General features: G+C 65.0%; 107 protein-coding genes, 1 tRNA gene, 1 pseudogene and 1 riboswitch (1 of these 110 only partly in view). Of the genes and pseudogenes, 62 read left to right on the top strand and 47 right to left on the bottom strand.

Translation table 11 applies throughout. The annotated features are described in order from the left end of the window. Window positions 1-28: 28 nt before the first annotated feature. The 4 genes from C1H84_RS12130 to C1H84_RS12115 form a co-directional block, all read right to left on the bottom strand. Window positions 29-835, bottom strand: coding sequence for an amino acid ABC transporter substrate-binding protein (locus C1H84_RS12130; protein WP_047119894.1), 807 nt, complete (start codon window positions 833-835; stop codon window positions 29-31). 130 nt (window positions 836-965) lie between these two features. Further along, window positions 966-1,895 (bottom strand): AEC family transporter, encoded by a 930-nt coding sequence (locus C1H84_RS12125; protein ID WP_047119893.1) that lies wholly within the window; start codon window positions 1,893-1,895, stop codon window positions 966-968. 64 nt (window positions 1,896-1,959) lie between these two features. After that, window positions 1,960-2,030: transfer RNA gene (locus C1H84_RS12120), tRNA-Gly, on the bottom strand. Between the two features lie 92 nt (window positions 2,031-2,122). Further along, window positions 2,123-2,608, bottom strand: a complete 486-nt coding sequence (locus C1H84_RS12115; protein ID WP_047119892.1) for an SseB family protein — start codon at window positions 2,606-2,608, stop codon at window positions 2,123-2,125. 110 nt (window positions 2,609-2,718) lie between these two features. Between C1H84_RS12115 and C1H84_RS12110 the strand changes: the two genes are divergently transcribed. Both C1H84_RS12110 and C1H84_RS12105 read left to right on the top strand, forming a co-directional pair. Beyond that, window positions 2,719-4,425, top strand: a complete 1,707-nt coding sequence (locus C1H84_RS12110; protein WP_113607518.1) for a fumarate hydratase — start codon at window positions 2,719-2,721, stop codon at window positions 4,423-4,425. A 238-nt stretch (window positions 4,426-4,663) separates the two neighbouring features. Then, a complete protein-coding gene (locus tag C1H84_RS12105) occupies window positions 4,664-5,002 on the top strand; it encodes a hypothetical protein (RefSeq protein WP_113607517.1) in 339 nt (112 codons plus the stop codon). A 3-nt stretch (window positions 5,003-5,005) separates the two neighbouring features. On the opposite strand, the gene C1H84_RS12100 is transcribed toward C1H84_RS12105, so the two are convergent. Continuing rightward, window positions 5,006-5,875, bottom strand: coding sequence for a M15 family metallopeptidase (locus C1H84_RS12100; protein ID WP_181728121.1), 870 nt, complete (start codon window positions 5,873-5,875; stop codon window positions 5,006-5,008). A 177-nt stretch (window positions 5,876-6,052) separates the two neighbouring features. Here C1H84_RS12100 and dcd point away from each other — a divergent pair, with 177 nt between their 5' ends. Further along, entirely contained in the window at window positions 6,053-6,634 is a 582-nt protein-coding gene (gene dcd, locus C1H84_RS12095) for a dCTP deaminase (protein WP_047119889.1), read from the top strand. 60 nt (window positions 6,635-6,694) lie between these two features. On the opposite strand, the gene C1H84_RS12090 is transcribed toward dcd, so the two are convergent. Further along, on the bottom strand, window positions 6,695-8,032 hold the full coding sequence (locus C1H84_RS12090) for an MFS transporter (protein WP_113607515.1): 1,338 nt from the start codon (window positions 8,030-8,032) through the stop codon (window positions 6,695-6,697). A 224-nt stretch (window positions 8,033-8,256) separates the two neighbouring features. On the opposite strand from C1H84_RS12090, the gene C1H84_RS12085 reads away from it, so the two are divergent. From C1H84_RS12085 to mnhG, 6 genes are read left to right on the top strand one after another with little or no spacing between them, the layout of a single operon-like run. Next, window positions 8,257-11,232 (top strand): Na+/H+ antiporter subunit A, encoded by a 2,976-nt coding sequence (locus tag C1H84_RS12085; protein ID WP_113607514.1) that lies wholly within the window; start codon window positions 8,257-8,259, stop codon window positions 11,230-11,232. Beyond that, on the top strand, window positions 11,229-11,678 hold the full coding sequence (locus tag C1H84_RS12080; protein WP_047119886.1) for a Na(+)/H(+) antiporter subunit C: 450 nt from the start codon (window positions 11,229-11,231) through the stop codon (window positions 11,676-11,678). Before C1H84_RS12085 ends, C1H84_RS12080 begins: the two co-directional genes overlap by 4 nt. Beyond that, window positions 11,675-13,276 (top strand): Na+/H+ antiporter subunit D, encoded by a 1,602-nt coding sequence (locus C1H84_RS12075; protein ID WP_047119885.1) that lies wholly within the window; start codon window positions 11,675-11,677, stop codon window positions 13,274-13,276. Before C1H84_RS12080 ends, C1H84_RS12075 begins: the two co-directional genes overlap by 4 nt. A gap of 13 nt (window positions 13,277-13,289) precedes the next feature. Continuing rightward, entirely contained in the window at window positions 13,290-13,922 is a 633-nt protein-coding gene (locus C1H84_RS12070) for a Na+/H+ antiporter subunit E (protein WP_113607513.1), read from the top strand. Then, window positions 13,919-14,185, top strand: a complete 267-nt coding sequence (locus tag C1H84_RS12065; RefSeq protein WP_047119884.1) for an MrpF/PhaF family protein — start codon at window positions 13,919-13,921, stop codon at window positions 14,183-14,185. The genes C1H84_RS12070 and C1H84_RS12065 overlap by 4 nt, the downstream gene beginning before the upstream one ends. Beyond that, window positions 14,185-14,592, top strand: coding sequence for a monovalent cation/H(+) antiporter subunit G (mnhG, locus tag C1H84_RS12060; RefSeq protein WP_113607512.1), 408 nt, complete (start codon window positions 14,185-14,187; stop codon window positions 14,590-14,592). Before C1H84_RS12065 ends, mnhG begins: the two co-directional genes overlap by 1 nt. Before the next feature lie 65 nt (window positions 14,593-14,657). Here mnhG and C1H84_RS12055 read toward each other — a convergent pair whose 3' ends face one another. After that, entirely contained in the window at window positions 14,658-14,909 is a 252-nt protein-coding gene (locus tag C1H84_RS12055; RefSeq protein WP_113607511.1) for a DUF4235 domain-containing protein, read from the bottom strand. A gap of 74 nt (window positions 14,910-14,983) precedes the next feature. Beyond that, window positions 14,984-15,102, top strand: a riboswitch (TPP riboswitch). Window positions 15,103-15,166: 64 nt separating this feature from the next. On the opposite strand from C1H84_RS12055, the gene C1H84_RS12050 reads away from it, so the two are divergent. Both C1H84_RS12050 and C1H84_RS12045 read left to right on the top strand, forming a co-directional pair. Beyond that, window positions 15,167-15,787 (top strand): ECF transporter S component, encoded by a 621-nt coding sequence (locus C1H84_RS12050; RefSeq protein WP_053798630.1) that lies wholly within the window; start codon window positions 15,167-15,169, stop codon window positions 15,785-15,787. Continuing rightward, on the top strand, window positions 15,784-18,108 hold the full coding sequence (locus C1H84_RS12045) for an ATP-binding cassette domain-containing protein (protein ID WP_113607510.1): 2,325 nt from the start codon (window positions 15,784-15,786) through the stop codon (window positions 18,106-18,108). Before C1H84_RS12050 ends, C1H84_RS12045 begins: the two co-directional genes overlap by 4 nt. 6 nt (window positions 18,109-18,114) lie before the next feature. Here the strand turns inward: C1H84_RS12045 and C1H84_RS12040 are convergent, their stop codons facing one another. Next, window positions 18,115-18,990: an aminodeoxychorismate lyase gene (locus tag C1H84_RS12040; RefSeq protein ID WP_113607509.1), complete on the bottom strand. Its 876-nt coding sequence runs from the start codon at window positions 18,988-18,990 to the stop codon at window positions 18,115-18,117. Window positions 18,991-19,181: 191 nt separating this feature from the next. On the opposite strand from C1H84_RS12040, the gene cls reads away from it, so the two are divergent. Then, on the top strand, window positions 19,182-20,678 hold the full coding sequence (gene cls, locus C1H84_RS12035) for a cardiolipin synthase (protein ID WP_047119878.1): 1,497 nt from the start codon (window positions 19,182-19,184) through the stop codon (window positions 20,676-20,678). 447 nt (window positions 20,679-21,125) lie between these two features. Here the strand turns inward: cls and C1H84_RS12030 are convergent, their stop codons facing one another. From C1H84_RS12030 to C1H84_RS12005, 5 genes are all read right to left on the bottom strand, one after another. After that, on the bottom strand, window positions 21,126-22,889 hold the full coding sequence (locus tag C1H84_RS12030; protein ID WP_231735909.1) for an alpha/beta hydrolase: 1,764 nt from the start codon (window positions 22,887-22,889) through the stop codon (window positions 21,126-21,128). A 792-nt stretch (window positions 22,890-23,681) separates the two neighbouring features. Continuing rightward, complete coding sequence (locus C1H84_RS12020) at window positions 23,682-25,709, bottom strand: chorismate-binding protein (protein WP_146956049.1); 2,028 nt, start codon at window positions 25,707-25,709, stop codon at window positions 23,682-23,684. Beyond that, entirely contained in the window at window positions 25,696-26,193 is a 498-nt protein-coding gene (locus tag C1H84_RS12015) for a low molecular weight protein-tyrosine-phosphatase (RefSeq protein ID WP_424678611.1), read from the bottom strand. The genes C1H84_RS12020 and C1H84_RS12015 overlap by 14 nt, the downstream gene beginning before the upstream one ends. 115 nt (window positions 26,194-26,308) lie before the next feature. After that, window positions 26,309-26,932: a LysE family transporter gene (locus C1H84_RS12010; RefSeq protein ID WP_113607503.1), complete on the bottom strand. Its 624-nt coding sequence runs from the start codon at window positions 26,930-26,932 to the stop codon at window positions 26,309-26,311. A gap of 74 nt (window positions 26,933-27,006) precedes the next feature. Beyond that, entirely contained in the window at window positions 27,007-27,477 is a 471-nt protein-coding gene (locus C1H84_RS12005) for a MarR family winged helix-turn-helix transcriptional regulator (protein WP_047119873.1), read from the bottom strand. 110 nt (window positions 27,478-27,587) lie between these two features. Here C1H84_RS12005 and C1H84_RS12000 point away from each other — a divergent pair, with 110 nt between their 5' ends. The 3 genes from C1H84_RS12000 (at window position 27,588) to C1H84_RS11990 (ending at window position 32,301) form a co-directional block, all read left to right on the top strand. Further along, window positions 27,588-29,747 carry an MMPL family transporter gene (locus C1H84_RS12000; RefSeq protein ID WP_113607502.1) on the top strand — a complete coding sequence of 720 codons (2,160 nt, stop codon included), beginning with the start codon at window positions 27,588-27,590 and terminating at the stop codon, window positions 29,745-29,747. A 340-nt stretch (window positions 29,748-30,087) separates the two neighbouring features. Further along, window positions 30,088-31,614 (top strand): DEAD/DEAH box helicase, encoded by a 1,527-nt coding sequence (locus tag C1H84_RS11995; RefSeq protein WP_244910890.1) that lies wholly within the window; start codon window positions 30,088-30,090, stop codon window positions 31,612-31,614. Window positions 31,615-31,830: 216 nt separating this feature from the next. Then, complete coding sequence (locus tag C1H84_RS11990) at window positions 31,831-32,301, top strand: small multi-drug export protein (RefSeq protein WP_113607500.1); 471 nt, start codon at window positions 31,831-31,833, stop codon at window positions 32,299-32,301. Between the two features lie 98 nt (window positions 32,302-32,399). On the opposite strand, the gene C1H84_RS11985 is transcribed toward C1H84_RS11990, so the two are convergent. Beyond that, complete coding sequence (locus C1H84_RS11985; protein WP_047119869.1) at window positions 32,400-32,630, bottom strand: PLDc N-terminal domain-containing protein; 231 nt, start codon at window positions 32,628-32,630, stop codon at window positions 32,400-32,402. Between the two features lie 251 nt (window positions 32,631-32,881). Here C1H84_RS11985 and dnaK point away from each other — a divergent pair, with 251 nt between their 5' ends. From dnaK to C1H84_RS11965, 4 genes are all read left to right on the top strand, one after another. Beyond that, entirely contained in the window at window positions 32,882-34,732 is a 1,851-nt protein-coding gene (gene dnaK, locus C1H84_RS11980; RefSeq protein ID WP_113607499.1) for a molecular chaperone DnaK, read from the top strand. A gap of 13 nt (window positions 34,733-34,745) precedes the next feature. Further along, window positions 34,746-35,318 carry a nucleotide exchange factor GrpE gene (locus tag C1H84_RS11975; RefSeq protein ID WP_047119867.1) on the top strand — a complete coding sequence of 191 codons (573 nt, stop codon included), beginning with the start codon at window positions 34,746-34,748 and terminating at the stop codon, window positions 35,316-35,318. An 86-nt stretch (window positions 35,319-35,404) separates the two neighbouring features. Next, window positions 35,405-36,373 (top strand): DnaJ C-terminal domain-containing protein, encoded by a 969-nt coding sequence (locus tag C1H84_RS11970; RefSeq protein ID WP_047119866.1) that lies wholly within the window; start codon window positions 35,405-35,407, stop codon window positions 36,371-36,373. Window positions 36,374-36,480: 107 nt separating this feature from the next. Next, the gene (locus C1H84_RS11965; protein ID WP_047119865.1) at window positions 36,481-36,909 is read left to right on the top strand and encodes a heat shock protein transcriptional repressor HspR; all 429 of its coding nucleotides are present in this window, start codon (window positions 36,481-36,483) and stop codon (window positions 36,907-36,909) included. A 66-nt stretch (window positions 36,910-36,975) separates the two neighbouring features. Here the strand turns inward: C1H84_RS11965 and C1H84_RS11960 are convergent, their stop codons facing one another. Further along, window positions 36,976-37,608 carry a GNAT family N-acetyltransferase gene (locus C1H84_RS11960; RefSeq protein WP_342352854.1) on the bottom strand — a complete coding sequence of 211 codons (633 nt, stop codon included), beginning with the start codon at window positions 37,606-37,608 and terminating at the stop codon, window positions 36,976-36,978. Window positions 37,609-37,664: 56 nt separating this feature from the next. Then, window positions 37,665-38,522 (bottom strand): tRNA (guanosine(46)-N7)-methyltransferase TrmB, encoded by an 858-nt coding sequence (gene trmB / locus C1H84_RS11955; protein WP_047120874.1) that lies wholly within the window; start codon window positions 38,520-38,522, stop codon window positions 37,665-37,667. Between the two features lie 130 nt (window positions 38,523-38,652). On the opposite strand from trmB, the gene C1H84_RS11950 reads away from it, so the two are divergent. Further along, window positions 38,653-39,063: a YccF domain-containing protein gene (locus tag C1H84_RS11950; protein WP_047119864.1), complete on the top strand. Its 411-nt coding sequence runs from the start codon at window positions 38,653-38,655 to the stop codon at window positions 39,061-39,063. 94 nt (window positions 39,064-39,157) lie between these two features. Here C1H84_RS11950 and C1H84_RS11945 read toward each other — a convergent pair whose 3' ends face one another. Continuing rightward, on the bottom strand, window positions 39,158-40,342 hold the full coding sequence (locus tag C1H84_RS11945; protein ID WP_047119863.1) for a TerC family protein: 1,185 nt from the start codon (window positions 40,340-40,342) through the stop codon (window positions 39,158-39,160). 246 nt (window positions 40,343-40,588) lie between these two features. Continuing rightward, window positions 40,589-41,092: a DinB family protein gene (locus tag C1H84_RS11940; RefSeq protein ID WP_047119862.1), complete on the bottom strand. Its 504-nt coding sequence runs from the start codon at window positions 41,090-41,092 to the stop codon at window positions 40,589-40,591. A 146-nt stretch (window positions 41,093-41,238) separates the two neighbouring features. Here C1H84_RS11940 and clpB point away from each other — a divergent pair, with 146 nt between their 5' ends. Then, window positions 41,239-43,830, top strand: a complete 2,592-nt coding sequence (clpB, locus tag C1H84_RS11935) for an ATP-dependent chaperone ClpB (protein WP_113607497.1) — start codon at window positions 41,239-41,241, stop codon at window positions 43,828-43,830. 104 nt (window positions 43,831-43,934) lie between these two features. On the opposite strand, the gene C1H84_RS11930 is transcribed toward clpB, so the two are convergent. Next, window positions 43,935-44,585 (bottom strand): septum formation family protein, encoded by a 651-nt coding sequence (locus tag C1H84_RS11930; RefSeq protein ID WP_146956047.1) that lies wholly within the window; start codon window positions 44,583-44,585, stop codon window positions 43,935-43,937. Window positions 44,586-44,809: 224 nt separating this feature from the next. Here C1H84_RS11930 and C1H84_RS11925 point away from each other — a divergent pair, with 224 nt between their 5' ends. Further along, the gene (locus tag C1H84_RS11925) at window positions 44,810-45,028 is read left to right on the top strand and encodes a DUF3073 domain-containing protein (RefSeq protein ID WP_082123962.1); all 219 of its coding nucleotides are present in this window, start codon (window positions 44,810-44,812) and stop codon (window positions 45,026-45,028) included. Window positions 45,029-45,192: 164 nt separating this feature from the next. Beyond that, complete coding sequence (locus tag C1H84_RS11920; RefSeq protein ID WP_053798619.1) at window positions 45,193-46,113, top strand: Sir2 family NAD-dependent protein deacetylase; 921 nt, start codon at window positions 45,193-45,195, stop codon at window positions 46,111-46,113. 5 nt (window positions 46,114-46,118) lie between these two features. Here C1H84_RS11920 and C1H84_RS18645 read toward each other — a convergent pair whose 3' ends face one another. The 3 genes and pseudogenes from C1H84_RS18645 to C1H84_RS11910 form a co-directional block, all read right to left on the bottom strand. Then, window positions 46,119-46,892: a helix-turn-helix transcriptional regulator gene (locus C1H84_RS18645; protein ID WP_113607495.1), complete on the bottom strand. Its 774-nt coding sequence runs from the start codon at window positions 46,890-46,892 to the stop codon at window positions 46,119-46,121. A 36-nt stretch (window positions 46,893-46,928) separates the two neighbouring features. Further along, window positions 46,929-47,057 carry a hypothetical protein gene (locus tag C1H84_RS18640; RefSeq protein ID WP_272926295.1) on the bottom strand — a complete coding sequence of 43 codons (129 nt, stop codon included), beginning with the start codon at window positions 47,055-47,057 and terminating at the stop codon, window positions 46,929-46,931. A 623-nt stretch (window positions 47,058-47,680) separates the two neighbouring features. After that, window positions 47,681-48,319, bottom strand: a pseudogene (locus C1H84_RS11910) (transposase); the annotation flags it as partial. 236 nt (window positions 48,320-48,555) lie between these two features. Between C1H84_RS11910 and C1H84_RS11905 the strand changes: the two are divergent. Beyond that, window positions 48,556-48,981, top strand: a complete 426-nt coding sequence (locus C1H84_RS11905) for a hypothetical protein (RefSeq protein ID WP_113607494.1) — start codon at window positions 48,556-48,558, stop codon at window positions 48,979-48,981. 118 nt (window positions 48,982-49,099) lie between these two features. Here C1H84_RS11905 and purM read toward each other — a convergent pair whose 3' ends face one another. The 5 genes from purM to C1H84_RS11880 form a co-directional block, all read right to left on the bottom strand. Then, window positions 49,100-50,242 (bottom strand): phosphoribosylformylglycinamidine cyclo-ligase, encoded by a 1,143-nt coding sequence (purM, locus tag C1H84_RS11900; protein WP_113607493.1) that lies wholly within the window; start codon window positions 50,240-50,242, stop codon window positions 49,100-49,102. An 84-nt stretch (window positions 50,243-50,326) separates the two neighbouring features. Continuing rightward, window positions 50,327-51,850, bottom strand: a complete 1,524-nt coding sequence (purF, locus tag C1H84_RS11895; RefSeq protein WP_047119857.1) for an amidophosphoribosyltransferase — start codon at window positions 51,848-51,850, stop codon at window positions 50,327-50,329. Window positions 51,851-51,954: 104 nt separating this feature from the next. Further along, on the bottom strand, window positions 51,955-52,281 hold the full coding sequence (locus C1H84_RS11890; protein ID WP_047119856.1) for a hypothetical protein: 327 nt from the start codon (window positions 52,279-52,281) through the stop codon (window positions 51,955-51,957). 4 nt (window positions 52,282-52,285) lie between these two features. Further along, the gene (locus tag C1H84_RS11885) at window positions 52,286-52,666 is read right to left on the bottom strand and encodes a sterol carrier family protein (protein WP_047119855.1); all 381 of its coding nucleotides are present in this window, start codon (window positions 52,664-52,666) and stop codon (window positions 52,286-52,288) included. A gap of 41 nt (window positions 52,667-52,707) precedes the next feature. Further along, window positions 52,708-53,691, bottom strand: coding sequence for an asparaginase (locus C1H84_RS11880; RefSeq protein ID WP_113607492.1), 984 nt, complete (start codon window positions 53,689-53,691; stop codon window positions 52,708-52,710). Window positions 53,692-53,789: 98 nt separating this feature from the next. On the opposite strand from C1H84_RS11880, the gene purD reads away from it, so the two are divergent. Both purD and C1H84_RS11870 read left to right on the top strand, forming a co-directional pair. Next, on the top strand, window positions 53,790-55,076 hold the full coding sequence (gene purD, locus C1H84_RS11875; RefSeq protein WP_047119854.1) for a phosphoribosylamine--glycine ligase: 1,287 nt from the start codon (window positions 53,790-53,792) through the stop codon (window positions 55,074-55,076). A gap of 14 nt (window positions 55,077-55,090) precedes the next feature. Continuing rightward, on the top strand, window positions 55,091-55,996 hold the full coding sequence (locus C1H84_RS11870; protein ID WP_047119853.1) for a phosphoribosylaminoimidazolesuccinocarboxamide synthase: 906 nt from the start codon (window positions 55,091-55,093) through the stop codon (window positions 55,994-55,996). Window positions 55,997-56,079: 83 nt separating this feature from the next. Here C1H84_RS11870 and C1H84_RS11865 read toward each other — a convergent pair whose 3' ends face one another. The 4 genes from C1H84_RS11865 to C1H84_RS11850 all read right to left on the bottom strand — a co-directional run bounded on the left by C1H84_RS11865 (window position 56,080) and on the right by C1H84_RS11850 (window position 63,153). Next, complete coding sequence (locus tag C1H84_RS11865; RefSeq protein WP_113607491.1) at window positions 56,080-57,888, bottom strand: ABC transporter ATP-binding protein; 1,809 nt, start codon at window positions 57,886-57,888, stop codon at window positions 56,080-56,082. Beyond that, window positions 57,885-59,720, bottom strand: a complete 1,836-nt coding sequence (locus C1H84_RS11860) for an ABC transporter ATP-binding protein (protein WP_113607490.1) — start codon at window positions 59,718-59,720, stop codon at window positions 57,885-57,887. Before C1H84_RS11860 ends, C1H84_RS11865 begins: the two co-directional genes overlap by 4 nt. 161 nt (window positions 59,721-59,881) lie before the next feature. Next, window positions 59,882-60,835: a metallophosphoesterase gene (locus C1H84_RS11855; RefSeq protein ID WP_113607489.1), complete on the bottom strand. Its 954-nt coding sequence runs from the start codon at window positions 60,833-60,835 to the stop codon at window positions 59,882-59,884. Between the two features lie 113 nt (window positions 60,836-60,948). After that, window positions 60,949-63,153 (bottom strand): transglycosylase domain-containing protein, encoded by a 2,205-nt coding sequence (locus tag C1H84_RS11850; protein WP_231735913.1) that lies wholly within the window; start codon window positions 63,151-63,153, stop codon window positions 60,949-60,951. A gap of 151 nt (window positions 63,154-63,304) precedes the next feature. Here C1H84_RS11850 and sp36 point away from each other — a divergent pair, with 151 nt between their 5' ends. From sp36 to C1H84_RS11835, 3 genes are all read left to right on the top strand, one after another. Then, window positions 63,305-63,460, top strand: a complete 156-nt coding sequence (gene sp36 / locus C1H84_RS18750; protein WP_113607488.1) for a Sp36 family protein — start codon at window positions 63,305-63,307, stop codon at window positions 63,458-63,460. Between the two features lie 32 nt (window positions 63,461-63,492). Beyond that, window positions 63,493-63,969 carry a RidA family protein gene (locus C1H84_RS11840; protein WP_053798610.1) on the top strand — a complete coding sequence of 159 codons (477 nt, stop codon included), beginning with the start codon at window positions 63,493-63,495 and terminating at the stop codon, window positions 63,967-63,969. Window positions 63,970-64,051: 82 nt separating this feature from the next. After that, a complete protein-coding gene (locus C1H84_RS11835) occupies window positions 64,052-64,945 on the top strand; it encodes an NUDIX hydrolase (RefSeq protein ID WP_244910888.1) in 894 nt (297 codons plus the stop codon). An 86-nt stretch (window positions 64,946-65,031) separates the two neighbouring features. On the opposite strand, the gene C1H84_RS11830 is transcribed toward C1H84_RS11835, so the two are convergent. Further along, a complete protein-coding gene (locus tag C1H84_RS11830; RefSeq protein WP_047119846.1) occupies window positions 65,032-65,709 on the bottom strand; it encodes a Crp/Fnr family transcriptional regulator in 678 nt (225 codons plus the stop codon). A gap of 204 nt (window positions 65,710-65,913) precedes the next feature. Between C1H84_RS11830 and C1H84_RS11825 the strand changes: the two genes are divergently transcribed. After that, window positions 65,914-67,104: a MarP family serine protease gene (locus C1H84_RS11825; protein ID WP_113607486.1), complete on the top strand. Its 1,191-nt coding sequence runs from the start codon at window positions 65,914-65,916 to the stop codon at window positions 67,102-67,104. 36 nt (window positions 67,105-67,140) lie between these two features. Here C1H84_RS11825 and aroQ read toward each other — a convergent pair whose 3' ends face one another. Continuing rightward, window positions 67,141-67,593 carry a type II 3-dehydroquinate dehydratase gene (gene aroQ, locus C1H84_RS11820; protein ID WP_047119844.1) on the bottom strand — a complete coding sequence of 151 codons (453 nt, stop codon included), beginning with the start codon at window positions 67,591-67,593 and terminating at the stop codon, window positions 67,141-67,143. Window positions 67,594-67,761: 168 nt separating this feature from the next. Between aroQ and C1H84_RS11815 the strand changes: the two genes are divergently transcribed. Next, window positions 67,762-68,400 carry a hypothetical protein gene (locus C1H84_RS11815; protein WP_113607485.1) on the top strand — a complete coding sequence of 213 codons (639 nt, stop codon included), beginning with the start codon at window positions 67,762-67,764 and terminating at the stop codon, window positions 68,398-68,400. A 97-nt stretch (window positions 68,401-68,497) separates the two neighbouring features. Here C1H84_RS11815 and acs read toward each other — a convergent pair whose 3' ends face one another. Then, window positions 68,498-70,474, bottom strand: coding sequence for an acetate--CoA ligase (acs, locus tag C1H84_RS11810; protein WP_113607484.1), 1,977 nt, complete (start codon window positions 70,472-70,474; stop codon window positions 68,498-68,500). 236 nt (window positions 70,475-70,710) lie between these two features. Between acs and nth the strand changes: the two genes are divergently transcribed. Both nth and C1H84_RS11800 read left to right on the top strand, forming a co-directional pair. After that, complete coding sequence (gene nth / locus C1H84_RS11805) at window positions 70,711-71,493, top strand: endonuclease III (RefSeq protein ID WP_286163394.1); 783 nt, start codon at window positions 70,711-70,713, stop codon at window positions 71,491-71,493. Next, window positions 71,490-72,167 (top strand): NUDIX hydrolase, encoded by a 678-nt coding sequence (locus C1H84_RS11800; protein WP_047119840.1) that lies wholly within the window; start codon window positions 71,490-71,492, stop codon window positions 72,165-72,167. Before nth ends, C1H84_RS11800 begins: the two co-directional genes overlap by 4 nt. A 25-nt stretch (window positions 72,168-72,192) precedes the next feature. Here C1H84_RS11800 and C1H84_RS11795 read toward each other — a convergent pair whose 3' ends face one another. Next, on the bottom strand, window positions 72,193-73,857 hold the full coding sequence (locus C1H84_RS11795; protein WP_113607483.1) for a bifunctional 3'-5' exonuclease/DNA polymerase: 1,665 nt from the start codon (window positions 73,855-73,857) through the stop codon (window positions 72,193-72,195). Between the two features lie 87 nt (window positions 73,858-73,944). On the opposite strand from C1H84_RS11795, the gene C1H84_RS11790 reads away from it, so the two are divergent. The 7 genes from C1H84_RS11790 (at window position 73,945) to C1H84_RS11760 (ending at window position 78,589) form a co-directional block, all read left to right on the top strand. Continuing rightward, complete coding sequence (locus C1H84_RS11790; protein ID WP_113607482.1) at window positions 73,945-75,084, top strand: CpaE-like family protein; 1,140 nt, start codon at window positions 73,945-73,947, stop codon at window positions 75,082-75,084. Next, the gene (locus C1H84_RS11785; protein ID WP_113607481.1) at window positions 75,081-76,322 is read left to right on the top strand and encodes a TadA family conjugal transfer-associated ATPase; all 1,242 of its coding nucleotides are present in this window, start codon (window positions 75,081-75,083) and stop codon (window positions 76,320-76,322) included. The genes C1H84_RS11790 and C1H84_RS11785 overlap by 4 nt, the downstream gene beginning before the upstream one ends. Then, on the top strand, window positions 76,322-77,011 hold the full coding sequence (locus C1H84_RS11780) for a type II secretion system F family protein (RefSeq protein ID WP_113607480.1): 690 nt from the start codon (window positions 76,322-76,324) through the stop codon (window positions 77,009-77,011). The genes C1H84_RS11785 and C1H84_RS11780 overlap by 1 nt, the downstream gene beginning before the upstream one ends. Further along, window positions 76,945-77,556: a type II secretion system F family protein gene (locus tag C1H84_RS18025; RefSeq protein ID WP_146956042.1), complete on the top strand. Its 612-nt coding sequence runs from the start codon at window positions 76,945-76,947 to the stop codon at window positions 77,554-77,556. The genes C1H84_RS11780 and C1H84_RS18025 overlap by 67 nt, the downstream gene beginning before the upstream one ends. Before the next feature lie 126 nt (window positions 77,557-77,682). Then, window positions 77,683-77,865 carry a DUF4244 domain-containing protein gene (locus C1H84_RS11770; RefSeq protein ID WP_047119835.1) on the top strand — a complete coding sequence of 61 codons (183 nt, stop codon included), beginning with the start codon at window positions 77,683-77,685 and terminating at the stop codon, window positions 77,863-77,865. Window positions 77,866-77,867: 2 nt separating this feature from the next. Further along, window positions 77,868-78,206 (top strand): TadE family type IV pilus minor pilin, encoded by a 339-nt coding sequence (locus C1H84_RS11765; RefSeq protein WP_047119834.1) that lies wholly within the window; start codon window positions 77,868-77,870, stop codon window positions 78,204-78,206. Then, the gene (locus C1H84_RS11760) at window positions 78,203-78,589 is read left to right on the top strand and encodes an Rv3654c family TadE-like protein (protein WP_047119833.1); all 387 of its coding nucleotides are present in this window, start codon (window positions 78,203-78,205) and stop codon (window positions 78,587-78,589) included. Before C1H84_RS11765 ends, C1H84_RS11760 begins: the two co-directional genes overlap by 4 nt. 9 nt (window positions 78,590-78,598) lie before the next feature. Here the strand turns inward: C1H84_RS11760 and C1H84_RS11755 are convergent, their stop codons facing one another. Together C1H84_RS11755 and C1H84_RS11750 are read right to left on the bottom strand one after the other, a co-directional pair. Next, window positions 78,599-80,929, bottom strand: a complete 2,331-nt coding sequence (locus tag C1H84_RS11755; RefSeq protein WP_425323566.1) for a DEAD/DEAH box helicase — start codon at window positions 80,927-80,929, stop codon at window positions 78,599-78,601. Window positions 80,930-81,048: 119 nt separating this feature from the next. Further along, window positions 81,049-81,705 carry a GNAT family N-acetyltransferase gene (locus C1H84_RS11750; protein WP_047119831.1) on the bottom strand — a complete coding sequence of 219 codons (657 nt, stop codon included), beginning with the start codon at window positions 81,703-81,705 and terminating at the stop codon, window positions 81,049-81,051. Between the two features lie 163 nt (window positions 81,706-81,868). Here C1H84_RS11750 and trhO point away from each other — a divergent pair, with 163 nt between their 5' ends. Next, on the top strand, window positions 81,869-82,768 hold the full coding sequence (gene trhO, locus C1H84_RS11745) for an oxygen-dependent tRNA uridine(34) hydroxylase TrhO (RefSeq protein ID WP_047119830.1): 900 nt from the start codon (window positions 81,869-81,871) through the stop codon (window positions 82,766-82,768). Window positions 82,769-82,859: 91 nt separating this feature from the next. Here the strand turns inward: trhO and C1H84_RS11740 are convergent, their stop codons facing one another. After that, window positions 82,860-83,447, bottom strand: a complete 588-nt coding sequence (locus C1H84_RS11740; RefSeq protein WP_113607478.1) for a GNAT family N-acetyltransferase — start codon at window positions 83,445-83,447, stop codon at window positions 82,860-82,862. A gap of 74 nt (window positions 83,448-83,521) precedes the next feature. On the opposite strand from C1H84_RS11740, the gene C1H84_RS11735 reads away from it, so the two are divergent. From C1H84_RS11735 to C1H84_RS11705, 7 genes are all read left to right on the top strand, one after another. Further along, a complete protein-coding gene (locus C1H84_RS11735) occupies window positions 83,522-85,111 on the top strand; it encodes a DUF7059 domain-containing protein (protein ID WP_053798596.1) in 1,590 nt (529 codons plus the stop codon). Window positions 85,112-85,134: 23 nt separating this feature from the next. Next, window positions 85,135-85,785 (top strand): ArsR/SmtB family transcription factor, encoded by a 651-nt coding sequence (locus C1H84_RS11730; protein WP_052772456.1) that lies wholly within the window; start codon window positions 85,135-85,137, stop codon window positions 85,783-85,785. 152 nt (window positions 85,786-85,937) lie between these two features. Further along, window positions 85,938-88,727: a type I DNA topoisomerase gene (gene topA / locus C1H84_RS11725; protein ID WP_113607477.1), complete on the top strand. Its 2,790-nt coding sequence runs from the start codon at window positions 85,938-85,940 to the stop codon at window positions 88,725-88,727. Window positions 88,728-88,757: 30 nt separating this feature from the next. After that, window positions 88,758-89,774 carry a Ppx/GppA family phosphatase gene (locus C1H84_RS11720; protein WP_047119825.1) on the top strand — a complete coding sequence of 339 codons (1,017 nt, stop codon included), beginning with the start codon at window positions 88,758-88,760 and terminating at the stop codon, window positions 89,772-89,774. A gap of 55 nt (window positions 89,775-89,829) precedes the next feature. Then, window positions 89,830-90,651: a sugar phosphate isomerase/epimerase family protein gene (locus C1H84_RS11715; protein ID WP_181728120.1), complete on the top strand. Its 822-nt coding sequence runs from the start codon at window positions 89,830-89,832 to the stop codon at window positions 90,649-90,651. Window positions 90,652-90,655: 4 nt separating this feature from the next. Beyond that, a complete protein-coding gene (gene proC / locus C1H84_RS11710) occupies window positions 90,656-91,498 on the top strand; it encodes a pyrroline-5-carboxylate reductase (RefSeq protein ID WP_047119823.1) in 843 nt (280 codons plus the stop codon). A 120-nt stretch (window positions 91,499-91,618) separates the two neighbouring features. Beyond that, window positions 91,619-92,794, top strand: a complete 1,176-nt coding sequence (locus tag C1H84_RS11705; RefSeq protein ID WP_047119822.1) for an FAD-dependent oxidoreductase — start codon at window positions 91,619-91,621, stop codon at window positions 92,792-92,794. A 12-nt stretch (window positions 92,795-92,806) separates the two neighbouring features. Here C1H84_RS11705 and C1H84_RS11700 read toward each other — a convergent pair whose 3' ends face one another. Both C1H84_RS11700 and C1H84_RS11695 read right to left on the bottom strand, forming a co-directional pair. Beyond that, window positions 92,807-93,478 carry a potassium channel family protein gene (locus C1H84_RS11700; RefSeq protein WP_047119821.1) on the bottom strand — a complete coding sequence of 224 codons (672 nt, stop codon included), beginning with the start codon at window positions 93,476-93,478 and terminating at the stop codon, window positions 92,807-92,809. Continuing rightward, a complete protein-coding gene (locus tag C1H84_RS11695; protein WP_047119820.1) occupies window positions 93,471-94,904 on the bottom strand; it encodes a TrkH family potassium uptake protein in 1,434 nt (477 codons plus the stop codon). Before C1H84_RS11695 ends, C1H84_RS11700 begins: the two co-directional genes overlap by 8 nt. A gap of 202 nt (window positions 94,905-95,106) precedes the next feature. Here C1H84_RS11695 and C1H84_RS11690 point away from each other — a divergent pair, with 202 nt between their 5' ends. From C1H84_RS11690 to C1H84_RS11670, 5 genes are all read left to right on the top strand, one after another. Continuing rightward, window positions 95,107-96,276, top strand: coding sequence for an acetoin utilization protein AcuC (locus C1H84_RS11690; protein ID WP_113607476.1), 1,170 nt, complete (start codon window positions 95,107-95,109; stop codon window positions 96,274-96,276). A 180-nt stretch (window positions 96,277-96,456) separates the two neighbouring features. Next, window positions 96,457-96,831 (top strand): ArsR/SmtB family transcription factor, encoded by a 375-nt coding sequence (locus C1H84_RS11685; protein ID WP_231735915.1) that lies wholly within the window; start codon window positions 96,457-96,459, stop codon window positions 96,829-96,831. A gap of 194 nt (window positions 96,832-97,025) precedes the next feature. Continuing rightward, on the top strand, window positions 97,026-98,369 hold the full coding sequence (gdhA, locus tag C1H84_RS11680) for an NADP-specific glutamate dehydrogenase (RefSeq protein ID WP_047119817.1): 1,344 nt from the start codon (window positions 97,026-97,028) through the stop codon (window positions 98,367-98,369). A gap of 265 nt (window positions 98,370-98,634) precedes the next feature. Further along, window positions 98,635-98,859 carry a helix-turn-helix domain-containing protein gene (locus tag C1H84_RS11675; protein ID WP_047119816.1) on the top strand — a complete coding sequence of 75 codons (225 nt, stop codon included), beginning with the start codon at window positions 98,635-98,637 and terminating at the stop codon, window positions 98,857-98,859. 139 nt (window positions 98,860-98,998) lie between these two features. Beyond that, complete coding sequence (locus tag C1H84_RS11670) at window positions 98,999-99,097, top strand: 30S ribosomal protein bS22 (RefSeq protein WP_005504750.1); 99 nt, start codon at window positions 98,999-99,001, stop codon at window positions 99,095-99,097. A gap of 104 nt (window positions 99,098-99,201) precedes the next feature. Here the strand turns inward: C1H84_RS11670 and C1H84_RS11665 are convergent, their stop codons facing one another. Then, window positions 99,202-100,008, bottom strand: coding sequence for an HAD family hydrolase (locus tag C1H84_RS11665; RefSeq protein ID WP_113607475.1), 807 nt, complete (start codon window positions 100,006-100,008; stop codon window positions 99,202-99,204). A 71-nt stretch (window positions 100,009-100,079) separates the two neighbouring features. On the opposite strand from C1H84_RS11665, the gene C1H84_RS11660 reads away from it, so the two are divergent. Together C1H84_RS11660 and C1H84_RS11655 are read left to right on the top strand one after the other, a co-directional pair. Then, complete coding sequence (locus C1H84_RS11660; protein WP_113607474.1) at window positions 100,080-100,316, top strand: glutaredoxin family protein; 237 nt, start codon at window positions 100,080-100,082, stop codon at window positions 100,314-100,316. Between the two features lie 60 nt (window positions 100,317-100,376). Continuing rightward, the gene (locus C1H84_RS11655) at window positions 100,377-101,012 is read left to right on the top strand and encodes a redox-sensing transcriptional repressor Rex (protein ID WP_113607473.1); all 636 of its coding nucleotides are present in this window, start codon (window positions 100,377-100,379) and stop codon (window positions 101,010-101,012) included. Window positions 101,013-101,090: 78 nt separating this feature from the next. On the opposite strand, the gene C1H84_RS11650 is transcribed toward C1H84_RS11655, so the two are convergent. After that, window positions 101,091-101,864: a proline-rich domain-containing protein gene (locus C1H84_RS11650; protein ID WP_113607472.1), complete on the bottom strand. Its 774-nt coding sequence runs from the start codon at window positions 101,862-101,864 to the stop codon at window positions 101,091-101,093. 217 nt (window positions 101,865-102,081) lie between these two features. Here C1H84_RS11650 and C1H84_RS11645 point away from each other — a divergent pair, with 217 nt between their 5' ends. Genes C1H84_RS11645 through ccsB form a run of 5 tightly spaced genes read left to right on the top strand, consistent with a single transcriptional unit; the run spans window position 102,082 to window position 106,820 of the window. After that, on the top strand, window positions 102,082-102,744 hold the full coding sequence (locus tag C1H84_RS11645) for a histidine phosphatase family protein (protein WP_113607471.1): 663 nt from the start codon (window positions 102,082-102,084) through the stop codon (window positions 102,742-102,744). Between the two features lie 6 nt (window positions 102,745-102,750). Next, complete coding sequence (locus tag C1H84_RS11640) at window positions 102,751-103,374, top strand: TlpA family protein disulfide reductase (protein ID WP_181728119.1); 624 nt, start codon at window positions 102,751-102,753, stop codon at window positions 103,372-103,374. Between the two features lie 8 nt (window positions 103,375-103,382). Continuing rightward, complete coding sequence (locus C1H84_RS11635) at window positions 103,383-104,138, top strand: cytochrome c biogenesis CcdA family protein (RefSeq protein ID WP_047119810.1); 756 nt, start codon at window positions 103,383-103,385, stop codon at window positions 104,136-104,138. Then, window positions 104,138-105,766 carry a cytochrome c biogenesis protein ResB gene (gene resB, locus C1H84_RS11630; protein ID WP_047119809.1) on the top strand — a complete coding sequence of 543 codons (1,629 nt, stop codon included), beginning with the start codon at window positions 104,138-104,140 and terminating at the stop codon, window positions 105,764-105,766. The genes C1H84_RS11635 and resB overlap by 1 nt, the downstream gene beginning before the upstream one ends. Continuing rightward, window positions 105,759-106,820, top strand: coding sequence for a c-type cytochrome biogenesis protein CcsB (ccsB, locus tag C1H84_RS11625; RefSeq protein WP_047119808.1), 1,062 nt, complete (start codon window positions 105,759-105,761; stop codon window positions 106,818-106,820). The genes resB and ccsB overlap by 8 nt, the downstream gene beginning before the upstream one ends. A 362-nt stretch (window positions 106,821-107,182) precedes the next feature. Here ccsB and C1H84_RS11620 read toward each other — a convergent pair whose 3' ends face one another. After that, window positions 107,183-107,608, bottom strand: a complete 426-nt coding sequence (locus tag C1H84_RS11620; RefSeq protein ID WP_052772455.1) for a PLD nuclease N-terminal domain-containing protein — start codon at window positions 107,606-107,608, stop codon at window positions 107,183-107,185. A 78-nt stretch (window positions 107,609-107,686) separates the two neighbouring features. Here C1H84_RS11620 and C1H84_RS11615 point away from each other — a divergent pair, with 78 nt between their 5' ends. Continuing rightward, on the top strand, window positions 107,687-107,977 hold the full coding sequence (locus C1H84_RS11615; RefSeq protein WP_047119807.1) for a DUF4229 domain-containing protein: 291 nt from the start codon (window positions 107,687-107,689) through the stop codon (window positions 107,975-107,977). An 89-nt stretch (window positions 107,978-108,066) separates the two neighbouring features. Here C1H84_RS11615 and C1H84_RS11610 read toward each other — a convergent pair whose 3' ends face one another. From C1H84_RS11610 to C1H84_RS11595, 4 genes are all read right to left on the bottom strand, one after another. Beyond that, the gene (locus tag C1H84_RS11610) at window positions 108,067-108,954 is read right to left on the bottom strand and encodes a 1,4-dihydroxy-2-naphthoate polyprenyltransferase (RefSeq protein ID WP_053798585.1); all 888 of its coding nucleotides are present in this window, start codon (window positions 108,952-108,954) and stop codon (window positions 108,067-108,069) included. Between the two features lie 78 nt (window positions 108,955-109,032). Continuing rightward, entirely contained in the window at window positions 109,033-110,160 is a 1,128-nt protein-coding gene (locus tag C1H84_RS11605) for an AMP-binding protein (protein WP_053798584.1), read from the bottom strand. 53 nt (window positions 110,161-110,213) lie between these two features. Continuing rightward, complete coding sequence (locus C1H84_RS11600) at window positions 110,214-111,176, bottom strand: 1,4-dihydroxy-2-naphthoyl-CoA synthase (protein WP_047120868.1); 963 nt, start codon at window positions 111,174-111,176, stop codon at window positions 110,214-110,216. Window positions 111,177-111,319: 143 nt separating this feature from the next. Continuing rightward, window positions 111,320-112,750 (bottom strand): MFS transporter, encoded by a 1,431-nt coding sequence (locus tag C1H84_RS11595; protein ID WP_053798583.1) that lies wholly within the window; start codon window positions 112,748-112,750, stop codon window positions 111,320-111,322. A gap of 337 nt (window positions 112,751-113,087) precedes the next feature. Between C1H84_RS11595 and C1H84_RS11590 the strand changes: the two genes are divergently transcribed. Beyond that, on the top strand, window positions 113,088-113,363 hold the 5' end (the start) of the coding sequence (locus C1H84_RS11590; protein ID WP_113607470.1) for a thiolase family protein. Its footprint extends 948 nt past the window's final position; the window shows 276 of its 1,224 coding nt (coding positions 1-276); its start codon is at window positions 113,088-113,090; its stop codon lies off the right edge, out of view.

The following is a 113,363-nucleotide window of genomic DNA, read 5'->3' as shown; positions in this document are numbered from 1 at the left end:
TGGAGCCAGTCTACTGGGAAGCCGGTCGCTACTTGCTGACGTCCTCGCCAAAGTATTTCTCGGAGATCTTCGCCAGTTCGCCGTCGGCGCGCAGGGAGTCCAGAGCCGTGTTGATGGCCTCCTGCAGGTCGGTGGCGTCCTTGCGCAGCGCGACGGCCGAATCGGTCTTGTCCTCGGCCTCGGCGGCGATCTTGATGCTGTCATCCGGGTGCGTCTTCTGCGCGTCCAGGAAGGTCAGCTTGTCGTTGACGGTGGCATCCACGCGGCCCTGCTTGAGCAGGGTGACCGCCTGGGCCCAGCCCTCCACCGGTTCCACGGTGGCGCCGGCGGCCTTCGCGGTCTCGTAGTAGTTGCTGGTCAGCGACTGCGCGGTCTTCTTGCCCTTGAGCGACTCGAAGGAGGTGATGTCCGTGTTGTCGCTCTTGGTGACGATCACGCCGGTGGAGACCGTGTAGGGCTCGGAGAACAGGTACTTGGCTTCGCGTTCGGGATTGATGGCGACCTGGTTGGCGATCACGTCGAAGCGCCCGGCGTCCAGCCCGGCGAAGATCGCATCCCACTGGGTCTGCTGGAACTTGACCTCGACACCCATCTTCTCGCCGACCGCCTTGATGACCTCCACGTCGTAGCCGGTCAGCTCGGAGCCCTCATTGTAGGAGAAGGGGCGATAGGTGCCTTCGGTGCCCACGGTCAGCACGCCGGCGTCCTTGACCTTCTGCAGCGCGGAGGCGCCCGCTTCATCGGGGGTGCCGCCGCTGTCCGGGGATCCGCCGCAGGCGCTCAGCGTCAGGGCAAGGGCGGCGGCGGTGGCCAGCAGGGGAGCGATGCGTTTCACGATGACCTCACAAGGATGCTAGGGAACGGATAACCGTACACAACGGCCGGCGGCCGCGGGCTATTCCCCGATCATAGACCCGGGTGCCGGGTCTTTTCCGTACCCAAGTCATGTAAAGAAATACGACGGTTCAGATGCCCAGCAGCAGCGCCAGCGCCATCATCAGCGGGATGGCGCAGATGGTGGTCATCAGCACGGTGTCCTTGGCGATCACGACCCCGTGCTCGTAGCGCGAGGCGGTGACGAAGATGTTCTGCGCGGTGGGAAGCCCGGCCATGATGACCGAGGCGACCAGCAGCTCGCCGCGCAGGTCGAACAGGTAGTAGGCCAGCACCCAGGCCAGCAGCGGATGGACCACCAGCTTGGCGACCGAGCCGATGAGCACGTCGGCCCGGCGGCCGGAAGCTTTCTCCAGCGGCTTGGAGCCAACCAGCGAGATGCCGAAGGCCAGCAGCATGGCGGGGATCGAGGCGCCGGCGATCAGGTTGACCGGTTCGAGCACGATCTGCGGGACCTGGACACCGGTCAGCGCGACGACCAGGCCCAGCAGCGAGCCGATGATCATCGGGTTCTTCGCGGTGGCCAGGACCATGGCCATGGGGGTCGTGCGGTGCTTGGAGGTGGTGGCGTCGAGCATCGCCAGGTTCACCGGCTGGTACAGGGCCAGCTGGAACAGGATGATCGGCGCCGCGTAGGACATGTCGCCGAGCACGTACAGCGCGATGGGAAGCCCCAGATTGGCGGAGTTCACCGTGGAGGCGGCCATGGCCGCGACGATCCGTTCCGAGGCAGGGCGCTTGAGCCAGCGGGCGGTGGCCAGATGGTAGACGACGGCGGTGAGCACCGCGGACAGGCCTGCCACCCAGAGCAGCGGGCCGAGCACGGCGACGGGGTCGGAATCGGCCAGGGTGGTGAACAGCAGCGCCGGGCTGGCGACGAAAAACGTGACGCGGTTGAGCACGTAGCGGGCCTGCTCCCCGAGCACCCCGGTGCGCCCCACCAGGTAGCCCACTGCGATGACCACCCAGATGATCGAGAAGCCTTCAAGAACTCCGGTCATGAAACTCCTCGCGGTGGAACAGAAAATTGCCGGGGCACCCATGGGTGTCCCGGCAATCTGTGCGAGCGGGCGACGGGAATCGAACCCGCGTATCGAGCTTGGGAAGCTAGCGCTCTACCATTGAGCTACGCCCGCATGCTCCGAGCGGCCTAATGACGGCCCGGGCGAAAAACAGCATATCGCACGATCAGGCTCCGGAAAAATCCGGGTCCCGCTGCGGTGGATTGCTAGGCTTCGGGATCCTGCTTGAGCATCTGCTCCTTGAGGATGTCCACGCCCTCGGCGGGAATCTCGAAGCTCAGCTCGTCGCCGGGGTTCACTACGAAACCGGTGCCCTGCAGCGCGCGCACGATCGTCGCGCCCTGCACCTTCACGCCGTAGCCTGCCTGGTCGATGTAGCTGGAGGGGATGCGCTCGACGGAGGTGAACACGGCGACCATCGGAGCGCCGGCCGGGTTGGTCAGCAGCAGCGGCTGGGCGTTCTTGTTCTCGCCGGTGACCTCCTCGCGGGAGAGGAAGAAGACCTCCGCGCTCATGAACGCGCTGAGCACCGAACCGGAAAGCTCCGGTTTGTTAAGCCCTGCCTGCAGCATCATTTCGAAGTGGGTTTTCGGCCGGGCCCGCTCCTTGTCCATCGGGGTTTCGATGATCATATCCGGGCGCTCGTTAGGATCTTGTCCGTCCAGCGGGGCGGAGGTGTTCTCGGTGCTCATACCCCAAGCATGTCGCGATCACCGCCCGGGCGCAAACGCCGAATAAGCCAAATCCGGTTACAAGGCCTAAACTGGATAGCGAGCACCCACCATAGATTCAAGGAACGAGCATGCCTGAATTTCGTTATGAGGATCTTCTGCCCATCGGCGAAGACACCACCGAATATCGCAAGATTTCCACCGAGGGCGTCGAGGTTGTCGCCGGTCCCGATGGCAAGAACTTCCTGAAGGTCGCCCCCGAAGCACTGGAGCTTCTGGCAGAGACCGCCCTGCACGACATCTCGCACTACCTGCGCCCGGCACACCTGCAGCAGCTGCGCAACATCCTCGACGACGAGGACGCCAGCCCGAACGACAAGTTCGTGGCGCTGGACCTGCTGAAGAACGCGAACATCGCCGCCGGCGGCATCCTGCCGATGTGCCAGGACACCGGCACCGCGATCGTGATGGGCAAGCGCGGCCAGCGTGTGCTCACCGAGGAGCAGGACGAGATCTCGCTCTCCCGCGGCATCTATGACGCCTACACCCGCCTGAACCTGCGCTACTCGCAGCTGGCCCCGATCACCACCTGGGAAGAGAAGGCCACTGGAAACAACCTCCCGGCCCAGATCGACCTGTACGCCAACACCAAGCCGGGCGCGGACACCAGCTACAAGTTCCTGTTCATGGCCAAGGGCGGCGGATCGGCCAACAAGTCCTTCCTGTACCAGGAGACCAAGGCGATCCTGAACGAGAACGCCATGCTGACCTTCCTTGATGAGAAGCTGCGCTCGCTGGGCACCGCCGCGTGCCCTCCGTACCACCTGTCCATCGTCATCGGCGGCACCAGCGCCGAAATGGCGCTGAAGACCGCCAAGTACGGTTCCGCCAAGTACCTGGACTCGCTGCCGACCGAGGGTGCCATGACCGGCCGCGGCTTCCGCGACACCGATCTGGAAGAGAAGGTCCTCGAGCTGACCCGCCACTTCGGCATCGGCGCGCAGTTCGGCGGCAAGTACTTCTGCCACGACGTGCGCGTGGTGCGCCTGCCGCGCCACGGCGCCTCGCTGCCGGTGGCCATCGCCGTGTCCTGCTCGGCCGACCGCCAGATGCTGGCGAAGATTACCGAAGAAGGCCTGTTCGTCGAGCAGCTGGAAACCGATCCGGCGCGCTTCATGCCGGACGAGTCCCACCCGGCCATCGCCGCCCACGACGACGAGACCTCGGGCGTCTCCGGCACCGGCGGCTCCTCGGTGGTCAAGATCGACCTGAACAAGCCGATGGACGAGATCCTGGCCGAGCTGACCAAGTTCCCGGTCAAGACCCGCCTGTCGCTGACCGGCCCGCTGGTCGTGGCCCGCGATATCGCGCACGCCAAGATCAAGGAACGCCTGGACGCCGGCGAAGAGATGCCGCAGTACCTGAAGGACCACCCGGTCTACTACGCAGGTCCTGCCAAGACCCCTGAGGGCATGGCTTCAGGCTCCTTCGGCCCGACCACCGCAGGCCGCATGGACTCCTACGTGGACCAGTTCCAGGCAGCCGGCGGCTCCATGGTGATGCTGGCCAAGGGCAACCGCTCGCAGCAGGTCACCGATGCGTGCGACACCCACGGCGGCTTCTATCTGGGCTCCATCGGCGGCCCTGCCGCCCGCCTGGCGCTTGACTGCATCAAGAAGGTCGACGTCATCGAGTACGAAGAACTCGGCATGGAAGCCATCTGGAAGATCGAGGTTGAGGACTTCCCGGCATTCATCGTCGTGGATGACAAGGGCAACGACTTTTTCGCCTCCACCATGAAGCCGACCTTCACCGGCATCCCGGTACGCTCCAAGTAGTCCCGGATAGCGCCGCTGACCGGCGCAAACACCTGCGCTCCGTCGCCGTTCCCCGCAGGGGAGCGGCGGCGGACAGTTTGTTTAACCGCGGATTTTCACAGCTGATGCACACCGGCCGGGTGTGCGAAAAGCCCCGGAATGCCCAGGAAGCGGGGGTAGACTCGGAGGAACCGATACGCAGGCATCGCCTGTCGCCTGCGGTGCACAGCGCATCCGGGCACCGCTTGGAGGCAACCGCATGAGTCGGCTTTTTGTCGTCAATGTCCTGCTTGGAATCCCCGGCATCATCTATTTCTGGATGCTGTACATGTACGTCAGCCAAGGGCCGATGATCTCCCTGGGCGCAGAGTCCCTCGCCTACAACGTGGAGGGCTACTTCTCGTCCAACCTCGTGCTCGGGCCGCCGCTGGCCATCGGAGCGATCGTCTGGATCCTGGTAAACGTGTATCTGGTGAGCCGCCGCAAGCGCAGCGGAGCCTGCCAGAACGCCACCGGCAAGACCGCGCACTGGCTCACAGCCTTGGGTTCGACCCTGGTGCCGCCGATGGTGCTGCTTTCGGTGGCGGCGATCTTCTAGCCGCTACTTGGTGAAGCCGAAGCTCCAGTCGCGGTAGGGCGGCAGGAAACGCAGCACCATGAGGTCGTCCTCGCGCAGCACGCCGGAGCCTTCGACCTTCTGGTTCTCCTTCTCGGAGGTTGGCTCGATGGGCGTGGACGGCACGGAGCCCGGTTCATCACTCGGCTTCGCCGCCGGGGTGGCTTGAGCCTGCATGGACGCGTCCTGCAGCATGCCGAAGTATTCCTCGAAGGTCTCGGCGCCGGATTCCTGCATGGCCTTGGCCTGCTCCTTGCCGATATAGCGCACATGCCACGGCTCGTACTTGTAGCCGGTGATCTCTTCCTTGCCCACCGGATAGCGCACGATCAGCCCGTAGTCGACCGCGTGCTCGGCGATCCACTGGCCTGCCGGGGTCTGCCCGAAGGCTTCCTTCAACTCGGCGCGGCTGTTGGTATAGCCGAGATCGGCGGCCAAGCCCAGCTGGTGCTCGCTGGTTCCCGGACGGGCAGAGATGCGCTCAGCGTACTCGGTGCCGTACTGCGCCTGGTACTTGTTGAACAGGGAGGCTTGGCGCTGGTAGGAGCGGAAGGCACTGAGTACCTTGATGCTGTGGCCCGCGGCGCGGGCGTCTGCGACCAATTCCTCCACCGCGTCGGCGGCCGGCTTGCGCAGCTGGAAGGAGGTCCCGGATAGGGTGACCAGGTCCTTCGGGGTGTAGTCCTCGGGGGAGAGCTTGGTGCTCGGGTTGATCAGCGCCAGCAGGCTCGACGCAGAAGTCAGCTCCGAGGCCTCGACGGCCGGAATCTCCTCGGGCGCGGCAACGGCGGCCGTGCCGGAGAACACGAGCGTTCCGACGAGTACGGAGCTGGTCAGGGCGGAAGCCAAGCGCATGAATGGAAATCCCTCGGTGGTGCGGTGGGGACACTGCGTCCCGCTCCCAGAATATCCGGATTTTCTGGACAGCACATGAGAATCCGCCCACTTCGAAACCTCCGGAAGCGCGAATCGCGCGTACATATAGGGGTGCGGTATTCACCGTTGCGCCGCAGACACGATAAATTTAAAGGCGTGTTGTATTCAGATGGTGATATTCGCAGAGAAATTGAGTCCGGAGAGATCGGCCTGGAGCCGTTTAATGCCGAGATGATCCAGCCCGCATCGGTGGACGTTCGAATCGACCGGTTCTTCCGGCTGTTCGACAACCACAAGTACGCGCACATCGACCCGGCCCAGGACCAGAGCGAATTGACCCGTCTGGTCGAGGTCGATCCCGAGGAACCGTTCATCCTGCATCCGGGAGAGTTCGTGCTCGGCTCCACCTATGAAGTGGTCACCCTGGGCAACTCCATCGCCGCGCGCCTGGAGGGCAAGAGCTCCCTGGGGCGCCTGGGCCTGCTGACCCACTCGACCGCCGGCTTCATCGACCCTGGCTTCTCCGGCCACGTAACCCTGGAGCTGTCGAACATGGCCACCTTGCCGATCAAGCTGTGGCCCGGCTCCAAGATCGGCCAGCTGTGCTTCTTCAAGCTGACCTCGGAAACCGAGAACCCCTACGGTTCGGGCCGCTACGGCAACCGCTACCAGGGCCAGCGCGGCCCGACGGCCTCACGCAGCCACCTGAACTTCCACCGCACCATCATCGAGAACTAGCACCCTCGCGAATCGCTTCGCCTCGTCCCGGCAGCCCGAACGGCTGCCGGGACGAGGCGCTTAAGCAGAGGCTTCGTTGGAGGACTTCTTCGGCGCGCGGATCGGAAGCAGCAGGGCCAAGCCGACCGCCAAGACCATCAGGATGCCCAGAATGCCGTAGCGCTGGGCCTCGCCGGCTGCCACCAACGGGGTGGCAATCGCAATCGCGGCGCCGAACAATGCCGGAGCCAGGAAGGACACCGCGCGGCCGGTGGTCGCGTACAGCCCGAACATCTCGCCCTCGCGGCCGGCGGGAATGAGCCGGGCCAAGTAGGAGCGGGCGGCGGCCTGGGCCGGGCCGACGAATAGGCACAGCAGCAGGCCGAAGATCCAGAATCCGGTGGCGGCGGGGGAGAAAAACACCCCGGCCCCGGCCAGCAGCAGGCCGACCAGGGAGCCGGTGATCACGGCTTTGGGGCCGAGTACGTCGTCAAGCCGTCCGCCGATGATCGCGCCGACCGCAGCCACCACGTTGCCCACGATGGCGAAGATGATGACCTCGCTCAATGCGAACCCGAAGGTGCCGGCGGCGATGACGCCGCCGAAGGTGAAGATCGCCGCCAGGCCGTCGCGGAACACCGCGGAGGAGAGCAGGAAGAAGATCAGGTTCTTGTCCTCGCGCCACAGGCTTGCGATGCGCCGGAACAGCACCGCGTAGGAGCTACGCAGCGGGATCTTCTCGCTCATCGCGGCGGGGGATTCGGGGATGATGAAGAACAGCGGCAGCGCGAACACCAGGCACCACAGCGCGGAGAACACCGCGACCAGCCGCAGGTTCAGCGAGTTCTCCGTGGAGGCTCCGGGCCATTGGAAGATCGGATCCACGAAGCCGAAGAGCACCAGGGCCAGCGCCAGGATGCCGCCCACGTAGCCCATGCCCCAGCCGAAGCCCGAGACCTTGCCGACCGTGGCGGGGGTGGAGATCTGGTTGAGCACCGCGTTGTAGTTCACCCCGGCGAACTCGCTGGCCACCGACATCGCCGCGATCAGCAGCGCGCCGAACCACAGGAAACCGGGATCGGGGTAGACGAAGAAGCCGGCGGCGCAGATGAGCACCAGCGCGATGGTGTTGACCATGATCCACAGCTTGCGGCGCCCGGCGGCGTCGGCGCGCATGCCGGTGACCGGTACCAGCAGGGCGATGAGTACCCCGCCGATGGCCAGCGCCTGCGAGAGCACGAGCGAAGCATGGTCCTTGTCGCCGAAAAGTTCGCTGGTCAGGTACACAGTGAACACGAAGGTGATCATCACCGCGTTGATCGCGGCCTGGCCCCAGTCCCAGCTGGCCCACGCCCAGGTGTACTTGGTCAGCCATTTCTCTGCTGGAGGAACCGGCTGCGTTCGCTGATTGAAACTCATGCTCGCATAGTACCCGTTTGCGGTAATCAGCAGATGAATTTGAGAGAAGCGGCGGAGGGCTGGCGTAGGGCCGGGCGCGATAGATGTGCCGTCCGAACCGCCGAGATGACGGCATGGAAACGCTCTGACATGAAGGAAGTCTGAGCCCAGACTGATAAAATTACAAGTGCCGGCTATTTTTGGTCGTCGAACTCTGCCCCATTTCCAGTCGACAGAGGAGACGCGTGCTCATCATTCTCAGTGCACTGTTTGCCACAGCACTGCTGTGCCCACTGCTTTTCCGGGTGCTGAAGCGCAACGCGTTCTACGTCGTCGCGACGGTTCCTGCCGCGGGATTCATCTGGCTGCTCACCAAGCTGCCCGCCGTGCTGGCCTCCGACCAGTCGCTGGCCTCCGGGGCCCCGAACGCCCCGCCCTCGATCCGCATCGACTGGATCCCCGGGCTGAACATCGGGCTGAACTTCCGCATGGACACCCTGTCCGCCACGATCCTGCTGCTGATCCTGGGCGTCGGCGCGCTGGTGCTGTTCTACTGCGCGCGCTACTTCAAGAACGACGACCCGCAGATCGGCGGCTTCGCAGCCAAGATGGTCGCGTTCGCCGGCGCCATGACCGGTTTGGTGACCGCAGATGACGTGATCATCATGTTCATCTTCTGGGAAATCACCAGCGTGCTGTCCTACCTGCTGATCGGCTTCAGCCAGGCCCTGATCACCGCGCGCCGCTCGGCCATGAACGCGCTGATCATTACGACCTTCGGCGGCCTGGTGATGCTCGCCGGCATCCTGATGCTGGGCACCAAGGCCGGCAGCTACCAGCTGTCCGAGATCATCGCAGCCTCCGGCGAACTGGTCGCGCTGGGAACCTACACCGACGTGGCAGTGGCGCTGATCATCGTCGGCGCGCTGTCCAAGTCCGCACTGGTGCCCTTCCACTTCTGGCTTCCCGGGGCGATGGCGGCGCCCACCCCGGTCTCCGCCTACCTGCACGCCGCCGCGATGGTCAAGGCAGGCGTCTACCTGATCGCCCGACTGGCTCCCGGATTCGCCGAGACCGGCCTGTGGGTGCCGATGACCGTCGGCATCGGCCTGCTCACCATGCTCATCGGCGGGTTCCGCGCGCTGAAGCAGTACGACCTGAAGCTGATCCTGGCTTTCGGCACCGTCTCCCAGCTGGGTTTCATCATCGCCGTCTTCGGCCTGGGCACCCCGGACGCCGCCTTCGCGGCGCTGGCGCTGACCCTGGCCCACGGCCTGTTCAAGGCCACCTTGTTCCTGTCGGTGGGCATCATCGACCACAACACCGGTACCCGCGACATCCGCAAGCTCACCGGGCTGCGCCATGCGATGCCGATCCTGACCACCGCGGCCGGCATCGCCGCGGCCTCCATGGCGGGGCTGCCGCTGCTGCTCGGCTTCGTGGCCAAGGAAGCTGTCTACGAATCGGCGCTGCACCTGGACACCGGGTGGGGCCCGTACGCGCTGATCGGCATGGTGCTGGGCGCCGCGCTGACCATGGCCTACTCCTTGCGTTTCTTCTTCGGCGCGTTCGGCGTGAAGAAGTACAAGGTCGACCCGCTGGTCTGTAAGCCGCCGACGCTGATCTTCCTGACCCCGCTGCTGGTGCTGAGCACCCTGACCCTGGTGTTCGGGCTGTTCCCGTACCCGGTGGAGCTGCTCTCCAAGCACTGGTCCGCGCTGCAGGGCGGGGCCCCGGACATGCACCTGGCGGCCTTCGCCGGGTTCAACGCGGCCCTGGGCCTGAGCGCGATCTCGGTGGGGCTTGGCCTTTTCTTCTACTGGATCCGCCGGCGCACCGATACCGGCGCGCCGTTGCGCCGCATGGTCACCTCCGCCGAGGAGCTGTACCGCATGTCGGTGAACGTGCTGGACATGGCGGCCATCTGGATCACCGGCCGTACCCAGCGCGGTTCGCTGTCCTTCTACCTGGGCGTGATCCTGTCAGTGGTGCTGGTCCTGCCGCTGGGCATCGCGCTGGCGGTGGAAACCCCGTGGCCGACCAACTGGGTCATTGCCGACCACCCGGCGCAGCTGATCATCGGGGCGATCATCATCGCCGGCTGCGTGATCGCGATCGCCGCGCCCAAGCGCTTCATGGCGGTGCTGATGGTCTCCGTGACCGGCTACGGCATGGTCGCGATCTTCGCCCTGCAGGGCGCCCCGGACCTGGCGCTGACCCAGCTGCTGGTGGAAACCATCGTGCTGGTCTCCTTCGTGCTGGCGCTGCGCGCGCTGCCCAAGCGCCTGTGGGTCGGGCTGACCCGCATCAAGTGGGGCCGCGCGATCCTGGCGATCGCGCTGTCGATCATGGTCGTGTACATCGCGATCGCGATGATGGCAGCCCGCGGGCAGGCGCCGATCTCCCTGGAATGGCCGGAACTTGCCTATTACGAGGGCTTCGGCAAGAACGTCGTGAACGTGGCGCTGGTGGACATGCGCGTGTGGGACACCTTTGGGGAAATCACCGTGCTGGCCGCCGCGGCCACCGGCGTGGCCTCGCTGATCTTCGCCGGCCGCGGCTTCGGCCGAAGGGTGCGCGCCCACCAGGTGGCCCCGGGCAGCATCGACTCCGGCTCCGAGGCCATGGGCTCCCAGGCGGAGAAGGAGGTCGAGCTGCGCATCGCCCGGCGCTTCGCCGCCAGTTCCAACCAGGACTGGCTGATGGCCGGCAACACCCTGGTGGCCGAACGCCGCTCGATCATCTTCGAAGTGGTCACCCGCCTGATGTTCCACTCGGTGCTGATCATGTCCGTTTACACGCTGCTGGCCGGGCACAACACCCCCGGCGGCGGGTTCGCCGGCGGCCTGATCGCCGGCCTGGCGCTGACCATCCGCTACCTGGCCGGCGGGCGCATCGAGCTGTCCGAGTCAATGCGCATCGCCCCGGGCATGCTGATCGGCGGCGGCATCGCGCTGGCCGGGCTGTCCGGGATTATGCCGCTGTTCGCGGGGGACGAGATCTTCACGACCTACGCGTGGGAGTTCTGGCTTCCGGTCTTCGGCGAGCACAAGTTCGTGACCTCCACGATCTTCGACATCGGCGTGTACCTGGTGGTGCTCGGCCTGGTGCAGGACGTGCTGCGCTCGCTGGGCAGCGAGATCGACCTGCTCTCCGAGGGCCGCAGCCCCATCGAACAGCATGACCCAATCCAAGCGTCGCAGACGGGAGTCGGCCGATGAGCGTGAACATCACTTTCCTGGTCATCACCGGGGTGCTGCTGGCCACCGGGTTCTACCTGGTGCTCGAACGCACCCTGACCCGCGTGCTGCTGGGCATCATGCTGCTGGGCAACGGGGTGAACCTGCTGATCCTGACGGCCGGCGGGCGCAAGGGCGCGGCGCCGCTGTTCAAGCCCGACCTGCCCGCGGACCAGTACTCCGACCCGCTGCCGCAGGCGCTGATCCTGACCGCGATCGTGATCACCTTCGCGGTGACCGCGTTCCTGCTCGCGATGATCTACCGCTCCTGGACGCTGACCAGCGCCGACGTGCTGGCCGACGACACCGAAGACATCAAGGTGTCGCAGTCCACCGCCTATGACGAAGAGGAAGATTCGCCGGTGGCCGAGGACACGACCGAGTTCGTTGACGAAGAAGGCCGACCGATTCGCGAGGGGGAAGAGTGAATTTCCTGGATCTTGCTCCGCTGGCGGTGGTGCTGCCGATCTTCGGCGCCGGCGCCGCCTTCCTGGTCCGCCGCCGCATCAAGCTGCAGCGCCTGATCACCATCGGCATCCTGTGCGTGACCCTGCTCCTGGAAGCCGGCATGCTGGCCGCCGTGTGGGGCGGGGAGAGCTACGCGGTGCATATCGGCGGCTGGCAGTCGCCGTGGGGCATCTCGCTGATGGTCGACGGCTTCAGCGCCTTCATGCTGCTGATCTCCACCCTGGTGTCGCTGGCGGTGCTGTTCTACGCGACCAGCCAGGGCCTGGCCGACGGGGACGAACCCGGGCCGGTGTCGGTGTTCCACCCGGCCTACCTGATCCTGCTGGCCGGCGTGTCCAACGCGTTCCTGGCAGCTGACCTGTTCAACCTGTATGTCGGCTTCGAGATCCTGCTGACCGCCAGCTACGTGCTGCTGACCCTGGGCGCCACTGCCGAGCGCATCCGCGCGGGCACCACCTATGTGGTGGTCTCCGTGGTCTCCTCGGTGATCTTCCTGATGGGCATCGCGATGACCTACGCGGCGACCGGCACCGTGAACATGGCGGACCTGGCAGTGAAGCTGCCGCAGCTTGACCAGGGACCGCAGCTGATCCTGCATGTGCTGCTGCTGATCGCCTTCGGCATCAAGGCGGCGGTCTTCCCGCTGTCGCTGTGGCTTCCGGACTCCTATCCGACGGCCCCGGCCCCGGTGACCGCGGTGTTCGCCGGCCTGCTGACCAAGGTGGGGGTGTACGCGATCGTGCGCACCGAGACGCTGCTGTTCCCGGGAGGCGCGGTGAACGCCGGACTGCTAGTGGTCGCGGCGCTGACCATGGTCATCGGTATCCTCGGCGCGATCGCGCAGACCGACTTCAAGCGTATGCTGTCCTTCACGCTGACCAGCCACATCGGCTACCTGATCTTCGGCGTGGCCGTGGGCGGCGAGCTGGCCATCGCGGCGACCATCTACTACGTCGGCCACCACATCATCGTGCAGACCTCGCTGTTCATGGTGGCGGGGCTGATCGAGCGCCGCGCCGGCAGCGCGAACGTGACCCGGCTGGGATCGCTGGCCAAGCTGTCCCCGGCGCTGTCGCTGCTGTTCTTCATCCCGGCCATCAACTTGGGCGGCATCCCGCCGTTCTCCGGCTTCCTGGGAAAGTTCGGACTGCTGCATGCGGCCGCGCAGGATGCAGACGCGTTGACCTGGGTGGTCATCGCCGCCGGCCTGCTGACCAGCCTGCTGACCCTGCTGGCGATCATCCGCGTGTGGGCCCGCATGTTCTGGCGCCGCGCGGCGGACGCCGAGATCCCCAACCCGGACCTGGTGGACGAGGCGGCGAAGGTCGCGGACCAGACCGCCGCCGGCGGCGCCCAGGCGCCGCACCTGGGCCTGAAGCTGGCCCGCGAACTCGAATCCGAGGCGCTGCCCTGGGGCATGCGCTACGCCACCGGCTCGCTGGTGGTGGCGGGCATCGCGCTGACGGTGTTCGCCGGGCCGATCTTCGAGTTCTGCCAGCGAGTGGCGGCGCAGCTGATCGCCCACGAACCGTACATCAACGCCATCCTGAGTTACTGAGCGGAGGGACAACATGCCGAACAAGAACCTGGCCCCGCGCGACCAGCGCATCGACGACGCGCTGGACACCGCCGGCGTCCGCCACCGCGCCACGCTCAAGCAGGAGTGGCCGCTGCTGCTCCTGCTGGTTTTCGTCTGGGGAGCGCTCTGGCAGGACTTCTCCCCGGGCAACCTGATCTTTGGCGCCGTCATCGCGCTGGTCATCGTGAACCTGTTCCCGCTGCCGCCGGTGGTGCTCTCCGGGCGGCTGAACCTCTGGTACTGCGTCAAGCTGTTCGGATGGTTCCTGGGCCAGGTCGTCGCCGCCAGCGTGCACGTCGCCTGGCTGGCGGTGGTGCGCGGGAAGAAGACGCGCAGCTCGGTGATCGCGGTGCCGCTGCGCACCGACTCGGACCTGATCGTGATGACCGTGGGCCATGTGCTGACGCTGATTCCCGGGTCCTTCGTGCTCGACGTGGACCGCAGCTCCTCGACCCTGTACCTGCACTACATCGACGTCGACTCCGCACGGGAGGTCGAGAAGGCGCGGGAGAACATCCGCGACATCGAACGCCGCCTGATCATGGCGATCGGCAGCCAGGACGAGTACGAAGCCATCAAGAACGAATGCAGCCCCCGCGTGAGAAGGACAAAGGAGAAGCCATGATCGAAGTTGTCGTCTGGATCTGCGGCAGCCTGCTCGGGCTGGGCGCCATCGCCTGCCTGGTCCGTGTGGCGAAAGGCCCCTCGATCCTCGACCGGGTGCTGGCCCTGGATGTCATGCTGCTGATCATCTCCGCGGCCCTGTGCCTGGAGATGGCGTTGAACAGGCACACCGACTACGTTCTGTTCGTGGTCGCCGCCTGCACCATCGGGTTCATCGGCTCGGTGACCGTCTCGCGCTATGTCTCGGATCAGAGGAACGCGTAATGGACCTTTTCCTCGACGTCCTCGTCGCCGTGCTGCTGATTCTGGGCTGCCTGATGTCCCTGATTGCCGGCATCGGCCTGCTGACCTTCCCCGACATGCTCACCCGCATGCATGCGGCCACCAAACCCCAGGTGCTGGGCTTCCTGCTGATCTTCGCCGGACTGGCCATCCACCTGCGCAGCTGGACCGTCATCCCGGTCCTCGTCCTTGCCTGGGCGATGCAGCTGCTGACCGCCCCGGTGTCCGCGCACATGATCGGCCGCGCCGGCTACCGCACCAAGCACGCGGCCAAGGAGACCCTGTACTCCGACGAGCTGCGCCAGGTCGTGGAGAAGGTGTCCTCCGCCCCGCACACCGGGACCGTGCCGGAAATTGATCCGCAGGAGACCGGGCCGGACGCGAAATAACTACAACCAACAGCAGCGGGCCATTCCCTGAGCAGGCAATGCCCCGCTGCTGTTGCGCTGGAGTGCTACTTGGTGAACTTGGCGATGGCCTTGGTGGTGCCGCGATCAGCCAGCACCTGGATGACCGCTGCGACCACGGCGGAGAACACGGCGAAGCCCAGCGCCTGGCGCATGGAAGCCTCGGCGGCTTCCTCGCTGCCCTTGCGCGGGGCGGTGTTGCCGGTGAAACCCTTCCAGACCTGATCGACCAGCTTGCTGCCGAGGAAGCCTGCGCCCAGGGAAATGCCGGTTACGATGAGCTTTTGTACTGCGTTCATGTGGACCTCACGTTCAACGTTGTGACTTATCGTTCCGTTGCCAGCTTACCTGCGGTATGGTGGGTGGGCAGTAATTATTCCGACAGGGGAGCGTCAAGCCGTTCGCGGCAAAAGGCGCTGAGAGTGCGATAGATCGCAGACCCTCGAACCTGCTCCGGTTAGTACCGGCGAAGGAAGTCGAGCATCTCGGATGCGGACCGGCGCTGGACAGCGCCCCGATTCCGTTCATCTCCCCTCCTGATCAAGGAGGACACCTCATGAGCACAACCCGCACGACGCAGCGCAGCACCTGGCGCGTAGTCGACATCGTCATCGCCTCGGTCATCGCCGTCGCTTCCGGCGTGGTCTTCTGGGCCTGGTCCGCGAGCTACGGCCTGTTCTCGCTGGCTTTCACCGCCTTCCCACCCGGCACTGCCCTGCTTACCGGCCTGTGGCTGTTCCCGGCGGTGCTCGGCGCGCTGATCATCCGCAAGCCCGGCGCCGCACTGTTCTGCGAGGTGCTGGCCGCCGTGGTCGAGGCGCTGCTGGGCACGCACTGGGGCATGCCGGTGCTGATTTCCGGCCTGGTTCAGGGCCTGGGCGCCGAGCTGGTGTTCGCGCTGTTCCGCTACCGCCGCTGGAACCTGCCGGTGGCGTTGCTTGCAGGCCTGGGCTCGGGCCTGTTTGCCGGCCTCAGCGAAGCCTACGTCGTGGGCAGCGTGGCCGAATACACCGAGTCCATGAAGCTGTTCCACGTGGGAGCCACCGCCGTGTCTGGCCTGGTCGTCGCCGGCCTGCTGTCCTGGTGGATTACCCGGGCGCTGGCCCGCACCGGCGCGCTGAGCAACCTCGCCAGCCGCCGCGCGCACCTGGAACCGGCGCTTGCGGTGCGCAAATGAGCGCCGCCGCCAACGGGCGTACGGCCCCGCTGACCCGGCAGGGTGTGGAGATCAGCGCGCGCGGCTTCACCTGGCAGCATGCCGAGCGCGACCGCCCGGCCATCGCCGGACTTGACGTGCAGATCCCTGCAGGTCAGAAGGTGCTCCTGCTGGGCCCGTCGGGGGCCGGCAAATCCACCTTCCTGCATGCGCTGGCCGGCGTGCTCGAAGTCGACCAGGACGCCGGTCCCACCGGCGAGCTGCTGGTCGGCGGGCAGGATGCGTTCGCGTGCAGCTTCCCGGTGGGCCTGATGCAGCAGGATCCGGAAACCCAGGTGGTGCAGAGCCGGGTGGGTGACGACGTCGCCTTCGGCGCCGAGAACCTGGGCGTCGACCCGCAGGAGATCCGCGAGCGGATCCCGCAGGCGCTTGACGCCGTGGGGCTCGGCGCACTGGGCTACGAACATCGCACGCAGGAACTGTCCGGCGGGCAGAAGCAGCGCCTGGCCCTGGCCGGGATCCTGGCCATGCGCCCCGGGCTGATGCTGCTTGACGAGCCGACCGCGAATATCGACCCGGGCAGCATCCCGCCGCTGCGCGATGCGGTGATCGGCGCCGTGGAGTCCACCGGGGCGACGCTGATCGTGGTGGAGCACCGGCTGGAGGCGTGGGCCCGGCAGGTGGATCGGGTGCTGGTGCTGGCCCCCGGCGGGGGGATCGCCCACGACCTGCAGCCCGAGGCGCTGGCCGGGGACGCGGCGGTGCGCGCCGAATTGGCGCAGGCAGGGGTCTGGATTCCGGGCTATGTTCCGCAGACCTCGCCGGCGCCGAGGGCCGGCGGCGCCCCGATGCTGCACGCCGAGGAGCTGGTTTGCGCGCGGGGCGAGCATGCTGTGCGCACCGCCCCGGCCAGCTTCGAGGTCACCGGCGGCAGGGCCCTGGTGATCCGCGGGGAGAACGGGGCAGGGAAGTCCACGCTGGCACTGACCCTGGGCGGGCTGCTGGAACCTGTGTCAGGCCAGTTCGCCGCCAGCCCCCAGCTGGCCGACGGGTTGCCGCCCTCGCCGTTCAGCTGGAAGGCCGGAGCGCTGGTCGCCCGCATCGGCTCGGTGTTCCAGGAACCCGAGCACCAGTTCGTCACCCAGTCCGTGCGCGAGGAGCTGGCGTTCGCGCCGCTGCGCGCCAGACACGGCGCGGCCGAGGAGCAGAAGTACGATCCGCGGCAGGTCGAGGTCCGGGTGCAGGAGTTGCTGGAGCGGCTTGGCCTGCAGGACTTGGCCGAAGCCAACCCGTTCACGCTTTCCGGAGGGGAGAAGCGCCGGTTGTCGGTGGCCACAGTGCTGGCCGCCTCGCCCGACGTGGTGATCCTTGACGAGCCGACCTTCGGGCAGGACGCGAACACTTGGCGCGAGCTGGCGCAACTGCTCATCGAGGAGCTTGCCGAATCCACCGCGATCATCGCGGTGACCCATGACGAGCATTTCGCCGCGGCGCTGGGGGCCGACGAGCTGGTGCTGGCGCCGGCCGAGGTGGCCGCCACGAGGACCTCGTCGGGGCCGATGCTGGACGCCCCGGTGGGGGACAGCTGGCTGGCGAAGATCAATCCGCTGGCCAAGTTCGGCGCGATCGCCGGGGCCACCATGCCGCTGATCAGCACGGTGGACTGGGTTTCGGCGGCGGTGGTCATCGCGGCCACGCTGCTGATGCTGCCGCTGGCGGGGCTGGGCATCGGCGGGTTCTTCCGCCGCGGCTGGCCGCTGCTGGCGGCCGGCGTCCTGGCGGCCTGGGGCATCGCCCTGGTGGGCCAGGATTCGGGACGGGTGCTGCTGGATCTGGGGATCTTCGACATCACCGAGGGCTCGGTGGCCGGAGGCGTCGCCACGGGGCTGCGCGCATTGGCCATGGCGGTGCCGATGGTGCTGCTGCTGTCCACCACGAACCCCAGCGACCTGGGCGGCGCGCTGTCCCAGCAGCTGAAGGTGCCGCACCGTTTTGTGCTCGGTGCCTTGGCGGGCATGCGCCTGCTGGGCTTGATGGTGGAGGAATTCACCACGCTGACCCTGGCGCGGCGGGCCCGCGGCATCGGCAACCTGGGCACCGTGCGCCAGCGCGTGGGTGCGAAGCTCGGCCAGCTACTGGCGCTGCTGGTGCAGGCGATCCGCCGGGCCGGGCGCCTGGCCACGACCATGGAGGCCAAGGGCTTCGGCACCGGGCAGCGCACCTGGATCCGCACCGCCACCTTCACCCGGCGCGACGGTGCGGTGCTGGCCGCCGGCGTCCTGCTGGGCGCCGCGGCCATCGCGGCCGCCATCTGGGCCGGGACCTACAACCTGATCTGGTAGCCGGGGCTAGCGGATCGAATCGGCCAGGGCGGACAGCTGTTCGTGCAGCTCGGCGTCCATCCGGATCGGCTTGGCATCCAGGGTGCGCACCGGGGTGAGCAGGCGGACCGAGGACACCAGCCACACGCCGTCGGCCTGGTACAGGTCCTCCGGGCGCAGCGGGCCGTAGCCCAGCTCCCAGCCGTCCTGCTGCGCGGCGTCGAAGATGGCGCTCTGGGTGGTGCCGGGCAGGATACCGGTTTCCAGCATCGGGGTCAGCAGGCGGCGGGTTTCTCCGTCGCGTTGGGCCAGCAGCACGGTGGCGGTGGGTGCTTCGAGCACCACGCCGTCGGCGGAGGTGAAGATGACCTCGTGGGCGCCGTGCTTGCGGGCGTAGCGCAGCGCCGCCATGTTCACCGCGTAGGACAGGGTCTTGGCGCCCATCAGCAGCCACGGTGCGCGTTCGGCGAGCTTCGAATCGTAGCCGCGGTCCAGGAAGAGCACATCCACGCCGGTTTCCCGCTGCTCCATGCCCACGCGCGGGGCGGGGGTGACGGTCACCCAGCACACGGCCGGGTCCTGGTCCAGTTCGCCGCGCATGGCCACCAGCTTGACTACTGCTTCCTCGGCGCCGCCGGTGGCGTCGAAGTCGGCGACAGCGGTGTCGACCGCTGCACGCCAGCTGCGCTCGTCCGGGATCGGCAGGTCGGAGGCCTCGGCGGAGACCGCCAGGCGAGCCAGGTGTGCCTCGATCTTGCGGACTGCCTGCTGGGTGTACAGCATCGACTCGAAGACCCCGTCGCCGCGGTTCACGCCCTGCAAGGTGACCGGGAGCTGGGGCGCGTTGATGTCGGCAAGGCGTCCGGCGGGATAGGCCGGATCGAGGAATACAAGAGAACTCATTCTCCAAGGTTATCGAATTTCCCGCCAAGTCCGCGCGCGAAGCCCCTGCGGAGGCTCTTCTTGGACTGCATTCCGAGAAGAGGCAGGGGATTCGATAGGCTAGGCAAAGATGTTTTTCCCGCTTCTCTAACTGCGGGATGCGGCGCACACGCCGCAGACGCCCACGGGCGCTGACGTGAGGGGGTGCCGCGATGTGGCCGAGTAACGAAGTGATGCTGCAGATCGGCGGCGTCGTGTGGAGCATCCTTGTCGCGGCCGAACTGGTGGTGCGCTACTTCATGATCGGCATCGTCCCCGGAAACCGGCGCCCCACCACGGCCATGGCCTGGCTGCTGGCCATCTTCTTCCTCCCGGTGGTCGGCCTGGTCGCCTACTGGCTGTTCGCCAACCCGAGGCTCTCGCGCCGCCGGCTGGAGAAGCAGAAGCGGGCGCACGACGAAATCATGCGCGGCACGGCCCACATGCAGCTGCCCGAGGAATTCCACTCCACGGAGGAATGGGTCGAATCGGCGGTCATCCTCAACCGCAACCTCGGCGCCATGCCGCTGGAAGGCGGGAACACCGTGCAGGTGCTCTCCGACTACCGCGGCTCGCTGGAAGCCATGCGCGAGGAGATCGACAAGGCCAAGCGCTACGTGCACATCCAGTTCTACATCATGGGCGACGACCCGGACTACGTGGATCCGGTGCTGGATTCCCTGGAAGCGGCCGTGCAGCGCGGGGTCAATGTGCGCCTGCTCTTCGACCATCTGGGCACGCTGCGCGTGAAAGGCTACCGCAACTTCAAGAAGCGCCTGAAAAGCTCCGGCATCATCTGGCGCCCGATGCTGCCCATCGACCTGATCGGCCGCCGCTGGCGCCGCCCGGACCTGCGCAACCACCGCAAGATCCTGGTGGTCGACGGCGAAGTCGCGTTCACCGGAAGCCAGAACCTCATCGAGCCCGGCTACAAGCGCGAATCCGCGCACAAGGTGGGGCGCGAATGGGTGGAGATGATGCTCCGCGTGGAAGGCCCGCTGGTGCGCAGCCTGGATGTCACCTTCGCCACCGACTGGTGGCAGGAGGATGACGGCCAAGAGGTGCTGATGGACATCACCGAGGCCAGGCACCCGCTGCCCTACGACGACCGGCCCGGCAGCACGCTGGCCCAGCTGCTGCCCAGCGGCCCCGGTTTCGGCGGGGAGAACAACCTGCGCCTGTTCAACACCCTAATCTATTCCGCCTCCGAACGGCTGATGATCACCAGCCCCTACTTCGTGCCGGACGACTCGTTGCTCTACGCCATCACCACCGCCGCCCAACGCGGGGTGGAAGTGCACCTGTTCGTCTGCGAGGAGGGGGACCAGTTCCTGGTGCACCACGCGCAGCAGTCCTACTACCAGCAGCTGCTGGAAGCCGGGGTGCGGATCCACCGCTACCCGGCGCCGATGGTGCTGCACACCAAGTGCTTCACCGTGGACAACGAGGTCGCGGTGGTCGGATCCTCCAACATGGACATGCGCTCGTTCAGCCTGAACATGGAAATCTCGGTCATGCTGCTTGGGCAAGAAATGGTCGATGCAGTGAACAAGGTGCAGAACGACTACCTGGAGATCTCCTCGGAGATCACTCTGGCCCAGTGGCGACGCCGTCCGCGCATGCAGCGCTGGATCGACAACGTGGCACGTCTGACCGCCACGCTGCAATAGCAATGGCTCCGGCGCACCATGCCTGGGCGCTCTGGATGCTGGATGTCTTTTCCTTGATTCCCTCGCCCGCCTTTCGTGCACCCATTGGCCGGGCTCACCATAGGAGCCTCCCGCGATGACCGCGGGAGGCTCCAGCGCGATTGGTGATGAGCTGCAAACACGCTTGATCGGCTCTGGGATGGGATTGGCCATCGCATGGGTTTCGAGATGGCCCGATGCGCGCCGGCCCTCAAGCAGGCTGCCAGAAATTACCGCTGGCCATATCCATGCAGCAAGCCAGATGTGACTGTCATGGACGGCATCGCGGACGCCAAAGCATTGGCGAGCCACCTTGGCTTACTGCGTCGGTGCTCTGTGCGCGAAGCAGGATTTCGGGGTTGACAACCGTATGGGCGGTAGCACCGGAAGCCCGGTTCCACCGCCCATACTCTTCGGCCTATTTGCTACTCAACTTCGTGGAAGTGCGCCTGGAAGCGGTGGCACCACCGGAGGCAGCTGGCGTTCCGGAGCGGCCTTGCGGCGTTGGCTGTTCAGGTCCTCCAGTTTTTCGGTGAACGGTTGCGCGTCTCCGGTGCAGAGCGTTCCGGTGGCAGGCAACTGCACGGTGAGCAGGTAGCGGTCCATGGCATTGGTGACACACTTCGAGGTGCCGTACGCAGTGTGGCCCCAACTGTTGCTGCTCAGAAGCCGGGCCTTGGGCATCAACTTCGAGACTTTTTGGGCCCCGGCGTAGTTCGTGGCCGGGTCATAGAAGTTTCCAACCACCAGCATCGGGTTCACGGTTCGTTTGGTGAACGGTCCCCTATAGGTGTCCTCGTCCTTGGCCTTCCAAGTGGTGCTGGCGCACGGAGCTGAGCTCCAGGTCCACAGCTGACCGAATCCCGGAGCGCTCCTGCCTGCGTTCTCCGCGTAGCGGGCCCAGTTTTCGGCCTTGGCCGGGTTGCGCGAGTCGGTGCACAGCACGGTCTGGAAAGCCTCGAAGGAATTTTCATACGGGAAGGCGAAACCGGTGGCTGCGGCCTTGCCGGCGATGTCCTTCGCTGCGGCATTTTGCTCGGCCTCGATCGCACGTAGGCTTTGGGCCAGCGCCTTATGGGCCACCTTCATCTTGGCCTTGGTCGGAGCCTTGTCCTTGCCAGCCGACGTCGGGAACGTGGTTCCGTTCGACGCGGCACGGTCCTGAAGCGCCAGCAAGGTATAGGTCAGCTCGGAGTCCACCATGGAGGAGCCCTGCGGGTCATACAGGTAGTCAAGCAGGATCGACCACATCATCGCCGCGGTGACGGAATAGTCGAAGTCAGGGTACTCGGGATCTGAGAACACCAAGGGGGAGCGCTTCAACTCGGCCATGATCTCGCGATAGAGCTTCTGCGGATCCCCTTGTTCAGCCAGCATGCAGTACTCCGGACCGGCGGTCTTACAGCGGCTCAGAATGCCGCGCATGGCCTTTTCGGCGCCTTCGCCTGATTTGATGCGTTGGGTCTGCGGCATCCACATGTTGGCTAAGGTTCCGGCCCAGGCCACCGGATCGAGTACTCCGTCGATGGCCACCGCGCGGACCCGGTCGGGGAACATGTTTGCATAGACAGTGCCAAGGTAGCTGCCATAAGAGAAACCCAGGTAGCTCAGCTGCTTGTCGCCTACCATGCGACGCAAGACATCCATGTCACGTGCGACCTCCGCGGTGGACATCGACGTGGAGAGGGGTTTGCCGGTCGTGGAGCAAGCCTTGCCGAAGGCCTTGGAGGAATTCACATAGGCACGTATTTCCTTGGATGTGACCGGATAGGGGACGTACATTGCTTCCAAGGCTTCGCTCTGGGCGCCGAAATTCTTCCAGCAACGCACGTTGTCGCTGAAGTTCGTGCCGCGTGGATCAAACCCGACGATGTCGAAACGCTCAAGGACACTTGGAGAAAGGAACTCAGGGGCCGCTGCGGCAATCTGAATCCCTGAACCACCCGGTCCGCCGGGATTCACAAACAGGGTTCCAATGCGCTTCGACTGGTTTGTCGCCTTGATACGCAGCAACGCGACCTCGGTGGTGGCCCCGCGCGGCTTGTCATAATCCAAGGGCAAGTTCACCGTCGTGCATTGGGCGCCAAAAGCCAGCTCCTTGCAGTTGAACCATTTCGGTCGCGGTGTCTTGATCCCGTCGACACGTTTGCGTTCGGCCTTGCTCGTTTGGTCGTAGGTGTTCTTCGCAGCCATTTGCATCGTAGATGCGCCTAATGTGGCATTTTCCCTGGTTTGCGGAGGTGCTGAATTGGCAGGAGAGGCTAAGCCCAGTCCTGCCGAGAGTCCCACCGCCATCGCCATGCCCAGGGCACGACCCCATCGTTTGTTTGTCATGTCAGTTCCTTCCCAAGTAGGTACTCTGCATGGCGTCTTGGACGGTCGGTCACCTGGCCATTATTGAATTATCTTGGCCCGGATGGATAAATCAAGCGTTTGAATTCTAACGATTTGGAGAAGACTGTTCCAAACACTGGAAAAAAGGGAGCAACTTCGGGGGTCCTTCGGCTGATGCTTCAAGTTCCCGTGCACTGCTTCCACGCTCCGGCTAGGTGAATTCACGTTGTGGCGCAGGCTTCCCCGCACGATGCCGCATCCCGCGTGAGCAGAGTTGCACCGACAGTCCCTGAATGCAGGTACGGTGCTTGTGTTACGTCGTTTCCACCGCACGTTGCGGATCGGGAAGTGTCGTCTGCCCCATGAGGGCCTCGCTGGGCGACAGCGAAGCCGCACTTACCGCGGTCGACCTTTTCATGCCAGCATGCCCACGACGAATTCCCCACCTGTGGTTTTCGATATTTCGGGTCATTACGAGGCCGGCGTCCGGGCTATGCTGCTCGTCATGGACCAGAGATGTGCGCCGAACCGGGAAACATGCTCAGACGCGGGCAGCGCCGTCATGGTCTTTCAGAGCAGCCACGCGCGCATTGCACGCTCGGAGGATGGCCGCCGTCGAGCCGTGGCGAACGACTGGGGCACTGAGTGCTTCTAGCGCCGCTGTTTGCCGGCGGTGACGGCAGGGTGCGGGAACTTCGAGCCCAACGCGGAGAGCACGCCCACGGACTTGGTAATGACCTCGTCCCATTCATCCTGCGCCACCGAATCGGCGGTGATCGCACCGCCCAGACCCAGGCACAGCTTCCATCCGCCGTCCGGGGTGCGGTCGCAGACCAAAGTGCGGATGACCACCGAAAAATCGGCGGACCCGTCTGCGCCCAGATAGCCCACGGCTCCGGAATACAGTCCGCGCTCACGCCGGTCTTCCAGCTCGTCCAGGATCTGCATGGTCGACAGCTTGGGCGCGCCGGTCATGGAGCCCGGAGGGAATGCCTCGCGCAGCGCCTGCGCCGACAATGCCGGATCGCGAAGCTGCGCGTCGATGGTGGAGACCATCTGATGCACGGTGGCGTAGCTTTCCACCGCGCACAGTCGGGCCACGCGCACCGAGCCGGGGACCGCATGGTGCGAGAGGTCGTTGCGCAGCAGGTCGACGATCATGATGTTTTCCGCGCGGTCCTTGGGGCTGGTGGCCAAATCCTGCTTCAGCGCCTGGTCCTCCTGCACGCTGGTCCCGCGCGGGCGAGTGCCCTTGATCGGTTCGGCGCGCAGCACCCCGGTGGCCCCGAGGCTCAGGAAGCGTTCGGGGGAAATGCTGGCGACTTCGGTGCCGCCCATACGCAGGTAGTGGGCGAACGGTGCCGGGCTGGAGGTGCGCATTCGGCAGTAGGCCTCGAAGGGGCTGTACTGCGCGGCGGTTGCGGTCAGCTCGGTGGTCAGGCAGACCTCGTAGGTGTTGCCTTCGTAAATCTGGCGCTGGGCGCGGGTGATCTTGTCCTTGTAGCCCTGCTCGGTGTCGGCGCAAACGAATTCCACCGGCGGCAGGTCCAGCGCGGTGCGGTGCTGAACGCCGGCTTCGGCCAGATGCTCGGTGATCCATTGGCGCAGGCGCGCGGGCGCGTGGATTGCCATCTGACCGGTGCGGTGGTTGATGACCAGCACGATATTAGGGGAGAAGAACCCCGCATCGGGGCGCGCTGCCTCGGCTCCGGATGCGGTTCCGGCTGAGACCTCCCGCTTGAGCTCGTAGCCCAGGTAGCCGACCCAGGCAGGCAGCGGGTAGTTGTCCGGCTCGGTCCCGGCCGCGGGCCACAAGCCCTGCAAGGATTCGAAGAATCCTGGCTGCAGGCGCAGGCTGGCCCCGCCGCGCTGCACGGTGGCGCCGGAAGCGCTTGCCTGCAACAGGGGATAGGCATCGCCGACGGCCAGGGCGATCAGCGAGTACTTGTTCCGATCCAGCGGGTCGGTGAGGTGGTGGCTGGTGGACTCCAGCAGGGCTGCATGCTCCAGGCCTTCGGCCAGCGCTTCGAACAAGGTGGCGGCATCCGCGGGGGCTGCATGGTGTCCGGCCAGCGGCGGCGCGGCAGAGGCAGGCGTGGTCGCTGGCAGCAGGTCGCGCAGGCCGGCTGGCAGGAAAGCGCTGAGCCCCAGCAGCTGCTCGAACGGCGAGCGCTGGCTGTCGGCGTCGAGGACCACGTCCGCGGCGCGGGGCACGTCGTCTCTGGACAGGTACGCGTCTTCCTGGGCGGCCCAGCGCTCCCAGTGCGGGGCGTAGGTCTGGCCGTCGCGCTGCAGGGCGCGCTGCTTGCGGACCCCGGCTGGAGCTTGGAGCCAGATGCTCAGATCGAGCAGGCCGCGGACCTGGCGGTGCGCGGCGCCCACGCCCTCCACGATGACGACCTGCGCCGGGTCGAGGCTGGCAGTGTCGCCTGGCGCATCGGCGTCCCAGTCCCACAGCGGCCAGCTGGCGGTGCGGCCGTGGGCGAGCTGTTCGAGCAGGCCGGAATAGAGGTCCTGGGCGGCCTGCAGCCCGTCCCAGCCGTGGTAGAGATCTTCCAGACGCAGGACAGCCACCGAGGCGGTTTTCGACATCTGGTTCGCTAGCAACGCTGCGAGGCTGCTCTTTCCCGAGCCGGAGCGTCCGTCGAGAGCAATGAGGTAGGGTCTAGCGGTTTCCACGAGAGGCTATATTACTCCGGACGTAGTCAACGAGCGCAGGCAGGGCTGAGGAGACGAGCTTCCAGGTTTCGCGGAAATCTCCTGCGTCACCGTACCAGGGATCGTAGACACCCTGGCGGTCGTGCGGCTCGCTGGCGGCGACGGGGTCGAAGGACCTGAACATGCGCAGCATGGGGCGCTCGCTGGGATCGATCTCCGTGAGTGCAGGAACGAGGTCTTCGAAATGATCGGTGTCCATGGCCAGCACCAGGTCCATGGAACCCAGTTCGTCGGCCTTAACCTGCGTTGCGACGTGGTTCGAGGCGTCCAGTCCGTGGGCGCGCAGGGCACTTGCGGCGCGCGGGTCGATCCCGTTGCCGACTTCGCCGTAGCTGATGGCCCGGGAGCAGACCTCGACCTCGGTGACGTCTGCCTCACGCAAGGCGTTTTTCAGCATGTACTCGGCCATAGGTGAGCGGCATATATTTCCCGTGCACACGATCATTATCCGGAACATGGCATCAGTCTATGGCCACATCACATTTCGATCGAGAGCTACGCGCAAGATAATCAGCAACAATACGGCAACGATTTAGAGCAACCCCAAAATCACGGGGTGATTAGTGGATTAGGAGCATCATCGCGGCGACGAGAATGAACAGGACGCCGAAGACGATATTGAGCAGCTTGGCCCCGCGCACGGTGGTGGTGAAGCGCTGGAAGCTGCGCGCGGTGCCTGCGAAGAAGAAGAACATCACCAGCACGTCGACTGCGACGATGGTGCCGATATAGATCAGGTATTGCGGCAACAGCGGCTGGTCGGTGCGGATGAACTGCGGGGTGAATGCCAGGAAGAAGACAATCGCCTTCGGGTTCAGCAGATTGACCAGGATGCCGCGGCGCAGCATGGCGCCACGGGTGAGCGTGCCGCCGGTGCTGGTTCCGTCCGAGGCGACATCCGGTTTGGACAGCATCATCCGGATGCCCAGGTAGACCAGATAGGCGGCGCCGGCATAGCGGATGCCCGCGAAGAGCAGCGGGGAGCTGGAGACCAGCAGGCCCACTCCGGCGGCGACGATGACCACGTGGATCAGCAGGGCGATCTGCTGGCCGATCACTCCCCAGATGGAAGCGCGCCAGCCTTGGCGCATCGAGTTGTTCATCGTGTTGATGGCCCCGGCGCCCGGGGTGAAGCTGATGACGATGGTTGCGCCGAGAAGTGAAAGCCAGAGAGAAAGTGCCACCTGTCTAGGGTAGTGGCACTGCAGGAGTTCTCTTGACTCGAAGACTGGTCATGACGGGGCGTTCGGCAGGAGGCTTAGTTCGGCGGCGCGAGGACTTCCAGCCGGGCTTCATCCACGCCGGCGACGGCCCGGGCCATGAAGTCGCTGAGCAGTGCGACCTGCTGCTCGTCGTAGGAGGAGATCAGCTCCATCATTTTCGCTCCGAGCGGTCGGAACATCTCCCGCGCCTCGGCCATGGCCTTCTCGGTCAGGGCGATGTGCACGCTGCGGCGGTCCTGCTCGCTTCGCTGGCGGATGATGTAGCCCAGCCGGTCCAGCCGGTCGAGCATGGCCGTGGTGGCGGGGGAGCTGAGCTGCAGTTCCCTGCTCAAGTCCCGGGGCGAGGGCGAGGTTCCGGCGCGCTGGTATTTCATGATCACTGTCAGGCCGTTCATGTCGGTCCGGTGCGTGCCGTAGTGCCCGCCGGTGGATTCCACGTAGCGGTCCGAGGCCTGCCCGAAATCCTGCAGCAGCTGCAACAGCCGGTGGTGTGTGCTCGCGTCCATAACACAATTATAAACTAAGTAAACATTTCCATCATCAAACTAAATGTTGGTACGCTGTAGCGGTAGGCCACAGCGGTCGCAACTATTCGAATCAACGTGAGGACAGCCCCATGTCGCACATAGCGAAAGTCGATGAGCCCGCCGACCCCGCCGCGCGCTCAGTCAGCGGAAAGGGCATCGCCATCCGGGCGGTGGTGTATTCCCTGCTGATCGTGCTCTGGATCGGCATCGCGGGGGTCGGCGGACCAACCTTCGGCAAACTCTCGGACGTGCAGACCAACGACCAGACAGCTTTCCTCCCGGCCAGCGCGGAAGCGACGCAGGCCCTTGAATGGCAGAACAAGTTCCGCACGAGCGACGCAATTCCCGCGGTGGTGCTGGTGACCTCCGAAAGCGGCGTCGACCAGAAGCAGGCCGCCGCGCTCGCCGAGAAGCTTTCCGATTTCGAGTTCCTCGACGGGCAGGTGACGGGGCCGTTTTTGGCCGAGGATGGCAAGGCTGCCGAATTCATCATGCCGATCTCCTCGACCGTCAAGGCCGATGAGGGCGTAACCGCGCTGCGCGCCCTGCTGGCAGACATCCAGCCGGAGGGCATGAGCAGCTATGTCACCGGTCCCGCCGGGTTCTCCGCGGACCTGATCGAGGCATTCGGCGGCATCGACGGGGTGCTGCTAGGTGTCGCGCTGGTCGCGGTGCTGGTGATCCTGCTGCTGGTCTACCGTTCGCTGCTGCTTCCGCTGACCGTGCTGATGACCTCCATGGTGGCGCTGTGCGCCGCCATCCTGGTGGTCTACTTCATGGCCAAGGAGGGGATCATCCGGCTGGACGGCCAGGCCCAGGGCATTCTCTCGATCCTGGTGATCGGTGCGGCCACCGACTACTCGCTGCTGTTCGTTGCCCGCCACAAGGAAGCCCTGTCCACGGGGCTGAACCGCTGGCAGGCAGTGGCCAAGGCCTGGAAGCGCTCGCTGGAGCCGATCATCGCCTCCGGCGGCACCGTGACCGTGGGCCTGCTGTGCCTGCTCTTCTCCGACCTGAACTCCAACAAGGCGCTGGGCCCGATCGGCGCGGCGGGCATCGTCTTCTCGATCATTGCCGCCCTCTCCTTCCTGCCGGCCGTGCTCGGACTGCTGGGCCGGGCCGCCTACTGGCCGTTCATGCCCAAAACGCAGGACGCGGAAACGCAGGCGGCGGCCAAGCCTGGACTGTGGGCCCGCATCGCCGCCTTCGTCGCTTCCCATCCCCGCCCGATCTGGATGGTGACGGCACTGGTGCTGGCCGTCGGCGCGGCGTTCTCGCTGCAGCTCAAGGCCAGCGGCGTGCCGCAAAGCGAACTGGTGATCGGCGGCTCCGAGGCCCGCGACGGGCAGGTGGCGCTCGGCGAGCACTTCCCGGGCGGCAGCGGCTCGCCGGCCACCGTGATCGTCAACGAGGCCGAGGCGAACACCACCCTGGACGCGGTCCTTGACGTGCCCGGTGTCGACTCCGCCTACCTGCAGGCCGAAGACGGCGGTCCGGCCATGGCCCAGCGCGGCGCCCCGGCGTACACCGTCGAAGGACGGAACCTGATTTCCGTCACCCTGAGCGATGCGGCGGACTCGGATGCGGCCGCGAACACTGTCACGCAGCTGCGCGAGACGGTGCACGAGATCGATGCGACGACCCTGGTCGGCGGAACAACCGCGACCCAGATGGACAAGAACTCCACCGCCGAGGCCGACCTGTTCAAGATCATTCCGATCACCCTGGTCGCGATCCTGGTCATCCTGATGCTTCTGCTGCGCTCGATCCTGGCTCCGGTCCTGCTGATTCTGACCACGGTGCTCTCCTACGGCACGGCGATGGGCGTCAGCGCGCTGGTGTTCAACCACGTCCTGGACTACGTGGGCGCCGACCCCTCGGTGCCGCTGTTCGGATTCGTGTTCCTGGTGGCCCTTGGCGTGGACTACAACATCTTCCTGATGACCCGGGTGCGCGAGGAGACGCTGCTGCACGGCACGCGGGACGGGATGCGCCGCGGCCTGACCGTCACCGGCGGCGTGATCACCTCTGCCGGCATCGTGCTGGCGGCGACCTTCGCCGCGCTGGGGGTCGTGCCGATCATGTTCCTGGGGCAGCTGGGCTTCATCGTGGCCTTCGGCGTGCTGCTCGATACCTTTATCGTGCGAAGCCTGCTGGTGCCGGCGCTGGTCGAGGACATCGGCCCTGCGGTGTGGTGGCCCTCGAAATTGGCGCAGGAAAAGACGTCGGCGGGTGTGCACCGGGCCTGAGCGCCAGGCTTCAGACGTGGCGGAAATCTCCTGTGATTCGCCCCGTTGGCAGGCTCCGGGACTGCTAAGTCCCGGAGCCTGCCTGTAGAATTGAAATCTGTACGCATCGATGGTTCAACGCCTGAAACACCCGGCCCGCCTCGGTGCGTAGTCGTCGACAGACTTGATTTCCTTCGAGCGGAAACTCCCGGATTCCCGGTGTTTTCGCGCGGGCGTCGGGCACTTTTCTTGCCGCCCCGCATCGGACTTCCTCCTGGATCGGCGAACCCGAGCGTCGAAAACGACGCGCGAATTCAGAGAGAAAGTTTGAGCATTGACTTCTACTTTTAGCGCCCTTGGCGTGCCCGCAAACCTGGTTGACGTGCTGACCGAGCGCGGCATCGACACCCCGTTCCCGATCCAGGAAGCAACCCTTCCCTCCACCCTTGCCGGCGGAGACGTGCTGGGGCGCGGCCAGACCGGCTCGGGCAAGACCCTGGCCTTCTCGCTGCCGCTGGTGGCCCGCCTGAGCGAGCGCCCGCAGCGCCGCAAGGCCCGTTTCCCGCGCGCACTGATCATGGCGCCGACCCGCGAACTGGCGACCCAGATCGCCAAGACCGTTGATCCGCTGGCCGCCGCCTCCGGCCTGCGCACCACCGTGATCTACGGCGGCGTCGCGCAGAGTCGACAGGAAAAGGCCATGAACGAGGGCGTCGACATCGTCATCGCCTGCCCCGGCCGCCTCGACGACCTGATCAAGCAGAAGATCGTTGACCTGTCGCAGCTTGAGATCTCGGTGCTGGATGAAGCCGACCACATGGCAGACATGGGTTTCCTCCCGGTCGTGCGCCGCATCATGGACCGCATGCCGACCGGCATCCAGCACATGCTGTTCTCCGCCACCCTGGACAACGGCGTGGACAAGGTCGTCAAGCGCTACCTGAGCAGCCCGACCATCCATTCGGTGGATGCGCCCGAGGCCGCAGTGAACACCATGGAGCACCACGTCTTCGTGGTCAGCAACGACGACAAGAAGGACCTGGTCCGTGTGCTGGCGCAGGGCACCTCGCGCCGCATCATGTTCATGCGCACCAAGCACCACGCCAAGAAGATGGCTGTAGTGCTGTCCAAGGCCGGCGTGCCAACCGTTGACCTGCACGGCAACCTGTCGCAGAACGCCCGCGACCGCAACCTGGCCGCCTTCGCCTCGGGCGAGGCAAAGGTCCTGGTCGCCACCGACGTAGCAGCCCGCGGCGTGCACGTCGACGGCGTGGAACTGGTGGTCCACATCGATCCGCCGGCAGAGCACAAGGCCTACACCCACCGGTCAGGCCGCACGGCCCGCGCCGGCTCCAGCGGAACCGTGGTGACCATCTGCACCCCGGACCAGCAGGGCGACGTCGCGACCCTGATGAAGCAGGCAGGCCTGAAGAAGGTCCCATTCGAAAAGGTCTCCCTGGACTCGCAGGTCGTCAAGGACGTCGTGGGCGAAGTGGCCGAACTGGTGCCGTACACCGCCCCGGTGAAGCAGCAGAGCAACCCTGCCAAGCGCAAGCCTGCCGGCGAATCCGGCGGTTCGCGCGGCGGGCGCGGCGGGCGCGGTTCACGCGGCGGCCGTTCGGCCGGCGAGGGCCAGAACCAGCAGCGCAGCGAGTCGGGCCGCCGCAATGAACGCAGTCCGAAGGCCTCGGGCGAGCGTCCAGCACGCGCTGGCCGCGGCGCAGGATCCGAGCGTCCGGCCGGTGCAGGCCGTGGTGCGAACTCGGAACGCCCATCGGGTGCAGGCCGCGGCTCGCGCCAGGGTGGCCGCGCCGCCCAAGGCGCCTCGACCGGGGGCCGCTCGCGTGGTCCGCGCCGCGCCACCAGCCCTGCCACCCGCAGCCGCTAGGCATTTCGGGCCAGCCGGAACAACGGCTGCCAACCTAGGAATCCTCCGCTCGTACGCCGAGCGGAGGATTTCTTTTGCCACCCTGCGCCCGGTGAGCGTCGAGCGCACTGACTAGACCGAAAGTTTAGCCCCGGCGGATGACCGGTCGGTGAAGTCCTCCAACCTAGTCTTGAAGTAGAGGAAATATCTATTTCGCCTAGCCAGGAGCACCTGACCATGATTGAATCACTGCAGAATTTTGTCGCTGCTTGCCCCGAGCCGCTGCAGTGGCTGGCGGTCGCGCTGGTTTCGGCTATTCCCTTCGTCGAGTCCTACTTCGGGTCCGTCATCGGAGTGCTGATGGGCCTGCCGCCGGCGGTCGGGATTCTTGTTGCGGTGCTCGGCAACGGCATTTCCATGCTCTTGTTCGTCAACAGCGCCCATGCCGTACGCTCCAAGGTGCGCCAAGGCAAGGAGGGCAAGAAGCCGAAATACGAAAAGATCCGCAGGGCTTTCGACAAGTTCGGCATTGCAGGGGTCAGCCTGGTTGGCCAGACCATGCTTCCCTCGCAGATCACCTCGGCGGCGCTGGTGTCCTTCGGCGCATCGAAGCAGAAAGTGATTTTCTGGCAGGTCATTTCCATCATCTTGTGGGGAGTGATCTTCGGAGTCCTGGCAGGGCTCGGCATGCCGCTGCTGACCAAATAATTCGTTCCCCTCGGCACGCTGCAAAGCAAAGCCGGAAGGAGCCCGCGCACCAGTAGTGCGTGGGCTCCTTCCGGCTTGTGCCATCTTGGAGGCGGAGATTAGTCCTGCGGCTTCTTGCGGCCGAACCTGAAATAGCTCAGCGGACCGAGAATGTTGATGAAGCACAACCCCACCCACAATCCCTTGCTTCCGTGAATCTGCTCGGGCCTGCGTCGGTAGATGTCGATCTGCGCGGCGGCGAATAAGGCAACCTCGATCACGCCCGCAACGATGGCAGCTGCCCGTGCAATGGGGGACAGCTCGGAGAATTTCTTTTTGGTTCGTGCCATTCTTCCGCCTTTGATCTGTAGTTTTCGCTTCGTGACCGGACTGTCAGGAGTGGTCTGAAAAAGTTTTCGGTTGATGGGAATTATTCTGCCACCCCGCCCGTTGAATAAGACAGAGCGCAAAGTTGAGTCGAGTTCACTCAAGTTAATTTGACAGTCGAAACCGGCTGAGTAAACTTGAGTCCGAAGCGCTCAATGGGGGCCCAAGCCCCCAGCGTTGGGATTTTTTTCAGACAAGGCAAAGGAGAGCCATTATGTCGCGTGCCGTAGGTATTGACCTTGGAACCACCAACTCTGTCGTATCCGTGCTCGAAGGTGGTGAGCCAACCGTCATCGCTAACGCGGAAGGCAACCGCACTACCCCGTCCATCGTTGCTTTCTCGAAGGGCGGCGAAGTCCTGGTCGGCGATATCGCCAAGCGTCAGGCAGTCAACAACATCGATCGCACCATCGCATCGGTCAAGCGCCACATGGGCACCGACTGGTCCGTTGCCATCGATGACAAGAAGTACACCGCCCAGGAAATCTCGGCGCGTACCCTGATGAAGCTGAAGAACGACGCTGAGTCGTACCTGGGCGAGAAGGTCACCGACGCGGTGATCACCGTTCCTGCATACTTCAACGACGCCGAGCGCCAGGCCACCAAGGAGGCCGGCGAGATCGCGGGCCTGAACGTGCTGCGCATCGTCAACGAGCCAACTGCTGCTGCTCTGGCCTACGGCCTGGAGAAGGGCAACGAGGACGAGCTCATCCTGGTCTTCGACCTCGGTGGCGGTACCTTCGACGTCTCCCTGCTGGAAGTTGGCAAGGATGACGACGGCTTCTCGACCATCCAGGTCCGCGCGACCGCCGGTGACAACCGTCTGGGCGGCGACGACTGGGATCAGCGTGTTGTCGACTGGCTGCTGGCCCAGGCCAAGGCCAAGGGCGCAGACCTGTCCAAGGACAAGATCGCACTGCAGCGCCTGAAGGAAGCCGCAGAGCAGGCCAAGAAGGAACTGTCCTCGGCTACCAGCACCAACATCTCGCTGCAGTACCTGTCGGTCACCCCTGAGGGCCCGGTACACCTGGACGAGCACCTCTCGCGTGCGAAGTTCCAGGAACTGACCGCAGATCTGCTGGAGCGCACCAAGAAGCCATTCAAGGACGTCATCGCCGAAGCCGGCGTGAAGATCTCCGACATCGCCCACGTGATCCTCGTTGGCGGTTCGACCCGTATGCCAGCCGTTGCCGAACTGGTCAAGGACCTGGCCGGCAAGGAAGCCAACAAGGGCGTGAACCCGGATGAGGTTGTCGCCGTAGGCGCAGCCCTGCAGGCCGGCGTGCTGAAGGGCGAGCGCAAGGACGTGCTGCTGATCGACGTCACCCCACTGTCCCTGGGCATTGAGACCAAGGGCGGCGTGATGACCAAGCTGATCGAGCGCAACACCGCGATCCCGACCAAGCGTTCGGAGACCTTCACCACCGCCGAGGACAACCAGCCTTCGGTATCGATCCAGGTCTTCCAGGGCGAGCGCGAGTTCACCCGCGACAATAAGGCACTGGGCACCTTCGAGCTGACCGGCATCGCTCCGGCTCCTCGCGGCATCCCGCAGGTCGAGGTCACCTTCGACATCGATGCCAACGGCATCGTGCACGTGTCCGCCAAGGACAAGGGCACCGGCACCGAGCAGTCGATGACCATCACCGGCGGCTCCTCGCTGTCGAAGGAAGACATCGAGCGCATGGTGCAGGAAGCCGAAGCGCATGCGGAAGAGGACAAGGCACGCCGCGAGGCAGCCGAGACCCGCAACGCTGCCGAGCAGGCCGCCTACTCGGTGGACAAGCTGATCAAGGACAACGAGGACAAGCTGCCTGAAGAGGTCAAGTCCGAGGTCCAGGCCGACGTCGACGCCTTGAAGGCCGCCTTGGAGAAGCAGGACAACGACGACGAGGTCAAGGCCGCGTTCGAGAAGCTGCAGGCTTCGCAGTCCAAGCTGGGCGAGGCAATCTACGCCAACACCCAGGCCGAAGGCGCGGCTGCCGGCGAGCAGGATGCGCCGAACGCTGATGAAGACATCGTCGACGCCGAGGTCATCGACGAAGACGAAGCCGACAAGAAGTAGGGAGTTTAGGAATATGTCCGAGGCAAACAACCAGAACGAAAACTCCGGCCAGGAGCCGGAGAACCAGCCAGAGGCCGCTGACCAGCAGCCAACTGCTGACGCTTTGGGCCAGGCCGAGGCGATCCTGAACGAGGCCGGCGACTCCGTGGACGCGGAGCAGGACGAGGTCAGCGAGGTCGTCACCGAGCTGCGCAACGACCTGCTGCGCCTCCAGGCCGAGTACGTCAACTACCGCAAGCGCGTGGAGCGCGACCGTGCAGTGGCGCGTGAAAACGCCGTGCAGGGCATGCTTTCCACCTTGTTGCCCGTGCTTGACGACATCGACGCGGCACGCGCCCACGGCGACTTGGCCGATGGCCCCTTCGCATCGATCGCCAACAAGCTGGACTCGATCCTGGCCCAGCATGGCTTGGAGCGCATCAACGAGGCGGGGGTCGAATTCGACCCGAACGTCCACGAAGCGCTGCTGCGCCAGGCGGTGCCGGAGGTCCCGGCCGATCATGTGGGACAGGTGCTGCGTACCGGCTACCGCAAGGGAAGCAACATCCTGCGCGCTGCCCAGGTACTGGTCGCCACCGGCGAATAGCAACTAGCTAGCACAACTGAAACTGCCCACTGTCGAGTATTCGCCAGTGGGCAGTTTCGAATTGTCATAGAAAGGATGAGGCCCTGATGGCAAGTCAGGACTGGATAGACAAAGATTTTTACGCGATCCTCGGCGTCTCCAAGGACGCCTCGGACGCGGATATCAAGAAGGCGTACCGCAAGCTTGCGCGCAAGTACCACCCTGACACCAACGCCGGTGATGCAACCGCCGAACAGAAGTTCAAGGACATTACCGAAGCCAACTCGGTCCTCTCCGACAAGGAAGAGCGCGAGCAGTACGACGCCATCCGTGCCATGGGCTCGGGAGCACGTTTCTCAGCAGGAGGTCCGGGCGGAGCTCCGGGCGGCGGCGCAGGGTTCGAGGACATCTTCTCCAACCTGTTCGGCGGGGGAGGCGGGGCACGCCAGCGTGGCGGGCAGCCGGACTTCTCCGACCTGTTCGGGGGAGCGGGCGGCTTCGGCGGTTTCGGCGGCCAGGCCGCTCCGCCGCGCAAGGGCGCGGACCGCACCGCGAACACCTCGATCTCCTTCGCCGGCTCGATCAACGGCACGAAGATCGGGCTGCGCGAGCCGAGCGGCGAGGTCATCGACGTGCGCATCCCGGCCGGCATCAAGGACGGCCAGTCGGTGCGCGTGCGCGGACGCGGCCAAGCCGGCGCCGCCGGCAACGGAGACCTGATCGTCAAGGTCAAGGTCGCTGAGCACCCATTCTTCAAGCGCGAGGACAACAACATCCGCGTGCACGTCCCGGTGACCTTCGACGAGGCCGCACTGGGCGCGAAGATCCACGTCCCGACCCTCGACGGGGAACAGGTCGCGGTGAAGGTTCCGGCAGGTTCCAACTCGGGCCGCACGCTGCGCCTGAAGGGCCGCGGCGTGAAGACTTCCAAGGCCACCGGCGACCTGCTGATCGTGCTCGACGTGGTCATTCCGCAGAACCTCTCGGATGCCGCGAAGAAGGCGGTTGAGGACTTCGCCGCAGCCACCGAGGGCGAGGACCCGCGGGCGGACCTGGCCTCGAAGGCCAAGCTCTAGGATCGGCACCCGCCGATCACCCGTCGCCGGCGCCGGAGGAGCCAACATCCTCCGGCCCCGTCGATAGACTCAAGATACAACCAAGGCAGAAAGGTGGTTGAAGTACCGTGAACGGGGAGTACCTGCGACCTGTCTTCGTCATTTCCGTCGCCGCACAGCTTGCCGACATGCACCCCCAGACGCTGCGCCAGTACGACCGCATCGGCCTGGTTTCGCCCAGCCGGCAGTCGGGCAAGCAGCGCCGCTATTCCCAGCACGACGTGTCCCTGCTGCGCCAGGTTCAGGCGCTGAGCAAGGATGGCGTGTCGCTGGAAGGCATCAAGCGGATCCTTGAGTTGGAAAACCAAGTGGCTAGCCTTAAGGGCCAAGTGAACCAGTTGCGCGCGGAACTGGACTACGTGCGCCAAGGCCAATCGCGCATCTTCGCCGCCGGCACCGTCGCAGGCGACGTGGTGTCGCTGGCCCGCGGCATGCGCCCCTCGCGGCCCGAACCGACGGTATCGCTGTTCCCGGTGCGCCGCGCTATCGGCAGGTAGGCCTGCCGCCTGAAAGACATTAGAAATCCAGCCCGCCAGATCCCGGCGCGGCTGGATTTTCTGTCTCTATCCGAGCCGGCCGTGGCGGCGCAGCCGGGCTTCCAGCTGGGTGCGCACCGCCGGCCATTCGTGGGGCAGGATCGAGAAGACGACGGTGTCTCGCAGGGTTCCGGTCGCCGGATCGTACTTGTGGTTGCGCAGCACGCCGTCTTGCTTGGCGCCCAGCCGCGCAATGGCGGCGCGGGAAGCCTCATTGTGCCAATGCGTGCAAAACGCGACCGAGTAGCATCCGAGCACTTCGAATGCCCTGCGCAGCAGCAGGTATTTCGCTGCCGGATTGATGCCGGTGCCCTGCGCCGCAACGGCCAGGAAGGTCGATCCGATCTCCACCCGGCGGTTTGCGGCATCGATGTTCAGGTAGGCGGTGGCGCCGACGGCTTTGCCGGCGGAGGTGTCGATGATGGCGAAGGGGGCCATGGTTCCGGCTGCCTGGGAGTCCAGCCGCTGGGCGATATTGGCTTCCACCTGCTGTGCCGGGGGAGTTGTCGCGAACCAGTCCTCGTCGAGGCGTCCGGCGGCCACTACCTCGGCCAAGTCCGGCGCGTGCGAGGCGGCGAGCTGTTCCAGCCTCACCCCGGCGAATTCCATGGCGGGCGCGGTGGAGAACTCGGAGGCCGGGATTAATGACGAATGGCTCATGGCCACCAGTTTAGGGTGGACATGAGCCATTGCCGGACTTTATGTCAGGTCGTGCACTAGCCGACGCGAGTGTACGCCAAGTCGAAGACCAATCGGCCTGCCTTCAGCGCCTTGCCCTCGAAGCTGGTCAGGATGCGGCGTTCGAAGCGCGGGGCCCAGCCGCCGAGCTCGTCGGTGAACTCTGGTTCCTTCTCGAAGCCTTCCATGCCCTCGCGGCGGACCTTGGTCAGGTTGCTTTCCTCGCCGGCAAGGTTGCCCGGGAACTGGTTCTCGAAATCCGGGTGGGCGGTGAGCGCGTCACGCATCTGCTCGGCGTAGTTGGACCAGTCGGTGGCCAGGCGCAGGGTTCCGCCGGGCTTGAGCACCCGGGAAACCTTGTCCAGGAACGATGCCTTGATCAGGCGGCGCTTGTGGTGGCGCGGTTTGTGCCAGGGGTCGGAGAAGAAGATCCAGATTTCGTCGGCGCTGTTCTCTTCGAGCATCACGTCCAGCACCTCGGGGGCATTGGCCTGGACGGCGCGGACATTCTCGATACCGAAGGACTCGACCTTGAGCATCAGCTGGGCCAGCCCGGGGCGGTAGACCTCCACGGCGAGGTAGTTGCGCTCGGGGTCGTCCTTGGCGGCGTTGGCGATGCATTCGCCCAATCCGGTGCCGATCTCCACGATCAGCGGCGCCACGCGGCCGAATGCCTGATCCGGGTCGAGGGTGAAATCATCGGCTACCGAGGTGTCGGCGATCTTGCGGGGAGGCTCGATGACGTACTGCTCGGCATTGCGCTCCCAGGCGCTGGCTCGGCGGCCCTGCAGGCGGTTGCCGCGGCGGACAAAAGAGACCGGTTCGGCCCGGAAAAGTGCTGGGTCTTTGGGGGTCGGGGCCGCGGCCTGACGCTGTTCTTCGCTCGAATCGCTCATGATCATTAATCCTAGCCGAGCGCACCGCATCGATTCTTCCCGGGAGAGTAGGGGATTGGCCACGGTTTCAGGGGAAAATCCGGGCTGTCACCCATGGCGCCCGGGGGAGTCGATGGGGAAGACTGGATCCATGACTGATCTATTGCGGGGAATCCTGAATATCATCTGGCTGCTCTTCGGCGGCCTGTGGCTGGCACTGGGGTATGTCCTGGCTGGCATCATCTGCTGCCTGCTGATCGTGACCATTCCGTTCGGCATCGCTTCATTCCGCATCGCGGGTTACGCGCTGTGGCCCTTCGGCCGCACCGTCGTGGATCGCGGCGCTGTGGGAGCCTTCTCCACGCTGGGTAACGTGATCTGGCTGGTTTTTGCCGGCATCTGGATCGCCATCGGCCACGTGCTTACCGCCATCCCGATGTTCGTGTCGATCATCGGCATCCCGCTGGGCATCGCGAACCTGAAGATGATCCCGGTGTCCCTGATGCCGCTGGGCAAGGTGGTGGTCGCTTCGGACTACTACATCGGGACCATGCGCCGCTAGCGCCTGCCGTTCGGCTCGCACGGATTAAACGGACCGGGGCTGCCCTTCCACGTGGAAGGGCAGCCCCGGTCCGTATTGGCGGTAGATGCCGTTGCTAGCTCTTGAGGTACTCGTCGTGCTGGCGGTGCGCCTCGGTGATTTCGTCGCGGATCTTGTCGATGTCCTTGACCTTGTCGCGGTACTTCTTGTCCATGGACTTCACGTAGGCTTCCTCTTCCAGCAGCTCGGTGTAGATCCGCTCGCGCTCGGCCTGGTCCGCGGTGTAGGAGAGGTCGGTGTAGTTGTTCGCATGGCGGCGTACGTTGTTCACGGCGGTCTGCGCCTTGCCGGCCTTGCTGAACAGGGAGGCGAGGACCGTGACTACCAGGACGCCGATGATCACGCTCAGCGACAGGCCGGTGGTGATCTCGATGACCGATACGTGCTCGCCGCCGTTGATGAACGGCAGGTTGTTCTCATGCAGCGCGTGCAGGATCAGCTTGACGCCGATGAACGCCAGGATCGCAGCCAGGCCGTAGGACAGGTAGATCAGTCGATCCAGCAGGCCGTCAAGCAGGAAGTACAGCTGGCGCAGACCCATCAGGGAGAATGCGGTCGCGGTGAAGACGATGAAGACGTTCTGGGTCAGGCCGAAGATTGCCGGGATCGAGTCCAGGGCGAAGAGGATGTCGGTACCGCCGATGGCCACCATGACCAGCAGCATCGGGGTCAAGACCTTCTTGCCGTCGATCTTGGTGAACAGCTTATCGCCGTCGTACTCGTCGGTGGTGTGGAACAGCTTCTTGGCCAGACGGATGATGAAGTTGTTCGCCTCGTCGGACTCGTCGTCCTTCTTGAGCAGGTTGCCTGCGGTCAGCAGCAGGATCAGGCCGAAGATGTAGAAGACCCAGGCGAACTGGTTGATCAGCGCCGCACCGACGAAGATGAATGCGGTACGGGCAATCAGCGAGAACACGATGCCGAACAGCAGCACCTTCTGCTGGTCCTCGCGTGGCACCTTGAAGCTGGCCATGATGATCAGGAAGACAAACAGGTTGTCGACCGAGAGGGCCTTTTCGGTGATGTAGCCGGCGAAGTATTCGGCGCCCATGTCCACGCCGCCGAAAATGAATACGACGATGCCGAAGATTAAAGCGAGGCCGACGTAGATGCTCGACCAGATGGCCGCTTCACGCAACGACGGAACGTGCGCCTTGCGGATGTGGAAGAAGTAGTCGAATGCCAAAAGTGCGAGGATCACGACAATCGTGATGCCCCAGATCAAAGGAGAAACTCCCATGGGGATTCCTGCTTTCGTAAGTTGGGTACAAGCCATCCAAGTAAGTCTCTTCGCCAACGGAAAATGGTTGGCCGCAGAACCCGGCAAGACTCCTGTGTCTTACGTACTGACGGATCAAACGCTTGTGAATACTCCCTTACGTGGGATCAACTCTATCTTGAGTTTTGCCCTCAGGGAAAGTCCAGGCATGTGCGGTGCGTTGACCGGCGGTGGTTGTTCGACCGGTGGAGCCGCCCATCGCCGGGCCTAGGGAGAGGCATTTCGCGCGGCTAGGACTTGTTCGCGCAGGATGTCCGCGTGTCCGCAGTGCTGCGCCAGTTCACGCAGCATGTGAAGCTGGATCCAGCGCAGGGGCAGCGGCCCCCGCTTGTTCCCGGGGAAGACCGTTTCGCCGGTCGTCCCCTCCAGGACCTGGTGGGTGTGCGCTATTTCTTCGCGATACTCGGCGATGACGCTGGCAATGTTGTCGCCCTCTTCGAGCTTGAACGACTCATCGGGATTCGGGGCGATACCCAAGATGGAGCGGGAACTGCTGGTGGGAGCCTCCCGGAACCAGACCTTCTCGACGAATGTTCCGTGCTTGACCAGCCCGAGCAGCGTGGTGCGCGACGGCACGAGCTGCACTCTGGCCTCCTCTTCGGTGAGGCCGTCGAGGCAATCGAGCAGCATCGCCCGATGCTGGTCGATGAAGGCCTTGACCTGCTCATCGTGTTCGGCGAAGAAAAGCTCTGGTGAGTTCGGGTTAGCCATAGCTCCATTGTTCGCAGGTCGGCTCGGTGAATACAAGGAAAAACTTTTTTGAAATTGTTCGGCGAAAACGGAATAACCCCTGTCAAACAAGAGTTGAGTTAAGTACACTCAAGTTTAAAGGTTCACCCACAAACGAAAGGAAGCGCGTGGACACCAAACTCACTACCAAGAGCCAAGAGGCTCTCTCGGCCTCCGGGATGAACGCATCGACCGCAGGCAATCCCCAGATTGAACCTGCGCACCTGCTCAAGGCGCTGCTGGACCAGCGTGACTCGGTTGCGGTGGCACTGCTGAAGACTGCAGGGTTGGATGTCGACGCGCTTTCGGTGAAGGCGAGCTCGCTGATCAAGGCGCTGCCTTCCAGCTCCGGTTCCTCGGTGGCCCAGGCCCAGTTCTCCCGCCAGCTGTTGCAGGTGGTGAACAACGCTCAGGAGACTGCGACGGAAATGGGTGACACCTACGTCTCCACCGAGCACCTGCTGATCGCACTGGCCAGCGACCAGACCAAGACCGGCGAGGCGCTGCGCGAGATGGGAGTTACCCGCGACCTGCTGGTGGGAACCCTGCCCACCATCCGCGGCGACCGCAAGGTCGACAACCCGAACCCTGAGGCGACCTTCCAGTCCCTGGAGAAGTTCGGCACCGACATGACGGCGCTGGCCCGTGCGGGCAAGCTGGACCCCGTCATCGGACGCGACCGTGAAATCCGTCGTGTGGTGCAGGTGCTTTCGCGCCGCACCAAGAACAACCCGGTGCTGATCGGCGAGCCCGGTGTCGGCAAGACCGCCGTGGTCGAGGGCCTGGCCCAGCGCATGATTGCCGGGGACGTCCCGGAATCGCTGCGCGGCAAGACCCTGATCTCCCTTGACCTGGGTGCCATGGTTGCCGGTGCCAAGTATCGCGGCGAATTCGAGGAGCGCCTGAAGGCGGTTCTGGAAGAGATCAAGTCCTCTGACGGGCAGATCGTCACGTTCATCGACGAGATCCACACCGTGGTCGGTGCTGGCGCCTCCGAAGGCGCCATGGATGCCGGCAACATGCTCAAGCCGATGCTTGCCCGCGGCGAGTTGCGCCTGATCGGTGCTACCACCCTGGACGAGTACCGCGAGAACATCGAGAAAGACCCGGCGCTGGAGCGCCGCTTCGCCCAGGTGTACGTGGGGGAGCCGAGCGTGGATGACACCATTGCCATCCTGCGCGGCCTGAAGGAACGCTATGAAGCGCACCACAAGGTGTCCATCGCGGACTCCGCGCTGGTTGCCGCCGCCGCGCTGTCCAATCGGTACATCTCCGGGCGCCAGCTGCCGGACAAGGCCATCGACCTGGTCGACGAGGCAGCCAGCCGCCTGCGCATGGAGATCGACTCCGCCCCGGAGGAGATCGACGAGCTGCGCCGCGAAGTCGACCGGCTCACCATGGAGGAGCTGGCGCTGAGCGATGAAACCGATCCCGCATCAGTGGAACGCTTGGAGGCCCTGCGCAAGGACATGGCCGACAAGAAGGAGCAGCTCGACGCCCTGAACTCGCAGTGGGAAGCCGAAAAGGCAGGCCTGAACCGGGTCGGCGACCTGAAGGTCAAGCTGGATGAGCTGCGCTCCGAGGCAGAGAAGTACCAGCGCGAAGGCGACCTGGAGAAGGCCTCGCGCCTGCTCTACGGCGAGATCCCGACGCTCCAGCAGGAACTGGACGCCGCCGCGGCCGCCGAAGCGCATGGCGCCAAGGAGCACACCATGGTGGCCGACGAGGTCACCGCGGATGACATTGCCGAGGTGATCTCCGCCTGGACCGGCATCCCTGCCGGGCGCATGCTGCAGGGCGAAAGCCAGAAGCTGCTGGACATGGAGGAGATCATCGGGCAGCGCCTGATGGGCCAGAAGCAGGCAGTGGCCGCGGTCTCGGATGCGGTGCGCCGCACCCGTGCAGGCATCGCCGACCCGAACCGTCCGACCGGCTCCTTCCTGTTCCTCGGCCCCACCGGCGTGGGCAAGACGGAGTTGGCCAAGTCCCTAGCCGACTTCCTCTTCGACGACCCGCGCGCCATGGTGCGCATCGACATGTCCGAGTACTCGGAGAAGCACGCGGTCTCGCGACTGGTCGGTGCCCCTCCGGGCTACGTGGGCTACGAAGAGGGCGGCCAGCTGACCGAAGCGGTGCGCCGCCGGCCGTACTCGGTGATCCTGCTCGACGAAGTCGAGAAGGCCCACCCCGAGGTCTTCGACATCCTGCTGCAGGTGCTCGACGACGGACGGCTGACCGATGGGCAGGGACGTACGGTGGACTTCAGGAACACCATCCTGATCCTGACCTCCAACCTGGGCTCCCAGTTCCTGGTGGACCAGACCCTGGATGCCGAGACCAAGAAGGCGGCGGTGATGAACGTGGTCAACGCTTCGTTCAAGCCGGAGTTCCTGAACCGCCTGGACGAGGTCATCATGTTCGACCCGCTGAGCATCGACGAGCTGGGCAACATCGTCAAGCTGCAGATCGACCAGCTCTCCGAGCGCCTGTCCGAACGGCGACTGACCCTTGACGTGGATCCGGCCGCCAGCGAATGGCTCGCCTTGACCGGGTACGACCCGGCCTTCGGTGCCCGCCCGCTGCGCCGTCTGGTGCAGCGTGAGATTGGCGACCGGCTGGCCAAGGAAATCCTTGCCGGCGAGGTCCAGGACGGGGACACCGTTTCGGTCACGCTGGACGAGGGCAAGGACCGGCTGACCGTAGGACGCGCCGACAGCTAGCCTTCACGGGCCGTGAACAAAAGGGATGCGGTGTGAAGACCTCGTGGTCTTCACACCGCATTCCGGTATCCTGCGGCATCGGCCCAGCAGCGCCGAGAGCCGACTTAGGCGTTGGCGTTTTCCGTTTCCCTGGTCTTGTCCTCGGACGGGTTCGAAGCGGAGCTTCCCGGCTCATCCGAGGCAGGCAGCAGCGAACTGCGCACGTTGCTGTCGGTCAGGCTCAGGAAGCAGGAGACCAACCGGTCACCCTTTTCCCACGTGGCCTTCGACGGCCGCGAGAAGTGGTAAGTCCAGGTGGAGTCGATTCCCGCGCTTGGGTCCAAGGAGACCGACTTGCACAGGTCCTCGGACTGGGTCAGCAGTTCGTCCGCGCCGGGGTAGGGTGCCTCGGGGGCGCCCTCAAGCTCGAAGGTGCCGATCAGCTGCGCGTTATGGGAGGAATCGCAGGTTACTACGGTCTGCGGATCCAGCGGCGTGGTGAAACCCCGCAAGCAGTCGCCGAGCACCAGCTGCTCCGGCGGCATGCCCTCGGCGATGACGCCGTCCAGGCCGGGTGCCTCATTGCGCTGCACGTTGTTCGCCTCTGGCGAAGGCGGCGGATCAATGATTCTGAGCACTACGAAAACCACGGCAGCTGCTAAGGCGATGACGGCTGCGGCCAGCAGGAACCACTGCCCGATCTGACGCTTGGGTTTCTCCGGTTCCGGGCGCAACGGCGGCAGTGCGGCCTGCGGCTCCGGGAGATTCTTATCCACCACCTGATGAGCTCCTTTGTCAGCGGATCGGGCGAGAACTGCGACTAGTCATAAAATAGTCGTTGGACTAATCGCCAGTCTAGCGGTTCTGACCGGTGTTGCGTTCAGCGCTCGCCGTGGAATCGTGTTAACCTTTAATTACGAAAGAACTGATCACATATTCGGGGGCCTCCATCTATTAGGTGGACCACCTCCCGACTCTACTGAAAAGAGGGGGTCACGCCATGGGGCGCGGCCGTCAAAAGGCTAAAGCACAGCGTCAAGCGCGAGATATCAAGTACTACTCGCCCTCGACGGACCTTTCGGCACTCCAACGCGAGTTGGGTGTGCCCTCCGATCGTCATGCTCAGGATACTGGGCGTAATGATTCATCGTATGACGACGATTATTCGGATTACGACGAGTTGACTAAGAAGTATTCGGGAGAAGGCGAAGACGACTAAGGTCGTCGACGTTTACCGGGATACTTTTAGCTCGGGGTGCCACACCTGTGCAGTAAGTGGTACAGCTCTTCAATACATTTTTACGATAAGCCGCAGCGAATAAGCTAAATTAGCTTTGAGGTCGCTGCGGCCTTTGTCGTACCCGGAACGGTGAAAGGTCGAACATGAGCACGCCCGAGGAACTCTCGATCCAGATGGCGCACCACTCGGCGATCCGCTCCATGCAGCGCATCGTGGAACAGCAGGCCGAGGCATCACCCGAGGCCGAAGCCCGCGACGGGGTGCAATCCATGCTGGACGAGGGCAAGGTCCTGGTGGTTACCGGGGCCGGCGTCTCCACCGATTCGGGCATCCCGGACTACCGCGGTCCCAACGGCTCGCTGCAACGGCACCGGCCGATGACCTTCCAGGAGTTCCGCTACCGCCCCGAGGCCCGCCAGCGCTACTGGGCGCGCGGCTACGTGGGCTGGCGGCACATGGGCAATGCCGAACCAAACGACATCCATCGGCGTCTGGTCCAGTGGGAGCGCGAGGGTCGGATCAACGGGATCATCACCCAGAACGTCGACGGGCTGCACCAGCAGGCCGGATCCCGGCGCGTGATCCCGGTGCACGGCGACCTGTCGATCGTGCGCTGCCTGGACTGCGGCCACACCGAGGATCGGCTGCACTTCGACGCGCGCCTGCAGGCGGCCAACGCAGGATACCTGGAAGCGGTGGAAATCGACCCCGAAGCGGTCAATCCGGACGGGGACGTGGAACTGCCGCAGTACCTGGTGGACCAGTTCGCCATGGTCGCCTGCGAGAACTGCGGTTCGCTGGTTCTCAAGCCTGACGTGGTCTACTTCGGCGAAAGCGTGCCGCCGGCCCGCAAGGAAGCCATGGCGCAGCTGCAGGCGGAATCCACCTCGCTGCTGGTGCTCGGTTCCTCGCTGGCCGTGATGAGCGGCTACCGCATCCTGCTGGACTTCGTGAAGCTGGGGCTTCCGGTCGCGCTGATTACCAACGGGCACGTGCGCGGCGAACAGAAGGCGACCTGGCGTTGGCGGGTTCCGTTGGGGCAGGCGCTGGACCAGCTCTCCTAGCCTCGCTAGGCAAGGTGGTGGGCGAAGGTCCAGGCGGCCGCCGCGGTGCGCGACCCCACATCGAGCTTGGCGAAGATGTTGCTCAGGTGCCGGGCCACGGTCTTTTCGCTGAGATACAGCTGCGCGGCGATGTCCCGGTTGCTGCGCCCGGCGGCCACCAGCTGCAGTACCTGCACCTCCCGCTCGGTGAGCCCGACGGGATACCGGCCCGGTAGGGGAACCGGCAGCTGGTTTTGGGCCTCCCTCGCCTCGGGCAGTGCGCCCAAGCGCCGGAACGTGTCTGCGGCGGCCTGTAATTCAGCGTGGGCTGACCCCTGGTCGCCCAGCTGGCGCAGTGCACACCCCAGCACGAGCCTCGACCGGGCGGCCCGGTAGGGGCAACCGACCCGGTCCCAGCCCTGGATCGCCTTGCGTGCGTAGAGCAGTACCGCCGGCGCATCGCCGCGGGCCAGCTCCAGGCAGGCATAAGCATGGGCGGCCGCGGCCAGCGCACTCTCGCACCCCGGCTGCTGGGCCAGCGGCTCCAGCTCGGCAGCCAGCGCGCCCGCGCGTTCGGTGTCGCCCGCCATCAGGAACACGTCGTTTGCCTGGGGCAGCAGCCGGTTCCGTTGCGCGGGAACGGTGCGCACGCGCAGGCAGCGTTCGACCGCGGCCACCGCGGCCTGGGTGTCGCCCCTCCCGGCCCACAACCGCGCCAGCCCCGGCTGCGGGTCGCCTCCGTGCTCGGCCGAGACCTGGTAGGCCTGCTCCGCGGCGGCCAGTTCGCCGCAGATGAGCATCAAGTCCCCGCGTTCGCGTTCGGCCGCCCCCGCCGCCTAGATTTGGGAGTTGCTCTCGAAGCGCCGGCCGGCAGCGGAGAATTCCTCCATGGCTTCGTCCCACGCACCGCGCAGCGCCAGGAGCTGCCCGGTGTACAGCGCGCATTCACCTCCGAACGCGGTCATTCCCGGGTTGCTGCGTCGCCACTGGTCCAGGGTGTGTTTCGGCTTTTTGGAACTAGGCCATTAAGGCGGCGAGGCCAGGCCATTTCAGTGGCCTAAGGTAGACCATTTCGGCGCATGGGTTACCACCATGGTCATGCTCAACTACCTGACTGCTTTCAGCGGGGGTCAACCTTGCTTCGGGGATTGCTACTTCTGGGAGGGCTGCTTTACTGTCTCTTGCGGCTCGATGACTATGATCATGCGTTGCCCCTTTATGTGACTAGGGCGTTCTTCACATGATGTTCCAACGGCCTCGGGGCACCATGGATTTCTACAGGTGCTGTCACTCTGCTCCGGAGTGCTGTTGATGAGTTGAGAGCTACTGGAAATGAGGATCCTGAGCCGGTGACTTAGCATTTATGAATCTCCTAGTCAGGAGGATTTGTTGGGGTGGGATGAAATGGCCTAAGTTCGCGCTGAATTGGCCCACTGTCTTAGCGCTTTAATGGCCTAGTTCTAGAAGCCGAAACACATCCAGGGCCGCGGTCCATTCGCCGACCCGTTCGAAAGCCCCGATCTCTTGGCAAGCCTCGATGGCGGCGCACCAGATCAGCCCGTTGGGGATGGGGGCCCTATGTATTTTGTCAAGCAACTTCCGGCACCGGGGCATCGTAAAGCGACCCGTCGCGGATCATTGCGAACATGACCGTTAGCCTCCGGTGGGCCAGCGCGAGGAGCGCCTGGTTGTGGCGTTTGCCCTGAGCCCGTTTCCGGTCATAGTAGGCGTGGCTGGCCGGGTCGAAACGGATGGACGCGAACGCCGAGAGGAACAACGCTCGTTTCAGGCGTCTGTTGCCTGAATGGCTGACCCGTCCGGACTTATTCGAGGTGCCCGACTGACGGGAGGTTGGCGCCAGCCCGGCATAGGAGGCCAGTGCTGCGGCACTGTCGAAGGTCTTGCCGGAGGTCTAGGCGATGAAGATCGCAGTGGCCCTGACGGCGACCCCTGGCATGGAAGTCAGGACCGGGTAAAGAGGGTGCGCCCGACCCATGGCTTCAAGATGCGTGGCCACGTCGGTCCGCTGGGCATGCAAGGCGATCAGCTGCCGGGCCAGGTGAGGAATGACCAAACCGGCGGCCTCGGTGCCAACCACGACTGCTGTCTGCTCATCCACGGCGTCCAAGATGGTGTTGGCCCACGCGGTGTGCCGGCGGGCTCCGTGCTTTGTGAGCTTCGCGTCGATCCTGGCCTGGCCGGCATGCTTTAGCTGGGCCGGGGCGGGCTGGCGGTCGGCGGGAAGTCCCCGGACCGTTCACGCAGTCCACGCTACGGGCGGCGCAGGATCCGCGCGTTGGGCGGATCACCCATCATGCGGAGGAGGCCATGGGTCAACTTACCCAGACGCTGGCAAGGCCCGAGGCGAGGGCATTTCGCGTCGCGGCCAGCCTTGCCGCACCGGCCCGGGCAGAAGCTCATCGGGCACCGGCTGCCGACGTCAGTCACCTGCATAATTGATGCATGTGCCAAACCGTGCTCTGGGCGATCAACGCCCACTCGTTTACTGAGCGATTCGTCGCAGAAACCGCATCGCGGCTGGGCGTTGCCCCGCAGGACACCGAGCTGCGGATCAAGTCTTCACGCGTCCGCAGCAGCTCCAGGCACTTTGAACTGGTGCCGAACATGTGCAACTGCGGGAGCCTGGTGGGGCTCGGCCCCGGGAAAAAGCCCAGCGACGGACTCGACCCACAGACCCTGATCGCCTGGCTGCACGTACTGCCAAGCATCGCCGAGCACGTGTCGCGAATCGCCATCCTCAGTTGCTGGAGCCCGGCGGAAGCGGAGATTGTTCCGCGCCGTGCCTCGGGGATCCAAGTCTCGCAGCTTGCGGAGCAGTCGTTGCGATCGCTGCCGGGGGACTCGCTGCTGACCATCGACTACCGCTGAATCGATTCCTGTACGCCGGCCACGCGGAACCCATCCGGTTAATCATGCGTGTCGGGAAACGCAAAACCCCCTGCATGCCGGCCTTCCGGCCGGTATGCAGGGGGTTGAAGCGTTAGCCCTACTTGGCGTAGCTGCCGGTCAGCAGCACTGCGCCGCCGTCCACGCCCTTGGCGCCCTGGACGAAGTCCAGGCCTGCGGCGGAAGCCGACGGATCCAGGTTCTCGACCTCGCCCATGACCCAGGCGCCCATGCCCGCGGCGTTGAGCAGTTCGACGGCGCGGTCGGCCACGGCAGGATCCACGACGGCGACCATGCCCACACCCAGGTTCAGGGTGCGTTCAAGGTCGGCCTGCGGCACGTTGCCCAGCTGCGCGATGGTGGAGAAGACCGCAGGCAGCGACCAGGTCGAGCGGTCCACGCGGGCCATCAGGCCCTGCGGGAGCACGCGGGCCAGGTTGGCGGCCAGGCCGCCGCCAGTGACGTGGCTGAAGCCGTGCACGCCGAAGTTCTCTCCGTCGTTCAGGGCGCCGACCAGATCCAGGCAGGCGCTGGTATAGATGCGGGTCGGAACCAGCAGTTCCTCGCCCAGGGTGCGGCCGAACTCGGCGACGTCCCGGTCGAGCTCCCACTTGGCGTGGGCGATGACGCGGCGCACCAGCGAGTAGCCGTTGGAGTGGATGCCGGAGGAGGCCATGCCGATGACCACGTCGCCGGCCTTCACGCGTTCCGGGCCCAGCAGCTGGTCTGCCTCGATGACGCCGGTGGCGGCGCCTGCCACGTCGTACTCGTCCTCGGCCAGCAGCCCCGGGTGCTCGGCGGTTTCGCCGCCGACCAGCGCGGTGCCTGCCAGCTTGCAGCCCTCGGCGATGCCGCGCACGATGTCGGCGATGCGCTCCGGAACGACCTTGCCGGTGGCGATGTAGTCGGTCATGAACAGCGGCTTGGCGCCGACCACAACGATGTCGTCCACGACCATGCCGACCAGGTCCTGGCCGATGGTGTCGTGGATGTCCAGCTTCTGGGCGATGGCGACCTTGGTGCCCACGCCGTCGGTGGAGGTGGCCAGGTACGGCTTCTTGTAGCCGGTCAGGAAGGAGACGTCGAAGAGTCCTGCGAAGCCGCCGACCCCGCCGACAACGCCGGAGGTGTGGGTCGCCTTGATCGCGCCCTTCATCAGCTCGACCGCGCGGTCGCCGGCTTCGACGTCTACACCTGCGCCGGCGTACGTGATGGACGTGGGCTGATCTTGCGTGCCGCTCATGGCAGGGGGTTCCTATCTGTCGTGGACACCGCAGCTGTGCTGAGGTGCGCTTGCAACGAGGTGGGTTACGTGGGTGGGCGTGGGCTAGAGGGTGACTTCGAGCTCGGAGTCCGGGCCCGGCTCGCAGCCGGCCTGGTTGGCGGCTTCCAGCAGGTTCTTGCCGCGGCGGGTGGCATCCGGCAGGGCGATCGGGTAGTCGCCGGTGAAGCAGGCGGTGCACAGGCGCTCGCGCGGCTGGCGGGTGGCCTCGATCATGCCGTCCTCGGAGATGTAGGCCAGCGAGTCCGCGCCAATCGACTTGCCGATTTCCTCCACGGCGGCGCCGTTGGCGATCAGCTCCGCGCGGGTGGCGAAGTCGATGCCGTAGAAGCAGGGCCACTTCACCGGAGGGGAGGAGATCTTCACATGAACCTCGGCCGCGCCGGCCTCGCGCAGCATGCGCACCACGGCGCGCTGGGTGTTGCCGCGCACGATCGAGTCGTCCACCACTACCACGCGCTTGCCGCGCAGCACGGTCTCCAGGGCGTTGAGCTTGAGCTTGATGCCCAGCTGGCGCAGGGTCTGCGACGGCTGGATGAAGGTGCGGCCCACGTAGGCGTTCTTCACGAAGCCGTGGGTGAACGGGATGCCGGATTCCTCGGCGTAGCCGATGGCCGCCGGGGTGCCGGATTCCGGAACCGGGATCACGATGTCAGCCTCGGCGGAGTTCTCGCGGGCCAGCTGGCGGCCCATCTCCACCCGCGATTCGTAGACCGAACGGCCGGCGATGGTGGCATCCGGGCGGGCCAGGTACACGTACTCGAAGACGCAGCCCTTGGGGGTGGCTTCGGCGAAGCGGGTGGAGCGCACGCCGTTCTCGTCGATGGCGATCATTTCGCCCGGCTCGATCTCGCGGATGAACGAGGCGCCCACGGTGGCCAGGGCGGGCTGCTCGGAGGCGACAACCCAGCCGCGGTCCAGACGGCCGAGCACCAGCGGGCGGATGCCGTGCGGGTCGCGGGCTGCGTAGAGGGTGTCCTCGTCCATGAAGACGAAGCAGAAGGCGCCTTCGATCTTCGGCAGCAGCTCCAGGGCGGTGTCTTCCAGGCTCTGGCCTTCGGAACCGGCCAGCAGCGCGGTGACCAGCGCGGTGTCGGTGGTGTTGCCCTGGGCGAGCTCGCCGCGGACCTTGCCGCCTTCGGCGAGCTGCTTGGCGCGGACCATGTCCGCCAGATCTGCCGAGTTGGTGAGGTTGCCGTTGTGGGCCAGGGCCACGGTGCCAGTGGTGGTCGGGCCCAGGGTCGGCTGCGCGTTGGCCCAGTGGCTGGAGCCGGTGGTGGAGTAGCGGCAGTGGCCGATGGCCAGCTGGCCGGTCATGGAGTTCAGGGTGTTCTCGTCGAAGACCTGGGAGACGAGGCCCATGTCCTTGTAGACGTTGATGCGTGCACCATCAGAGGTTGCGATGCCAGCGGATTCCTGGCCTCGGTGCTGCAGTGCATAAAGACCGTAATAGGTCAGCTTCGCGACTTCTTCACCCGGAGCCCAGACGCCGAAGACGCCGCATTCATCCTGCGGCCCCTTCTCGCCCGGAAGGAGGTCGTGATTTAGAAATCCATCGCCACGCGCCATGTAATTATTCTCTCATGTTTCTCAGAGGTCGACACCGACCAAATATGTGGTGGGTGGCGGCCAGGTGCGCGGCCGCCTGCCTTCCTGGGAAGGGGAAGGGCGCCCTAGCCTTGTGGTCCGCTGGAGTCGGTGTCCTCGGCCAGGGGAACCGCCAGATGATTGCTGGATTTGCGCATGGTCACGCGATCAACGATCACGTAGACCACGGCGCCGATACCGACGCCCAAGCCGCCGCAGAACATGGCAAAGAACCCGGAGGCCGATGCACGTGAATATTCCTCGGACGGCTCCCCAACCAGGCCGACAATCAGTCCAACCAACGCGCCTATGACGAGGAACGTCAAGACGAAAGGCCAGAACTTCGGTGATGCGTGAACCTGGACTTCGATGGGCTGATCGGCAGACGACGGGGTGGCGGGGTGTTGCTCCATACCTTTAAGGGTACTCAATCAGGGGAAGATGTGCCGACAAGTCTGCCCTAAGTCCAGAGGCGTGCAATTGCCCACTTTGCAGGGCCTGCGCCCAGACGAGCTTCCCTGTTGCCAGGCGAAGCCATAGATCGGCTGGCATTTCGACCACATTCGGAGGGGTCCCGCGGGTGTGCCGGGGCCCGGGTATGCACTGAGTCACACCGAAGGGCGGCACCCTGACTTCCACCGAGTTGCCCTCGGCCCGCGAGGCGAGCTCCTCTAGGGTGAAACGCACCGCGGTGGCCAGCACCGGGCGGGGCAAGGAAGCTTCGGCTTGCAACGAATTAACCCATTCCCTGAGCGCGGAGCGCCCGTCGGTGTCGTTGATGCGCCGTTTGATGGCCATGTGCCAGGCCCCTTCGCTTGATGACGGTGAGGCGTCATGATTCAGTTTCCGGAGAAATCCCTACCTGCCAACTCTAGTCCAGCCGCGCGCGCCCCGGGTGTCGAGGCGGCCGGCGCCAGCGCTGCGCGAAGCTGCCGGTGCTCCTCCTTGCCCAGTGCTCCGGCGGAGGCCAGCAGGTCCAGTGCCAGCAGGTCGGTGCCGCGCGAGGAACCGTCGAGCATTTTCAGCGCCACGCTGTATCCGCCCGGGGTTCCCATGGCCAGCACGCCCTCGGCGCCGAGCTTGGCGATGATGCCGGTGCGCTCGATCACCAGGGTGTTGGCCGACCCTTCGCCGCGGATGGCCCACGGATTCTCGCGGATTGACTGCACCACCTGCTCGGCCTGGGGGTCCGTGGAAGAAACGAGCCGGCCGAATCCCCGGGCCAGGGACAACAGCGACATTTGCGGGGCCGGAGCGCCGCAGCCGTCGATCCCGACGAAGCTGATCGGTCCGCAGAATTCCTCCATGGCATCCAGCGCCGCGCGCTGCACCGGGTGGCCGGGGGAGAGATATGAGCCGGTTGGTTCGCCGGCGTGAACCGCGGCATTCAGGAAGGCAGCATGCTTGCCCGAGCAGTTGAATGCCAGCCTGCCAGGCCCCAGGCCTTGGCGATTCATTGCATCCCGGGTCGCGGAGTCGCCCGGCCAGGAACTGGGGCACTGCAGGTCGGTTGTGCCCAGCCCCGCGGCTTCCAGCGTCTGCTCGGCGATGCGCTGGTGCCGGAAGGTGCCCAGGTGGCTGGCGCAGGCTAAAGCGGTACCCTGGGATGAGAGTTGCGCGCCGGCGCGCAGCGAGCCGATGGTCTGGAAGGGCTTGAGCGCGGAGCGCGGGAAGATCCGTGCCTGCGGCTTGCCCAGCACGGCCGCCACCTGCCCGGAGGGGTCCAGCACCACGGCTACCCCGAGATGGCGGGATTCAACCACTTTATTGCGGGTGATGCGCACCAGTTCGGCGCAGTCGGACAACTCAAGGCCAAGTTCCATGCCTGCCAGTCTAGGCCCTGGACCCGCCACTGGGGATGTGTGGCATCGCGCGGTCACACACGCCTGGGGGAGCGGGGATCTCCGGTAAACTTTGGCATGTGAAGGTACTGGTTATTGGCCCAGGCGGCCGCGAACATGCAATTGTCCGAGCACTGAGTGCAGACCCCTACGTCAACGAGGTCCATTGCGCGCCCGGCAACGCCGGCATGGCGCAGGACGTCACCACCCACGCGATCGACGCCCAGGATCCGGCAGCAGTGCTCGCCCTGGCCCGCGAACTGGCCAGCGACCTGGTGGTAGTCGGCCCGGAAGCCCCGCTGGCAGCCGGTGTGGCCGACGCGCTGATCGCCGCGGGCATCCCGGTCTTCGGTCCGACCAAGGCCGCGGCGCAGCTGGAAGCTTCCAAGGCCTTCGCCAAGGACGTCATGGCCGCCGCCCAGGTGCCGACCGCCATGGCGCACGTCGCCACGAACACCGATGAAGCCGCCCGCGCGCTGGACGAGTTCGGCGCGCCCTACGTCGTCAAGGACGACGGGCTGGCGGCCGGCAAGGGCGTGGTAGTCACCTCCGACCGCGCCGAAGCGCTGGCCCACGCCGAGGCCTGCTTCGCGGCCGGAGGCACCGTGGTCATCGAGGAATTCCTGGACGGCCCGGAAGTGTCCCTGTTCGTCATCTGCGACGGGCTGCACGCGGTGCCGCTGTCTCCGGCCCAGGACTTCAAGCGCATCTTCGACAATGACGAAGGTCCGAACACCGGTGGCATGGGCGCGTACTCGCCGCTCGAATGGCTGCCGGAAGGCTTCGTGGACGAGGTCATGGAACGCGTGGCCTACCCGACCCTGCGCGAGATGGAAAAGCGCGGCACCCCGTTCACCGGCGTGCTCTACTGCGGCCTGGCCATCACCAAGCGCGGCATCCGCGTCATCGAGTTCAACGCCCGCTTCGGCGACCCGGAGACCCAGGCAGTGCTGGCCCGCCTGAAGACCCCGCTGGGCGGCGTACTGCTGGCCGCGGCCCGAGGCAAGCTGGATGACACCGAGCAGCTGGTGTGGTCCAAGCAGACCGCGGTGGACGTGGTCATCGCCGCGGAGAACTACCCGGACACCCCGGTCAAGGGTGCGGTAATCGCCGGCCTGGACGCGGCCAACGCCATCGACAACGTGCATGTCATGCACGCAGGCACCGCCAGCGACGAGCAGGGCAACATCACCGTGGCCGGCGGCCGCGTGCTGGCGGTGGTCGGCCTGGGCGAAGACCTGTCGGCGGCCCGTGCTGCGGCGTATGCCGGCGTGGCGGAAATCAGCTGGCCCGGTGCCCAGTCGCGCAGCGACATCGCACTGAAGGCAGAACGCGGCGAGATCGTCGTGGCAAACGAAAGCAAGTAGAGGACTACAGATTCATGGCAGGATTCCAGACCGACGTGCTCGCCCTTGAGGGTTGGGACCACTTCTACTCGGGCAAGGTGCGCGACCTCTACGTTCCGGCGGGCGTCAGCTTCCAGGACACCGACCGCGTGCTGGTGGTGGCCTCCGACCGCATCAGCGCCTACGATTTCGTGCTGACCAGCGAAATCCCGGACAAGGGCAAGGTGCTCACGCAGCTGAGCCTGTGGTGGTTCGAGCAGCTGGGCGACTTCGCCAACCACGTGATCTCCACCGAGGTCCCGGCCGAGGTGGCGGGGCGCGCAATGGTCTGCAAGAAGCTGGAGATGTACCCGATCGAGTGCATCGCCCGCGGCTACCTGACCGGTTCCGGCCTGGCCGAGTACAAGGTGTCCTCGACCGTCTGCGAGCTGCCGCTACCGGCAGGCCTGGTGGATGGCTCGCGCCTTGAGCCGGCGCTGTTCACCCCCTCGGCCAAGGCCGAAGTGGGCGAGCATGACGAGAACATCTCGTTCGAGCAGACCGTGGACCGCGTAGGCACCCAGGTGGCCGAGGCGCTGCGCGAGAAGACCGTGGCGCTCTACGAGCAGGCCGAGAAGATCGCGCGCGAGCGCGGCATCATCCTGGCCGACACCAAGGTAGAGTTCGGCGCGGATCCGGCCACCGGCCAGATCACCTTGGGCGACGAGGTGCTGACCCCGGATTCCTCGCGCTTCTGGGACGCGCAGTCCTACGCGCCGGGCCAGGCCCAGGCAAGCTTCGACAAGCAGTTCGTCCGCGACTGGCTGACCTCGCAGGCTTCGGGCTGGGACAAGACCTCGGGCCAGCAGCCTCCGGCGCTTCCCGCTGAAATCATCGAGAAGACCCGCGCGCGCTACATCGAGGCGTACGAGCGGCTGACCGGGCGCACCTTCACCGCCTAGTTTGCCCAGACGCCTACCAAGAGAACCCCGCACACTTCGGTGTGCGGGGTTCTCCCATTCCAGCGGGCCTTCGTTGCGTCTTGCTATACCAGCGAGTCCAGCCAGGCCTTGTGCAGGACCGCGAAGCGGCCCTCGGCGGCGATCAGTTCCTCCGGGCTGCCGTCCTCCACGATCTTTCCGTCGTGCACCACCAGCACCCGGTCGGCGATCTGCACGGTGGACAGCCGGTGGGCGATGATCAGCGCCGTGCGGTTGCCCAGCAGGGTCTGCAGACCATGCTGCACCGCGCGTTCGGAGGGGATGTCCAGCGAGCTGGTGGCCTCGTCGAGGATCAGCACCGCCGGGTCGGCCAGGAACGCCCGGGCGAAGGAGAGCAGCTGCCGCTGTCCGGCCGAGACGCGGCCGCCGCGCTTGTTCACGTCGGTGTCGTAGCCGTCGGGCAGGTCCAGGATGAACTCGTGCGCTCCCACGGCCCGCGCCGCGTCGTGGATTTCCTCCAGCGAAGCGCCCGGACGCCCCAGCGCGATGTTCTCAGCCACGGTGCCGGAGAACAAGAACGCCTCCTGGGTCACCATCACCACATGCCGGCGCAGCTCCTCGTTGGACAGCTCGCTGATCGGCACCGAATCCAGCTCCAGGCTACCGGAGCGTAAGTCGTAGAAGCGGGCGATCAGCTTGGCCAGCGTCGACTTGCCGGCACCGGTCTGGCCGACCACTGCCACGGTCTGCCCGGCTTCGATCGCCAGGTCGAAGCGGTCCATGACCACCGGCCCGTCGCCGTAGCCGAACACCGCGTCCCGGAAGACCAGTTCGCCGCGGACGCGTTCGATGCTGCGAGGGGAGCGCGGCTCGCGGACCGTGGGCTCCTCTTCGAGCAGGCCGGAGACCTTCTCCAGAGCCGCGGTGGCGGACTGCAGCGAGGAGTAGAACATGGCGATCTCGTCCATGGGCTGGAAGACGCGCTTGGCGGCCAACAGGATCGCGACCAAGACGCCCACGGCCAAGGTTCCGTCGATGATGCGGAATCCTCCATAGGCAAGCAGCGCGGCAACCGTCAGGTTGCCGATCAGCACCAGCCCCGGCTGCAGCACGCCGAAGAGGTTGAAGGAACGCACGTTGTTGTCCCGGTACGCCCCGGCGATATCCGCGTAGTTCGCGTCGTTGGCGCGTTCGCGGCGGAAGGCCTTGACCGCGCGGATGCCGGTCATGGTTTCCACGAAGGTGGAGATCACCTTGGCGGAGACCACGCGGGATTCGCGGTAGAGCACCTCGGAGCGGCTCTGGTACCAGTGGAACAGGACGGCCACCGGCACCGCCGCGATGCAGACCACCACGCCCGAGCGCCAGTCCAGCGCGAAGATGGAGATCAGCGTGAAGATGATGAACACGCAGGAGGAGGCCAGCTCGGAGACACCCTGGTCCAGCAGCTCGCGCAGGGTCTCCAGGTCGGAGGTCTGGCGGGAGATGATGCGCCCGGAGGTGTAGCTCTCGTGGAATTCCAGGCTCAGGCGCTGGGTGTGGCGGAAGACCTTCTGGCGCAGGTCCAGCAGCATGGCCTGGGAGATCCTCGCGGCGCACTTGATGTACCAGGACAGCAGCACGCCGGCTAGGATGGCGCAGAGGATATAGGCCCCGCCGGTGACCCCCAGCGAGGCCCAGTTGCCCTGGCGCACCTGCGGCAGCGTCCAGTCGATGGTCAGCGCGATGAGCACCGGCAGCAGCACGCGGGCCGCATTGGTGAACAGCACCAGCACGATGGTCAGGATGAATAGCTTCTTCTGCGGCAGCGCCAGCGTGGCGAGCAGGCGGAAGGAACGCCGGCGCACGTCCTTGCGCTCGGCGCCGGTGAGCTTGACGGTGTCTTCGTTGGCGACGCCCAGGGGCCTGCTCATCGGACGACCTCCGATCGGATCTCGGGCTCGTTCTCGTCCAGGCTGGCGATGACATAGCGGTAGTGTTCGTTGGTGCTCAGCAGGTTCGCGTGGCTTCCCACCGCGTCGATGCGCCCGTCGCGCAGCAGCGCCACGCGGTCGGCCAGCATCACGGTGGAGGGACGGTGCGCCACCACCAGCGTGGTGGTTCCGGACAGGACGCTGCGCAGCCGTGCGGTGACAGCTTCCTCGGTGCGCACATCCAGCGCCGAGAGCGGGTCGTCGAGCACCAGCACCCGCGGGCGGGCCGCGATGGCGCGGGCCAGGGCGATGCGCTGGCGCTGCCCGCCGGAAAGGGACAGGCCCTCCTCGCCGATCAGCGTGTCCACCCCGTCGGCCAGCTGGTAGGCGAACTGCGCCTGCGCGACATCCAGCGCTTCGGCCAGCAGCGCTTCGCGCTGTTCGGCCGTCAGGTCGCCGGGCGCGCCCATGAGCACGTTGTCCCGGATGGTGGTGGAGAACAGCGTGGTGTCCTCGAAGGCCACCGCGACCTCGGTACGCAGCTCGTCAAGGTCCCAGTCGCGCACGTCGACCCCGTGCACTTTCACCGTGCCGGCGGTCGTGTCGTGCAGCCGGGGGACAAGGTTCAGCAGCGTGGACTTGCCCGAGCCGGTGATGCCCACCAGCGCCATGGTTTCCCCGGGGCGGATCTCGAGGTTGATCTCCGCCAGAATCGGACGGGCGCGGCCCGCGTCGTCCGGGTAGGCGAAGCGGACGTGCTCCAGCTGCACCGCACCGGTGTATTGCGCCGGCCGCACCGGCGCTTCAGGGGAAGTGATGTCGTTGACCGAATCCATGACCTCGAAATGACGTTCCAGCGCCGTTTTGGTGCTCAGCGTCATGCCCAGCAGCATGCCCATGGCTTCCACCGGAATGGCGATGACCGCGGCGATGGCAAAGAAGGCGACCAGCGAGCCCACGCTCAGCGTGCCGGCGGCCACTTGGGCGATGCCGATGATCAGCCCGATGCCGAGGATGGTTTCCGGGATGGCGACCACGGTGAGCAGGAAGCTGGCCAGCGTCCTGGCTTTGGACAGCTCGGTTTCCTGCAGCGACTTGGCCTGCTCGTTGAATCCCTCGTAGATGTCGCGCCCGCGGCCGAAGGCCTTGATCACGCGGATGCCGTGCACGGATTCCTCCACGGCGGTGGCCAGGTCGCCGGCCTGGTCCTGGCTGAGCCTGCTGGCGGCGCGGAAGTCGTTGCGGAAGCGGTAGGCCTTGATGGCGATCGGGATGGAACCGAGCAGGAACAGCAGGCCAAGGGTCCAGGAGTGGGTGAACATCAGCACCAGGCCGGTGATCACGGTGACGGTGTCCACGATCAGCATCATGGCGCCGAAGGCGATCCAGCGGCGCAGCAGCGACAGGTCCGACATGCTGCGCGAGAGCAGCTGCCCGGAGCCCCAGCGTTCATGGAAGGCGACCGGCAGGCGCTGCAGGTGCTGGAAGAACCCCACACGCATGTTCATTTCAACGCCTGCGGCGGGGTTGAGCACGAACTGGCGGCGCAGGAAGATCAGCAGCGCTTCGACGAAGCCGAGCAGGGTGATGATGCCGACGGCAAACCAGACCTGCCCGGAGGCGCCGTCGACCGCGAGGACGTCGTTGACCAGCTTGGCCAGGACCTGCGGAATGGCCAGCGCCACGATACCCGCGCCCAGCGCGCAGAAGAATCCGCCGATGAGCCGGGGCAGTACCGGTTTGACGAAGGGTGCGAGTCTTTTCAATGTTTTTGACAGCGGAACGACCTCGGCGGTTCCACCGTTCTTGCCCTGCGCCACGATTCCCCGCATTCACCCAGATTTTCGACAGAGCTACAGACTACAGTCACTAGTTGGGAGAATTCAATCATTCACGGGATTGAGAAGTGAATGTTTCACATAGGACGAAAAAATGGCTTCGCGCCTGTCGCGCAACAATGCGGCAGGCACGAAGCCATCAGGATTCGAGGAGGTTAGTCTCGGGCGGTCAGCGTTACCAGCACGGCTTCCGGCGGGCAGGCGATGCGGATCGGGGCGAAGCGGGAATGCCCCAGGCCGGCCGAGACATTCAATGGCACGCTATTGCCTGCGTGCTCCCAGTAGGTCAGGCCGCGGGCGCGCCAGGTCGGCAGGTCGCAGTTGGACACCAGAGCCCCATAGCCCGGGATGCAGACCTGGCCGCCATGGGTGTGGCCGGCAAAGATGACGTCGGCGTTTGCCGCGGTGAACTGGTCCAGGACCCGCTGGTACGGGGCGTGGGTCAGGGCGATGCGAACATGCGGCGCCTCGTTGCTGGTGGAGGAGCCGCGGGTCCAGCCGGCGAAATGGTCGCGCGCGATGTGCGGGTCGTCCACGCCGGTCAGGTCCAGACGGATGCCCTTCAGCACGGTCGAGTAGGCCTGGTTGGACATGTTGATCCATCCGGCCGCTCCGAAAGCCCGGTGCATCTTCTCGAAGGGCAACGCGTCGCGTTCCGAAGGGTTCGGGGTGCCGGTGTGCCGGATCAGGTAGCGCAGCGGGTTCTTCGGCCGGGGAGCGAAATAGCAGTTGGAGCCTGGAACGAAGGCGCCGGGCACATGCATCAGCGGCTCCAGCGCGTGCAGCAGGTCGGGCACGCCGTCCAGGTGACTGAGGTTGTCGCCGGTGTTGATGATGTAATCGGGGTTCAGCCTGGCAAGGTTCCGGATCCATCCGGTCTTCAGGTGCTGTCCAGGAATCATGTGGATGTCGGACAGATGCAGGATGCGGATGTCGGCGGAGCCTCGGGGGAGCACCTTCAAGGTCTCGCGGCGGACCCCGAACTTCTGGGTCTCGTACATGCCGTAACCGATGAGGGCTCCGCCTGCAGCCAGCGCTCCGGCGGCCAGCAGGGCCGCGGTGCCGGCAGCATGGCCCAATGCCGATGCAAAGTTTTTCTGTTCCGCCATGACCTGTCCGTCATCGTCCTTTCAATACGGCTTTCCACAAAGCCTTCAATAAGCCAATCTAAACCGAAGGGCCGCGTTCAACCAAAGTTGAACGCGGCCTTCTCAGCTACAAGCTAGTCATCAGATTTTGATTCTTTCTCGGAATCGGACTTGGATTCCTTGGACTCCGACTTGGACTCCTTCTTGGATTCCTTTTCATCCGACTTCGACTCCGAGCTCGATTCCTTCTTGGAATCGGACTTCGAGTCTTCCTTCGAATCAGACTTCGAGTCTTCCGTGGAATCCTCGGCAGGCTCCTTCTTCTTCACAACCGGGGCCTTGCGTGCCGAGCCGAGGGATTCGTGCGGGTAGTCGTAAACGGCTTCCTGCATGAAGTCCAGCCACAGCGGTGCGGCATAGGTCGAGGAGTCAACCATGGATGGTGCACGCTGGTCGTTGATCATGGCGCCGTGCATCAAGTTTTCCTCGCGGTCCTCGCCCTGGCCCTTCAGTCGGCCGACCCACGAAGCGGTGGAAATGCCGCTGGTGTAGCCGACGAACCAGGTGGAGGTCGCGCCGTTGTTCGTACCGGTCTTGCCGGCGATCGGGACGTCGATGCTTCCCTTGGCCACACGGGTCTTGGCGATCCGCGAAAGGGTGCCGTTCAGGTCGCTGACGTGCTGCTCCTCAACGGCTTGGCTGCAGGTGGTCTTCTTGACCTTGTACGAGTTGCCGTCGCGGTCGGTGACCGAGGTCAGTGCACGCGGTTCGCAGAACTCGCCCTTGTTGGCGAATGCCGCGAAGGCTGCGGCCTGGCTCAGCGGGGTGATCTTCTCGGAACCGATGATGAACGACGGGTTGGACGGGGTGAAGTCGGCCGGGGTGCCGTTCTCGCCCGCGTCCTGGGCTTTCACACCCAGCGCGTTGATGTAGTCGGTGATGTTGCACAGGTCGAGCTTGGCAGCTTCCTGCACGGTCGCGGAGTTGATCGACCAGTACAGGCCGTAGTCGACCTTCATCGAGCGGTAGAAGCCACGCGAAGCGTTCTTAGGTTCCCACGGGGCGCCGACGGTGGTGGTTCCTCCGGGAAGGCAGGATGCCTTGAACTTGTAACCAACAGGGAAAGTCTGCTTGCGGGCATTGATCGTGTCCCACATGTTGTGGCCTTCCTTGAGCCACGCGAGCGTGGTGTAAGGCTTCATGGTGGAACCGCCCTGGAAGCCGCCGGCGCCGCCGAGCGAACGTTCCACGGCGAAGTTGATCACGGTGTTTCCCAAGCCGCCGGATGGGTCGTACGTGGTGTTCTGCGCCATGGTCAGGATGTTGCCGGTTCCCGGCTCAACCGAAACGATCGAGGAGAAAACGTCCTTGTTCGACTTGGCCTTCGGATCGATGGCCTTGCGTGCGTCCTTGGCAGCCTTCTTGTTCAGCTTGCTGTTCAGCGTGGTCTTGATGGTCAAACCGCCGCGGTACAGCAGGTTTTCGCGGTCCTGCTTGGTCTCGCCGTAGGCGTCGTCGGTGAGGATCAAGTTGGTGACGTAGTCGCAGAAGTAGGCGTTGTCAGCCGCGGCGATGCAGCCCGAAGGGGAGCGGCTCGGATCCAGCTCCAGATCGCTCTTGACGGCCTTGTCGTATTCGGCCTTGGTGATCGCGCCGGCGCGCAGCATATTGCCCAGCACCTTGTTGCGGCGATCCAGCGAACGCTCCGGATTGTTGATCGGGTTGTAGACGTTGGGCAGCTGCACCATGCCGGCGAGCATTGCCGACTGCTGGAGGTTCAGGTCCTTGGCGTCAACGGAGTAGAAGTACTGTGCGGCAGCCTGCACCCCATACTCGCGGCCCGAGAACAGCACCAGATTCAGGTAGCCCTCGAGGATCTCGTCCTTGGACATTTCCTTCTCGATGGACACGGCGTACTTCAGCTCGCGGATCTTGTCCGCGTAGTCCTTCTGGCCGCTGATGGTGCTTTCCTCGGAACCTGTCAGTTCCTGGTTGTTCACCAGCAGGTTGTTCACGTACTGCTGGGTCAGGGTCGAAGCACCCGAGCGCGAGGAACCCGTGAGGTTGCCGACCACTGCACGGGCGATGCCCTGCGGGTCGATGCCCTTGTGCTCGTAGAAACGTTCGTCCTCCACCGAGACGATTGCCTTGCGCATGAAGGGCGAAATGTCATCAAGTTTCACCGGCTGGCGGTTCTGCTCGTAGAACTTCGCGATTTCCTTGCCCTCGGCATCCACGATCGTCGAAGGCTCCGAAATCGGGAGTGCCTCGAACGAGCTCGGAAGCGCGCTCACAATGTTGTTACCGGTGGTCAAGCCGGATTTTGCGATAGCTGCCACGGGCACAATCATGCCGGCGGCGAGCACACCACACAGAGCACTGATTCCGAAGAATGCGACGATTTTGCCCAGAGTGGTAGCTGTATCAAAAAAGGGTGACTTCTTAGCTGCCATACCCACTAGTTTACAAGGACACGCTAACGTATCGAGTATGACTAAATGGGAATACGCCACATTACCTCTGCTGATCCACGCGACGAAGCAGATTCTCGACCAGTGGGGAGACGACGGATGGGAACTGGTAACCGTTGTTCCAGGCCCTAACGGCACCTCTCCGGTGGCTTACCTCAAGCGCCCGAAGCAGTAATAACCAAACCTCGAAAAAAGGAGTAAAACCCCATGCAAGAAGCCACTTCCTCGCGTGTCGAAGCTCGCCTGTCCGAGCTTGGACTCACCCTTCCCGCCGTCGCCAAGCCGGTCGCCGCCTACCTGCCTGCCGTCACCACCGGCAACTACGTTTACACCTCAGGCCAGTTGCCGCTGATTAATGGTGAACTCTCAGCCGTGGGAAAGGTCGGCGCAGAGGTCTCCGCCGAGACTGCCAAGGGCATGGCCCAGACTGCGGCGTTGAACGCGTTGGCGGCCATCAAGGCCGAAATCGGTGATCTGGATCGCATCAAACGCATCGTGAAGGTTGTCGGCTTCGTGGCCTCGGCACCTGAGTTCACCGGCCAGCCGGGCGTCATCAACGGTGCCTCCGAGTTCTTCGGCGAGGTGCTCGGCGACGCAGGCCTGCATGCCCGTTCGGCTGTCGGCGTGGCAGTCCTGCCGCTGGATGCTCCGGTTGAGGTTGAGGTCATCGCGGAATTTGAGTAGTCCACGACGCGATTCCGTAGCGCGGTCCCGGCGGGCATTCCCGTCGGGACCGCGCCACGGCGTGGTGCGACGGCTCTTCGACGTGCCGCCGCATGAAGTCTCCGCGGCGGAAAACTGGTTCGCCTTCGGCACGCGCACCCCGCGCGCCGCCCGCAAGGCCTCCTCGGTGAGCCTGGTGCGCGACACCTCCCAGGGTGTGGAGACCTATCTGACCTACCGGCCCGGGGGATCCCCCCTGGGCAACGTGGCATTCCCCGGAGGCAGCCACGAAGCCAGCGACAGGGCCACCTACAAGTGGTTCGGCCCGAGCTTGTCGCAGTGGTCCAAGCGCATGGACGTGCTGGACCAGCAACTGGTGCAGGCGCATATCGTCTGCGCCATTCGAGAACTTTTCGAGGAAACCGGCATCCTGTTGGCCGGCACCGACGAGCAGTCGGTGGTGGAAATGAGTGATCCCGAGGAATGGATGACCGCCCGGGAAACGATTGCGGGTCAGGACTTGGGCTTCGATGAATTCCTCAAACGCCGCGGGTTGGGGCTGCGCACCGACCTGCTGCGCCCGGTGGCCCATTGGCTCAGCCCGAACTTCGCATTCAGGCGCTTCGACACCTGGTACTTCGCCGCGACCGTCCCGCTGCGGCAGGAGCCGACGCTGCTGCGCGGCAAGGGCAAATGGGGGCGCTGGTGCGTTGCCAGCCAGGTAGTGGCCAAACGCAACAGCAGCACGCTAGGGGACATGGTCGGCCAGCCGAACACCGTCGGCATGAGCCTGTCGCAGATCACCTACCCGGCGGTGGAAATCATGCTCGAACGAATGACCGATGCCAATGGCGTGGTGGCCTACCTGTCCCGGGTGCGCTCCTTCGACCTGCAGCATCCTGATCTTCTGGTGCGCGACGGCACCTACTATCTTGAGGTCATCGGAACGCAGAAGGCCGACTCGGCCAGCTCGTGGCAGGCCACGGCCGGCCACTGAGCCGGCGGCTGTGAGCCGGTGCGAAAACAGCGAGGGCCGAATACCTGTGACAGGTATTCGGCCCTCGCTGTTTTCGCTGGTGCGGCTTAGCGCGAACGCTGGCGCAGACGCTGGATATCCAGAATCACGACGGCGCGTGCTTCCAGACGCAGCCATCCGCGCTGCACGAACTCGGCCAGGGCCTTGTTCACGGTTTCGCGCGAGGCGCCGACAAGCTGTGCCAGCTCTTCCTGGGTCAGCTCGTGAGCGACCAGGATGCCGTCGGTGGCCGGGCGACCGAAGCGGTCAGCCAGATCCAACAGGGCCTTGGCCACACGGCCAGGAACGTCGGAGAACACCAGGTCGGCAAGGGACTCGTTGGTGCGACGCAGACGGGCAGCCAGAGCCTGCAGCAGCTGGATCGAAACCTCAGGAGAGTTCAGGATCGCCTTGCGCATGTTCTCGTGGCTCAGACCGGCCAGTCGGGTTTCCGACACAGCGGTCGCCGTTGCGTTGCGCGGGTGTGGATCGAAAAGAGCCATTTCGCCGAACAGCTCGCCTGGGCCGAGAACGGCAATCAGGTTTTCGCGTCCGTCCGACGAAGTGCGGCCAAGCTTAATCTTGCCCGAGACGATGAAGTAGAGGCGGTCGCCCTGATCGCCTTCACGGAACACCGATGCACCACGGGACAGATCGACCTCGGTCAGTTCTTCGGTTAGCGTGGCGAATACTTCATCACCGAGCGACGCGAAAAGTGGCGCACGACGCAGTACCTCGATATCCATTAAATCTCCTGTCAACAGTAGTAGGCGCTTACTTCATTGTGCCGTATTCGGTAACAATGTGACAGTTTCCACACGTGGTTTACCCAAGAAAATGTTGAAAATCACGCAGTTTCGAACAAAACTCGCGAATATGCTCGCAGAAATCCATCAGCTTCTAAGGGTACCTTGGATTAATACCGTTTAGATGAATGAAGTGGAGTCTCGGTGCTCGAAGTTTTCGGCTGGCTGGACGCGGTCATTTGCGTTGTTCTGCTGACCTTTTTCATTATCGGGCTCCGCCGCGGCTTCCTCCTGACGGTCGGGGACATGCTCGGACTGGTCGTCGGCGGCGTGGCAGCCTTCTTCGCCATTCCGCTGGTTTCGACGCTGGCCAGCAACCCGTGGTGGAGGGTGGGCCTGATGGTCGCCACCGCCGCGGTGCTGATCATCATGGGGCAGGCCCTGGGCCGTTTCATCGCCACCAAGATCCGCCATTGGATGAACGTCGATTTCCTGCGTGCCGCGGACCGGCTGGCCGGTGGCGCGCTCTCGATCCTGATTACCGCCACCATCATCGGCGCACTGGCCTTCTCCGCCTCCAGCATGGGTATTCCGCGTCTGTCCGCCGAAATCGCCAAGTCGAAGATGATCGAAAAGATCCGCGGCCTGACCCCGGACTTCGTCACCTCCGCCATTTCCACTGCCCGTTCCGCAGTGATGGCCCAGACAATTCCCGCGCTGATCGAGCCCTTCGCCCCGCCGGTCGCGCCGGTCGAGGACACCGATTGGAAGCCCAACGACCTACAGCTGGCCTCGGCGAAGTCCGTGGCCAAGATCTCGGGCACCGCGGTTGAATGCGGCGTGAACCTGACCGGGTCCGGCTTCGTCATCGACGACGACCTGGTGATGACCAACGCCCACGTGGTCGCCGGTTTGAGCGCCGCCACCGTGGAAACCGGCAAGGGCCAGCTGAACCGCGGCAAGGTGGTGTACTTCGACCCGGAGGCGGATATCGCGCTGCTTTACGTGGAGGGGCTTGCCGCCGAGCCGATCGACCTGGCCACCGAGGACATGGTCCGCGGGAATTCCGCGGCATTCGTCGGGTATCCCGCCGGCGGCCCGCAGCAGGTGCGCGGCGCCGTGGTCGCTTCCAAGGCCACCGTGTCCATCGCGAACATCTATGGCGAAGACCCCTCGCAGCTGTCGGTCTACCAGCTCACCGCCGAGGTGGCCCAGGGCAACTCCGGCGGCCCGCTGCTGGATGAGTCCGGCGACGCCGTGGGGCTGATCTTCGCCAAGTCGCGCAGCGACGACGAGGTGGGCTTCGCCCTGAGCCTGGCGGAAATGCGCGAGGCGCTGAACGCCGGCGGGCATAAGACCACCTCGATCAAGACCGGCGCCTGCATCAGCGACTAGCGCCCGTGGCGGCAACCGCCCACGGGCCCTGCCGCGCTACTTGCCCAGCAGGTGGGCCATCTGCTCCACGGCCAGGCGGTAGCCGTTGACCCCGGCGCCGATGATGATGGAGCTGGCCACGGGGGAGATGTACGAGTGGTGGCGGAACGCCTCTCGCTTGTGCACGTTCGAGATATGCACCTCGATGGCAGGCAGTTCCACGCCGCTGATGGCATCAGCCAGCGCAATCGAGGTATGGGTGAAGGCCCCTGGGTTGATCACGATTCCCGCAGCGGTGGTGCGCGCCTCGTGTATGGCGTCCAGCAGCACGCCCTCGTGGTTTGACTGCACCGCGGTGAGCTCGAAGCCCAGGGACTGCGCCGTGCTGCGGGCCAGGGCCTCGACATCGGCCAGCGTCTCGCGGCCGTAGATCTCGGGTTCGCGGGTGCCCAGCAGATTCAGATTGGGTCCGTTGAGCAGCAGGATGGTGCGTGAGGCGTTTTCAGTCATGAAGTCAATCTAGTACAGCCACGCACTCCGTCGACGTTCCATGACGAACTAATCCCTAGGCGAAGAACCCGTCGCCTCCCTGCCGTCACCTGGCCGTTCGGAATACCGGAACCTGTTTCCACTGGGTATATTCGATGGAGGAAAACAGGGAATCACCGGGAGGTTCGTGTGAACAGGAACGCCAAGCGCATTGTCGGCAACATTTCGGTCGGCGCGTTCCTGGCCGGGGTTGTCGCGATTCTGGCGGTGAACCACGTCGACCCTGACTTCCTGACAAATGATGCGGAGCTCACCGCCGAAGCCAACGCCGGCACCCCGATCGTCCAGGGCCCCATCGTGCCCCTGGAACTCCCCACCGCCAAGGCGACCACTCCGGCGCAGGTCGAGAACGCACGCCAGATCGCTCTGGACATGGGGCGCTCGGAAGCGACCTGGGACAAGAACTGCGTCGCCTGGAATCCCGCCGAGTCCGGGGGAGCGCGGCAGCAGTGGGCCAATCGGGTGGCCGCGTCGTGGCTGGAGTCCGCGGGGGCAGGGTGCCCCGATGCCATGACCTGGCCGTATTACTATGTTGAATCATTCGACTCGACCGCGCCCGGGCAGCTGCGCATCACCATGGAGCAGGCAGTAGCCTCCGACCCGCAGATCTTCACCGACGCACCCGGAGACCTCGAATTCATCGCCGAGGAAGTCATCGACGCGACGCACCAGAAGTTCACTGACCTGGAGACGGTCCACGTGGTGGTCGAGGGCCACAGCTCCACGTCCTCGGTCGGTGTCGCTGGACGCCTAGAGTCCGCGCGCTAGAGCCTGCTGACGCCGGGCACGACACAGGCCGCCGCCCGGATGAGCTCCTCCTACTGGGAAGCACGACCGGACGGCGGCCTGGTGCGCCGCGTGGCGGCTACTTCTTCATCGACTGCGCGATCTGTGACATGACGGTGTTGTCTGCCAGCGTGGTGGCGTCGCCGACCTCGCGGCCCTCGGCCACGTCCTTGAGCAGGCGGCGCATGATCTTGCCCGAGCGGGTCTTCGGCAGCTCGGGGACCACCAGCACGTGCTTCGGCTTGGCGATCGGCCCGATGTCCTTGCCTACGTGGTTGCGCAGGGTCGCCACGACATCCTCGCCCTCGGCCGGTTCGGCCTGCAGGATCACGAACGCGACAACTGCCTCGCCGGTGGTCTCGTCCTTCGCACCGACCACGGCGGCCTCGGCCACGTACGGGTGGGCGACCAGGGAGGACTCGATCTCGGTGGTGGACAGGCGGTGCCCCGAGACGTTCATGACGTCGTCCACGCGGCCCAGCAGCCAGATATCCCCATCGTCGTCCTTCTTCGCGCCGTCGCCGGCGAAGTACATGTTCTCGAAGCGGGACCAGTAGGTGTCCTTGTAGCGGTCCATGTCGCCCCAGATGCCGCGCAGCATCGCAGGCCACGGGTCGCGGATGACCAGGAAGCCGCCCTCGCCGTCGGCGACCGAGTTGCCGGCCTCGTCGACCACGTCGATGCTGATGCCCGGCACGGCGACCTGGGCGGAGCCCGGCTTGGTCTTGGTGACGCCCGGCAATGGCGCGATCATGTGGGCGCCGGTTTCGGTCTGCCACCAGGTGTCGACGATCGGGGTCGGGTTGTCCTTCTTCTCGCCGTTGGCGCCGTTGTTGGAGCCGATGACCTCGCGGTACCACATCCAGGCTTCCGGGTTAATCGGTTCGCCCACGGAGCCGAGCACACGCAGGGAGGACAGGTCGTAGCCGTCCGGGATCTGCCGTCCCCACTTCATGAAGGTGCGGATGGCGGTCGGGGCGGTGTACAGGATGCTCACGCCGTACTTCTGCACGATCTCCCACCAGCGGCCCTGGTGCGGGGTGTCCGGGGTGCCTTCGTAGATGACCTGGGTGCCGCCGTTGACCAGCGGCGCGTAGGTGACGTAGGAGTGGCCGGTGACCCAGCCGATGTCGGCGGTGCACCAGTAGACGTCCGACTCCGGATGCAGGTCGAAGGTGTCGCGGTGGGTGACGGCGGTCTGGGTGAGGAAGCCGCCGGTGGTGTGCACGATGCCCTTGGGCTTGCCGGTGGTGCCGGAGGTGTACAGCACGAACAGCGGGTGCTCGGAATCGTGGCCCACGGCGGTGTGCTCGGTGCTGGCAGAATCCACCACATCGTGCCACCACGAATCCAGCGGGCCGAACTCGGTGGGCTCGCCGTTGCGCTTGACGACCACAACGTTCTGCACGGTGTGGCCAGGGGCGGACAGCGCCTCGTCGACCGCTGGCTTCAGCGGGCTCGGCTTGCCGCGGCGCCAGGTGCCGTCGGCGGTGACCACGAGCTTGGCGTCCGCGTCGTCGATGCGGCTGCGCAGCGCGTCGGCGGAGAAGCCGCCGAAGACCACCGAGTGGATGGCACCGATGCGGGCGCAGGCCAGCATGGTGATGACCGCTTCCGGGATCATCGGCAGGTAGACGGCCACGCGGTCGCCCTTTTCGATGCCCAGGGACTCGAAGGCGTTCGCGGCCTTCTTGACCTCGTCGGTCAGCTGTGCGTAGGTGTAGGTGCGGGTGTCGCCCGGCTCGCCCTCGAAGTAGATGGCCACGCGGTCGCCCAGGCCGTTCTCGACGTGGCGGTCCAGCGCGTTGTAGGCCGCGTTGACCTTGCCGCCGACAAACCACTTGGCGACCGGCGCTTCGGACCAGTCCAGGGTTTCGGTGAAGTCCGTGTCCCAGGTGAGGACCTGCCGCGCCTGGTCGGCCCAGTAGCCCAACCGGTCGGCCGCCGCGGCGTCATAGCGGGCCTGGGTGGCAACGGCGTTGTCGCTGAATTCCTTGCTCGGTGCGAATGACCGGGTTTCGTTCGACAGGTTATCCAAGGTCTTGGACTCGCTCACGGTAGGTTGGTCCTTCCAGTTAGACACGTTTAACTCTGTGATCAAAGTTACACGCTTCAGGGCCCGTCTGTGTGGTTTGTGTCACGGATTGGCGCGGGAGTGGGTGAATTCTGCGCCAAGCGGTCGAAGCGCGCGCTGAACTGCATGCCAGCCGTTGCGCGAATGCGCCGCAGAACTGGGATTGGATTAGTGAAAACCGCTGCGGTCCGTGGCAGTATCGAAGCGTGGCTGTGAATGTGAAAATTGAAACGGAGCTGGGGCTCAAGCGCCGGGCACGCAAGATGAACCGTCTGCTGGCAGAGGCCTACCCCTATGCGGTGCCGGAACTGGATTTCGAGAATCCCTTCGAACTGCTCGTCGCGACGGTGCTCTCCGCACAGACCACCGATGTCCGCGTCAACGCGATCACCCCCGCGTTGTTCGCCCGCTTTCCGGACGCCCACGCCATGAGCCAGGCCGACCGCGGCGAACTGGAGGAACTGATCCGGGCCACCGGCTTCTTCCGCGCCAAAACCGAATCGCTGCTCGGGCTCTCAGCCGCCCTGGTCGAGCGCTTCGACGGCGAGGTCCCGCCCAAGCTCGACGAGCTGGTCAAGCTGCCGGGCGTGGGGCGCAAGACCGCCAATGTGGTGCTGGGCAATGCCTTCGGCGTTCCGGGCATTACCGTGGACACGCACTTCGGACGCCTGGCCAACCGCTTCGGGTGGACCGATGAGACCGACCCGGTGAAGGTCGAGCACGCCGTCGGCAAGCTGTTCGAGAAGCGCGACTGGACCATGCTCAGCCACCGTGTGGTGTTCCACGGCCGCCGGGTCTGCCACTCCCGCAAACCCGCGTGCGGGGCCTGCGTGCTGGCCAAGCTGTGCCCTTCCTACGGCATCGGCGAGGAAATACCAGCCAAGGCAAAAGCGTTGCTTAAGTACGAACTCGCTCCGGGGCGTGAAGAGCTGCTGGACAAGATGCTCGCCGGAGCCACCCGCCGTGAACTGCGGGCCGAGGGATTTGGATTGGACGCATGAGCGCACTGAAGGACTTGAAGCAGGTTGTCGCCGAGCATTCGCACACGGTGGGTGCGACGCAAAAACTCCCGGATTCCTGGGCATTCAAGCAGCTTGACGCCAACAGCGTGCGCCGCGCCGCGATCCTGATGCTCTTCGGCTCGGCCGACGGCCGGGGACTGACCCAGAACGCGGATCCCGCCGACCTGGACCTCCTGTTCGTCGAGCGCGCCGAGACCCTGCGCTCCCATGCCGGGCAGATTTCATTCCCCGGCGGCGGGATCGATCCCGAGGACGCCTCGGAAACCGACGCCGCGCTGCGCGAAGCCTGGGAGGAAACCGGCGTGCAGACCTCGGGCATCGAGGTGCTGGGTCAGCTGGCAGCGACCGAGCTGCCGGTCTCCAACTTCATCGTCACCCCGGTGCTTGGATGGTGGCACACCGAATCCGCGGTGTTCCCCGTCGATCCCGGCGAGAGCGCGGGAGTCTTCCGCGCACCCGTCGCCCACCTGCTGGACCCGCGCAACCGGGTGCTGGGCGTGGTGCAGCGCGGAGGGCGCAAGTTCAGTGCTCCCGCCTTCGAATACGAGGGCCGGGTGATCTGGGGCTTCACCGCGATGGTGGCGGACAAGCTGTTCAACGAGTTGGGCTGGACCAGGCCGTGGTCGCCCAAGCGCGAAATCCGCATGCTCTAGGCAGGCCTGCCAAACCTGTTTCCTGCTATTTCGCCTCGGCGTAGTTCTGGGTGATCGCCACGCTGACCGGGAAGCTCACCGACTGCTCCCCGAACAGCGTGCGCCCGGCGAGCGCGGCCGCATGCCTGATGATCTCGGCCAGCTGCGGAGCCAGCCCGGTGGGGCATTCGAAGACGATTTCGTCGTGGACGAAGAAGACCTGGCGGCACTCTTGGCTCCAGCCGGCCTGGTGGATCAGATGGCGGGCGTGGCCCATCCAGATCAAGGCCCATTCGGCGGCGGTCGACTGCACCACGAAATTGCGGGTGAACCGGCCGCGGGAACGGGCCGCCAAGTCGGCGGCGCGCTGGGAGGCTTCGTCGCGGGTGCCGCGCTGCGCCTGCATCCAGCGTTCATCCGCCGGCGGGCACCCGCGGCCCAGGTAGCTGCTCACCCCGTCGCCGCGTTCGCCGGCGCGGGCTGCCGAATCGACGAAATCCATGGCTGCGGGGAAGTTCTTCTTCAACGCGGCCCCCACGGCCTGCGCGCCCCCGGAAGTGCCGCCGTAGATGACCGACAGCATGCCCAGCTTGGCTTCGTTGCGGTCCTTGACCAACCCTGCGTCGATGAGCCACTGGTAGAGGTCGTCCTGCAGACCCGCCTGCTGGAGATTGCGGTCCCGGGACATGGCGGCGAGGATCCGCGGTTCCAGTTGGCGCCCGTCTGCCACCACGAAGGTCCGGCCTTCCGGGGTCCGCACGACCTGGCGGATGGAATGCGGCAGCTGCAGCGCCCCGCCACCCGAGGCTGCCCAACGTCCGGAGGCGACGGTGCCCAGGACATAGTGGGGATGGAATCGTCCGTGGGCGACCCACGCGTCCAGCCAGGCATCCCCGTGGGTGCTGGCAAGCCGCGACAGCTTCTTGTATTCGAGCACCTGGGTGATGGCGGGATGCGCGATCTGCTCCAGTTCCCAGGCCCTGACCGACTGCACCGCGAATCCCGCCCGGTGCAGGGCGCGCAGCAGCTCCTGCGGGGAGTCGGGGTTCAGCCCCGGGGACTGCAGGTTCTGCCCCAGCTGCTGGGCCAGGGCGGCGAGCTTCGGCGGGCGCACGGAGTCCGGGACGCGCTCGCCGAGCATCCGGCGCAGCAGTTGCCGGTGCCCGTGCTCGTCCCAGGACAGCCCCGCGCTCTCCATCTCCGCGGCGATCAGCGCACCCACGGATTCGGCATGGATCAGCAGCTGCAGCCGCTTGAAGGCCGCGGGGTCCGAGGGCATGGCCTGCAGCTGGGCGGCGAACATGTTCACCAGTTCCTGCAGTGACTCCCCGCTGACCGGGGCGGAGAACAACGCGCCTTGGCCTCCCGTGTCCCGGGACGAGGGCGGGTTCTCCAGATCAATATCCGGAAGCCGCACCGCGGCCAGCGGGCTGCGGTGCAGGAGGCGCTGGGCCAGCGAGAGCACATGCGCCTTGGCGAGGTGGACATCTGCGGAGGTCAGCAGCTCCAGCCACGGGGAGGTGCGCAGCATCACCCAGCGCGGGGAGCGCGACTGCTCGATCTCGCCGACGACCTGGCAGAGCTCTTCCCGTGAGGCGGTCCGGGCCGGGGTGAGCGGTTCGCCGCTGGCGGCATCGCGTAGCTGCAGCAGGGCGAATCCCTCGGGATCCGCTGCGAGAAAGGCCAGAACGCCAGATTGTCCACGGGGCATGCTTCCATTGTGCCGTGGCCAGGGGCGATATCCCCAGTTCGCGGGCGCCGGGAACCGACCGGAACCGGGGGATGGCAACTTCGACCCATGAACTGGTTACCCTTTCGCCCGCACAACCCCGGGCCCGGAGTCGATTCTCGGTTCGTCCCGCTGTCCTTGGACTCCGCGCTCCGGGAGGCGCCGCCGCTCCGCGTCCAGCCCCGGGAAGTCCAACGGGCCGAGCCCGGGGGACCTGCCTGCGTGCTGGTGAGCGACGACGAAAACCTGGTGGCGCAGTGCGCGTTGATTTCCCTGGGCGCCGCGGTCCGGATTTCCCGGTGTTCCAGCTCCTCGCCGATGATCCATGACGCCGAGGGGCCGGTGCTGTGGGGCGCGGATGCGCTAGGCGAGGCCTTGGCCGGCTCCGCCCGGTGCGATGTGCTGGTGGGGCACGACGAGCAAGCGCAGACCCTGTGGGAAGCGGCCAGCCGGCTGCCCCTGTCGAGGGTTGCGATCCTTCCCGGCGCGAGCCAATGGCTGGGCGAGTACCTGGGGCTGTGGTGCATGAGATCGGGGCATGGGCATACCGTGGCCTTGGGCTCACGGGCCGGAGGGGTGGGCACCAGCACCCTTGCGGTGTTGCTCGCCCACGCCGGAACGCTGAGCGGTCTGCACAGCCTCGTGGTGGACCTGGATCCCCACTCCTGCGGGTTGTGGCCGCGGATCTGCGCCAGGCCTCCCACCGGCATCGGATGGGACGAATTGGCGGGCTCGGGCGGGGCGCTGGCCTCGCACCAGTTGGTCGAGACGCTTCCGACGGTGCGGGGGACTGCGGTGCTCACCTGGTCTGGAACTCCACCTCGTGCAGCGGTGGACGGAGCATTGACAGCCAGGCTGTTGACGGCTGCGCGGCAGGGATTCGACCTGCTGGTACTGGATACCGGGCGGACACCGCATCCGGGGTCGGAGGCGATAGGCCATTTCACCGACCGGCAGATCACGGTGTGCGATGCCTCGAGCATTCCGCCGCGCGGGAACTACGTGCTGCGCGCGGATCACGGAATGCCGACGGCGGCAATGGAGAGCCGCTCCCTGCTGGGTAAGCTGTCCCATACGACCTCGATAGAACGGGCCGTTGACCGCGGCGACCTGCTCGATGCCCTGAGATCCCGAAGGCTCAGGCAGCAGCTGGCGGACCTGCGCCTGCTCCCGGTGGCAGAGGACGCGGGATCGCGGGGCGCACCATGAGCCCCGGGCGCCATTCGCCATCAGCGCAGAAATTCGCCGGCACGCACGAACTGGATTCGCGCATCCTGCAATCGGTCCGGGACCGCGCCCTGGCCAGCGGAGGAGAACTCGACGCCATCTCCCTGGCGAGCGCCGTCCACGAGTCGGGAGCCGCCCTAGGCTCGCGCGGCGCGACCGAATCGCTGAAGGCCTTGCAGGACGAAGTCGCCGGTCTGTCGATCCTTGAGCGTTTCGCCCAGGGACCCGGGATCACGGATGTGCTTGTGGACGGCCAAGGCCAGGTGTGGACCGATTCGCCCCGCGGACTGGAACTCACGGGGTTCCGCTTTTCTTCACCTGAACAGGTGCGCTCGCTGGCCGTGCATCTGGCGACCCTGGCAGGACGGCGATTGGACGCTTCCAGCCCTTTCATGGACATGAGCGTCAAGAACTACCGGGTGCACGCGGTGCTCCCGCCCATTGCCACCGAAGGACCGCTGATTTCCATCCGCGTGAAAACCGAACAGCTGCTCTCCCTGGAGACCGTCCTCGCCCAAGCACCGGAATTCTGGCACACGGTGCTACGCGAAGTGATGGGACGCCAGTTGAATTTCCTGGTGACCGGCGGCACCGGCAGCGGTAAATCGACCCTGCTCCAGGCCATGCTGGCAAAGGCCAGCGGCAAGCAACGACTGGTGATCATCGAGGACTCCCATGAGCTCAACGTCGACCACCGCCACGTAGTGAGCCTGCAGACACGCACCGCGAACGTTGAATCCGCAGGCCAGATAGAGCTCAAGGACCTGGTCGCCCAGGCACTGCGCATGAGACCCGACCGGCTGGTCGTAGGCGAGTGCCGCGGGGCGGAGATCCGGGATTTCCTTGCGGCCATGAACACCGGCCACCAGGGAGCAGCCGGCACCCTGCACGCCAATAACCCAGAATCCGTCCCGGCCCGCCTGGCCGCATTGGGCGCCCTGGCCGGGTGGGGCCTGCAAGCCACCTCGCTGCAGGCAGCCAGCGCCTTGGACCTGATCATCCATATGCGTCGGCAGCCCTCCGGGGTGCGCTCGCCGGTGGCGTTGGGAAGCCTGTCCACCGATTCGAACGACCGCTTGGACGTGCGCATGCTGATCGACACGGGAACACCGAACTGCCCGGATGCCGGTAGCCTCAGACTGCTGCACGAGAAACTCGGTGCGCAGGCCTCTGCCGAGGTCGCCCAGTGGCATGCCAACCGTGCACGGCAGGGGGAGTGATGACTGCGGTACTCCTATTGCTGCTCGCCGGGTGGTGGCTGTGGCACCCTGGGCGGCAGTTGTCCGGCGGGACAAGGCAAATCAGCATCCTGGGCAGCGGAAAATTTCCTGCCCCACGAGCCTGCGCACAGCAGCAGGCACTGGCCCTGGACGCCCAGATCATTCGCGAGCTGGCCGCGCTGATGCGCAGCGGCTTGATGTTCCCGCAGGCCATCGAAGCCCTATTGCAGGTACGTACCGAACAAAGCCCGGTACTGGCCGCCTTGCGCCGGCTGAAAGCCCAGGCCGCGTTCCGTGGCGAGCAGGCCGAAGCAATGGAGCACACCGGGGAACACGAGGACGGTGGGCCGGTCCAAAGGCTCTCCTGGTGCCTGGATCTTTCATCGCAGACCGGCGCCCCGCTGGCCGGGGTGCTGGACCAGGTGGCCGAGGACTTGGAAGCGGAATTGCTCGCCCGGCAGTCGTTCGACGCCGCCATGGCAGGTCCCAGGGCGACCACACGGCTGTTGACCTGGTTGCCGGTGGCGGGGCTCGGTGCGGGGTTCATCCTCGGCATCGACGTCGGAACCACCTTGCTGACCTCATGGCCCGCGCAGCTGAGCCTCGCCGTGGGAGCAGGGCTGTGGGCGCTGAACAGGATCTGGTGCCGGCGGCTGCTCGCGGCAACAACTGCGCAGGCCCTGCAATGACTGCGGTGGCGTTGCTCTGCCTGGTGTCCGCAGTCCTGCTGTGGAATCCCCGCGGGCCTGCGGGGACCCGCGAACGGGGGGTCAATCCGCCGGCCGCCCGGGTCCGGGACAAGTCTTCGGTGCAAGGAAGTGAACCCATTGACCTGGTCTTGGACCTCGGGGCCAGCCTCATGGATTCCGGGCTGCCCATGACCACGCTGCTTGAATCGATGGGGCGCTGCATTCCGCAGTGCTCGGCGTTGCGGACCGTGGCCCGATGCCTGGAGATGAACATGGAGTGGGACAAAGCCTGGGAACCCGCCCCGGCGTGGCTCGCCCCGCTGCAACGGTCCCTGGGCTTTGCCCAGGCTACCGGAGCGCCGGCGTCCGCGCTGCTGAGGAATACCGCCCAGCTGCAACGCCGGCAACGGGTCCAGCACGTCGCCCGCTGCGGCGCGCAGTTCGCCACCAAACTGGTGCTGCCGCTGGGAGCCTGCGCCCTTCCTGCCTTCATCGCCCTGGGCGTGGTGCCGCTGATCATCGCGTTGTTCCCGCACTTCGGCTGACCCCGGCGGGTTATGCCCACCTTGCAGCCAACCCCAACCGCGGCAGCGTAATCAGTGCGAGCCTGAAAACACCATCGCCTCCCCACCCGGGAAGGAAACGATGCCACCCGAGCGAAAGGAACGGACATGACTACCACCCTGAACAGGCTGCGCGAACGGCTCGACGAGGAACAAGGCTCTACCACCGCGGAATTCGCCATGGTCACCCTCGCGGCCGTAGCCTTCGCCGGCCTGCTGATCAGCATCCTGTCCAGCGGCGACGTGCGGGGCATGCTGATGGGCCTCATCAGCAAGGCCTTGAGCCTGTAACCATGGACCGCATGGATGACCGCGGCAGCAGCACGGCGGAATTCGCCGTGCTGCTGCCGGCCATCGCGCTCATGCTGTCGCTGCTGCTGTGCCTCGGGGTCCTGGGGATGCGACAGATCCAGGTCCAGCAGGCGGCCGGGGCGATGGCCAGGGAGCTGGCCCGTGGCGATGACACCGGCGCGGCCCGGGCGCGGGGCATTCAGTTGGCCGGGACCTCGGCCCGCTACACGGTCGGCAACGGGGGAGGATACGCCACGGTCACGGTGGCCAAATCGGTAGACCTGCCGGTGGTGGGAGCGGTCGAGGTCCGAGGCACCGCACGCGTGGCGAACGAAAAATGAGCTGCGCGGAATTCAGCTCGCAACGGGGGAGCAGCACCGTCGCGGCCACGGCACTGGTGATCGCCGCACTGCTGCTCGCCGCGGGCATTCTCGCCTGGTCCGCGGTGACCCGAGCGGCGATGCAGGCCGCCTCAGCGGCGGACCTCGCCGCCTTGGCTGCGGCTGATACGGCCCGGGGACTGCGCGCGGGGGATCCGTGCCCCGCCGCCGGGCTGCTGGCCTCGGCCAACGAGGCACGGCTGGAATCCTGCGTCATCGAGGCGGACGGAACCACAGTCCGCGTGCAGGTCTCGGTGGCGATCACGTTTTCCGCGCTGGGAATCGAGTTCCCGGCGGCCTCCGCCCAAGCCCGGGCGGGCGCTCCGCCGCTGACCCAGCACTAGCTGAACCAGTTAGAAATGGTGCCGCGGCTGGACATCCTCCAGCACGGCGCTGAGCAGCAGCACCGCCCCGGCCTTGTCCAGCGGATTGTTCCGATTGCCGCATTTGGGAGACTGCACGCAGCTGGGGCAGCCGCTTCGGCACTCGCACGCTTCGATGGCATCCCGGGTGGCCCGCACCCAGGTGGAGAACTTCTCGAAGCCGCGCTCGGCGAATCCGGCCCCTCCCGGCTCCGCGTCATACACGAAAATCGTTGGATGGCCGGTGTCCATGTGCAGCGCGGTGGACACCCCGCCGATATCCCAGCGGTCGCTGGTGGCCACCAGCGGCAGCAACCCGATCATCGCATGCTCGGCCGCGTGCAGCGCGCCGGGGAACTGGTCCACGGTCAGCCCCGCGCGCAGCAGCCGCTGCTCGGTCAAGGTGAACCAGACGGACTTGGTGTGCAGGTCCCGCGCTTCGAGGTCCAGCGGCTCCTCGGAGAGTACCTCGTTGGAGGCGATGGACTTGCGCTGGTACGAGACCACCTGGGTGGTCACGATGACATCGCCGAAGTAGATCTCCAGCTCGCGGTGCGTGCTGGTGCGCTCCTGGGCCTCGATGGCCACCGTGGTCAGGTCGCGGGCGGTGGTGTAGTAGTCGGGGTTCACCCGTGTCACGATCACCACGTGGTTCTGCTCGTCCAGTTCTTCCACGTGGTAGCTGGCGCCCTGGTGCACGTAGATGGCGCCCGGGTGGGCCTGGTAGTGGCTCTGCGGCGAGTCCATGGTCCCCAGCAGCGCGCCGGTCTCGGCATCGATGATGTCCACCGGCCCGCCCCCATCGGCCCGGATGGAGAACATCCCGGCCGCATGCTGGGGATGGGTCCAGAACCATCCGGCAGGCCGCCGCCGCAGATACCCGCGCTGCACCAGGGACTCAAGCAGCGCCTCGGTGTGCGGGCCGAAGATCTCCAGCTCCTCGGGGCGCAGCGGATTCTCCTGGGCTGCCGCGCACAGATGCCCGCTGAGGACATACTTGTTCTGCGGGTCGAAGACGGTAGCTTCCACGCCGAGGTCGAAGATCGCCTCCGGGTGGCTGACCAGGTAGGTGTCCAGCGGGTCCTCGGCGGCCACGAACAGCGCCAAGGCGTCCTGGCCGGAGCGCCCCGCCCGGCCGATCTGCTGGAAGAAGGATGCGCGGGTTCCGGGCCAGCCGGCGACCACCACGGCATCCAGCCCCGAGATATCGATTCCCAATTCCAGCGCTGAGGTGGAGGTGACGCCGAGCAGCTCGCCGGAACGCAGCTTGCGTTCAACCTCGCGCCGCTCTCTTGGCAGATAGCCCGACCGGTAGGCGGCCAGCCTGACGGACAGCTCGGGCGCGAAATTCTCCAAATGCTTGCGCGTGAGGGTGGCGATGGTCTCAGCCCCTCGCCGGGATTTGATGAAGACGATGGTTCGCACGTGGTCCGCCATCAGGTCGGTGAGAATCGACGCGCTCTCGGCGATGGCGGTGCGGCGCAGTGGGGCGCCGTTTTCCCCGGTGCGCTCGGACAGGGGCGGTTCCCACAGCCCGATCACCAGTTCGCCGGAGGCCGAGAAATCGCGCGTCACCGCCGACACCTCGGCTCCGATGAGCCGGCCGAAGGATTCCTCGGGATCGGAGCTGGTGGCCGAGGCACCGATGAACACCGGATGATTGCCGTAGTGCGCGCAGATCCGGCGCAGCCGCCGCATCAGGTTCGCCACATGGGCCCCGAAGACCCCGCGGTAGGAGTGGGCCTCGTCGATGACCACGTACTTCAGCCGCTTGAAGAAACGGGACCAGGCCGGATGGTTCGGCAGGATGCCGCGGTGCAGCATGTCGGGGTTGGTGAAAACGAAGTTCCCGTGCTGCCGCACCCAGGCGCGCGTGCCCTGGTCGGTGTCGCCGTCATAGGCTGCCGCTCGGACTCCGGGGACCTTGAGCGCTTCAACAGACGAGAGCTGGTCGGCGGCCAGGGCCTTGGTAGGGCAGATATACAGCACGGAGGCTTGTGCGCTGGCGTCGTTGGCGGCGGTGTCCTTGGTGCGGAAAAGCGCATCGATGGACGGCATGAGGTAGGCCAGGGATTTGCCCGAAGCGGTTCCGGTGGAGATGATCGTGTGCTTCCCTGCATGGATCAGGTCCGCGGCCTGCACCTGGTGCAGCCATGGTTCATTGATGCCCAGCCCTTGGAACGTCGTTTTAACTTCCTCGGCCAGCCAGCCGGGCCACGGTGCGGTGATCTGGTCCTTGGCCGGGACGCTGCGCCGGTGCATCACGGCTTCCGGATCGTTGCTCCGATCGTAGGGATCAAGCAGGGCGCGCACAGACTTCACGAAACACAGCCTTTCGACGCCGGAACGGTGGGATGCGCCGCGGTGGAGTCCGCGGTGTTAAAAGACTAGCGCCGTCGCAGCCGGGAACGGCTGCAACGGCGAGAGCAAAGAATTGTACTTTAGGCTTTGAAGTTGACGACCTTGCCCAGGGAAGTCCATCCCAGGGAGGCGTAGAGCTTCTGGCCGTCCACCGAAGCGATCAGCAGGCCCTCGTCCACGTCGTGCTCCTGGGCCAGCGAGGCCAGTGCACGCATCACCAGGGTGCCAAGACCCTTGCGTCGGAAGTCCGGTCCGGTGATGATGCGGTCGAAAATGGCGTAGCCTTCGACTGCGGAAACGTGGCCGGACGCGGCGACGATTTCCTGGTTGTCCTCGGGGTGCAGGGAGACGTATGCATGGGTGCCGTCGCGCTCGATCTGGAATATGAAGCCTTCGGCAGGCAGCGGGACCTCGACGTCGTGCACTGCCAGCTCCGTGACCATCAATACTTCATCGTCGGCGGCGACCTGCAGGCCAACCTCGGACGCGGTGGCCAGCAGCTGCTCGACGGAATCGTCGAATGCGGTCAAACGGCGGTTCGGGTGCTTCTTCAGGGTTTCGGCGACAGCGGCGAGCTCTTCCTTCGAAGGGCCGTAGATCACGTATTCCCAGTCTTCGGTGGTGTCGTGACGCAACGCTGCATGGACGCGTCCCTCATTACGGGTCTCGTAACCGCGGGCTCCCGCCCAGCCGGCGACCCAGGTGCCAATCAGTTCATCGCTTGCGTTTGATGCCATGTCTTGACCCTACCTTGTCTTTCCTAGGAATTAGCTGACATTGCGCCAATCGTTGCCTAGTTGAAACGAAAGAATCCTCCCGGCCCCCGGAATAGCGCGCCGGAGAATGTGATTTTGCTCGTTCACCCGGCGTTTCATGCCGTTCAACCACTAAACTTGGGGTGTGGCCATTGAACGCATTGTCTTGTATTACGCATTTACTCCGCTCCCCGATCCGGAGGCTGTCCGCCTGTGGCAGCGCTCGCTGCTGGAACGCTGGGGACTGCGCGGACGCATCATCATCTCCAAGGACGGTATTAACGGAACCGTCGGCGGCGAACTTTCAGCCGTCAAGAAGTACGTGAAAGCGACCCGTGAATTGCCTGCCTTCAAGAAGATGGACATCAAGTGGTCCGAGGGCTCCGCGGCGGACTTCCCGCGCATCTCGGTGAAGGTCCGCGACGAGATCGTCACCTTCGGAGCCCCGGGCGAACTCGAGGTCGACGAGAACGGGGTCGTGGGCGGCGGAACGCACCTGCGTCCCGAGGAGCTGCACGAATTGGTGGAGGCCAAGGAGCAGTCGGGTTCCAAGGTGCACTTCTTCGACGGCCGCAACGCCTTCGAAGCCCAGATCGGCAAGTTCAAGGACGCCATCGTCCCCGACGTGGACACCACCCGGGACTTCGTCGCGGAACTGGATTCGGGCAAGTACGACCACCTGAAGGACCAGCCGGTGGTCACCTACTGCACCGGCGGCATCCGCTGCGAGGTGCTCTCCGCACTCATGGTCAAGCGCGGCTTCCAAGAGGTCTACCAGATGCAGGGCGGCATCGTCCGCTACGGCGAGAAGTACGGCGACGCAGGTCTCTGGGAAGGTTCGCTGTATGTCTTCGACAAGCGCATGCACACCGAGTTCACCGAGGATGCGGTGACCATCGGCGAATGCGTGGGCTGCCAGGGTCCGACGAATAAGTTCGAGAATTGCTCGAATCCTTCCTGCCGGAACCTGCGCTTGTTCTGCGAGGACTGCGCCCAGGACGAGAAGCTGCGCACCTGCCCGGACTGCAGCATGGCAGCCGTCTAGGACCCATCGTATTAAATGGCGGCAGGCCACCGGAAAACCGGTGGCCTGCCGCCCTTTTTTCGTGCCCGGAAGGGGACAGGCTTCTTTGAAGCTAGCCCGCGTGGACGCTGGTTTCCGGCCACAGTCCGATCGAGGCGTCCTTGACGTCGGTTTCCTCGGTTTCTTGCTTGTAGACCTTCAAGCCGCGGGCCTCGTAGTTCGGCAGCGCGGCCGGACCGTCCAGCGAGCAGGTGTGCAGCCAGACGCGGCTGACCGGAGGCAGCCCGGGGGTGCGCGAATCCAAGGCCCAAGCCTGACGCAGCACCTCGGTCAGCAGCAGGCCGCCCAAGCCCTGTCCAATGGCCTGCGGGAAGAGCCCGAAATAGAAGACCTCGACTTCGCTGCGTCCGTCGACCACTTCGGTTACCAGCTCCACGTAGCCTTGCGGCGCGCCGCGGCGGTACAGCACCCAGGTTTCCGAACCGTCCTGGCGCAGGACGGCGTCCCATTCTTCGCGGGTCGAATTCAGCCGGTCGGCCCAGTTCAGGTCGCTGCCCACGCTGCGGTAGAGAAACTTTGAATACTCGGGCGAGATGTCCTGCACCAGCTCGATGCGCACATCTTGGGGCGCGGGACGTGAGGAAGGCTTGATTTCCTCGGGGGCGAGCAATTGCAGGTAGGTAATGGTGACGTTGGTCATGACCTATATTTTAGGCAAGCCGGGCGGGGAAATGCTCATCGGATCCTCTGTGTGCACTCGGTAGACTGGTTGGCGTGAATGCCGCCGAATTTTCAGCCCTTGAAGACGCCCCGCAGAGTTCAGATCTGCAGCTGCTCGAACGACTCGCCGAAGACCTGACCGCTATCGGGTTCAGCTACGACGAGGTTTCGCAGATGCTGGGCGAAGAAGCCTCCGCAGCGCTGGCCCGCGACCAGATCCTGCCGGCCCTGCGCGTGATCGAGCGCGACGCCGCCGACACGGAACTGGCGTGCGCCTTCCGGATCTTCCAGCTGGGCCGGACCGAGGAGGCCGCGGCGCTGAACAAGGCGTTCCCGAGCCTGAAGGTCGACGGGCTGCTGAAGCTCGGCCTGATCGAGCCGTGGGCCTCGGGGTACCGGGCCACCGTTGCGCTGACCTTGCATTCCTCGGACGCCGACGGCGAGTTGTGGGTTGCCCATGACCTCGGTGCGCACCAGCGCCCCGGGGTGCTGCGCACCGATCACGTGCTGGGCATCGGGCAGGCCTCGCTGACCCTGGCCCAGATCACCCTGCGCGAAAAGGTCGACCGCGCGCTGGATCTGGGGACCGGCTGCGGCATCCAGCTCTTCCACCTGCTGGGCCACGCCAACCACGTCACCGCCACCGATCTGTCTGCCAGGGCGCTGGCATTCACCCGGTTCAACCTGCTGCTGAACCACAAGGTGCTGAAGCTGGATCCGCGCAATCTCCAGGACCGTGTCAGCCTGCTGCGCGGAAGCCTCTTCGAGCCGGTCGCCGGTCAGAAGTTCGACTTGATCGCCTCCAACCCGCCGTTCGTGATCACCCCGCGCCGCGCCACCGAGCGTGAAAAGGACCGCTTCACCTACCGTGACGGCGGCATGTCAGGGGACCGTCTGGTCAGCACGCTGATCGCCCAGGCGGGGGACTACCTGAACCCGGGCGCATCGATGCAGATGCTCTCGAACTGGGAGATTCATCGTCTGGATGACGATTCGAATGAGCCATGGGACCGCCGGGTCAAGAGCTGGTTCCCCGAGGACCTTGACGTGTGGGTCATCGAGCGCGAGCAGACCACCCCGAGCGTCTACGCCGAAACCTGGCTGCGCGACGCCTCGCAGACCGAGGACAGCTCCTCGTACGCCGCCGCCTACAACGCCTACCTGGATGATTTCGAATCACGCGGGGTCGGGGCCATCGGCTTCGGGCTGGTGTATTTCCGCAAGGCCGCTACCGGCGCGGCAACCCTCCGCCGCTTCGAGCAGATCACCCATCCCATCGAGCAGCCGGTGGCCGGGACGTTGCAGCGCGACATCGCGATGGCCGACGAACTGGCCGCGGCCGGCGAGGCTTTCCGCGACTGGCACCTGCTCGTGGCCGATGACGTCACCGAAGAACGCCACCAGCGTCCGGGGGCCGAGCATCCCGGAGTGATCCTGCTGCGCCAGGGTGCGGGGCTGCGCCGCACCGAGCTGCTGGACACTGCGCAGGCGGGTTTCGCCTCGGCCTGCGACGGCGATTTGTCGGTCGCGCAGCTGGTCAATGCCCTTGATTCGTTGATCGGGGAAGGGGAGGAAGACTTCACCGAACGGCTTTATGAAGCGGTGTCACGACTATTGCGACATGGCTTGCTTCGAAAAATGTGAAACAAGCGCTAAAGTTTTTCGGTATGACAGGGAACACACACCAGGAGCACGCTTTGGCGACGCAGGACGGCAACGGCACCGTGCCGCACGTCGTCTCCATAACCGATCCGCAGGCGATCCGGGCCCTGGCTCACGATGCACGTCTGATCGTGCTTGACGAACTTTTCGCTTCACAGACCACGCGCACCGCCACGGAGCTGGCGTCGCTGTGCGATCTGACACCCAGCGCCATGAGCTACCACCTGCGCGCGCTGGAGAAATACGGCTACGTCATCCGTGCCGCCAGCGAGGGCGACGCCCGGGAGCGCCGCTGGCGCGCCGCGGGCGAGCGCCTGGAACTGAACACCCAGATCGACTCGGCCAACGCCAAGACCGCCTACCTGAATGTGCAGTTGAACGCATTCAGGACGCGCTTGAATGACGAGGTGCAGCGCCGCGAGGCGGAAGCGAAGGCGGGCATCGCCCCGTCTCCGGACAGGCCGCCCATGCTGACAAGCGGATTGGTCTTCCTTTCCGAGGAAAAACAGCTTCAATTCAACCGCCGCCTGCTGGACCTGGTCTACGAGTATGAAGCCATGGCCACAGCCGAGGAACGCAGCATCGACTCACAGCGTATGTTCTACTTAATCTCGTTGCTTCCCGAGTACCCGAGCGTCGGGGAGGCTAAGTCCTAGAAATATGTCTGGCGCAGGATCTTTTGATTTTCGGTGTAATATCATCGGGAATTGGGCCTGGCACTGCAGGCTCAATGAGTCAAAGCTGCGCTGGCGGCATGAGGGGCACCCCGCAAGGGGCTCCGGCATGCCGCGTTGTCTGAAGGAGAGCCGTGCCCGCCAAGGCCAAGGAAAAGACCGGTAAGAAACTCGTCATCGTCGAGTCTCCTGCCAAGGTGAAGTCGATCGCCAAGTATTTGGGTGAGGGCTTCGATGTGGACGCCTCGGTGGGCCACATCCGTGATCTTCCGCAGCCCTCGGAGCTTCCAACCGAGCTGAAAAAGACCTCGGTCGGCAAGTTCGCCGTGGACCTGGACAACGACTTCGAGCCGTATTATGTCGTCTACCCGGACAAGAAGAAGCGCGTCTCCGAGCTGAAGGCAAAGCTCAAGGAAGCCGACGAACTCTACCTCGCAACCGATGCGGACCGCGAAGGCGAAGCCATCGCGTGGCACCTGCTGCAGGTCCTGAAGCCCAAGGTTCCGGTACGCCGACTGGCGTTCACCGAAATCACCAAGGAAGGCATCGCCCGCGCACTGGAGAACATGCGCGAGCTGGACACCGACCTGGTCGACGCGCAGGAAACCCGCCGCGTGCTGGACCGCCTCTACGGCTACGAGATCTCCCCGGTGCTCTGGCGCAAGGTCGCCCGCGGCCTGTCCGCCGGCCGTGTGCAGTCCGTGGCCACCCGTCTGGTCGTGGAGCGCGAGCGCGAGCGCATGGCGTTCATCTCCGCCGGCTACTGGGACATCAAGGGCACCTTCGCCACCTCCAACGGCGAATCCTTCGCCGCCAAGCTCTCGGCAGTGGACGGCGCCCGCGTTGCCTCCGGCCGCGACTTCGACGACCGCGGCCAGCTCAAGACCGCCCGCACCAAGCTGGCGCATCTGGACCAGGCCTCGGCCGAGTCCCTGGTGGCGAACCTGGCCAACACCGACTTCGCCGTCACCTCGGTCGAGGACAAGCCGTACACCCGCCGTCCGGCGGCCCCGTTCACCACCTCCACGCTGCAGCAGGAAGCCAGCCGCAAGCTGCGCTGGAGCTCCAAGCTGACCATGCAGATCGCCCAGCGCCTGTATGAAAACGGCTACATCACCTACATGCGTACCGACTCGGTGTTCCTGTCCAACGAGGCAGTCACCGCGGCGCGCAAGCAGGCCACCGAGCTCTACGGCGCGGAATCCGTGCCGGACAAACCGCGTGTCTACAAGGCCAAGTCCGACGCCGCCCAGGAAGCCCACGAAGCCATCCGCCCGGCCGGCGACATGTTCCGCCGCCCGACCGACGTGCGCTCCTCGCTGTCCAAGGACGAATACACCCTCTACGAGCTGATCTGGAAGCGAACCGTCGCCTCCCAGATGGCCGACGCCAAGGGTTTCACCGCCACCATCAAGCTCGCCGGCACCGCCAGCGACTCCCGTGTGGCCGAATTCTCCGCCTCCGGCACCGTGATCACCTTCCGCGGCTTCCTGTCCGCCTACGAAGAGGGCAAGGACCAGGAGCGCTCGGAGAACGCGGAGTCCGAGAACGCCGAAGCCCGCCTGCCGCAGCTGGCTACCGGCCAGCAGCTGGCCGGCGACGAGCTGACCGCGCTGGGCCACGAAACCACCCCGCCGGCCCGCTACACCGAGGCCTCGATCGTGGCCGAGCTGGAAAAGCGCGAGATCGGCCGCCCGTCGACCTACGCGCCGACCATCTCCACCATCATGGACCGCGGCTACGTCACCAAGCGCGGCGGCGCCCTGGTCCCGAGCTGGATCGCGTTCTCCGTGATCCGCCTGCTCGAAGAGCACTTCGCCCAGTACGTTGACTACGACTTCACCGCCCGCCTGGAAGACGACCTGGACGAGATCGCCAAGGGCCAGCGCGCCCGCACCGACTGGCTGAACCTGTTCTACTTCGGCAAGGACAACTCCGAGGGCCTGAAGCACGTGGTGGAGAACCTGGGCGACATCGATGCCCGAGCCATCAACTCCATCAAGATCACCGACGACATCACGCTGCGCGTGGGCAAGTTCGGACCGTACCTTGAACGCGCCCTGCCCGAGGGCGCCGAGGAAGGCACCGAGCCGCAGCGCGCCAACGTGCCCGAAGACCTGGCGCCGGACGAACTGACCGCGGAAAAGGCCGAGGAGCTATTCGCCAATTCCAAGGTCTCGGAGAAGGAACTGGGTGTGGACCCGGAAACCGGCCGCAAAATCGTGGCCAAGGACGGACGCTACGGCGCCTACGTCACCGAGGTCATCCCGGAGCTGACCGAAGCGGAAATCGCGGCCCTGCCGGTCGAATACTACAAGAACGGCAAGCCCAAGCCCCCGAAGAAGCCGGCCAAGGTCAAGCCGCGCACCGGCAGCCTGTTCAAGTCCATGTCCGTTGAGACCGTGACGCTGGAGGACGCGCTGAAGCTGCTGAGCCTGCCGCGCGTGCTGGGCACCGACGCCGAGGGCGAAGAGATCACCGTGCAGAACGGCCGCTTCGGCCCGTACCTGAAGAAGGGCAGCGACTCGCGCTCCATCGAGAGCGAGGAGCAGATCTTCACCATCACCCTGGACGAGGCCCTGGCCATCTATGCGCAGCCCAAGCAGCGCGGCCGCCGCGCCGCGGTGCCGCCACTGGCGGAGTTCGGCGTGGACCCGACCAGCGAGAAGAACATCGTGGTGAAGGACGGCCGCTTCGGCCCGTACATCACCGACGGCGTCACCAACATCACCGTTCCGCGCGGCACGTCTCTGGAGGAGCTGACCCGCGATCAGGCCATCGAGCTGCTGGCGGATAAGCGCGCCCGCGGCCCGGTGAAGCGCACCGCGGCGAAGAAGGCGCCTGCCAAGAAGGCTCCGGCCAAGAAGCCGGCAGCCAAGAAGGCTCCGGCCAAGAAGCCCGCAGCGAAGAGCACCGAGAAGTAGACCGAGCACCACCCTGTTGAGGAGCGCACCATGAGACTAGGCGTACTGGATATCGGGTCCAATACCGTGCACCTGCTGCTGGTCGATGCGTACCCCGGCGCCCGTCCGGTGCCCTATGCCTCGCACAAGCGTCCGCTGTCGCTGGTGCGCTACCTCAACGAATACGGCGCGATCACCGAAGAAGGGCAGAACGAGCTGATCTCGTTCATCTCGGAGGCCGCCGAGTTCGCCCGCAGCCACCAGGTGGAAGACTTCATGGCCTTCTGCACCTCCGCCATCCGCGAGTCCTCCAACGGCCACGCGGTGCTGGAACGGGTCAAGAACGACACCGGGGTCACCCTGATGGAACTGTCCGGCGAGGAAGAAGCCGGGATGACGTTCTACGCGGTGCGCCGCTGGTTCGGCTGGTCCTCGGAATCCATCCTCAACCTGGACATGGGCGGCGGCTCCCTGGAGCTGGCCCTGGGCACCGACGAGTTCCCGCAGGTGGCCTTCTCGGTGCCGCTGGGCGCCGGACGGCTGACCCGCGAATGGCTGCCCAACGACCTGCCCGGCATTAAGGAAGTCCGGGAGCTGCGCAACTACGTGCGCGACGTGCTCACCGACCCGACCACCGAGCTGCGCCAGTACGGCAAGCCCACCCTGGCCACCGCCACCTCCAAGACCTTCCGGTCGCTGGCCCGCATCACCGGTGCCGCGCCGAGCACCGAGGGACCCTACGTCAAGCGGGTGCTGCACCGCGACGCGCTGAAGATCTGGACCAATCGCCTGACCGCCATGAGCTGGGCCGAACGTTCCGAGCTGCCTGGTGTGTCCGAGATCCGCGCGCCGCAGCTGCTGGCCGGCGCGATCGTGGCGCACGAGGCCATGAGCGCGTTGAAGCTCAAGACCGTGCGCATCTGCCCGTGGGCCCTGCGCGAAGGTTTGATGCTCCGGCGTTTTGATCACGTGATGTTCGACTCTACGACACCGCTCAGTAGTAGCGTGGGGGTAGGGGAAGTTGCCTTGGGTTCCGCCATCCCACAGACGGCGGCGACGCAACACTAGGTATCCTCGGATATAAGCGACCGGCGTCAGCCGGTTCGGTTAGGAGGGCATGACCATGGAAGCACATTCACCAGCGAAGGTCCCGGTGACGCTTTCAAGTGCCTCGGTCTATCCGCTGACGGTCCACGATGCCTTTGCCATCGCGAAAGACGTCGGTTATGACGGCTTGGAGGTGCTGATCACCGGCAACGCGGCCAGCCAGTCGGCCACCGCGCTGCGGGCGCTGATGGACAAGTACCAGCTGCCCATCATGGCGATCCACGCGCCGACCCTGCTGCTGACCCAGCAGGTGTGGGGATCGGCCTGGGCCAAGATCGAGCGTTCGGTCATCCTCGCGCAGGCCGTGGGGGCCAGCGTCGTGGTGGCGCACCCGCCGTTCCGCTGGCAGGGCAGCTACGCGGAGGAATTCGCCGAAGGCGTGCACCGCATCACCGAGAGCACCGGCATGAAGATCGCGGTCGAGAACATGTACCCATGGCGGGCCCGCGGCCGCGAGGCCAAGATGTACCTGCCGCACTGGAACCCCGTTCCGCAGCCCTACCAACACGTCACCTGGGACTTCTCCCACGCGGCCATCGCCAACATGGACTCGCGCCAGGCCATGGAGGACCTGGGCGCCCGGCTGGCCCACGTGCACTTGTGCGACGGCCTGGACAACGGCAAGGACGAGCATCTGGTCCCCGGCCTGGGAACCCAGCGGGTCTCGGAATCCCTGCAGTACCTGCATGAGAGCGACTGGGAAGGCGTGATCGCCGTGGAAGTCTCCACGCGCAAGGCCAAGAACGCCGGCCAGAAGGAAGAATGGCTGGGCAACACCTTGCAATTCGCCCGGGATCACTTCAACGTCAGCAAAGATCCCAAGCCAGTGGCAAAATAGCCATATGAGCGAAGCAACCAGCAATCTGAAACTGTCCTTCCTTGGCGCCGGTTCCATGAACGGCGCCATCCTGCGCGGCATCCTGGCCTCGGGCCACGACCCGAAACTGGTCACGGCCACCGTGCGCAGCGAGAACCGCGTGGACGAGCTGCGCGAACTGGGCATTGCCGTGCTGGTCAATTCACAGGACGAGGAGGCGAACCGGAGCGCCGCCGCGGACGCCGACGTGGTCTTCCTGGGTGTGAAGCCGGTGGGCATCACCGCCCTGTGCGAGGAGATCGCCCCGGCCCTGAAGCCGGGCACCGTGGTGGTTTCGGTCGCTGCAGCCATCACCCTGGCCTCCATGCAGGACAAGCTGCCCGCAGGCCAGCCGGTCATCCGCTCCATGCCGAATACCCCGCTGATGGTGGGCGCCGGCGTAGTGGGAATCTCCCCGGCAAGCACCGTCAGCCACGCGCAGGTCCAGTCCGTGACCGACCTGCTCTCCGGCTCGGGGGACGTGCACGTGATCGACGAGGAGCAGCAGAACGCGCTCTCAGCGATTTCCGGCTCCGGCCCTGCCTACGCCTTCTACTTGGCCGAAGCCATGGCCAAGGCCGGCATCGCCCTGGGGCTGGACGCCGAGCTGTCCACCAGCATCGCCCGGGCCACCGTGGCAGGCGCCGGCAAGATGCTGTCCAATCCGGATGCCGACCCGGCGGCACTGCGCAAGGCAGTCACCAGCCCGAACGGCACCACCGAGCGGGCCATCGCCGCCTTCGACGAGGGAGGCATCCGTGCCGTCATCGAGGCCGGCGCCCGCGCGGCCTCCGAACGCGCCGCGCAGCTGAGCCGGGAACTGGGCTAGCCGCTTGGCACCCTGCCTGCGCCCGGCGGAAGCAGGCGGCCATCGCCTTGGAAGGTCCTTCCTGAAGGCGTCTGGCAGGCAGTAGCTTCCAGTCAAGGAAGAAGACGCCAAGGAGGCATCATGGCCCATAGCGCAGTCGTCGTGGGCGGCGGAATTGCAGGACTTGCGGCGGCGATTTCTTTGGCCGGACAGGGATGGCAGGTCACGGTCCTGGAACGCCGCGGGGAGCTTGGCGAAGTCGGCGCAGGCGTGGCGATGTCCCGCAATGCGGTGGCCGCTTTCCTGGGTCTGGGCTTCGAGCCAGAGCAGGCCCGGGCGCTCGGCTTCCCGACCGTTGCCGAAGGTACCTGGACGGCCAAGGGCACACCTATCCTCGCGATTCCCGAGGACCCGGTGGTTCGTGAAGCGGTAGCGGTGACCGGCGTGCACCGGCGTCGCCTGCACCAAGCACTTCACCACCGGGCGGAGGCCCAGGGTGTTTCAATCCTGACCGGTGTTCAAGTGGCCCAGGTGTCGCCCGGCGACCCCGAGGGGGCGCTGGCGCAGGTGGCCGGGCACGAGGCGGACTTGGTGGTGGCAGCCGACGGCATGCGCAGCACGATCCGTGAAAAGCTTTTTCCATCCAGCACCTTGGCCTACAGCGGATTCTCCAGCTGGCGGGCGGTGATTCCCGGTATTTCGAACGGCCGCACGCTGCGCCAGTATTGGGGTGCGGAAGCAGAGTTCGGTTTCATGCCGGTAGACGCCGAGCAGACCTATTGGTACGGATACGTCTCGATGCCCGAGCTCACCGTGATCGAGGACGAGCTCGCCGCCGCCCGCGAGCGTTTCGCAGGTTGGGCGGACCCCGTGCAACGGCTTCTTGCCGCCACGGACCCGGGAGCGCTCTTGCGCCATGATGTCTACCATCTGCCGGGCGGGGTGCCGCGCTATGCGCTGGGCCGGGTGGTCATGATCGGCGACGCCGCGCACGGCTTCCTGCCGACCATGGGCCAGGGTGTGGCAACGGCGTTGGAGGACGGCCTGTGCGTGGGGCTGCTCGTGGGCCATCCAGTAGCCGCCGGCGGTTCGCTCAGCGCGGCGCTTGAAGGCTTCGACCAAGCCCGCCGGCCGCGGTGCAGCGCGCTATCCAGAGCCGCCGGGCTGTCGGCCCGGTTCGGCGCGCACCTTGGCGGCGGCTGGCGCCAGCCGATGCGCAATGCCCTGATGAGACTCACGCCCCCGGCCCTGCTCACCCGCGGCGCTGATGCTGCGATGGGGTGGATACCGCCGGAGCCCGCGCAACCGGTGCGCTGAGAGCCGGCAGGGCTACGGACGCGCCGCGAAGCGTTCGAGCAAATCCACGTGCCCGGAGACGATCAGCATGTCGCGCCGGGTGACCATGGTGTCGGGCACCGCGTAGGTGAAGTCCTCGCCCGGGGACTTCACCCCGACAATGGTGACGCCGTATTTGGAGCGAACCTGGGACTCGCCGAGGGTGAAGCCCTGGGTCTCCTTCGGCGGGTACATCTTCACGATCGCGAAGCCGTCGTCGAATTCGATGAAGTCGAGCATGCGACCGCCCACCAGGTGCGCGGCGCGCACCCCGGCATCCGCCTCGGGGTAGATCACGTGGTTCGCGCCGATGCGGGTGAGGATCTTGCCGTGGGACGGGGTGATGGCCTTGACCCACAGGTGCTCGATGCCCAGGTCCACCAGGTTCACCGTGATCAGCACGGAGGATTCGATGGAGGTGCCCACGCCGACCACCGCGGAGGAGAATTCCTGCGCGCCGAGCTGGCGCAGCGCGTCGATGTTGGTCGCGTCCGCGGCGACCACGTGGGTCAGCGTGCTGGCCCACTGCTGGACCAGTTCCGGGCTGCGTTCAATGGCCAGGACCTCGCGCCCCTGCTTGACCAGGGTTTCGGCGACGGACGCGCCGAAGCGGCCCAGCCCGATCACCAGTACCGGGGCGTTGTGGTCAATGTTCTTGTCAGCCAATGATCGGCCTTTCTTCCGGGAGCTTGTACAGCGTATCGCGATGTCTCATGGTCAGGGCGCTGGCCAGGGTGATGCTGCCGATGCGGCCTGCGAACATGAGGGCGCTGAGCACGTACTTGCCGGCCGGAGGCATCTCCTGGGAGACGCCGGTGCTCAACCCCACCGTGGCGAAGGCGGAGATGGACTCGAACAGCGCCCGCGAAATGCCCACCTCTTCATCGATGGTCACCAGCAGGCCCGTGGCCAGCGCGACCAGCGAGGCGCCCAGGGCGACCACCGAGATGGCCACGCGCATGGTTTCCTCCGGGATGCGGCGGCCGAAGGCGCGGGTCTCGCTGTCGCCGCGCACCTCGGCCATGATAGCCAGGAACATCACGGCGATGGTGGTGACCTTGATGCCGCCGGCCGTGGAGGCCGAGCCGCCGCCGGCGAACATCATCGCGTCGGTGATCAGCATGGTGACTTCGTGGATGTCGTTCTGGTCCACCAGGTTCATGCCGCCCGAACGCATCATGACGGAGGAGAACAAGGCATGGATCAGCTTGTCCGACATGCTCAGCGTGCCGATGGTCTTGGGATTGTTCCATTCGGCCAGCAGCCACAGCAGCGCGCCGGAAACCAGCAGGATGGTGGTCACCAGTAGCGTCAGCTTGGTGTGCAGGTTCCACTTCTTGGTATTGAAGCGGTTGGCCAGCAGCACCATGATCACCGGGAAGCCCAGCGAACCGACGAACACGCCGGCCATCAGCGGCCCGAGGATCCACAGGTCGGTCTCGTAGGGCACCAGCCCGTCGGAGTGGGGCGTGAAGCCTGCGTTGTTGAACGCGGAGACCGCATAGAACACGCCGTGCCAGATGGAGGAGAGCAGGCTCTCGCCGAGGATGTAGAAGCGCGGGATCAGCAGCAGCGCGATCAGCGCCTGCAGGCTGATGGCCGTCAGGATCACGATGCGCAGCAGCGAGCCGACCTCGCCCAGCGCGGAAGCTCCAGAGGTGTTCATGGAGTTCTGCGCCATTAGCTTCGCACGCACGCCGAGCTTGCGGGAGACCGCCAGGGACATGATCGAGGCGAGAGTCAGGATGCCCAAGCCACCGACGAAGGTGCCCACGATCATCACCAGCTGTCCAGCGAAGGACCAGTGCTCTGCGGTCGAGACCGTGGTCAGCCCGGTCACGCAGACCGAGGACACGGCGGTGAACAGCGCATCGTGCAGTGGCGTGGGCTTGCCGGTCGCGGAAGCGAACGGCGCGGCCAGCAGCGAGGTGAACAGGGTGATGACGATCAGGAAGGAGCTTAAGGCCAGACGGGCGGGAGAGCGGATGGTGAAGTTGGCGATCAACGTGCGCAACGCCAGCCACCTGCGGCGCGCCTCGCCGCGCGATTCGCCGGGCTGCCTTCCGGCGCCCGGACCGCTCAAGCTGCTCATTGGAATAGGCTCGGTCTTTCCCTAGGAGATCAATGTCTGGAAACCCTACTCCATGTAATTTACGCGGTTGACGGCGACTTCGCCCGTCCAACGGCCATGTCCTCAGGCTCCGGAGCAATCAGGACGCCACAAATGCATGAGTTGCATCACGATCAGGTAGCCTGAAATTGTGTTAGAGCCCCAGCATGCCCCACGACCAACGATGGTGATGTGGGACGAGAAGTACCTGCAGTACAAATTTAGCGACTGGCACCCGATGCATCCGGCCCGACTGGAACTGACCTATCGGCTCAGCGAACAGCTCAATGTCCTGGGTGCGCCGAATATCAGCATCGAGCCCCCGGCGGTGGCGGAAGACTCCGTGATCGCCACGGTGCATGACCAGTCATTTATCGACCAGGTACGCAAGGTCAGCCTTGATCCGAGCATTGTCGCCGAGGATTTCGGGCTGGGCACCGAGGACGATCCGGTATTCGCCGGGATGCACGAGGCTGCGGCCCGCATCGTGGGCGGCTCGGTCATCGCGGCAGACGCGATCATGGACGAAACCACCGTGCGCGCCGTCAACTTCGCCGGCGGCATGCACCACGCCGCGCGCAGCAAGGCCAGCGGCTTCTGCATCTACAACGATGCCGCCGCAGCCATCCACCGTATGCTCGAGCGCGGGGCGCAGCGCGTGGTGTACATCGACGTGGATGCGCATCACGGCGACGGCACCGAATCGATCTTCTGGGACGACGAGCGCGTGTTGACCATCTCCATCCACGAATCGGGCCTGAGCCTGTTCCCGGGCACCGGCTTCGCCAACGAGATCGGCGGGCCCAAGGCCGAGGGCAGTGCCGTGAACATCGCGGTGCCGGCCATGACCTCGGATGCCGGGTGGATGCGCGCCTTCCATGCGGTCGTTCCGCAGCTGGTGCGCGCCTTCAAGCCGGAGGTGATCGTCTCCCAGCACGGATGCGACGCGCACCGCGATGACGACATGACCAACCTGAAGCTTTCGGTGGATGCCCAGCGCCAGGTGGCCATGGACATCTCCCAGCTTGCCGACGAACTGTGCGAAGGCCGCTGGTTGGCGACCGGTGGGGGCGGCTACAACGTCACCGCCGTCGTGCCGCGCACCTGGACGCACCTGACGGCAATCGTAGCCGGCAAGCCGGTTCCGCTGCGCACCTACGTTCCGGAGAAATTCCGCCGCTACGTGCTGGAAACCTACGGCCGGGCGATGCCTTATCTCATGGGAGACGACGCCCAGCTGTGGTGGCGCAACTGGGAAGTGGGCTACGACCCGGCTGACCCGGTGGATCGCTCCATCATCGCCACCCGCAAGGAAGTGTTCCCGCTGTTCGGGCTGGACCCCTGGTTCGATTAGCGGCCGGCGTTTCATCCAGCGCTGCGGGGCGGGACGCGGCAAATCCTGCAAGGCTGTTGCCATTCGCAGACATATGCCTACGTTGCAGATCGGTCATATGCCGCTAGGGTTATGTCTGTGGCTATAGACGAAGTTTTTTCTGCGTTGGCTGAGCCGACGCGGCGCAGGATCATTGAAGCATTGAAATCCGAACCCAAGGCAGTGGGTTCGCTGGTAACCGAGCTGGAAATTTCCCAGCCGACGGTTTCCAAGCACCTGAAGGTGCTGCGCGAGGCCAACCTGGTCAGCATGACGGCGGCCGGGCAGCGGCGCATCTACAGCATCGATACCGAAGCGGTCGAGGTGCTGCTTGGCTGGTGCGCCGATATCCTGCCGGTTCCGGATTCCCCGGCGCAGCTGGAAGAGGTGGCGCGCAACGAGGTCCAGGACGACCTCGCCGGCACCGCGCCCGCTGCGCAGCATTTGGGTCGAAGTGTAGGCCGCGGGCTTGAACAAGTCACGGGCCGAGCCCAGGAATTTTTCGACAAGCTACCGCGTTTCGGGCGCCGCCGGTAGACATTTGACCAGTGGATCGCGCGCTGGGTCGACAAAATGGCCAAAAATTTACGTTACGCGGACATTCCTGTTTTGTAACGTGAAATTTTCGTTCAGATCGCCTTGCATGGCATTCTCGTGTCTGGGGCAGTGACGCCGGGTATTTTGTGGCCCCGTCACGGCCCGTGCCTGCCCCAAGTGATGAGGAGAGAAACTTGGATAAGCACTTAGCGACGATTCGCGACGAAGTCTTCCGCCGCAATCCCGGCGAAGCAGAGTTCCACCAGGCAGTCACCGAGGTTTTTGAAAGCCTTGAAGCGGTATCGCTGAAGCACCCTGAATACGCCGAAGCCGCCATTCTGCAGCGTCTGTGTGAACCTGAACGCCAGATCATTTTCCGCGTTCCCTGGGTCGACGACGACGGCAAGGTCCAGATCAACCGCGGCTTCCGCGTTGAATTCAACTCTGCGCTGGGCCCTTACAAGGGCGGCCTGCGCTTCCACCCATCCGTCTATCTGGGCATCGTCAAGTTCCTTGGTTTCGAGCAGATCTTCAAGAACTCCCTGACCGGCATGCCAATCGGCGGCGGCAAGGGCGGCTCTGACTTCGACCCGCGCGGCAAGTCCGACGGCGAAGTCATGCGCTTCTGCCAGTCCTTCATGACCGAGCTGTACCGCCACATCGGCGAATACACCGACGTGCCTGCAGGCGACATCGGCGTCGGTGGCCGCGAAATCGGCTACCTGTTCGGCCAGTACAAGCGCATCACCAACCGCTACGAGTCCGGCGTCCTCACCGGCAAGGGCCTGTCCTGGGGCGGCTCGCTGGTCCGTCCGGAGGCTACCGGCTACGGCGCCGTCATCTTCACCGAGGAAATGCTCAAGACCCGCGGCCTGTCCTTCGACGGCCAGCGCGTCATCGTCTCCGGCTCCGGCAACGTGGCCCTGCACGCCATCGAAAAGGCTCAGTCCCTGGGCGCCAATGTCGTTACCGCCTCCGACTCGGGCGGATTCATCGTGGACGAGGGCGGCATCGACCTGGACCTGCTGCGCCAGATCAAGGAAGTCGAGCGCGGCCGCATCTCCGAGTACGCCGAACGCCGCGGCAGCAAGAAGGTCAAGTACGTCGAAAGCGGCAACGTCTGGGACGTGCCGGGTACCGTGGCCCTGCCATGCGCCACCCAGAACGAATTGGGCGCGGCCTCGGCCAAGAAGATGGTTGCCGCAGGCACCATCGCCGTCGCCGAAGGCGCCAACATGCCGACCACCGCGGAAGCGACCTCGGTCTTCCAGGACGCTGGGGTGCTCTTCGGCCCCGGCAAGGCCGCCAACGCCGGCGGCGTGGCCACCTCTGCGTTGGAAATGCAGCAGAACGCCAGCCGCGACTCGTGGTCCTTCAACCACACCGAACGCCGCCTGAGCGAAATCATGGTTGGCATCCACGACCGTTGCGCAGCCACTGCGGACGAGTACGGCATGCCGGGCAACTACGTGGCCGGCGCCAACATTGCGGGCTTCGTCAAGGTCGCTGACGCAATGCTGGCCCAGGGCCTTATCTAGCGCCTAGTAGCAGCCGGAGTACCTGTAGCCCAGAGTATGTGAAGTGGAAAACACTTCAGATACACTGGGCTGCTGTCGTTGCCCGGTAAAAAGTCGGATTGTCCGTGACACGTGTGTGTTTCGTGATGCGAAAGTTATGAAAGTGCGACTAGACTGGTACAAAGCAAACGTGAATCCGATCGCCGGTGTTGATCCAAAGTCGTGTAAGTTCACGTGTGCTAGTCACGCGACGAACAAAGAGATCAGCGTCAGGAGAATATCCCGCATGCAGGATAAACAGAATTTTGCAGGAGCCCGTTTCATGACGGTGGCCGAGGTGGCCGACATGATGCGCGTTTCCAAAATGACGGTTTATCGTCTGATCCATGCGGGCGATCTGCCTGCGGTTCAGTTTGGTCGCTCCTATCGCGTTCCGGAAAACGCCGTAGAAACCTATCTGCAGTCTGCGGCAATCGATCCGCAACGCGGCACGGGTTCCCTCGGTCGATAAGCCAAGCGGTGGTCAGAGCATGGCCGAAAAGCGGGTAATCTATTAAGGAACGTTTAACGTCCGGTCAACCTTGCCGTGTGCTTCGGCGCAGGGGGAGCATCGAGGTTGGCGCATTTTAATTAGTTTGTGAGGAACCAATATGGGCTCTGTTATCAAGAAGCGCCGCAAGCGTATGTCGAAGAAGAAGCACCGCAAATTGCTTCGTAAGACCCGCCACCAGCGTCGCAATAAGAAGTAAATTTACTTCGAGCAGCTTGCCGCTTGGCATTCATCGCCACCGCATCAGGATTCTGTCCTGGACGGTGGCGATTGCTTTACCCGCAGAAAGCCGCAGGGGCCCTGCTAGCGGCCGCTGCGGTCCTTGAGAGACCGCTTGGCGGCCCAGATGAATCCGATGACGCCAGCGGCTTTCAGGCTGAACTTGGCGGCGCGCTGTCCTGTGCGGAAGTCGTAGACCTGCCAGCCGCGGCGCTTGGCATAGGCGCGCAGCCGGGCATCTGGATTGATGCAGACCGGATGCCCCACCGCTTCGAGCAGCGGGACGTCGTTGTAGGAGTCCGAGTAGGCCCAGGACTTGGACAGCTTGATCCCGCGTTCCTTGGCCAGGGCGCGGACTGCCTGCGCCTTCTCCGCGGCGTGGAGAATGGGGCTTGCCAGCGCTCCGGTATAGACCCCGTCCACGCTCTCCACCACGGTGCCCAGCGCGCCGGACAGCTTCAACCGGTCGGAGATGACGTTGGCCACTTCAAGGGGAGTGGCCGTGACGAGCCAGACTTCGCGGCCCACCGTCAGATGCTGGTGGGCGATGGCCACGGTTCCGCGCCACAGCTTGGGCTCGATGTACTCGTCGAAGATCTCGTTGCCGATCTCCTCGATTTCGGAAACCTTGATGCCCTTCGCCATGAGCAGGGCGCGGTCGCGGATCTGGTGGATATCACCCAGGTGCTCGCCGCGGGCCGCGAAGCGCAGCTGCTTGAGCGCGAACCACAGGATCTCGCGCATGCGGAAGAACCGGTGTTCATGCAATTTGCGGGCCAAGAGATAGAGCGAGGCGCCGCGAACCAGGGTGTTGTCGACGTCGAAAAATGCGGCGACGATTTCGGGACGCTGCTCGGGCTCGGGCGCGGGGGCTGAATCGATGGAAGGCATTTGCTCCAGTTTATTTCATTGCGAAGTTTAAGACCCGTCGGGGCTCATGAGAATATGAAGGAGTGAAGACAATGCATGAAATTCAGTTGCTGGTACGCCAAGGATGCCACCTTTGCGAGGCCGCACGGGCGACCGTCAGCGAGGTCACCAACCGACTGGGGATGCAGTTCACCGAGCTGGACATCGACGGCGACCCGAAGCTGCTCGAGCGACATCATGAAGAAGTCCCGGTGCTGATGATCGATGGGCAGGTCAGGGATTTCTGGACCATCGACCCGGTCCGGCTTGAACGTCTGCTCAGCAGCTAATGAACACGACCGCGCGCTACCAGCGTGCCTTGGGGAATCAAACCGATGGGGGGACACGGCATGTCCGAGCTTGAAGCAAAGGTGCTTCCTGAAGCCACGGTTGCACGCCTGACCCAGTACCTGCGGGCGCTGAATGCCCTTGAATCACGGGGAATGGAACGCACCAGCTCCGGGGTGCTGGCCAAGGAAGCCGGCGTGAATCCAGCGATCCTGCGCAAGGACCTGTCGTGGTTGGGTTCCTACGGCACCCGCGGCGTGGGCTATGTCGTACGTGAGCTCTCGGAGCACATCAACAACACGCTGGGTCTGAACCGGGACTGGCGCGTGCTGATCCTCGGCGCCGGCAACCTGGGCCGAGCGCTCAGCGGCTATGCAGGCTTCACCACCCGCGGCTTCAAGGTCAGGGCTATCCTCGACGTCTCGCCCGACCTGGTGGGCACGGACGTCGGGAACCTGCATGTCGAGTCGCGCAGCGACCTGGCCGAGGTGGTGCGCCGCGAAGAGATCAATATCGCGGTGCTGGCGGTCCCCGGCGATGCAGCCCAGGACCTGATCTATGAGCTGGGGGAGCTGGGCGTGAATTCCGTGCTGTCCTTTGCGCCCAAACCACTGGTTGTTCCGCGCGGCATGAACTTGCGCCGGGTGGACCTGTCCACCGAGCTTCAGATCTTGGCGTATCTGGCCGTTCAGCCATAACAATTTTTTGAGCAAACGCAGAGGCGGCCTGAACCCTTCCGGGTTCAGGCCGCCTCTGCGTTGTCTGCGCTGCCGCTTTTAGCGGTAGCCGGCCCGACGCGACATGCGTCGGGCAACGATGTATTCCGAGGATGGACGCAACCAGGAGAAGACCACGCCGGCTACGCCGAGACCGACTGCCAGCACGATCAGCGCGTTCAGCATGCCTGCCTGGGCATCACCGAACATGGACACCGTGGCAATGGACATCGACAGTCCCAGCAGCGAAAGCACTGCCAGCACGGTGGCGATGATGCGCATGGCGCTCACGCCGCGGCCCACGAAGAAGCCCACCAGGAAGTACAGGGCAATGCTGATGACAGCGGAGGTGATCATGAAGCCGGACATCACGGAGTTGAACTCGGCCATGAATGCTTCGGGGCTGCTGAGCATCTGCTCGAGGAACGGGTCATCGGCCAACTGCGGATTCGCCTGCAGGTCGTTCTGCATCTGCTCCTGTAACAGCGACCACTGCGAGGTGATCATGTTGGCGAACATGTTCGAATTGAACATGAACCAGGTGGCAATGGCATTGACGATTCCCGAGAGCAGGATCAGCAAGAAGGCCCACTGCAGGGTCTTGGGACGCTGCGCCGGAGGCTGGACCGGCGTGTAGCCTCCCTGTTGCTGGCCGTAGGGGTCGAACGACGGCGCAGGGGATTGCGGCTGCCCGTACGGGTTCTGGCCATAGGGATTCCCGCCTGGCTGGTTCTGGCCGTCGGGGTTTTGTCCATAGGGATTCGGGTTCGAAGCGTTGGACCCGGAATTGGGGTCGTAGGGCTGGCCCGGCTGGTTCGGATCGTAGTTGCTCATCTGTGTCCTCAAAGGTTGAACCGGCAGGAAATCACGAAGGTTCCACATGCCTGATTCCGTGTGCATTCTCGTACTCCCAAGACTAGTCGCCGAGCTTTGTGATACACCCCATCCGAAAGGATGGTTTTCCATTTGCGATTCCCATGCAAGCCCTGTGAATCGTTGACGGTGAGCACATTATTCATCTTTTAGGTTGATTCTTTGAGACACTGGAAACATGCCAATCTCGACTGTTCATTTGCTGCGCCACGGGGAAGTTTTCAACCCGGATCGCGTTCTTTATGGACGAATCCCCGGTTTCGGCCTGTCAGAGCTGGGATTCAAGATGGCCGATGGGGCCGGCGACTACTTCGCCAAGCACCAGGCCTCCGGTGGAAACATCGTCCGGATCGTCGCCTCGCCACTAGTCCGGGCCCAGCAGACCGCAGCCCCCACGGCGCAGGCGCTGGAGCTGCCGATTCTCACCGATGACCGGGTCATCGAGGCAGACAACCAACTGCAGGGACTGTCCAAGGTCGCGCAGCATCTGAAGAGCCCTCGCTACTGGCCGCTGCTGGTCAACCCCCTCAAGCCGTCCTGGGGCGAACCCTACGTTGAGCAGGTCGCCCGCATGCGCGAGGCCATGGAATTCCACCGCAAGGCCGCGCTCGAAGAGCACGGCGACGGTGTCGAAATCGTGATTGTCAGCCACCAGCTTCCCATCTGGGTCACCCGGCGCGCCGCCGAAGGCAAGCCGCTGTGGCACGATCCGCGCAAGCGCGAGTGCACGTTGACCTCAATTACCAGCTTTGAATTCGATGGAGATGACATTCTCTCCGTGCGTTACACCGAACCGAGCCCCGAGCTTCTTGCGGGCGCGGCAAACATCCCTGGAGCCTGAAGCAAAATGATTGATCCCGTGCAGAATTCTCGTCCGCTGTCTCGGCGCACCATGTTGCGTACGTTGATGGTGGCGGCGGCTGTGGTGCCGTTGGCGGCGTGTTCGGCCAAGGAGGATAATCTCACCGCTCAGGCCAACAGCGGCGACGGCAAGAACTACATCGCAGGCGACGGGGCAGTGCAGGAATACACCCCTGACCTGCGCACGGATCCAGTCAAAATCGAAGCCAAGACCTATCAGGGAACTGCGGTGGCTACCGCTGACTGGCAGGGCCAGCCGGTGGTCTTGAACTTCTGGTACGCCGCGTGCGCACCATGCCGTATCGAAGCACCTCACCTAAAGGAACTGGCCGAGGAATTCAAGGGCAAGGTCAATTTCCTCGGCGTCAACGTCCGAGACGAAGCGGAAGCTGCCAAGGCTTTCGAACGCACCTTCGAGATCCCGTACGAATCAGTCCAGGACACCAGCGGCGACATCCAGCTGGCCATGACCAAATACGTCCCATTGCAGGCCGTCCCGTCCACGCTGATCCTGGACCGCAAGGGCCGGGTCCGTGCCCGCGTCATCGGGGCCGTCGAGCCGAGCACCCTGAAATCGCTGATCGGCACCGCTCTGACCGAAGAGTTGTGAGCTGAGCATTGACCTCTAATCCATTCGCGGACATCGTTCTGGACGGTTCGCTGCTGCTGGCTGCGCCGGTAGCGCTGCTGGCCGGACTGGTCTCCTTCCTTTCGCCCTGCGTGCTTCCGCTGGTGCCCGGGTACCTGGGCTATGTCACCGGACTGACCGGCGCCGATCTAAAGGACCACCGCCGCGGACGTGTGCTGGCAGGCGTGCTGCTGTTCGTCTTGGGCTTCTCGGTGGTGTTCATTGCCGTGGGAGTGCTGTTCAGCCAAGCGACCGCATGGCTTCGCTTCAACGGCGGCTGGGTCACCCAGGTCCTGGGTCTGGTGGTGATGTTCATGGGCGTCGTGTTCATGGGCGGATTCTCCTTCATGCAACGCGACCGCAAGATCCATCGGAAGCCGCCGGCAGGCCTGTGGGGCGCACCGGTGCTGGGCCTGACCTTCGGGTTGGGCTGGGCTCCGTGCATCGGCCCGACCTTGAGCGCCGTGCTGATCATGTCCACCGGCGTGGATGCGAACGTCGGGCGCGGAACGCTGCTGACCGCGTTCTACTGCCTGGGCCTGGGGCTGCCGTTCATCCTGATCGCGCTGGGTCTGCAGCGCGGCATGCAGGCGTTGAACTTCTTCCGCCGCCACCAGCTGCTGATCATGCGGCTGGGCGGTGGACTCCTGATTCTATTGGGTCTTGTCATGGTTACCGGCCTGTGGGGCACCTGGGTAACTGAACTGCAAAACTGGTTTGCCAATGAAGTGAGGTTGCCAATCTAATGGCGAAGAACAAGCAGAAGGCGAAGAACCGGGGCGACGCCCCGGCCCTTGGCCTTGTCGGATCCCTGCGGTGGATTTGGACGCAGCTGACGTCGATGCCGACGGCGCTGTTCCTGTTGCTGATGCTGGCGGTCGCCGCCGTGCCGGGATCGATTTTCCCCCAGCGTTCGGTCAACCCCGAACTCGTCGCACAGTACCTGGACCAGCACCCGGTGGCCGGCCCGTGGCTTGACCGCTTCCAGATGTTCGAGGTGTACTCCTCGGCCTGGTTCTCCGCCATCTACATCTTGCTGTTCATCTCGCTGGTCGGCTGCATCACCCCGCGCATCAAGAAGCATGCCAAGGCCCTGCGCACCCCGCCTCCGCGCACCCCTGCCCGGCTGCAGCGGCTGCCGCAGTACCATTCCATGGACGTCATGGAGGGCCAGCCGGATACGCCTACCGACGACGAGCTGATCGACGACGCCTACAAGATCCTGAAGAAGCGCGGCTACCGCGTGGAACGCCGTGAAGACGCGACCGGCCGCTCGGTCGCCGCCGAACGCGGCTACACCCGTGAGATCGGCAACCTGCTCTTCCACATCTCGCTGCTGGGCATCCTCGCGTCCGCCGGCCTCGGCCAGGCCTACGGCTACGGAGGCCAGCGCGTGGTTGTCGAAGGCGAGACCTTCGTGAACTCGCTGGTCTCCTACGACTCCTTCAGCCCCGGCAGCAATTTCTCCGCCGACGACCTCCAAGGCTACTCGGTGAAGCTGGACAAGTTCGACATCATCTTCGACCGCGATTCGAAGGACTACTTCGGCCAGCCGCTGGACTTCACCGCGCATGTCCAAGTCCGCGAGAATCCCGACGCCGAACCGGTCAAGCAGGAGCTGAAGGTCAACCACCCGCTGCGCATCGACGGCGCGGACGTCTATCTCGTGGGCAACGGCTATGCGCCGGTGGTCACCGTGCGCGACGGCGACGGCAACGTGTCCTACTCGGGCCCGCTGGTAGCCGTCCCTCAGGACTCCGTATACACCTCGCTGATGGTCATCAAGGTCCCCGACGCCAAGCCCGAGCAGCTGGGCTTCCAGGGCTTCCTGCTGCCGACCGCCCTGGTCGGCGAGGACAACGTGGCATTCTCCGGAGACCCGAACGCCATCAACCCGCAGCTCCAGCTGAACTCCTACTACGGCGACCTGGGACTTGACTCGGGCGAGCCGCAGAACGTGTACGTGCTGGACACCGAAAAGATGACGGAGCTGAACAACCGAAATCTCGATGCCGGCGGCATCGTGCTCGGTGCGGGAGACACCTACGAGCTGCCCAACAACATGGGCAGCATCACCTTCGACGACCTCAAGCGCTATATTGCCCTGGACGTGAACTACGATCCGGGCAAGATGCCGATCGCGATCTTCTCCGGCTTGGCGCTGCTGGGCTTGATCATCTCGATGTTCACTCCGCGCCGCCGCGTCTGGGTGAAGCTCCGCAACGAGGACGGCAGGCGTAGTATCGAATACGCGCTCTTGGCCCGTGGCGAGGATCCGAGGCTTGAACGTGAATCCGATGAATTGCAGAAAATCTTTGACAAGGCTTGGCCGCTGGCAAGCCAGGAACAGGACCTAGGAGCCGTAAATGGGTAGCAACGCTGCACTTGAGCCAATCAATGAAACGCTGGGCGTTTACAGCCAGCTGTTCATGCTGCTGGCAGCCATGGTCTACATGGTCGTCTTCATCTTCTTCGCGCTGGACCTGGCCAAGACCAACAAGTCCATCAGCGAGATGGACGCCGCGGCGCTGAAGGAAGACGAGAAGCTCCTGGTCTCCGCCGGCGCGGTGACCCGTCCGGCCCGCGGCCGCCGTGGCCAGGAGGTCCGCGCGGACAACGTCGGAGAGCACATCGTGACCGACAAGATGGAGTACACCAAGCTCTCGTCGAACCGCAAGATGGCACGCATCGCCGTGGTCCTGATGTGCCTGGCCGTCGCGCTGCACGGCTTCGCCGTCTTCGCCCGCGCGTTCGCCGCGAACCGCGTGCCGTGGGGCAACATGTACGAGTTCATGTCCACCGGCGCGCTGGTGGTTTCCGTGGTGTACCTCGTCGCGCTGTTCTTCAAGGACCTGCGTTTCATGGGTGCGTTCATCTCAGGTTTGGTGACCCTGATGCTCTGCGGCGCCACCATCGGCTTCCCGACCCCGGTCGGCCACTTGGTGCCTGCCCTGCAGTCGCCGTGGATCGTCATCCACGTGTCCATCGCGGTCTTCGCCTCGGCCCTGTTCGCCATCAGCTTCGCCATGAACGTCCTGCAGCTGATGCAGCACTCCCGCATGAAGCGCATTGCCGACGGCCAGCCGGACAAGATGCCGTTCATGCGCGTGGTGCCGGGCGCCGGCGCGCTGGAGAACTTCGCCTACCGCCTGAACACCATCGGCTTCGCCATGTGGACCTTCACCGTGATCGCCGGCGCGATCTGGGCTGAAGCCGCCTGGGGCCGCTACTGGGGCTGGGACCCGAAAGAAGTCTGGTCGTTCGTGATCTGGGTTGTCTACGCAGGCTACCTGCACGCCCGCGCCACCGGCGGCTGGACCGGCCCGCGCTCTGCATGGCTGTCGATCATCGGCTTCCTGTGCGTGGTCTTCAACTTCACCATCGTGAACATCTTCTTCAACGGCCTGCACTCCTACGCTGGCGTCTAAACAGCGCAAAGGCGTCAACAGGGATCCGGCGGCCCGCCAACTGGTGGGCCGCCGGATCCCTGTTTTGTGCGCCTTGACGGGGCTTCCACGGCTTCCCAGGGCCTGACATGCGTTGGACAGTGCCTCTGGAAGCTTCAGGACGCTGTCTGCGGATCCGCGGGAGCGCCAGCAATCCAACTGCCGCATGCCCGCTGGCGCGAACCGGAACGAAGGCTTTCCCTCCGTGGCCCATTGAAGCTTTGAGCACGAGGTGCGGAGCGCATTGTCCGGCCCGCCCTGGCCAAGGCAAAACAAGACCCCCGCCAGCTGTGATCTGGCGAGGGTTGAAGGGCTGTCGGCTGCAGGTTGTGCAGCGTTTTCCGCTAGCTTTCGGGAGCGGCGGTGCCGTTTCCGTCGGACTTGTTCTTGTGGTCCTTGGTTTCCTTGGAAGGACGCTCCGTGGACTGGTTCTTCTGCTGATCTGCCTCGCGGCGCTTGAGTTCTTCCTCACGTGCGGTCAGCTCGGCATCACGCTGCTGCTGGCGGCGCCACACCTCCAGCTGGCGCAGGAAGTCCTCGTCATCGTCCGGGGCCCGCGAGGTTTGGGCGGTGCTCGTCTCGGCACTCAGCGGGCGGCCCAGGGTGAACCACAAAGCGGCTCCGATCAGCGGAAGGAAGACGATCACTGCAAACCAGGCAGGCTTGGGCAGCGAGCGCACCTGATGTGCCTCGGACCGAGCGCATTCGATGACCGTGTAGATCATCAGCGCTACCGAAATCAATGCGGCGAAAATAATGAAGCGGACCATGACTCCAGTCTAGTGACTTTTTTCCCCGCTGGTTCATCGGCAAACTCTCTTCACAGGTTCATCGGTAGACTTTAAGCTATGCAGCTTCTGAAATATACCGTGCTTCGACTGGGAATTTTCCTGGTCGTTTTCCTTGGCCTCTGGTGGGGCCTGAAATGGCCGATATTTGTGGCGGGCCTCGTGGGCCTGGCCATCGCCTTCGCGGTGTCCTACCTGTTCTTCAACGACCTGCGCCTGCGTGCGAACCAGGACGTGGGCAAGGCGTTCAACAAGACGACCGCCAGCAAGTCCGAAAAGCAGCTGGCGGACGAGGCCGCCGAGGATTCCTACGACGAATCCCAGCGCCGCCCGCAGGATCCCAGCGCGTAACCCGGTACCTGACCGCCGGGAAACCCAACGCCCCATCCGCCAGCATGCTGGCGGATGGGGCGTTGGGTTTTAAGCGTGGTGTGCCGGGCTCAGCGCAGCCACATGGGGACCAGGATGGCGCCGGCGAAGAGCACCGCATAGACCATGTTCACGATGCCGGTCTGCTTGAGCACGATGACCAGCTTGGACAGCTCGGCCTGGCGCAGCATGGTCAGGCTCGGGGCCACCGCCGGCAGGAACGTGACCAGGATCAGCCACATCCACGGGAAGGTTCCGGTGACCAGCAGCGGCAGCAGGATCGCCACGGCGAGCATCAGCACGTAGCTCAGCCGGGCGTTGTGCTCGCCCAGGCGCACGGCGAGGGTGATCTTGCCGACCTCGGTGTCCGTGGGGATGTCGCGCACGTTGTTGGCCATCAGCAGCGCGCAGCCGATCAGGCCGGTGCCCACCGCGCCGAGCAGCGCCGTCAGGGTCAACGTTCCGCTCTGGGTGAAGGTGGTGCCCAAGGTGGCCACCAGGCCGAAGAAGATGAACACGTAGACATCGCCCCAGCCGCGGTAGCCGTAGGGGTTCTTGCCGCCGGTGTAGCCCCAGGCAGCGAAGATCGCCGCCACGCCGATCAGCAGCAGCGGCCAGGCTTGGGAGAGGATCACCAGGACCAGGCCCAGCACGGCGGCCAGGCCGAAGCAGGCGAACGCGGCGTTGCGCACGTTCTTCGGATCGGTCAGCTTCGAGCCGGTCAGGCGCAGCGGCCCGACGCGCTCGTCGTCCGTGCCGCGGATGCCGTCCGAGTAGTCGTTGGAATAGTTCACGCCGATCTGCAGCAGCAGCCCGACGCACAGCGCCAAAAGGAAGCGGAACCAGTGGAAGAGACCGGTTTCGCCCACTGCTGCGGCGGTTCCGATGACGACCGGGGCAATGACGATGGGAAGGGTGCGCAGGCGCGCGCCGGCAACCCATTGGGAAAGTGTGGCCACTTTCAGTCCTTTCGGGCGAACACAAAAATCCGTACCCTCTAGTTTCCCGCGAATCGGCGGGCAAGGCGAATCGGGCGGCTAGCGGGCCTCGGCCAGCCGGGTCACGACCAGCCGGCGGTCGAACTTGCCGTTGGCCAGCAACGGCAGCCCCTGCGGGTAGTGCAGCACGTATTTCGGCACCGCTTCCTTGCCCAGGGTGCGGCGCACCGCTTCGAAGGCGTCCTCGGTCCGGGTGGGCCCGGAGTAGGCAAGCCCCACGGCCTGACCCCACTGCGCGTCCGGAACTGCTACCACGAGCGCCTGGGTGAAGAACTCCTCCAGCAGTCCCTCGATCTTCGCCGCGGAGAGTTTCACGCCTCCGGTGTTGATCACGTCGTCGATGCGTCCGGCGATGCGCAGCCGGGAGCCGTCCACGCTGCCCAGGTCGTCGGTCAGGTACCAGCGCTGCCCGTCGTGCTCCACGAAGTGCTCGGCGGTGGCCTGCGGGTCGTTGGCGTAGCCGTCGGCCAGCATGGGGCCGGAAACCAGGATGCGCCCGTCCTGCTCGCGCAGCTTCACCCCGGGCAGGGCGGTGCCGTTGTAGACTAGGCCGCCGGAGGTCTCCGCCGAGCCGTAGGTCTGGAAGATCTTCAGCCCGTGGTGCCGGGCGCTGGCCAGCAGGTCCTTGCTGGCGCGCGCCCCGCCCAGCAGGATCGCGTCGAAGCGCTTGAGCGCGGCGGCGGTCCGCTCGCTGGGGTGGTCCAGCAGCCGGGCCAGCTGGGTGGGGACCAGCGAGGTCAGCCGGCGGGTGTCCACCATCTGCTCGGCCGCCGCGGTGAACTCCTCGGCGGAGAAGCTGCCGTTCTGCTTCATGAGAACCGGCTTGGTGCCGGCGAACAGCGAGCGGGTGAGCACGCTGAGCCCGGCGACGTAGTGCACCGGCAGGGCCAGCAGCCATTGGCCCTCGAAGCCCAGGAACTCGGCGGTGGCCTGCGCGCTGGAGGCCATCGCCGAGACGCTGAGCACCGTGCGCTTGGCGCGCCCGGTGGACCCGGAGGTGCGCACCACCACCATCGGCTCCTCGAAGCCCGCGAGCTCGGAGCGATCCAGCCGGTTCAGGACCCAGCCCTCCGGGGCGCCGGGATCCGCCACGACCTCCACGGCCGGGCCGTCCTCGTTCACGGCGGCGGCCAGCGCCTCCAACAGTGCCAGATGGGGTGCGTCCAAAGCCGTCTCCTAGCTCGGGTCGATGGGTGGATCGGTGGTGGTGCGGTGCGCTGCTAGAAGTAGTACGGGTAGTTGGACCAGTCAGGGTCGCGCTTGCCCAGGAACGCGTCGCGCCCCTCCACCGCTTCGTCGGTCATGTAGGCCATGCGGGTGGCCTCGCCGGCGAAGACCTGCTGGCCGGCCAGGCCGTCGTCGGCCAGGTTGAAGGCGAACTTGAGCATGCGGATGGCCTGCGGGGACTGGGCGGCGATGTCCGCCGCGTATTCCAGGGCCACTTCCTCGAGGCGCTCATGCTCCACCGACTCGTTGACAGCGCCCATGCGCACCATGTCGTCGGCCGAGTATTCGCGGGCCAGGAAGAAGATTTCGCGGGCGGTCTTCTGCCCGACCTGGCGGGCCAGCAGCGCCGAGCCGTAGCCGGCGTCGAAGGAGCCCACGGTCGCGTCGGTCTGCTTGAACTTGCCGTGCTGCTTGGAGGCGATGGTCAGATCGGAGACCACGTGCAGCGAGTGCCCTCCGCCGGCGGCCCAGCCGTTGACCACGCACACCACGACCTTTGGCATGGTGCGCATCAGGCGCTGCACCTCCAGGATGTGCAGGCGGCCGGCGCGGGCCGGGTCGATGGTCTCGCGGGTCTCGCCCTCGGCGTAGCGGTAGCCGTCGCGCCCGCGGATGCGCTGGTCGCCGCCCGAGCAGAAGGCGTGGCCGCCGTCCTTGGGGGAGGGGCCGTTGCCGGTGAGCAGCACGGTGGCCACGTCACCGGTCATGCGCGCGTGGTCCATGGCGCGGTAGAGCTCGTCCACGGTATGCGGGCGGAACGCGTTGCGCACCTCGGGCCGGTCGAAGGCGATGCGCACGGTGGGCAGGTCGCGCAGGATCGCACCGGAGGCGTCGCGCTCGACCTGGCGGTGGTAGGTGATGTCGGTGAAGTCGAATCCCTCGATGACCCGCCACCGGGTCGGGTCGAAGATATCGGAAACCTTGCGGGGCAATGCGGAATTATTCTGGCTACTCACCCTGTAAATGCTAGCCGTTTGCCGCGCGTTCTTCAGCACTTCGGCCGCCGGGCCGGCTTTGTTGCCCGTTCGGCGCAAACAACGGCGGCGGCGCTTCCCCAATGGGAAGCACCGCCGCCGTGGCCGGGACATTGGCTCAGGCGCTAGGAACGCGGGCTGTCGCCCGCCGGAGGGACCGTGGCCAGGATGCCGGTGTCGTGGGCATCAGGGATCTCGGTGCCACGCAGCGAGGCGCCGGCGGTCTCCGGCATGAACTTGACGGCGATCACGCCGATCACGCAGGAGGCCATCATGTACACGGCGGGGAACAGCAGGAAGCCGGTGGAGTTGATGGCCGCCTCGTTGACCATGGCCGCGGTGCCGCCGAAGATCGCGGTGGCCACGTTGTAGGTGATGGCGAAGCCGGCGAAGCGCACATGCGAGGGGAACATCGCCGGGAACGTCGCGGTGATGGTGGCCAGCTGCGGGATGTAGAGCAGGCCCAGCACCGCGAAGCCCACGATGGCCCAGGCGAAGGACTGGCCCATGAGCCAGAACATCGGCAGCGCCAGGACGAACAATCCGATCACCGAGGTGTACCACATGGGTTTTCGCCCGATCTTGTCAGAGAGCGATCCGGCGAAGGGGATGACCGCCATCATGGCCACCTCGCCGATCAGGATGGTCGCCAGCGAAGCGGTGGAATCCAGGCCCAGCTGGGTTTCCAGGTAGGTCGGCATGTAGCTGAGCAACGTGTAGTTCACGACGTTCAGCGCGATGACCAGTCCGCCCATGGTCAGGATGGGGCGCCAGTAGGTGGTGAGCAGTTCCTTCAGCGAGCCGCCCTGCTGGTTTTCGCCGGATTCCTCCAGCTCCTGGAAGACCGGGGTGTCCTCCAGCTTGCTTCGCAGGTACAGGCCGATCAGGCCCATGGGAAGCGCCAGGAAGAACGGGATGCGCCAGCCGTAGGCCATCATGGCTTCCTCGCCAAGGCCCAGCTGCAGGAACAGCATGACCGCGGTACCCAGCGCGAAACCGCCCAGGGTGCCGAATTCAAGGAAGGAGCCGAAGAATCCGCGTTTGCGGTCAGGGGCGTATTCGGCCATGAAGGTCGCCGCGCCGCCGTATTCGCCGCCGGTGGAGAAGCCCTGGATCATGCGCAGCAGCACCAGCAGCACCGGGGCCAGCACGCCGACCATTTGATAGGTCGGCAGCACGCCGATCAGGAATGTCGCGCCGGACATCATGAGGATCGTCAGGGCCAGGATCTTCTTGCGTCCGAGCTTGTCGCCCAGCGGGCCCCAGACGAATCCGCCCAAGGGGCGAACCAGGAAGGACAGGGCGAAGGTGGCCAGCGCCATCACGGTGCCGCCCTCGGTGGGGAAGAAATGGGCGGTGATATAAGTGACGGCGACCGCGTAGACGCCGTAGTCGAACCATTCGGTCATGTTGCCCATGGCCGAGGCGGCGGTGGCCTTGCGGACTTCCTGCCGGCCTTCCACGGTGGACATGTCCGGGCCGATGTCCTGGGTCAGGTCCGGGGAGAAGGAGGCGGTATTCGAATTGTCTTGTGGTTGGCTGTTTTCCGGTTGCACAACTGCTCCGATGCGTCTCAGCTTTCCGTCGACCGGATGCCCGGGCTGGCAATGGAAAACTTTGCCGTCCCGGTTACGGTCCACGATCCGGGCAGGCCCGGAGTCGGTCAAGTGACCGAGGCTACGCCGTCATCAACCGAAATTCAACGTTTGATATGGAATTCATTGGAACTCCCCACGGACATATTCGATCGGGTATCACGTGATCAACAGACGGAGCTCCTAAACAGCCGGGGGTTTCACGTAGAGTTTGTGTCGAGCCGAGCTTGTATTATTGAACGAATGGTCGGTAAGTTAGAGTGCTGAGCATCACTACTTTTTGTCGCAAGGAGCAATCATGGCCGAGGCATTTCTCGTAGGCGGAGCACGTACCCCAGTTGGACGGTACGGCGGAGCGCTGAGCAGCGTGCGTCCGGACGACCTGGCGGCGTTGACGATCCGCCGCGTCATCGACGACGCAGGCATCGATCCGGAGCTGGTTGACGAAGTCATCTTCGGCAACGCCAACGGCGCCGGCGAAGAAAACCGCAACGTGGCCCGCATGGCATGGCTGCTGGCCGGCCTGCCGAACACGGTTCCGGGCATCACCGTGAACCGCCTATGCGCCTCTGGC

The organism is Glutamicibacter soli (genome assembly GCF_003309065.1).
GTDB lineage: Bacteria > Actinomycetota > Actinomycetes > Actinomycetales > Micrococcaceae > Glutamicibacter > Glutamicibacter soli.
Note: the sequence above shows the minus strand (reverse complement) of the source record. Positions and strands in the feature narration are given on the sequence as shown.

Bases quoted from the DNA above. Each gene is read 5' to 3' on its own strand.
- C1H84_RS12125 (WP_047119893.1), bottom strand. From the start codon at position 1,895: ATGACCGGAGTTCTTGAAGGCTTCTCGATCATCTGGGTGGTCATCGCA.
- C1H84_RS12115 (WP_047119892.1), bottom strand. From the start codon at position 2,608: ATGAGCACCGAGAACACCTCCGCCCCGCTGGACGGACAAGATCCTAAC.
- C1H84_RS12110 (WP_113607518.1), top strand. From the start codon at position 2,719: ATGCCTGAATTTCGTTATGAGGATCTTCTGCCCATCGGCGAAGACACC.
- C1H84_RS12105 (WP_113607517.1), top strand. From the start codon at position 4,664: ATGAGTCGGCTTTTTGTCGTCAATGTCCTGCTTGGAATCCCCGGCATC.
- C1H84_RS12100 (WP_181728121.1), bottom strand. From the start codon at position 5,875: ATGCGCTTGGCTTCCGCCCTGACCAGCTCCGTACTCGTCGGAACGCTC.
- C1H84_RS12090 (WP_113607515.1), bottom strand. From the start codon at position 8,032: ATGAGTTTCAATCAGCGAACGCAGCCGGTTCCTCCAGCAGAGAAATGG.
- C1H84_RS12080 (WP_047119886.1), top strand. From the start codon at position 11,229: ATGAGCGTGAACATCACTTTCCTGGTCATCACCGGGGTGCTGCTGGCC.
- C1H84_RS12070 (WP_113607513.1), top strand. From the start codon at position 13,290: ATGCCGAACAAGAACCTGGCCCCGCGCGACCAGCGCATCGACGACGCG.
- C1H84_RS12065 (WP_047119884.1), top strand. From the start codon at position 13,919: ATGATCGAAGTTGTCGTCTGGATCTGCGGCAGCCTGCTCGGGCTGGGC.
- mnhG (WP_113607512.1), top strand. From the start codon at position 14,185: ATGGACCTTTTCCTCGACGTCCTCGTCGCCGTGCTGCTGATTCTGGGC.
- C1H84_RS12055 (WP_113607511.1), bottom strand. From the start codon at position 14,909: ATGAACGCAGTACAAAAGCTCATCGTAACCGGCATTTCCCTGGGCGCA.
- C1H84_RS12050 (WP_053798630.1), top strand. From the start codon at position 15,167: ATGAGCACAACCCGCACGACGCAGCGCAGCACCTGGCGCGTAGTCGAC.
- C1H84_RS12045 (WP_113607510.1), top strand. From the start codon at position 15,784: ATGAGCGCCGCCGCCAACGGGCGTACGGCCCCGCTGACCCGGCAGGGT.
- C1H84_RS12040 (WP_113607509.1), bottom strand. From the start codon at position 18,990: ATGAGTTCTCTTGTATTCCTCGATCCGGCCTATCCCGCCGGACGCCTT.
- cls (WP_047119878.1), top strand. From the start codon at position 19,182: ATGTGGCCGAGTAACGAAGTGATGCTGCAGATCGGCGGCGTCGTGTGG.
- C1H84_RS12030 (WP_231735909.1), bottom strand. From the start codon at position 22,889: ATGGCTGCGAAGAACACCTACGACCAAACGAGCAAGGCCGAACGCAAA.
- C1H84_RS12015 (WP_424678611.1), bottom strand. From the start codon at position 26,193: ATGATCGTGTGCACGGGAAATATATGCCGCTCACCTATGGCCGAGTAC.
- C1H84_RS12005 (WP_047119873.1), bottom strand. From the start codon at position 27,477: ATGGACGCGAGCACACACCACCGGCTGTTGCAGCTGCTGCAGGATTTC.
- C1H84_RS12000 (WP_113607502.1), top strand. From the start codon at position 27,588: ATGTCGCACATAGCGAAAGTCGATGAGCCCGCCGACCCCGCCGCGCGC.
- C1H84_RS11990 (WP_113607500.1), top strand. From the start codon at position 31,831: ATGATTGAATCACTGCAGAATTTTGTCGCTGCTTGCCCCGAGCCGCTG.
- C1H84_RS11985 (WP_047119869.1), bottom strand. From the start codon at position 32,630: ATGGCACGAACCAAAAAGAAATTCTCCGAGCTGTCCCCCATTGCACGG.
- dnaK (WP_113607499.1), top strand. From the start codon at position 32,882: ATGTCGCGTGCCGTAGGTATTGACCTTGGAACCACCAACTCTGTCGTA.
- C1H84_RS11975 (WP_047119867.1), top strand. From the start codon at position 34,746: ATGTCCGAGGCAAACAACCAGAACGAAAACTCCGGCCAGGAGCCGGAG.
- C1H84_RS11970 (WP_047119866.1), top strand. From the start codon at position 35,405: ATGGCAAGTCAGGACTGGATAGACAAAGATTTTTACGCGATCCTCGGC.
- C1H84_RS11960 (WP_342352854.1), bottom strand. From the start codon at position 37,608: ATGAGCCATTCGTCATTAATCCCGGCCTCCGAGTTCTCCACCGCGCCC.
- trmB (WP_047120874.1), bottom strand. From the start codon at position 38,522: ATGAGCGATTCGAGCGAAGAACAGCGTCAGGCCGCGGCCCCGACCCCC.
- C1H84_RS11950 (WP_047119864.1), top strand. From the start codon at position 38,653: ATGACTGATCTATTGCGGGGAATCCTGAATATCATCTGGCTGCTCTTC.
- C1H84_RS11945 (WP_047119863.1), bottom strand. From the start codon at position 40,342: ATGGGAGTTTCTCCTTTGATCTGGGGCATCACGATTGTCGTGATCCTC.
- C1H84_RS11940 (WP_047119862.1), bottom strand. From the start codon at position 41,092: ATGGCTAACCCGAACTCACCAGAGCTTTTCTTCGCCGAACACGATGAG.
- C1H84_RS11925 (WP_082123962.1), top strand. From the start codon at position 44,810: ATGGGGCGCGGCCGTCAAAAGGCTAAAGCACAGCGTCAAGCGCGAGAT.
- C1H84_RS11920 (WP_053798619.1), top strand. From the start codon at position 45,193: ATGAGCACGCCCGAGGAACTCTCGATCCAGATGGCGCACCACTCGGCG.
- C1H84_RS18645 (WP_113607495.1), bottom strand. From the start codon at position 46,892: ATGCTCATCTGCGGCGAACTGGCCGCCGCGGAGCAGGCCTACCAGGTC.
- C1H84_RS18640 (WP_272926295.1), bottom strand. From the start codon at position 47,057: ATGACCGCGTTCGGAGGTGAATGCGCGCTGTACACCGGGCAGCTCCTG.
- C1H84_RS11905 (WP_113607494.1), top strand. From the start codon at position 48,556: ATGTGCCAAACCGTGCTCTGGGCGATCAACGCCCACTCGTTTACTGAG.
- purM (WP_113607493.1), bottom strand. From the start codon at position 50,242: ATGAGCGGCACGCAAGATCAGCCCACGTCCATCACGTACGCCGGCGCA.
- purF (WP_047119857.1), bottom strand. From the start codon at position 51,850: ATGGCGCGTGGCGATGGATTTCTAAATCACGACCTCCTTCCGGGCGAG.
- C1H84_RS11890 (WP_047119856.1), bottom strand. From the start codon at position 52,281: ATGGAGCAACACCCCGCCACCCCGTCGTCTGCCGATCAGCCCATCGAA.
- C1H84_RS11885 (WP_047119855.1), bottom strand. From the start codon at position 52,666: ATGGCCATCAAACGGCGCATCAACGACACCGACGGGCGCTCCGCGCTC.
- C1H84_RS11880 (WP_113607492.1), bottom strand. From the start codon at position 53,691: ATGGAACTTGGCCTTGAGTTGTCCGACTGCGCCGAACTGGTGCGCATC.
- C1H84_RS11870 (WP_047119853.1), top strand. From the start codon at position 55,091: ATGGCAGGATTCCAGACCGACGTGCTCGCCCTTGAGGGTTGGGACCAC.
- C1H84_RS11865 (WP_113607491.1), bottom strand. From the start codon at position 57,888: ATGAGCAGGCCCCTGGGCGTCGCCAACGAAGACACCGTCAAGCTCACC.
- C1H84_RS11860 (WP_113607490.1), bottom strand. From the start codon at position 59,720: ATGCGGGGAATCGTGGCGCAGGGCAAGAACGGTGGAACCGCCGAGGTC.
- C1H84_RS11855 (WP_113607489.1), bottom strand. From the start codon at position 60,835: ATGGCGGAACAGAAAAACTTTGCATCGGCATTGGGCCATGCTGCCGGC.
- sp36 (WP_113607488.1), top strand. From the start codon at position 63,305: ATGACTAAATGGGAATACGCCACATTACCTCTGCTGATCCACGCGACG.
- C1H84_RS11840 (WP_053798610.1), top strand. From the start codon at position 63,493: ATGCAAGAAGCCACTTCCTCGCGTGTCGAAGCTCGCCTGTCCGAGCTT.
- C1H84_RS11830 (WP_047119846.1), bottom strand. From the start codon at position 65,709: ATGGATATCGAGGTACTGCGTCGTGCGCCACTTTTCGCGTCGCTCGGT.
- aroQ (WP_047119844.1), bottom strand. From the start codon at position 67,593: ATGACTGAAAACGCCTCACGCACCATCCTGCTGCTCAACGGACCCAAT.
- C1H84_RS11800 (WP_047119840.1), top strand. From the start codon at position 71,490: ATGAGCGCACTGAAGGACTTGAAGCAGGTTGTCGCCGAGCATTCGCAC.
- C1H84_RS11795 (WP_113607483.1), bottom strand. From the start codon at position 73,857: ATGCCCCGTGGACAATCTGGCGTTCTGGCCTTTCTCGCAGCGGATCCC.
- C1H84_RS11790 (WP_113607482.1), top strand. From the start codon at position 73,945: ATGAACTGGTTACCCTTTCGCCCGCACAACCCCGGGCCCGGAGTCGAT.
- C1H84_RS11785 (WP_113607481.1), top strand. From the start codon at position 75,081: ATGAGCCCCGGGCGCCATTCGCCATCAGCGCAGAAATTCGCCGGCACG.
- C1H84_RS11780 (WP_113607480.1), top strand. From the start codon at position 76,322: ATGACTGCGGTACTCCTATTGCTGCTCGCCGGGTGGTGGCTGTGGCAC.
- C1H84_RS11770 (WP_047119835.1), top strand. From the start codon at position 77,683: ATGACTACCACCCTGAACAGGCTGCGCGAACGGCTCGACGAGGAACAA.
- C1H84_RS11765 (WP_047119834.1), top strand. From the start codon at position 77,868: ATGGACCGCATGGATGACCGCGGCAGCAGCACGGCGGAATTCGCCGTG.
- C1H84_RS11760 (WP_047119833.1), top strand. From the start codon at position 78,203: ATGAGCTGCGCGGAATTCAGCTCGCAACGGGGGAGCAGCACCGTCGCG.
- C1H84_RS11750 (WP_047119831.1), bottom strand. From the start codon at position 81,705: ATGGCATCAAACGCAAGCGATGAACTGATTGGCACCTGGGTCGCCGGC.
- C1H84_RS11740 (WP_113607478.1), bottom strand. From the start codon at position 83,447: ATGACCAACGTCACCATTACCTACCTGCAATTGCTCGCCCCCGAGGAA.
- C1H84_RS11730 (WP_052772456.1), top strand. From the start codon at position 85,135: ATGACAGGGAACACACACCAGGAGCACGCTTTGGCGACGCAGGACGGC.
- C1H84_RS11720 (WP_047119825.1), top strand. From the start codon at position 88,758: ATGAGACTAGGCGTACTGGATATCGGGTCCAATACCGTGCACCTGCTG.
- C1H84_RS11715 (WP_181728120.1), top strand. From the start codon at position 89,830: ATGGAAGCACATTCACCAGCGAAGGTCCCGGTGACGCTTTCAAGTGCC.
- proC (WP_047119823.1), top strand. From the start codon at position 90,656: ATGAGCGAAGCAACCAGCAATCTGAAACTGTCCTTCCTTGGCGCCGGT.
- C1H84_RS11705 (WP_047119822.1), top strand. From the start codon at position 91,619: ATGGCCCATAGCGCAGTCGTCGTGGGCGGCGGAATTGCAGGACTTGCG.
- C1H84_RS11695 (WP_047119820.1), bottom strand. From the start codon at position 94,904: ATGAGCAGCTTGAGCGGTCCGGGCGCCGGAAGGCAGCCCGGCGAATCG.
- C1H84_RS11690 (WP_113607476.1), top strand. From the start codon at position 95,107: ATGGTGATGTGGGACGAGAAGTACCTGCAGTACAAATTTAGCGACTGG.
- C1H84_RS11675 (WP_047119816.1), top strand. From the start codon at position 98,635: ATGCAGGATAAACAGAATTTTGCAGGAGCCCGTTTCATGACGGTGGCC.
- C1H84_RS11670 (WP_005504750.1), top strand. From the start codon at position 98,999: ATGGGCTCTGTTATCAAGAAGCGCCGCAAGCGTATGTCGAAGAAGAAG.
- C1H84_RS11665 (WP_113607475.1), bottom strand. From the start codon at position 100,008: ATGCCTTCCATCGATTCAGCCCCCGCGCCCGAGCCCGAGCAGCGTCCC.
- C1H84_RS11660 (WP_113607474.1), top strand. From the start codon at position 100,080: ATGCATGAAATTCAGTTGCTGGTACGCCAAGGATGCCACCTTTGCGAG.
- C1H84_RS11655 (WP_113607473.1), top strand. From the start codon at position 100,377: ATGTCCGAGCTTGAAGCAAAGGTGCTTCCTGAAGCCACGGTTGCACGC.
- C1H84_RS11650 (WP_113607472.1), bottom strand. From the start codon at position 101,864: ATGAGCAACTACGATCCGAACCAGCCGGGCCAGCCCTACGACCCCAAT.
- C1H84_RS11645 (WP_113607471.1), top strand. From the start codon at position 102,082: ATGCCAATCTCGACTGTTCATTTGCTGCGCCACGGGGAAGTTTTCAAC.
- C1H84_RS11640 (WP_181728119.1), top strand. From the start codon at position 102,751: ATGATTGATCCCGTGCAGAATTCTCGTCCGCTGTCTCGGCGCACCATG.
- resB (WP_047119809.1), top strand. From the start codon at position 104,138: ATGGCGAAGAACAAGCAGAAGGCGAAGAACCGGGGCGACGCCCCGGCC.
- ccsB (WP_047119808.1), top strand. From the start codon at position 105,759: ATGGGTAGCAACGCTGCACTTGAGCCAATCAATGAAACGCTGGGCGTT.
- C1H84_RS11620 (WP_052772455.1), bottom strand. From the start codon at position 107,608: ATGGTCCGCTTCATTATTTTCGCCGCATTGATTTCGGTAGCGCTGATG.
- C1H84_RS11615 (WP_047119807.1), top strand. From the start codon at position 107,687: ATGCAGCTTCTGAAATATACCGTGCTTCGACTGGGAATTTTCCTGGTC.